The organism is Actinopolymorpha rutila (genome assembly GCF_013407855.1).
Taxonomy (GTDB): Bacteria; Actinomycetota; Actinomycetes; order Propionibacteriales; family Actinopolymorphaceae; genus Actinopolymorpha; species Actinopolymorpha rutila.
Genome location: NZ_JACBZH010000001.1, coordinates 4,302,478 through 4,417,820 on the forward strand (window position 1 = coordinate 4,302,478; position 115,343 = coordinate 4,417,820).

Annotated in this window: 104 protein-coding genes and 3 pseudogenes (2 of these 107 only partly in view); 50 read left to right on the plus strand and 57 right to left on the minus strand. The window is 68.3% G+C overall.

Features of this window, described 5'->3' with window-relative positions; all coding sequences use genetic code 11:
- Positions 1-37 carry the 5' end (the start) of a nicotinate phosphoribosyltransferase gene (locus tag F4554_RS19170; RefSeq protein ID WP_179788838.1) on the minus strand. The gene continues 1,298 nt to the left of window position 1, outside the view, so 37 of the gene's 1,335 nt are visible here — the first part of the coding sequence; the start codon lies at positions 35-37; its stop codon lies off the left edge, out of view.
- 208 nt (positions 38-245) lie between these two features.
- Here F4554_RS19170 and F4554_RS19175 point away from each other — a divergent pair, with 208 nt between their 5' ends.
- Entirely contained in the window at positions 246-617 is a 372-nt protein-coding gene (locus tag F4554_RS19175; protein WP_179788839.1) for a CBS domain-containing protein, read from the plus strand.
- Positions 618-737: 120 nt separating this feature from the next.
- Here F4554_RS19175 and F4554_RS19180 read toward each other — a convergent pair whose 3' ends face one another.
- Complete coding sequence (locus F4554_RS19180) at positions 738-1,514, minus strand: TIM barrel protein (protein ID WP_179788840.1); 777 nt, start codon at positions 1,512-1,514, stop codon at positions 738-740.
- 346 nt (positions 1,515-1,860) lie between these two features.
- Between F4554_RS19180 and F4554_RS19185 the strand changes: the two genes are divergently transcribed.
- Entirely contained in the window at positions 1,861-2,592 is a 732-nt protein-coding gene (locus F4554_RS19185) for a PIG-L deacetylase family protein (protein WP_179788841.1), read from the plus strand.
- A gap of 214 nt (positions 2,593-2,806) precedes the next feature.
- Here F4554_RS19185 and hemC read toward each other — a convergent pair whose 3' ends face one another.
- The 3 genes from hemC to F4554_RS19200 form a co-directional block, all read right to left on the minus strand.
- Entirely contained in the window at positions 2,807-3,748 is a 942-nt protein-coding gene (gene hemC / locus F4554_RS19190; RefSeq protein WP_179788842.1) for a hydroxymethylbilane synthase, read from the minus strand.
- A gap of 70 nt (positions 3,749-3,818) precedes the next feature.
- A complete protein-coding gene (locus tag F4554_RS19195; protein ID WP_179788843.1) occupies positions 3,819-4,691 on the minus strand; it encodes an LLM class F420-dependent oxidoreductase in 873 nt (290 codons plus the stop codon).
- Positions 4,692-4,800: 109 nt separating this feature from the next.
- Positions 4,801-5,517: a helix-turn-helix transcriptional regulator gene (locus F4554_RS19200; protein WP_179788844.1), complete on the minus strand. Its 717-nt coding sequence runs from the start codon at positions 5,515-5,517 to the stop codon at positions 4,801-4,803.
- A gap of 111 nt (positions 5,518-5,628) precedes the next feature.
- On the opposite strand from F4554_RS19200, the gene F4554_RS19205 reads away from it, so the two are divergent.
- Entirely contained in the window at positions 5,629-6,123 is a 495-nt protein-coding gene (locus F4554_RS19205; protein ID WP_272955892.1) for a hemerythrin domain-containing protein, read from the plus strand.
- A 49-nt stretch (positions 6,124-6,172) separates the two neighbouring features.
- Here F4554_RS19205 and F4554_RS33695 read toward each other — a convergent pair whose 3' ends face one another.
- The 8 genes from F4554_RS33695 to F4554_RS19245 all read right to left on the minus strand — a co-directional run bounded on the left by F4554_RS33695 (position 6,173) and on the right by F4554_RS19245 (position 16,468).
- Complete coding sequence (locus tag F4554_RS33695) at positions 6,173-6,787, minus strand: YkgJ family cysteine cluster protein (protein WP_179788846.1); 615 nt, start codon at positions 6,785-6,787, stop codon at positions 6,173-6,175.
- An 89-nt stretch (positions 6,788-6,876) separates the two neighbouring features.
- Positions 6,877-7,473 (minus strand): hypothetical protein, encoded by a 597-nt coding sequence (locus F4554_RS19215; protein WP_179788847.1) that lies wholly within the window; start codon positions 7,471-7,473, stop codon positions 6,877-6,879.
- Positions 7,470-8,891, minus strand: coding sequence for an eCIS core domain-containing protein (locus F4554_RS19220; RefSeq protein WP_179788848.1), 1,422 nt, complete (start codon positions 8,889-8,891; stop codon positions 7,470-7,472). The genes F4554_RS19215 and F4554_RS19220 overlap by 4 nt, the downstream gene beginning before the upstream one ends.
- Positions 8,892-9,065: 174 nt before the next feature.
- Positions 9,066-11,366 (minus strand): arylsulfatase, encoded by a 2,301-nt coding sequence (locus F4554_RS19225; protein ID WP_337796103.1) that lies wholly within the window; start codon positions 11,364-11,366, stop codon positions 9,066-9,068.
- A complete protein-coding gene (locus F4554_RS19230; RefSeq protein ID WP_179788850.1) occupies positions 11,363-12,934 on the minus strand; it encodes an ABC transporter substrate-binding protein in 1,572 nt (523 codons plus the stop codon). Before F4554_RS19230 ends, F4554_RS19225 begins: the two co-directional genes overlap by 4 nt.
- 92 nt (positions 12,935-13,026) lie before the next feature.
- Complete coding sequence (locus F4554_RS19235) at positions 13,027-13,947, minus strand: carbohydrate ABC transporter permease (protein WP_337796104.1); 921 nt, start codon at positions 13,945-13,947, stop codon at positions 13,027-13,029.
- A complete protein-coding gene (locus F4554_RS19240) occupies positions 13,944-14,930 on the minus strand; it encodes an ABC transporter permease subunit (RefSeq protein WP_179788851.1) in 987 nt (328 codons plus the stop codon). The genes F4554_RS19235 and F4554_RS19240 overlap by 4 nt, the downstream gene beginning before the upstream one ends.
- Positions 14,927-16,468, minus strand: a complete 1,542-nt coding sequence (locus tag F4554_RS19245) for an arylsulfatase (protein ID WP_179788852.1) — start codon at positions 16,466-16,468, stop codon at positions 14,927-14,929. The genes F4554_RS19240 and F4554_RS19245 overlap by 4 nt, the downstream gene beginning before the upstream one ends.
- Before the next feature lie 154 nt (positions 16,469-16,622).
- Here F4554_RS19245 and F4554_RS19250 point away from each other — a divergent pair, with 154 nt between their 5' ends.
- Positions 16,623-17,615, plus strand: coding sequence for a substrate-binding domain-containing protein (locus F4554_RS19250; protein ID WP_179788853.1), 993 nt, complete (start codon positions 16,623-16,625; stop codon positions 17,613-17,615).
- A gap of 24 nt (positions 17,616-17,639) precedes the next feature.
- On the opposite strand, the gene F4554_RS19255 is transcribed toward F4554_RS19250, so the two are convergent.
- A complete protein-coding gene (locus tag F4554_RS19255; protein WP_238341352.1) occupies positions 17,640-18,419 on the minus strand; it encodes a phytanoyl-CoA dioxygenase family protein in 780 nt (259 codons plus the stop codon).
- A gap of 242 nt (positions 18,420-18,661) precedes the next feature.
- On the opposite strand from F4554_RS19255, the gene F4554_RS19260 reads away from it, so the two are divergent.
- From F4554_RS19260 to F4554_RS19290, 7 genes are all read left to right on the plus strand, one after another.
- Positions 18,662-19,447 carry an AraC family transcriptional regulator gene (locus tag F4554_RS19260; protein WP_179788854.1) on the plus strand — a complete coding sequence of 262 codons (786 nt, stop codon included), beginning with the start codon at positions 18,662-18,664 and terminating at the stop codon, positions 19,445-19,447.
- Between the two features lie 767 nt (positions 19,448-20,214).
- Positions 20,215-21,918, plus strand: a complete 1,704-nt coding sequence (locus F4554_RS19265) for an ABC transporter substrate-binding protein (RefSeq protein WP_179788855.1) — start codon at positions 20,215-20,217, stop codon at positions 21,916-21,918.
- A gap of 30 nt (positions 21,919-21,948) precedes the next feature.
- Positions 21,949-23,019, plus strand: coding sequence for an ABC transporter permease subunit (locus F4554_RS32345; protein ID WP_179788856.1), 1,071 nt, complete (start codon positions 21,949-21,951; stop codon positions 23,017-23,019).
- The gene (locus F4554_RS19275) at positions 23,016-23,870 is read left to right on the plus strand and encodes an ABC transporter permease (RefSeq protein WP_179788857.1); all 855 of its coding nucleotides are present in this window, start codon (positions 23,016-23,018) and stop codon (positions 23,868-23,870) included. Before F4554_RS32345 ends, F4554_RS19275 begins: the two co-directional genes overlap by 4 nt.
- 11 nt (positions 23,871-23,881) lie before the next feature.
- Positions 23,882-24,895, plus strand: a complete 1,014-nt coding sequence (locus F4554_RS19280) for an ABC transporter ATP-binding protein (protein WP_179788858.1) — start codon at positions 23,882-23,884, stop codon at positions 24,893-24,895.
- On the plus strand, positions 24,892-25,884 hold the full coding sequence (locus tag F4554_RS19285; protein ID WP_179788859.1) for an ABC transporter ATP-binding protein: 993 nt from the start codon (positions 24,892-24,894) through the stop codon (positions 25,882-25,884). Before F4554_RS19280 ends, F4554_RS19285 begins: the two co-directional genes overlap by 4 nt.
- 1 nt (position 25,885) lies before the next feature.
- On the plus strand, positions 25,886-26,113 hold the full coding sequence (locus F4554_RS19290) for a hypothetical protein (RefSeq protein ID WP_179788860.1): 228 nt from the start codon (positions 25,886-25,888) through the stop codon (positions 26,111-26,113).
- Positions 26,114-26,121: 8 nt separating this feature from the next.
- On the opposite strand, the gene F4554_RS19295 is transcribed toward F4554_RS19290, so the two are convergent.
- The 4 genes from F4554_RS19295 to F4554_RS19310 form a co-directional block, all read right to left on the minus strand.
- On the minus strand, positions 26,122-27,297 hold the full coding sequence (locus tag F4554_RS19295; protein ID WP_179788861.1) for an MFS transporter: 1,176 nt from the start codon (positions 27,295-27,297) through the stop codon (positions 26,122-26,124).
- 179 nt (positions 27,298-27,476) lie between these two features.
- The gene (locus F4554_RS19300) at positions 27,477-29,384 is read right to left on the minus strand and encodes a DUF3472 domain-containing protein (protein WP_179788862.1); all 1,908 of its coding nucleotides are present in this window, start codon (positions 29,382-29,384) and stop codon (positions 27,477-27,479) included.
- Between the two features lie 103 nt (positions 29,385-29,487).
- Positions 29,488-31,104: a sulfatase-like hydrolase/transferase gene (locus tag F4554_RS19305; protein ID WP_202889367.1), complete on the minus strand. Its 1,617-nt coding sequence runs from the start codon at positions 31,102-31,104 to the stop codon at positions 29,488-29,490.
- A gap of 10 nt (positions 31,105-31,114) precedes the next feature.
- Positions 31,115-32,476, minus strand: coding sequence for an MFS transporter (locus F4554_RS19310; protein ID WP_179788863.1), 1,362 nt, complete (start codon positions 32,474-32,476; stop codon positions 31,115-31,117).
- A 136-nt stretch (positions 32,477-32,612) separates the two neighbouring features.
- Here F4554_RS19310 and F4554_RS19315 point away from each other — a divergent pair, with 136 nt between their 5' ends.
- The 4 genes from F4554_RS19315 (at position 32,613) to F4554_RS19330 (ending at position 38,376) form a co-directional block, all read left to right on the plus strand.
- A complete protein-coding gene (locus F4554_RS19315) occupies positions 32,613-33,365 on the plus strand; it encodes an IclR family transcriptional regulator domain-containing protein (protein WP_179788864.1) in 753 nt (250 codons plus the stop codon).
- 122 nt (positions 33,366-33,487) lie between these two features.
- The gene (locus tag F4554_RS19320) at positions 33,488-34,321 is read left to right on the plus strand and encodes a TolB family protein (protein ID WP_337796105.1); all 834 of its coding nucleotides are present in this window, start codon (positions 33,488-33,490) and stop codon (positions 34,319-34,321) included.
- A gap of 135 nt (positions 34,322-34,456) precedes the next feature.
- Positions 34,457-35,239, plus strand: coding sequence for a nucleotidyltransferase domain-containing protein (locus F4554_RS19325; protein ID WP_179788866.1), 783 nt, complete (start codon positions 34,457-34,459; stop codon positions 35,237-35,239).
- Positions 35,240-35,592: 353 nt separating this feature from the next.
- A complete protein-coding gene (locus F4554_RS19330) occupies positions 35,593-38,376 on the plus strand; it encodes a bifunctional YncE family protein/alkaline phosphatase family protein (protein WP_179788867.1) in 2,784 nt (927 codons plus the stop codon).
- A gap of 259 nt (positions 38,377-38,635) precedes the next feature.
- On the opposite strand, the gene F4554_RS19335 is transcribed toward F4554_RS19330, so the two are convergent.
- The 3 genes from F4554_RS19335 to F4554_RS19345 are packed head-to-tail and all read right to left on the minus strand — an operon-like array spanning position 38,636 to position 41,763.
- Entirely contained in the window at positions 38,636-39,169 is a 534-nt protein-coding gene (locus F4554_RS19335; protein WP_179788868.1) for a DinB family protein, read from the minus strand.
- 12 nt (positions 39,170-39,181) lie between these two features.
- Entirely contained in the window at positions 39,182-40,531 is a 1,350-nt protein-coding gene (locus F4554_RS19340; RefSeq protein ID WP_202889368.1) for an MFS transporter, read from the minus strand.
- A 32-nt stretch (positions 40,532-40,563) separates the two neighbouring features.
- A complete protein-coding gene (locus F4554_RS19345) occupies positions 40,564-41,763 on the minus strand; it encodes an amidohydrolase (protein WP_179788870.1) in 1,200 nt (399 codons plus the stop codon).
- Positions 41,764-41,924: 161 nt separating this feature from the next.
- Between F4554_RS19345 and F4554_RS19350 the strand changes: the two genes are divergently transcribed.
- Positions 41,925-42,572, plus strand: coding sequence for a GntR family transcriptional regulator (locus F4554_RS19350; protein ID WP_179788871.1), 648 nt, complete (start codon positions 41,925-41,927; stop codon positions 42,570-42,572).
- 69 nt (positions 42,573-42,641) lie between these two features.
- Here the strand turns inward: F4554_RS19350 and F4554_RS31545 are convergent, their stop codons facing one another.
- Positions 42,642-42,845 (minus strand): hypothetical protein, encoded by a 204-nt coding sequence (locus F4554_RS31545; protein WP_202889370.1) that lies wholly within the window; start codon positions 42,843-42,845, stop codon positions 42,642-42,644.
- Between F4554_RS31545 and F4554_RS19355 the strand changes: the two genes are divergently transcribed.
- Complete coding sequence (locus tag F4554_RS19355) at positions 42,792-43,385, plus strand: hemerythrin domain-containing protein (protein WP_337796106.1); 594 nt, start codon at positions 42,792-42,794, stop codon at positions 43,383-43,385. The two genes, F4554_RS31545 and F4554_RS19355, sit on opposite strands and share 54 nt — an antisense overlap.
- 40 nt (positions 43,386-43,425) lie before the next feature.
- Here the strand turns inward: F4554_RS19355 and F4554_RS19360 are convergent, their stop codons facing one another.
- The 7 genes from F4554_RS19360 to F4554_RS19390 are packed head-to-tail and all read right to left on the minus strand — an operon-like array spanning position 43,426 to position 55,572.
- Positions 43,426-44,889, minus strand: a complete 1,464-nt coding sequence (locus tag F4554_RS19360) for a phosphotransferase (protein ID WP_179788872.1) — start codon at positions 44,887-44,889, stop codon at positions 43,426-43,428.
- Complete coding sequence (locus F4554_RS19365; RefSeq protein WP_179788873.1) at positions 44,886-48,182, minus strand: ABC transporter transmembrane domain-containing protein; 3,297 nt, start codon at positions 48,180-48,182, stop codon at positions 44,886-44,888. Before F4554_RS19365 ends, F4554_RS19360 begins: the two co-directional genes overlap by 4 nt.
- Positions 48,179-49,549 carry a phosphotransferase gene (locus F4554_RS19370; RefSeq protein ID WP_179788874.1) on the minus strand — a complete coding sequence of 457 codons (1,371 nt, stop codon included), beginning with the start codon at positions 49,547-49,549 and terminating at the stop codon, positions 48,179-48,181. Before F4554_RS19370 ends, F4554_RS19365 begins: the two co-directional genes overlap by 4 nt.
- Positions 49,546-50,817, minus strand: coding sequence for a glycosyltransferase family 4 protein (locus F4554_RS19375; RefSeq protein ID WP_179788875.1), 1,272 nt, complete (start codon positions 50,815-50,817; stop codon positions 49,546-49,548). The genes F4554_RS19370 and F4554_RS19375 overlap by 4 nt, the downstream gene beginning before the upstream one ends.
- The gene (locus F4554_RS19380) at positions 50,802-53,000 is read right to left on the minus strand and encodes a phosphotransferase (RefSeq protein ID WP_179788876.1); all 2,199 of its coding nucleotides are present in this window, start codon (positions 52,998-53,000) and stop codon (positions 50,802-50,804) included. The genes F4554_RS19375 and F4554_RS19380 overlap by 16 nt, the downstream gene beginning before the upstream one ends.
- A complete protein-coding gene (locus F4554_RS19385) occupies positions 52,997-54,445 on the minus strand; it encodes a phosphotransferase (protein WP_179788877.1) in 1,449 nt (482 codons plus the stop codon). The genes F4554_RS19380 and F4554_RS19385 overlap by 4 nt, the downstream gene beginning before the upstream one ends.
- Positions 54,446-54,447: 2 nt before the next feature.
- Positions 54,448-55,572 carry a glycosyltransferase family protein gene (locus tag F4554_RS19390; RefSeq protein ID WP_179788878.1) on the minus strand — a complete coding sequence of 375 codons (1,125 nt, stop codon included), beginning with the start codon at positions 55,570-55,572 and terminating at the stop codon, positions 54,448-54,450.
- Between the two features lie 582 nt (positions 55,573-56,154).
- Here F4554_RS19390 and F4554_RS19395 point away from each other — a divergent pair.
- Positions 56,155-57,192 (plus strand): NAD-dependent epimerase/dehydratase family protein, encoded by a 1,038-nt coding sequence (locus F4554_RS19395; protein WP_179788879.1) that lies wholly within the window; start codon positions 56,155-56,157, stop codon positions 57,190-57,192.
- A 33-nt stretch (positions 57,193-57,225) separates the two neighbouring features.
- Here F4554_RS19395 and F4554_RS19400 read toward each other — a convergent pair whose 3' ends face one another.
- Entirely contained in the window at positions 57,226-57,765 is a 540-nt protein-coding gene (locus tag F4554_RS19400; RefSeq protein ID WP_179788880.1) for a GAF domain-containing protein, read from the minus strand.
- Positions 57,766-58,212: 447 nt separating this feature from the next.
- Here F4554_RS19400 and F4554_RS19405 point away from each other — a divergent pair, with 447 nt between their 5' ends.
- Positions 58,213-58,833 (plus strand): hypothetical protein, encoded by a 621-nt coding sequence (locus F4554_RS19405; RefSeq protein ID WP_179788881.1) that lies wholly within the window; start codon positions 58,213-58,215, stop codon positions 58,831-58,833.
- Positions 58,834-59,023: 190 nt separating this feature from the next.
- Here F4554_RS19405 and F4554_RS19410 read toward each other — a convergent pair whose 3' ends face one another.
- Positions 59,024-60,202, minus strand: coding sequence for a cytochrome P450 family protein (locus F4554_RS19410; RefSeq protein WP_202889371.1), 1,179 nt, complete (start codon positions 60,200-60,202; stop codon positions 59,024-59,026).
- Positions 60,203-60,521: 319 nt separating this feature from the next.
- On the opposite strand from F4554_RS19410, the pseudogene F4554_RS34090 reads away from it, so the two are divergent.
- Together F4554_RS34090 and F4554_RS32350 are read left to right on the plus strand one after the other, a co-directional pair.
- Positions 60,522-60,863: pseudogene (locus F4554_RS34090) on the plus strand (methyltransferase); the annotation flags it as partial.
- A gap of 90 nt (positions 60,864-60,953) precedes the next feature.
- On the plus strand, positions 60,954-61,259 hold the full coding sequence (locus tag F4554_RS32350; protein WP_238341354.1) for a hypothetical protein: 306 nt from the start codon (positions 60,954-60,956) through the stop codon (positions 61,257-61,259).
- Positions 61,260-61,274: 15 nt separating this feature from the next.
- Here F4554_RS32350 and F4554_RS19420 read toward each other — a convergent pair whose 3' ends face one another.
- Both F4554_RS19420 and F4554_RS19425 read right to left on the minus strand, forming a co-directional pair.
- Positions 61,275-62,045 (minus strand): Stf0 family sulfotransferase, encoded by a 771-nt coding sequence (locus tag F4554_RS19420; RefSeq protein WP_179788884.1) that lies wholly within the window; start codon positions 62,043-62,045, stop codon positions 61,275-61,277.
- A gap of 65 nt (positions 62,046-62,110) precedes the next feature.
- A complete protein-coding gene (locus F4554_RS19425; RefSeq protein ID WP_179788885.1) occupies positions 62,111-62,509 on the minus strand; it encodes a VOC family protein in 399 nt (132 codons plus the stop codon).
- 431 nt (positions 62,510-62,940) lie between these two features.
- Here F4554_RS19425 and F4554_RS19430 point away from each other — a divergent pair, with 431 nt between their 5' ends.
- From F4554_RS19430 to asnB, 4 genes are all read left to right on the plus strand, one after another.
- Positions 62,941-63,468 carry a GNAT family N-acetyltransferase gene (locus F4554_RS19430; protein ID WP_179788886.1) on the plus strand — a complete coding sequence of 176 codons (528 nt, stop codon included), beginning with the start codon at positions 62,941-62,943 and terminating at the stop codon, positions 63,466-63,468.
- 167 nt (positions 63,469-63,635) lie between these two features.
- Positions 63,636-64,241 (plus strand): acyltransferase domain-containing protein, encoded by a 606-nt coding sequence (locus F4554_RS32355; RefSeq protein WP_238341355.1) that lies wholly within the window; start codon positions 63,636-63,638, stop codon positions 64,239-64,241.
- 114 nt (positions 64,242-64,355) lie between these two features.
- A complete protein-coding gene (locus F4554_RS19440; RefSeq protein WP_179788888.1) occupies positions 64,356-64,559 on the plus strand; it encodes a hypothetical protein in 204 nt (67 codons plus the stop codon).
- A gap of 129 nt (positions 64,560-64,688) precedes the next feature.
- Positions 64,689-66,602 carry an asparagine synthase (glutamine-hydrolyzing) gene (asnB, locus tag F4554_RS19445; protein WP_179788889.1) on the plus strand — a complete coding sequence of 638 codons (1,914 nt, stop codon included), beginning with the start codon at positions 64,689-64,691 and terminating at the stop codon, positions 66,600-66,602.
- A 110-nt stretch (positions 66,603-66,712) separates the two neighbouring features.
- Here asnB and F4554_RS19450 read toward each other — a convergent pair whose 3' ends face one another.
- From F4554_RS19450 to F4554_RS19465, 4 genes are all read right to left on the minus strand, one after another.
- Positions 66,713-68,335, minus strand: a complete 1,623-nt coding sequence (locus tag F4554_RS19450; RefSeq protein ID WP_179788890.1) for a carboxylesterase/lipase family protein — start codon at positions 68,333-68,335, stop codon at positions 66,713-66,715.
- Positions 68,336-68,396: 61 nt separating this feature from the next.
- Complete coding sequence (locus tag F4554_RS19455) at positions 68,397-69,584, minus strand: FAD-dependent monooxygenase (RefSeq protein WP_179788891.1); 1,188 nt, start codon at positions 69,582-69,584, stop codon at positions 68,397-68,399.
- A 68-nt stretch (positions 69,585-69,652) separates the two neighbouring features.
- Positions 69,653-70,513, minus strand: coding sequence for an ABC-2 transporter permease (locus tag F4554_RS19460; RefSeq protein ID WP_179788892.1), 861 nt, complete (start codon positions 70,511-70,513; stop codon positions 69,653-69,655).
- The gene (locus tag F4554_RS19465; RefSeq protein ID WP_337796107.1) at positions 70,503-71,369 is read right to left on the minus strand and encodes an ATP-binding cassette domain-containing protein; all 867 of its coding nucleotides are present in this window, start codon (positions 71,367-71,369) and stop codon (positions 70,503-70,505) included. The genes F4554_RS19460 and F4554_RS19465 overlap by 11 nt, the downstream gene beginning before the upstream one ends.
- A 947-nt stretch (positions 71,370-72,316) precedes the next feature.
- Here F4554_RS19465 and F4554_RS19470 point away from each other — a divergent pair.
- Positions 72,317-72,676 carry a hypothetical protein gene (locus F4554_RS19470; protein ID WP_179788894.1) on the plus strand — a complete coding sequence of 120 codons (360 nt, stop codon included), beginning with the start codon at positions 72,317-72,319 and terminating at the stop codon, positions 72,674-72,676.
- A gap of 27 nt (positions 72,677-72,703) precedes the next feature.
- Here the strand turns inward: F4554_RS19470 and F4554_RS19475 are convergent, their stop codons facing one another.
- Genes F4554_RS19475 through F4554_RS19490 form a run of 4 tightly spaced genes read right to left on the minus strand, consistent with a single transcriptional unit; the run spans position 72,704 to position 74,486 of the window.
- On the minus strand, positions 72,704-73,123 hold the full coding sequence (locus F4554_RS19475) for a GNAT family N-acetyltransferase (RefSeq protein ID WP_179788895.1): 420 nt from the start codon (positions 73,121-73,123) through the stop codon (positions 72,704-72,706).
- A 59-nt stretch (positions 73,124-73,182) separates the two neighbouring features.
- Positions 73,183-73,611: a VOC family protein gene (locus tag F4554_RS19480; RefSeq protein WP_179788896.1), complete on the minus strand. Its 429-nt coding sequence runs from the start codon at positions 73,609-73,611 to the stop codon at positions 73,183-73,185.
- Between the two features lie 60 nt (positions 73,612-73,671).
- Complete coding sequence (locus F4554_RS19485; protein WP_179788897.1) at positions 73,672-74,028, minus strand: metalloregulator ArsR/SmtB family transcription factor; 357 nt, start codon at positions 74,026-74,028, stop codon at positions 73,672-73,674.
- Positions 74,025-74,486: an SRPBCC family protein gene (locus F4554_RS19490; protein ID WP_179788898.1), complete on the minus strand. Its 462-nt coding sequence runs from the start codon at positions 74,484-74,486 to the stop codon at positions 74,025-74,027. Before F4554_RS19490 ends, F4554_RS19485 begins: the two co-directional genes overlap by 4 nt.
- Positions 74,487-74,698: 212 nt before the next feature.
- Between F4554_RS19490 and F4554_RS19495 the strand changes: the two genes are divergently transcribed.
- On the plus strand, positions 74,699-75,952 hold the full coding sequence (locus F4554_RS19495; RefSeq protein ID WP_337796108.1) for a Gfo/Idh/MocA family protein: 1,254 nt from the start codon (positions 74,699-74,701) through the stop codon (positions 75,950-75,952).
- 40 nt (positions 75,953-75,992) lie between these two features.
- Here the strand turns inward: F4554_RS19495 and F4554_RS19500 are convergent, their stop codons facing one another.
- Complete coding sequence (locus F4554_RS19500; RefSeq protein WP_179788899.1) at positions 75,993-77,012, minus strand: phosphotransferase; 1,020 nt, start codon at positions 77,010-77,012, stop codon at positions 75,993-75,995.
- A 282-nt stretch (positions 77,013-77,294) separates the two neighbouring features.
- Between F4554_RS19500 and F4554_RS34095 the strand changes: the two are divergent.
- From F4554_RS34095 to F4554_RS19520, 5 genes and pseudogenes are all read left to right on the plus strand, one after another.
- Positions 77,295-77,451, plus strand: a pseudogene (locus F4554_RS34095) (hypothetical protein); the annotation flags it as partial.
- Positions 77,386-77,976 carry a phosphotransferase gene (locus F4554_RS19505; protein WP_337796109.1) on the plus strand — a complete coding sequence of 197 codons (591 nt, stop codon included), beginning with the start codon at positions 77,386-77,388 and terminating at the stop codon, positions 77,974-77,976. The pseudogene F4554_RS34095 and the gene F4554_RS19505, both read left to right, overlap by 66 nt.
- A gap of 51 nt (positions 77,977-78,027) precedes the next feature.
- The gene (locus F4554_RS19510) at positions 78,028-79,137 is read left to right on the plus strand and encodes a phosphotransferase family protein (protein WP_238342164.1); all 1,110 of its coding nucleotides are present in this window, start codon (positions 78,028-78,030) and stop codon (positions 79,135-79,137) included.
- A 98-nt stretch (positions 79,138-79,235) separates the two neighbouring features.
- Positions 79,236-80,234, plus strand: a complete 999-nt coding sequence (locus F4554_RS19515) for a phosphotransferase (RefSeq protein ID WP_337796306.1) — start codon at positions 79,236-79,238, stop codon at positions 80,232-80,234.
- A 156-nt stretch (positions 80,235-80,390) separates the two neighbouring features.
- Complete coding sequence (locus tag F4554_RS19520) at positions 80,391-81,452, plus strand: Gfo/Idh/MocA family oxidoreductase (protein WP_202889372.1); 1,062 nt, start codon at positions 80,391-80,393, stop codon at positions 81,450-81,452.
- A 43-nt stretch (positions 81,453-81,495) separates the two neighbouring features.
- Here F4554_RS19520 and F4554_RS19525 read toward each other — a convergent pair whose 3' ends face one another.
- Both F4554_RS19525 and F4554_RS19530 read right to left on the minus strand, forming a co-directional pair.
- Positions 81,496-81,810 carry a cytidine/deoxycytidylate deaminase family protein gene (locus tag F4554_RS19525; protein WP_179788904.1) on the minus strand — a complete coding sequence of 105 codons (315 nt, stop codon included), beginning with the start codon at positions 81,808-81,810 and terminating at the stop codon, positions 81,496-81,498.
- A gap of 61 nt (positions 81,811-81,871) precedes the next feature.
- Complete coding sequence (locus F4554_RS19530; RefSeq protein ID WP_179788905.1) at positions 81,872-82,759, minus strand: zinc metalloprotease; 888 nt, start codon at positions 82,757-82,759, stop codon at positions 81,872-81,874.
- A 421-nt stretch (positions 82,760-83,180) separates the two neighbouring features.
- On the opposite strand from F4554_RS19530, the gene F4554_RS19535 reads away from it, so the two are divergent.
- On the plus strand, positions 83,181-84,311 hold the full coding sequence (locus F4554_RS19535; RefSeq protein WP_238341356.1) for a TerC family protein: 1,131 nt from the start codon (positions 83,181-83,183) through the stop codon (positions 84,309-84,311).
- Here the strand turns inward: F4554_RS19535 and F4554_RS32360 are convergent.
- From F4554_RS32360 to F4554_RS19565, 6 genes are read right to left on the minus strand one after another with little or no spacing between them, the layout of a single operon-like run.
- Positions 84,293-85,309 carry an alpha/beta hydrolase family protein gene (locus F4554_RS32360; protein ID WP_179788906.1) on the minus strand — a complete coding sequence of 339 codons (1,017 nt, stop codon included), beginning with the start codon at positions 85,307-85,309 and terminating at the stop codon, positions 84,293-84,295. The genes F4554_RS19535 and F4554_RS32360 overlap by 19 nt on opposite strands.
- Positions 85,310-85,318: 9 nt before the next feature.
- Positions 85,319-86,035, minus strand: a complete 717-nt coding sequence (locus F4554_RS19545; protein ID WP_179788907.1) for an anti-sigma factor — start codon at positions 86,033-86,035, stop codon at positions 85,319-85,321.
- Positions 86,032-86,640, minus strand: coding sequence for an ECF RNA polymerase sigma factor SigK (gene sigK, locus F4554_RS19550; RefSeq protein ID WP_202889373.1), 609 nt, complete (start codon positions 86,638-86,640; stop codon positions 86,032-86,034). Before sigK ends, F4554_RS19545 begins: the two co-directional genes overlap by 4 nt.
- Before the next feature lie 10 nt (positions 86,641-86,650).
- Entirely contained in the window at positions 86,651-87,151 is a 501-nt protein-coding gene (locus tag F4554_RS19555; RefSeq protein ID WP_179788908.1) for a hypothetical protein, read from the minus strand.
- Positions 87,152-87,169: 18 nt separating this feature from the next.
- On the minus strand, positions 87,170-87,931 hold the full coding sequence (locus tag F4554_RS19560) for a class F sortase (protein ID WP_179788909.1): 762 nt from the start codon (positions 87,929-87,931) through the stop codon (positions 87,170-87,172).
- Between the two features lie 18 nt (positions 87,932-87,949).
- The gene (locus F4554_RS19565) at positions 87,950-88,768 is read right to left on the minus strand and encodes a hypothetical protein (protein ID WP_179788910.1); all 819 of its coding nucleotides are present in this window, start codon (positions 88,766-88,768) and stop codon (positions 87,950-87,952) included.
- Between the two features lie 212 nt (positions 88,769-88,980).
- Here F4554_RS19565 and F4554_RS19570 point away from each other — a divergent pair, with 212 nt between their 5' ends.
- The 4 genes and pseudogenes from F4554_RS19570 to F4554_RS19585 all read left to right on the plus strand — a co-directional run bounded on the left by F4554_RS19570 (position 88,981) and on the right by F4554_RS19585 (position 96,184).
- Complete coding sequence (locus tag F4554_RS19570) at positions 88,981-90,396, plus strand: protein kinase domain-containing protein (protein WP_179788911.1); 1,416 nt, start codon at positions 88,981-88,983, stop codon at positions 90,394-90,396.
- Between the two features lie 284 nt (positions 90,397-90,680).
- On the plus strand, positions 90,681-91,640 hold the full coding sequence (locus F4554_RS19575; protein ID WP_179788912.1) for a phosphotransferase enzyme family protein: 960 nt from the start codon (positions 90,681-90,683) through the stop codon (positions 91,638-91,640).
- Positions 91,641-91,718: 78 nt separating this feature from the next.
- A pseudogene (locus tag F4554_RS19580) lies at positions 91,719-92,334 on the plus strand (mycothiol transferase).
- Between the two features lie 145 nt (positions 92,335-92,479).
- Positions 92,480-96,184 carry a heparinase II/III domain-containing protein gene (locus F4554_RS19585; RefSeq protein WP_179788913.1) on the plus strand — a complete coding sequence of 1,235 codons (3,705 nt, stop codon included), beginning with the start codon at positions 92,480-92,482 and terminating at the stop codon, positions 96,182-96,184.
- Between the two features lie 10 nt (positions 96,185-96,194).
- Here F4554_RS19585 and F4554_RS19590 read toward each other — a convergent pair whose 3' ends face one another.
- A complete protein-coding gene (locus tag F4554_RS19590) occupies positions 96,195-98,843 on the minus strand; it encodes an AMP-binding protein (RefSeq protein ID WP_179788914.1) in 2,649 nt (882 codons plus the stop codon).
- Positions 98,844-99,040: 197 nt separating this feature from the next.
- On the opposite strand from F4554_RS19590, the gene F4554_RS19595 reads away from it, so the two are divergent.
- Genes F4554_RS19595 through F4554_RS33700 form a run of 3 tightly spaced genes read left to right on the plus strand, consistent with a single transcriptional unit; the run spans position 99,041 to position 102,738 of the window.
- A complete protein-coding gene (locus tag F4554_RS19595; RefSeq protein ID WP_337796111.1) occupies positions 99,041-100,081 on the plus strand; it encodes an iron ABC transporter substrate-binding protein in 1,041 nt (346 codons plus the stop codon).
- Positions 100,082-101,668, plus strand: a complete 1,587-nt coding sequence (locus F4554_RS19600) for an ABC transporter permease subunit (protein WP_179788915.1) — start codon at positions 100,082-100,084, stop codon at positions 101,666-101,668.
- Positions 101,665-102,738 (plus strand): ATP-binding cassette domain-containing protein, encoded by a 1,074-nt coding sequence (locus tag F4554_RS33700; protein WP_179788916.1) that lies wholly within the window; start codon positions 101,665-101,667, stop codon positions 102,736-102,738. Before F4554_RS19600 ends, F4554_RS33700 begins: the two co-directional genes overlap by 4 nt.
- A gap of 20 nt (positions 102,739-102,758) precedes the next feature.
- Here the strand turns inward: F4554_RS33700 and F4554_RS19610 are convergent, their stop codons facing one another.
- A complete protein-coding gene (locus tag F4554_RS19610; RefSeq protein ID WP_179788917.1) occupies positions 102,759-103,799 on the minus strand; it encodes a Gfo/Idh/MocA family protein in 1,041 nt (346 codons plus the stop codon).
- A gap of 140 nt (positions 103,800-103,939) precedes the next feature.
- On the opposite strand from F4554_RS19610, the gene F4554_RS19615 reads away from it, so the two are divergent.
- Complete coding sequence (locus F4554_RS19615; protein WP_179788918.1) at positions 103,940-104,305, plus strand: YybH family protein; 366 nt, start codon at positions 103,940-103,942, stop codon at positions 104,303-104,305.
- 12 nt (positions 104,306-104,317) lie between these two features.
- On the opposite strand, the gene F4554_RS19620 is transcribed toward F4554_RS19615, so the two are convergent.
- Together F4554_RS19620 and F4554_RS33160 are read right to left on the minus strand one after the other, a co-directional pair.
- Positions 104,318-104,701, minus strand: a complete 384-nt coding sequence (locus tag F4554_RS19620; protein WP_179788919.1) for a nuclear transport factor 2 family protein — start codon at positions 104,699-104,701, stop codon at positions 104,318-104,320.
- Positions 104,702-104,740: 39 nt separating this feature from the next.
- The gene (locus tag F4554_RS33160; protein WP_202889374.1) at positions 104,741-105,097 is read right to left on the minus strand and encodes a tautomerase family protein; all 357 of its coding nucleotides are present in this window, start codon (positions 105,095-105,097) and stop codon (positions 104,741-104,743) included.
- Between F4554_RS33160 and F4554_RS19630 the strand changes: the two genes are divergently transcribed.
- From F4554_RS19630 to F4554_RS19640, 3 genes are all read left to right on the plus strand, one after another.
- Entirely contained in the window at positions 105,053-105,376 is a 324-nt protein-coding gene (locus F4554_RS19630) for a VOC family protein (protein ID WP_179788920.1), read from the plus strand. The genes F4554_RS33160 and F4554_RS19630 overlap by 45 nt on opposite strands.
- A 130-nt stretch (positions 105,377-105,506) precedes the next feature.
- Positions 105,507-106,304: a class I SAM-dependent methyltransferase gene (locus F4554_RS19635; protein ID WP_179788921.1), complete on the plus strand. Its 798-nt coding sequence runs from the start codon at positions 105,507-105,509 to the stop codon at positions 106,302-106,304.
- Positions 106,305-106,306: 2 nt separating this feature from the next.
- Positions 106,307-106,714 (plus strand): GNAT family N-acetyltransferase, encoded by a 408-nt coding sequence (locus F4554_RS19640; RefSeq protein WP_179788922.1) that lies wholly within the window; start codon positions 106,307-106,309, stop codon positions 106,712-106,714.
- 47 nt (positions 106,715-106,761) lie between these two features.
- On the opposite strand, the gene F4554_RS19645 is transcribed toward F4554_RS19640, so the two are convergent.
- Positions 106,762-107,565 (minus strand): aminoglycoside phosphotransferase family protein, encoded by an 804-nt coding sequence (locus F4554_RS19645; RefSeq protein WP_337796112.1) that lies wholly within the window; start codon positions 107,563-107,565, stop codon positions 106,762-106,764.
- 192 nt (positions 107,566-107,757) lie between these two features.
- Between F4554_RS19645 and F4554_RS19650 the strand changes: the two genes are divergently transcribed.
- Positions 107,758-108,792: an SDR family oxidoreductase gene (locus F4554_RS19650; protein WP_179788923.1), complete on the plus strand. Its 1,035-nt coding sequence runs from the start codon at positions 107,758-107,760 to the stop codon at positions 108,790-108,792.
- Between the two features lie 144 nt (positions 108,793-108,936).
- Complete coding sequence (locus F4554_RS19655; protein ID WP_179788924.1) at positions 108,937-109,731, plus strand: class I SAM-dependent methyltransferase; 795 nt, start codon at positions 108,937-108,939, stop codon at positions 109,729-109,731.
- Here the strand turns inward: F4554_RS19655 and F4554_RS19660 are convergent.
- A complete protein-coding gene (locus F4554_RS19660) occupies positions 109,728-110,906 on the minus strand; it encodes an aminoglycoside phosphotransferase/kinase family protein (protein WP_179788925.1) in 1,179 nt (392 codons plus the stop codon). The genes F4554_RS19655 and F4554_RS19660 overlap by 4 nt on opposite strands.
- Positions 110,907-111,327: 421 nt before the next feature.
- Between F4554_RS19660 and F4554_RS19665 the strand changes: the two genes are divergently transcribed.
- Positions 111,328-111,960, plus strand: coding sequence for a VOC family protein (locus F4554_RS19665; RefSeq protein ID WP_179788926.1), 633 nt, complete (start codon positions 111,328-111,330; stop codon positions 111,958-111,960).
- Between the two features lie 295 nt (positions 111,961-112,255).
- Here the strand turns inward: F4554_RS19665 and F4554_RS19670 are convergent, their stop codons facing one another.
- Positions 112,256-113,224 carry a nucleotidyltransferase domain-containing protein gene (locus F4554_RS19670; RefSeq protein ID WP_179788927.1) on the minus strand — a complete coding sequence of 323 codons (969 nt, stop codon included), beginning with the start codon at positions 113,222-113,224 and terminating at the stop codon, positions 112,256-112,258.
- Positions 113,225-113,323: 99 nt separating this feature from the next.
- Here F4554_RS19670 and F4554_RS19675 point away from each other — a divergent pair, with 99 nt between their 5' ends.
- The 3 genes from F4554_RS19675 to F4554_RS19685 all read left to right on the plus strand — a co-directional run.
- Positions 113,324-113,893: a GNAT family N-acetyltransferase gene (locus tag F4554_RS19675; RefSeq protein WP_179788928.1), complete on the plus strand. Its 570-nt coding sequence runs from the start codon at positions 113,324-113,326 to the stop codon at positions 113,891-113,893.
- Positions 113,893-114,810 (plus strand): phosphotransferase family protein, encoded by a 918-nt coding sequence (locus tag F4554_RS19680; protein WP_179788929.1) that lies wholly within the window; start codon positions 113,893-113,895, stop codon positions 114,808-114,810. The genes F4554_RS19675 and F4554_RS19680 overlap by 1 nt, the downstream gene beginning before the upstream one ends.
- 167 nt (positions 114,811-114,977) lie before the next feature.
- Positions 114,978-115,343, plus strand: the 5' portion of a protein-coding gene (locus F4554_RS19685; protein ID WP_179788930.1) for a phytanoyl-CoA dioxygenase family protein. It continues 351 nt past the right edge of the window; only the first 366 of its 717 coding nucleotides appear in the window; the start codon lies at positions 114,978-114,980; the stop codon falls past the right edge of the window.

Here is a 115,343-nt window from a genome sequence, read left to right on the forward strand (position 1 = left end):
TCAGCTCGTAGAGATCCGTGGCGAGCCCTGCCCCCATGGTTCGCTCCCTCCGCTCTCAGCGCCTCACGTCCCCGCCGGCGTGCGTCTGGTGCGTCGCCGCGCCGGATCTCCTTCCGCGGTCCCCTTCGACGGTGGTCCGGTGGACCGACCCGTCGCGGCGCCCTGATGACGTTCGGCCCTGCTGGAACAGCGTCAACCGGAGCTAGACAGAAAGAGCAATTGCTCTATGTGGAAGGGATCCGCTGATGCGTGTCGAAGAGGTCTATCGGCCCGAAGTGTTGGTCTGTGAGGCGACGGACTCACTGTCGGAGGCGGCGAGCAAGATGACCAGCCGGCACGTCGGCAGCCTTGCTGTTGTCGACGGTAACAGCCTCGTCGGCATCCTGTCCGAACGCGATGTCGTGCGTGCGGTCGCCGAAGGTGTCGATCTTCTTCGCGCCGGCGCCGGGTCGCATGCGACCCCGGATGTCGAGACCGCCAAGCTCGCCGAGGACACCACTGACATCGCCCGAAGGATGCTCGACGCCGGCATCCGCCACCTACCCGTGGTGCAGGAACACACCGTTGTCGGCATGATCTCCATGCGCGACGTCCTCGCCGTCGAGGCGTGGTTGTGACATTGCTGCGCCACGCGCGCCGTCCGCTCACTTGACGGTCCCGCCGGCGACCCGCCAAGCGCGTCCTCCGAAAAACACCACGCCAACGAGCTCGTGGGGACGATCTTGCTGGGGGCGTCTCTAACCCTCCGTCATCACGCGGCGGAGCATCTCCGTCGACGCGACGGACTCGACCGTCGGCTGGTATTCGAGGCCGAGCGGACCGCTGTAGCCGGATGCCTCGAGGTCGTCGAGCAGCTTTGCCCAGTCCAGCGTTCCCGTTCCGGGTTCGTGACGCCCCGGTACATCTGCGATCTGTACGTGCTTCACGTGGTCCCCCGCGTCGGCGAGTACCGTCCTGACGTCCTCCCCCATGACGAGCGAGTGGTAGGCGTCGTACAGCACAGCGACCTCGGGCCGCCCGACTTCGCGGACGATCGCGACCGTCTCCCGCGTCGAGTCGAGGAAACAGCCGACGTGGTCGACGCGGGAGTTGAGGTTCTCCAGCAGGATGCCGACACCAGAGCCCGCTACGGTGTCCGCCGCTCGCTTCAGAAATTCGACGAGCGCGGTCCGCTGCTCACGGGGTTCGACGCCATCGAGGATGGTTCCACCGGTCACCACGAGATGCTGTACGCCGACCTGTTGCGCGAGTGGCAACGCGTCGGCGAGCGCGGCGAGGTTCGTCTCGAGTTGAGCAGCGTCGCCAGACTCGCCGATCGGCGCGGTCACGACGACGATCGTCACGCCGGTATCACGGAGAGCTGCGATGTAATCCGCTGCCTGGTCGGCGGTGGGCAGCGGCCACGTGTCGACGAATCGGAATCCAGCCGAGGCGGCGGCCCGGACACGGGCCGCGGGCGAGGGCCCAGCCTCGGAGAACAACCACGTCAGGTTGGGCGACAGCTCGAAGGTCACTTCTTCTCCTCGGATGCGGGCGGGTACCGAATGAGGCTCCGGACGAGCTCACCGTGGCGAGTGTCCACGTAGGCGCTGCTGACACACAAGTTCGACATCGACAATGCCGACAGTGTGACCGCACTCTGCCGGCCACGGCGCCCGTTGATGGCCTCGCGGTGGCCGATCCCAGACTTCGCACCGCTCGGACCGCTGCACCTGCCTGGCCGGATGACAGGCTGCGCCTCGTAGGTGCCGGGTACTAGAACGCCCAGATCAAGGGCTGGCGCGACGTTGAGCGGGTGGCGGAGGATCTGGAGAAGACCGCGGCACATGCCCCACAACAGGCTCTTCGAGGAGGAGATCGATGTACTTCAAGGACTTCGAACGGGTCCTGGCCGTCTACGCACACCCTGACGATGCGGAGTACCTGTTCGGCGGCACGGTCGCGCTGCTTACCAATCGTGGCGCAGAGGTCAACTACGTGTGCTGCACCGACGGCCGTAAGAGCGGCCCTGATCCGACCATGACCGAGGATGATGTGGCCGAGATGCGCGCCGAGGAGCAGCGCGCGGCCGCCAAGGTTCTCGGCGTCAAAGAGGTGACGTTCCTCGGCTGTCCCAATGGCACCCTCGAGGTTACACCGGAGCTTCGCCGAGACATTGTCCGACAGATCCGTCGGCACCGGCCGCAACTGATCCTCACCTTGGATCCACGGCGCGCCCTCGACACCCCGATCGAGATCTCGCATCGGGAACACATGAATGTCGGCGAGGCCACCTTGGTGGCCGCCTTCCCGGAGGCCGGCACGCCGCGGATGTATCCGGAGTTGGCCGACGAAGGGTTGAAGCCGCACCGAGTGGACGACATCTGGATCGCGACTGCCCAGGATGCCAACAGATACGTTGACACCACCGATGTCGTCGAGCAGAAGGTCCGCGCGTTCCAGTGCCATGTCAGCCAGTACGGCGACCGCCCGGGCCGGCCGGCATGGACGTTCGACAGTTCGAGCTGGTCCCCGATGAGGAAAGCGATGCGGGCCGCGGGGGAAATGATCGGCGCCGAGTTCGCCGAGAGCTTCCGGGCAGTGACGATCTGACAGGTGTGTGTGGCCGCTGATGTAACAGCACCCTCGGCAACGCACCCCACGGTCAGATCGCGCTCGCAATGGAGTCCCACGTGGCAACGGTGACTACATGATCTCCTTGGCCTTGGACGTCCAGGTTCGACCTCGGTCGTGGGATCGGATGACCGCGACCCAGTCGACCCCTTGGTGTACTCCGGAGGTCACCGGCCCCGGTGCGGTCCAGGTCTCAGCGGGCGACCGCAGATACCCCTCGGATCCCTTCGAGGATGGACAGTGCGCCCCTGTCGATGAGCTTCTCGGCCAGGGCGGCACCGAGCTTCTCCGGCTCGCCGACCGGGCCGGACAGGGAGCCTGAGACCCGCCGAGCGCCGTCGAGCGACGTGACCTGAGCGAAGAGCGACAGGAACCCGCCTGGCTCAGTCTCCGCGTACGCGCCGACCGGCACGCTGCACCCGCCGTGCAACTCGGCGAGCAGGGCCCTCTCCGCGCGCACCTGGGCGTCGACAGTCTTGTCGCCCACGGTGGAAAGGATCTCCCTGAGTTCGGTGCTGTCTGCTCGGACCTGAATGCCGAGCGCGCCCTGTCCGGGCGACGGCGGGAAGAGATCGAGGGGCAGCAGTTCGCCGATCGCGTCGTCGAGCCCCAGGCGGCGAAGCCCCGCGGCGGCGAGGACGACCGCATCGAGGCCCATGCTCTCGATCTTCTTCAGACGAGGTGGCACGTTTCCCCGGATCGGAACGAGTTGGAGGTCCGGGCGAACGGCCAGGAACTGAGCGATTCGCCGAGGGGCGCCAGTTCCCACCCGGGCGCCGTTCCGCAGGCCCGACAGCGTTGACCCGCACAAGGCGTCGCGTACGTCTTCGCGTCCGGGGGGTGCCAGCAGGGTCAGACCGGGTGGGCTCGCAGTTGGCAGGTCCTTCAGGGAGTGGATAACGACGTCCACGTCTCCCCTACTCAGCGCGGCCTCCTGCTCGGAGCTGAACGCGCTACCACCGTTGATCGCAGGGACATCGGAAAGCCGCGATCTTCGGTCCTTGTCGCCACCTTCGAGAATCACCCGATGGGTGAACGTGACGTCCGGAAATCGCTCACGAAGCGAGCCAAGATATTCTCTGGCCTGGGCTTTGGCCAGATTGCTTGCTCGCGAACCGACCAGATACGTTGTCACGGCGATCTATTCCTGTTCACCTGGCCTGTCGTTTCCCTGAAGCCCTCGGGTTTCGTGGAGGCTCCGGGCGCTACCCGTGGTCGACGAGGTGGGCTACGGCAGCCAACCGTTCCACGGCTTCGACGGTCCAGGCTCCGTCGACGATCATGACGAGATGGTCGATTCCCAACCCGGCGAGGGCCGCGCAACGCTCGGCGACTTCGGCCGGGGTGTCGTCGGCTTCCAGGCGGCTGCTCACTGTCTTCTCGATCTCGCCCAGGGGACGGTCCACGGCCTGGCAGTGCGCAGCCAGCACGTCGAGTTTGCGTTTCAGCAGGTCGGGCTTGCCCGGGATGTCGAACAGGTTGCAGGCATCGGCATAGGTCGCCACCAGACGCAGCGTCTTCTTCTCACCGGCGCCTCCCACCAGGATCGGAGGATGCGGACGGGACAACGCGTTCGGGTGATTCGTGGGACGCTCCAACCGGTAGTGCACGCCCTCGAACGGCGTCTCCACACCCGCCCACATCTGCCGGGCCAGCCGTAACGTCTCCTCAAGGCGCTCGAACCGCTCCGCCGCAGGCGGCAGCGGCAGGCCCATCGCCCGCGCCTCTGCCTCGTTGTAGCCGGCGCCGATACCGAACCACGCCCGGCCACCCGACAGCACGTCGAGGCTGGTGACCGCCTTGACCAGCAGGCTCGGCGGACGAAACGTCACCGCCGACACCATGACACCGAGGCGGACCCGCTCGGTCCGCGCCGCCACGAACCCCAGGGTGGTGTAGGCCTCCAGCATGTCGTCGCCCGTGGTGTCGTACGGGTTCGCCTGAATCAGGTGATCGCCCACCCACAGCGTGTCCAGACCGGACTCGTCGACTGCCCGTGCCACGTCCAGCAACGACGAGCCGATCGCTTGCGGGCCGCCAGGAGAGGTGAAGTTGCCGATATTGATACTCAAACGCATGAGCCCAGCCTGACAACACCACGTTCGACCACGCGTCGTCCTTTCGGAGACAGTCGAACTACGCCTCCCGCAGTACGCCCGGCCGAAGTCAGGCTCGCGGGCTTTGCAGTCAGCCTGTCGTGCGGCCCGGGGCTCCAGGCGGTCGCTTGCGGGTCATGAGCTCGAGCCGGCAGGCACCAGGTTCGGCGAACGGCAGCAAGTCGGCGCGCTCGGGATCGGCGCCGTACCCTCCGAGCGCCCCACGGACGACGCCGAGATGCGCTCCGCAGACGACGTCGGGGTAGTTGCGCGCCGCCTCCAGCAGGGGGCACCTGGTCAGACGTACGACGGTTGCCCGTGTGTCGGTCTCAGGTGCGAATCCGAGGTCGTCAAGTAGCGCGATCACCTTCCTCCGTGCGGTCGGCCCGCCGCGGGTCGCTGTCACCCGGCGGTCACCGGCCAGCTCCCGGCCCCAATCCGCTCCGGCGGCGATCGCTTCCTGCCGGGGATTCGGGCTGCAGCGGTGGATCGCGGCCGCGAGCGTCGACACCAGACCGGCGTACTCCGACCTTTCCGGGCCTCCGACGACCGGCTCGTAGAGCCAGGCTGGACGTCCGCGCCCTCTGGACTCGGCAGGATGCCGAGTGGCGAGTCCGTCCTCGATGAGTGCGTCCAGGTGCTCGCGAACGGTGTTCTGGTGCAGGCCGGAGGCCGCGACCAGCGCCGCCAAGGTGGTCGGTTCAGACTGCGACCGCAGCGCGCCCAGCAGCGCGGCACGCGACTGCGACAGAGGTCGCTGCGGCCTGTAGACGGCGGGCATTGGACCGTAGTCGGTCGACGGTTTCATGCATCCTCTCGGCTTCCATTTTTCACGGAGTAGATTGTACTAAAATGGCTGCGTCGCTGTCAGCGAGGCCACACGGCTGATCAACGAGGCGGGGAGCGCGGAGGGCTACGGATGAATCATGCGGAAGGCGCCTCAAGCGGGGCCGAGGCGCGCGCCGCCGAGGCGGTTGTACAGCACCATACGCACATGTCCGGCACACTGGGGCGTCAGGTCGGGTCGCTGATCGCCGCCGCGGCTGAGGGAGACACGAAAGCCTCGAATGACGCCCGCGACGATCTGCTGGAGTGGTGCGAGACAGAACTCCTACCTCACGCACAGGCGGAGGAGGCGACGTTGTACCCCACAGCCCACGCCAGGAGCGACGCCCGCTTGCTCGTCGACGGGATGCTCGCCGAACATCGGCTGATCCTCGGACTGGTACGCGAGGTGGGCGCCGCCGAAGGAGTGGTCCAAGTCGCAGCCGAAGCTCGAGCGCTGCAGGCGGCCTTCGATAGCCACCTCACCAAGGAGAACGAGCAGTTGGTACCACTGCTCGAAAGTGCACCCGACTTTTCGCTGGCTGAAATGCTCGACGGTATGCACGAGATCCTGGGCCAGGATCGATGACCCGGGGCGCAGACAGACGGCGTACCAGGACCATGCCTCCGCCACGTGGTCAGGTGGCGTCCGGCCGCACCACGGGATCGGGTAGCCGCACCATCGCGGCATGGGCTAGCCGCGGACCGACACCGTGCAGGTTTTCCTCGATCCACGCCGTATTGAGCTGCATGTTCTCGAAGTCACTCCAGATCCGTTGGTCGTTCGCACAGCTGTACCCGCGGCACACACCCGGCCGGTCTGCATACACACTGCAGCCGTGGTTCTCCGGATCGATGTGAACGCAGGTACCAGTGGCATCCTGCCGGATCTGGTATGGCCGGCCCAGGTCCCATTTCAGGGTGCCAGACTCGACCTCGGCGGCGCTGAGGGCGAAGTTCAGTCGACAGCAGACGGCGCGGCAGACGTGCATCCGCTCGGCGCAGTTGACCGGCACGAAAGTGTCGGCGGGGACGTCGGTGTCGACCCGCAGAGCGACGCCCGGCGACATGGCCTCCCCCCGCTGGTCGAGTTCAGCGCGAACGGCCGCGGCCGCCTGGCCCAATGCGCCCTGGTCGATCGCCTTGTCAGCGACCAGTACGTTGATCAGGCCGTACAGGAACGTCTCGACCTCGGTGACGCGTTCCGCGGTCTCGCTGAGCGCGGTGTGTGTGAACAGGCTCCCACGCTCCACCTGCCGCTCCAGCGCATCGACGGCGTTCCGCCACAGCTGCCCGGCTGTCTCGGGCGGGGCATCTCCCATCGCCTGCTCCTTGAGTGCAGCTACGACAGCCGCTGCCGTAGCAGGTCGATCTGGGCGTCACGCTCATCCGGGTTGAGGTGTACGGGGTACGGCACGCCGATCAGCTCCGCGATCAACTCCGCCGCCTCATCCTTGACCCGATAGTCGTAGCTGTTGCCGTACGTGGCCTCCTGGCTGCCGCTGTAGCGGAGCTGTGTGCTGTCGTCCAGCAGAGCCGCGAAGGCCGGCACCGCTGCGTCGCCCAGGGCAAGGACATGCGAGGCGACGGGGGCAGCGAGGTCGCCCGGGAGCCCCCACGGGTTCGCCATCCTGGTCATGTTCTGCCGCAGGGCCTCGGCGTACAGAGATGCCAGCACCCCTCGGTCGCCGGGCGCGGGGAAGGTCGGGTCGCGGGTGAAGAGCACCTCGGCGGCGAGGAAGCGCGGGACGGACGCCGTACCCGGGTGAAGTGCCAGTTGCCGTAACGCTTCGGACGCATCCGGCCGACGCCAGACGTGGTCGAGCGCATTCTCGTCGAACCGTTGGAAGAGTTCCAGGTAACCGAGGTCACCGAGTTCCTCAGCCAGGTCACGGCCTGGCTCCCGAGGACGGTCCGGGTGCTCCGCACGGCCCGTCATTTGGTCACCGTGTCCGAGAGCAGCGGTTGCATCACCCAGCCGACCCGGCCGACGAGGGTGCCGTCGACAACGGTGACCTTCCACCATTGGGTCTTCGCGCCTTTGTTGAAGGCCGCAGCGGCGGCCTTGTCGGTGACCTCGAGACGAGTGTTCTTTGCCAGCTTGCCGATCAGGCTCACCGGAGACTTGGCCGCGTCCTGGACGAGCCAGACGCCCGCTGTGTTCGTGAACTTCCCCATGATCATCGGCAGCGGGATCGTAGCGGCTCCGGTCGACGTCGGTTTCGCGGCCCACAGACCGGCAGCAGTCGAGAAGGTGCCGGTTGGGACGTCCTTGCTGACCAAGGTCAGCGGCAGCTTGCTGAACTTGTTGGCCGCGTCACTCCGCCATCCCCACTGTACCGATCCGTACCAGGTGCCCATTTGAACGCCCTTGACTGCCACGGCTGTGGTCTCGAACACTTGGCTCGAGTTGGGCCCGTGCGGTTCGATGCCGGGTTTGTCCTTGAGTAGCGCGTCCTCCTTCTGCACCTTCCCGGCCTTGTCGATGTACCGCCACCCGTGCTGCCCCCAGAACTTGTCAGTAGAAGTATCAGCCAGCCGATCCTTCGCCGTAGGTGCCTTGGTCGCGTACAGCGGGTTGCCGTAGGCCTCGAGACGGTCGATGCTCGCACCCTCGCCGGGCTTTGCGGCGGGGATGGATCGCGCCTTGAGGGTGGGGCTTGCGCCAGGCCAGACGGCCGTACCGGATTCCTTGCTCGTGACCATCTGCGTCATGCCGATCAGCTCGGCGTCGACATGCTTACCGGGCTTGAAGCGCAGGTCAATCTCGACTCCGACTTCGTTCTTCTTGGCCTTGTCCAGCATCGTGTCGTACTTGTCGGTGTCGAACTCGCCGGCCCAGGTCGTTACCGCGCGATGGACCATCGGCCGACTTGTGCGAGTGGAGCGCAGGGTGTCCCGAAGGCCGAGGGCCAGCGAACGGTCGGGTCCTGTCCTCTGCCCGAAGAGGTGTGCCGCGGCGTTCGCCGCCCGTTCGGCGGCGTCGCCCGGGGTGCTCACGGCCTTGGTCTGTACGGCCGCCGGCGCACCGGCCTGCTGGACCACATGAGCTAGTTCGTGGGCCAGCAACTGTCGGCCGGTGGCCGTATAGGGCTGGTATCGACCTGGGCTGAAGAAGATGTCGGACCCGGTCGTGTACGCGAGCGCTCCGTAGGCCCTCGTCGTGGCGGCCGACTTTTCATCGCTGTGCACCCGCACCCGGCTGAAATCATGACCGAATCGCGTCTCCATGCCGGATCGGACATCTCCGTCAAGCGGACGGCCAGCCTCCTGCGGAGCAGGAGACTGCTGCTCCGAGGCGCGGCTTTGCCGATCAGGCCGGCTGTGGGCAGGCTGCGGCGGGGTGAACTCAGGCACGGCTGCACATCACCCCTTCCTGAAGTTCAAATCCGGCATGAGGATAGCCCCGCCGCGTCACCACGCCGTCACAGGATTTGGTTCATTCGTCGACGGTGGCTTCCGGACTCACGACGTCAGCCGGGGTTGATGCGCTGCAACCTCCTGGAGGCGTACGGCACGTAGAGGTTCCCGTCAGTCGATGGTCTGGTGACCCCGCCCGGGCGGGCCGTCGAGCAGTTCGACGACGATGCGGTCGAAGTCCCCGCTGAACGCGAAAGTGCCCCGGCCATCGGGCAGCCTGGTCGGTGAGTAACGGTCGGCGCCGACGTCGAGTCCCTGGAACGCGACGAAGTGCTCGAACGTCTCCTTCAGTCGGCCCTTTGCCACAACGTCACCGTCGACGAGAAGGACTACCGACGCTGCCGTGCCCTCGCCGGAAGGTTCGACTCGGACCGCGACCTCGGACCTGTCCGGCGGGAGCGGTTGCGGAGAGCGGAACCGGTGGTGGGTGCCGTAGTGGTTGTAGTCGAACTCCAGCCGGTCGTCCCGGACCAGCAGGCAGTACCCGCTGTTCACGCTCCCGTGAGTGAGCAGCACCCCGTTACCGATACCTTCGCGCCGGTCGATCGACGTGCGGATCTCGAACGGATGACCGGCGACCAGCGGTGCAGCGCCGGTCCCGACGTGTGCCATTCCCCGGTGGTAGACGAACCGGCTGCGGTTACGCGGCGAACCGGGAGCGATGTTGACGGTGGCGCGTTCGGCGAAGCCTCGGTCGTCCAGCGGCAGCACCTGGTTGCGTTCGGCCTCGGCCCACCACGCGTCGACCAGTTCTGCCAGCTTGTCCGGCAACTGCTCGGCGAGGTCGTCGGCTTCGGAGAAATCCTCAGCGAGGTGATAGAGCTCCCAGCGGTCCTCGTCGCAGTCGCTGCCGCGACGGTGCCAGGCGACCGCCTTCCATCCGTCGCGCCAGATCGCTCGGTGCCCGTCCGTTTCGAAGTACTGAGTCCGGCTCGTGGCCGGGGCATCCGGCTGGTGGATGGTGCGGCACATGCTGATTCCGTCGATGGGCAGCTGGGGCAGGCCGTGGTGGACGGTGGGCGCCTCGACGCCTACGACCTCCAGGATGGTCGGCACCACGTCGGTCACGTGGTGGAACCGGTCTCTGCGTACACCGCGAGGAGCGTCCGCGCCGGTCAGCCGCATGATCATCGATGTTCGGATCCCACCGGCGTGGGTGTTCTGCTTGTACCGCTTGAGCGGAGTGTTGGCTGCCTGCGCCCAGCCCAACGGGTAGTTCAGGTGGGCGGTACGCCCGTCGACCTCCTCGATCCGGGCCAGATTCTCTGCCAGGGAAGGGAACCGGCCGTTCTCGTACGACGTGGTGTCGAGCATGCCGTGAGGGCCACCCTCCTGGCTGGCGCCGTTGTCGGAGAGCAGCACCACCACGGTGTCATCCATCCGGCCGATGCTGTTCAGGTAACCGAGGAGCCGGCCGAGCTCGTGGTCGGTGTGGTCGAGGAAGCCGGCGTAGACCTCCTGGAACTTCGCGTAGAGCTGCTGCGCCTCCGGCTCCAGCTCCGACCAGGCGGGCACCCCGTCGTTGGCCGGCGGCAGCTTCGTGCCGGGCGGGATGATGCCTTCCTCCAGTTGGCGTCGGTAGCGCTGTTGGCGGATGACGTCCCAGCCGACGTCGTAGCGGCCGCGGTACTTCGCCACGAACTCCTCCGGTGCCTGGAACGGGCAGTGCGTGGCGCCGAACGCGAGGTAGAGGAAGAACGGCTTGTCCGGAGTGACCGATGTCTGGTCACGGACGTAGGCGATCGACTGGTCGATCAGGTCGGTGGTCAGGTGATAGTCGTCAGGCCGGGCGTCCGGCGGCGGAACCAGGCTGTTGTCCCGGTACAACTCGGGGAAGTAGTGGTCGGTCAGCGCCTCCAGGAAGCCGCAGTAGCGCTCGAACCCCCGCCCCAACGGCCACTGGTCGTACGGGCCGGCAGCGGTGGTCTGATCCATCGGAGCCAGGTGCCACTTGCCGACAGCCAGGGTGTTGTACCCCACCTCGCGCAGCATCTCGGCGAGAGTTGCCGCGCGGTGGGTGATCCGGCCCCGGTATCCCGGGTAGCCGTCGTCGACATGCGACAGGTACGCCATGCCGACCGCGTGCTGGTTGCGGCCCGTGAGCAGGCAGGCCCGGGTCGGCGAACACAGCGCGGTGGCATGGAAGTTGGTGAACTGCACACCGTCTGCGGCAAGCGCGTCCATCGTCGGTGTGTCGATTTCCGACCCGTAACAACCCAGACTGCCAAAACCCATGTCGTCGAGCACCACCACCACGACGTTCGGCCGCCCGGACGCATCGACGCCATCGGGCCAGGACGGCACCGAGTCCCGGTAGGTCCGGCCGATACGTCCGGCGATCCGTTCCCCTGAGTTTCTGCCCCGCCGCCGACCAACTGTCACCCCGACTGGATCTGACGGCGGCGCCGTCACTTGAGCGCCTTGTAGTCGTCGCTGGTGTAGTCCTTCGCCGGATCCCAGTTGCTGAACGCGTAGTCGTCCCGGGTGGCCGTGGATCCCTTCTTCTTCGCGGCCGCGATGGCGGTGTCCAATGCCGCGTCCAGCCTGGACTGCAGAGCCGCGAACTGCTTGGCGGGATTGCTCAGCTGGCCGGTGACCAGACCCTGCATGATGTCCTTCAGGTTCGGGGTGACGACCTTGAGGGCGATGTTCACCTTCGCGACGTCGGCGTTGCGAAGCTCCGGACGAGGTGCCACGTGCATGCTTCGGTTGGCAAGCGACACGGCCGCCTTGGCGTTCGGGTCGAGCAGGCCCGCCTGGTCCGCTGCCTTGTTCGCCTCGGGCTGCAGCGACTGCAGGTTTCCCCCGCTGAGGATGACCATCATCTTCTGCCCTTCGGGCGAACCCATGTACGACAGGATCTGGCCGACCACGGTCGGGAGCTTGGTGTGCGCGTACACCCAGCTGGAGTTGCTGCCCTCCAGGAACGGCACCAGGAACGGCTTGCCCTTCGGTGACGGAAGCGAGGCGATGTCGTACTTCCAGTTGGGGGCCGTCTTCTTCCAGGCCGGGATGTCCCACGGCCCGTTGAAGATCATTCCGGACTTCCCCGCGGTCATCTGTGCCCGGGCATCCTTCTCCAGCAGCGTGACGAACCCCGACACGACGAGCTTGTCGGTGACCAGTTTGTCGAACAGCTCGTAGGCAGCCATGAACTCGTCGGCGGTGTAGGCGTACTGCCCGGTGCGCATGTCCATGCCGTTGGCCGGAAGACCATGCCAGCCGGCCGTCACTGCCAGGTAGCTGACAATGCCGCCGAGCCCGTCGCCACCGGCCATCAGGCCGGCCTTGCCGGTCTTGCGGACCTTGGTCAGCGCGGTGGTGAGTTCGTCCCAGGTGGTGATCTGCGTGCCGGGGTCGTCGTAGCCGGCAGCCTTCATCACCTCGGTGTCGAAGATCGACATCCGTTCCAGGCGTCGGTTCGACGAGATCGGCCAGCTGTACACCCGGTCGTTGAAGATGCTGACGCCCGGGACCAGCACGTCGTGCCCGAACCGCGAACGCCAGGTGTCGAAGTCGGGGATCAGATCGTCGATCGGACGAACCCAGCCCTCGGTGATGGCGACCTGCGGCGGCACGTCCTGGGGCAGCGCGAAGACGTCGGGCGCGCTCTTGTTCCTGATCCCGAGCGGCACGACCTGGTTGACGTTGTCCCAGCCGTTGCCGTCGTACTGTGTCTTGATGTTGGTGTGCTTGGCGGTGAACGCATCCAGCACGCTCCGCTCCCACACCGACTTCAGGTCACCACTGTCGACCCAGCGGAAGGTGGCGTCGCCGCTCGGCAGCTTGCCCTGGAGATCGGGGAACTTGATCGCCTTCGGATCGCTTCCCTTCGCAGCCTTCCCGGCGCCGCTGCCGGTACCGCTGCCGCTGCCGGTGTCCAGCTGACAGCCGGTGGCGAGCGCGGCGCCGGCCGCACCGATGAGCCCCAGCACACCACGCCTGCTGACCTGCGCGCCGTTGCCCTGTTGAGAACGCATGAGAACCTCCTTCGGTGCTTCGATCGGGGCTTCGGTCGGCGCCTCGATCTGTGCTTCGATCCTTGGTGATCACTACGACCGAGTTGCTGCGTTCACCCCTTCACAGCCCCGGCGATGCTCTCCACGAAGTGGCGCTGCAGCAGCAGGAAGACGACGACGATCGGCGCCAGCGCGATGGTCGCTCCGGCGGTCATCACGCCCCAGTCGCTGAGGTACTGGCCGCGGAGGGCGTAGATGCCGACCGAGAGGGTCCGTAGCTCGGGCCGGGTCAGAGTCAGCACCAGCGGGAGCAGGAAGTCGTTCCAGCTGTGCAGGAACTGCATGATCACGGCTGTCGCCGTCACCGGACGGGCAAGGGGCAGGTAGACCGAGGTGAAGGTACGCAGGAAGCCGGCGCCGTCGATCCGGGCGGCTTCCTCGAGTTCGGCCGGAAGCTGGGCGAAGTAGCCGGCGAAGAGCAGCACGGCGACGATGTTGACCCCGCCCGCCTCGGCCAGGGTGACGCCCCACAGCGAGTCGGTCAGATGCAGCCGGTCGATCAGGTCGTACACCGGGATGATGGTGTAACCCTCCGGCAGGAACACCGCCAGCGCCAGCACCGCGATGATCACCTTCTTGCCCGCGAAGCGATAGCGGCCGAGCACGTACCCCATCAGCGCTGCGGTGAGCACCGCGATCAGGATCGAGAAGCCGGTGACGAAGACGGTGTTGAAGAAGTACCGCCCCATCTGCGCGTCGCGCCAGGCCTGCGCGTAGTTGCCGATCCGGAGCACAGGGCTGAACGGGCTCAGGGACCCGAAGATCTCACTGCTGCTCTTCAGCGAGGAGGAGACCGTCCAGATGAACGGATACACCCAGACGATCACGATCGGCACCAGGATCACCGACATGATGACTGCCCAGAGCCGATCCCGGCGCGAGAACCGCCGTTGCCGGACGCGCCGCCCGCCGCCGGGCCGCACCCCTTCTGTCGGCCGCGGTGGGGCCGCCGTCGACGATGGTTCGACGGTCACGCAGCATCACCTCGGGCCCTGCCGAGTTCACGACGGGTCTCGGCCAGCCGCCGGGCGACCCACAGCTGGACCAGGGCGAGCAACAGGGTCACGGTCCCGAAGAAGCAACCGGCCGCGGACGCGTAGCCGAGCCGCGGCACGCCACCAGCCTCGTCGGCGGCGAAGGCGGTGCGGTAGATGAAGATCTCCATCACCTGGGTGCTGAAGTACGGCCCACCCTGCGTCATGGCCTGAATGATCGCGAACGCCTGCAGGTTCTCCTTCGCCGTCAGCACGATGATGATCAACGCGAACGGGAGCAGGATGGGCATGGTGACATAACGCACCAGGCCTGCCCAGCCGGCGCCGTCGATGCGCGCGGCCTCGTAGTATTCCGTCGGCACCGTCTGCAGCGCGGCGAGCCAGTAGATCATGGTGATGCCGAAGTTCTTCCACGTGTGCACGAGCAACGCGGTCCAGATCGCGAGCTTCGGATCGGACAGGAACTCCACCGGCGAACCCGCCAGCCCGGTTCCGACGAGCAGCGTGTTGGCCGGGCCGTTGTTCGGACTCAGCACGAACGTCATCACCACGCCGATGATCGACGCGGACGCCATCACCGGAAGAAAGAACAACGTACGGAAGGCAACCGACAGGCGCATCACCTGACGGTTCAGGATCACCGCCACCACGAGCGCCAGCCCGACCCGCAGCGGAGTGCCGACCAGCACGAAGATCATCGACCGGCCGAGCGCGGACCAGAACATGTGGTCGCCGAGCAGCTCGCGGTAGTTGCCGACGCCGACGAAGGTCATGTCGTTGCTGAAACCGGCCCAGTCCATCGTGGAGTACACCCACGACATCACCATCGGGTAGAAGGTGAACATCGCGGTGAGCACGAGGGCAGGCAACAGGAACACGTAACACCAGCGGGTCGTGGTCCGCTGGTACCACCCGCCGACCCTGCGCTGTACGGCGGCCGAGCCGGCCTCGAGGGCGGTCACCCGGCTCCCTTGCCCAGCAGCGCCGTGATGTCCGAGCGTTCGGTCTGCGCCGGCCTGCCGGTGACGAGCCGGCCCTCGGCCACGTACCCTTCCTCGCGCTCGGACAGGTAGCCGATCAGCCGTTGCCGCCAGCCCTCGATCTCCGCCTGCCTGCCGGGATCCCCGATCAGGTTGTGCAGTTCCTGCGGATCTTCCTCGAGGTCGAAGAACTGTTCCCTGCCCTCGGCCGACGCCCAGAGGTACTTGCGGCGGCCGTCCGTGACCCACTGCAGGGACTGGGCGAAGTGCGTGTGTTCGCCGTGGATCTCGCTGCGCCAGTTGTGCGGCCGGCCCCCCTGGACGTACGGCACCAGACTGGCGCCGTCGACGGTCTCCGGAATCGGCACCCCGGCCATCTCGAGCACGGTCGGCATGATGTCCCGCAGCTCGGTGACGTCGTTGACCACAGCCGCCCGGGGCGCGTCCGGTGCGAACCTCGGCGCGGGCCGGACGATCATCGGAACGTGCGCGCTGCCCTCGAAGCCGACCGACTTCCGGTACATGTCGTGGTCACCCATCATGTCGCCGTGGTCGGACACGAAGACGATCGCGGTGTCCTCCAACAGTTCGTGGTCGGCGAGCCCTTCGAGCAACCGGTTGATCTGGACGTCGATGTGACTGATCAGCCCGTAGTAGCCGCTGGTCGTCCGGTGGTGTGACTCCGGATCCAACCGGCCCATCACGGTCTGGTGGTAGTTGTCCCGGCGGAACTCGGAGAAGTCGTCGATCCAGTCGCCGCGCGGCGGCTCGCTCCGCTGCCGACCGAAGTACTGGTCCCAGGCCCACTGCGGCGGGTTGAACGGCGCGTGCGGTCGATGGAACGACACGTAGCTCAGGAACGGCACCGTCGGGTCGCGCCGCCGCAGCCAGTCCAGGGTCTCGTGCACCACCCAGTTGGTCGGATGCAGGTACTCGTCGCGGTTCCACGGCAGCGCCACCATGGAGTTGCAGCCGACGCCGTCGTCGAAGTAGTCGGCGTGCGCATCCATCCCGGGCTGCCGGCGCAGCCAGGCCAGGTAGTCGTCGTTCGCGTCCAGATTCCGACCGCCGTAGCGGCGCCCGAAGTGCAGGAAGCCGTCATGCAGCCGTACGTCGTCGAAGCCACACCGGGACCGCTCGGGGAAGACGTGCATCTTGCCGATCGCCTGGGTCTGGTAGCCATGCTCGCGCAGCACGCCCTGCATGGTCACCGGATGCGCCTCGGTGAACGGGATGCCGTCCCGGTAGCCGGTCCGGCCGTGCCGCTCCTGGGACTGCCCGGTGAACAGCGCGACCCGGGCCGGCACACACGTCGGAGTAGCCGAGTAGGCCCGCGCGAACCGGGTGCCCTGACCGGCGATCTCGTCCAGGTGCGGCGTCTTCACCACCGGATGACCCGCGCAGGACAAGGCGTCTCCGCGCATCTGGTCGACACAGATCACCATGATGTTGGGTCTGTCCTGACGGCGGGTACGACTGCCGGACTGGCGACTGTTCGCGGCGTACGGCGGCAAACCCATTCCCTACCTTTCCGACCGGAAATGAAGTATCGGTTATGCGCCTAACCAACCACTACTCTGGCATGCTGTCAATGCCCTGTCACCCATGTCTTCGTACCTGTGTGGTAAATCCTGAGAGGTGCAGTTGAACCGGCGTCGAGCTACGCAGGCCGATGTGGCGCGCGCCGCGGGCGTGTCGGCCGCAACGGTCTCCTATGTCGCCAGCGGGCGCGCGAACCGGAAGAACCCGGCAACCCCCGAGATCACCGCCCGGGTTCTGCGAGCGATGCGAGATCTCGACTACACCCCGGCCCGGTCCGGCCGGGTGCTGGCCCGCAGCCGCACCGGGCTCGTCGCGGTGGCGGCGTACACGCCCTTCAACCCCTGGGCGCTGGGACTGATCACGCAGATCGAGGAGGTCGCGGCCGATCACGGACTCGGCGTCGTCATCCAGCGGTACGGCCATACCGAGAACGCCGCCGACCTGATCGAGACCCATCTACTCGAGGGCCTGGCCGACGCCGCGGTGGTCGTCGGTTCCCCCTCGTTCGGTGCGGGGCGGCTGTACCGGATCGGACGGCGGGTGCCGCTGCTCGCGGTCCACCATTCGTACCGTCCGCGGGGTTTCGACGTCATGGTCCAGCGAGAGGCGACCGCGGCCCGGGCGGCCGCCGAACACCTGATCAGGCTCGGCGTCAAACGCCCGGCCTTCATCGACGCACCGGACACCGGGGACCACCCTCGTCGCGACGCGTTCGTCGACACCTTTCTCGAGCACGGCTACCAGCCCGGCTCGATCACCGTCGTCCAGGATCGCGAGACCGCATTCACCGGATTCCTCGACTCCCGGCACCTGGCGACCGAGCTGCTCGATCGGTCGACCAGAAGAAGGCCCGACGCCATCATGGCCAACTCCGACCGCGCCGCGATCGCCACCATGTGGGCCGCCATGCAGCTGGGCATCTCCATCCCACACGAGCTCAAGGTGATCGGCGCCGGCAACATCCCCGAGGGCGCCGACCTCCGGCCGGCACTCACCACAGTGGGCAGCGCGGTCGAGGAGTTCCGGCCACCCCTGGAACGACTGATTGCGCGCATCGACGATCCCGGCATGCGAACCGGCACCCACGTGGTTCCGTGGAGGCTGATTCTCAGGGACTCCGCCTGACCTCCGATGACCGTCGATGTGGTGCTAAACACCGAGCAGATACCTGGCGGCGGGGCTCAGTCGGTCGCGCGTGCGTACGCGGAGGTACTCCGCCTGGTCGAGCTGCTGCGGCATGTCGCGCCTGGTGAAGTAGGAGTGCAGCGCGCGGCGGGGCCGGTCACTGTTGTTGCGCGTACCGCCATGCCACAGGTGGCTGTTGAACACCACCACCGTCCCGGCGGGCGCGATCAACTGCACCTCGTCCGGATGCGTGGCACGCGGATCACCGTCAAGTTCGTCGGCAGGCGCCTTACCGCGCTTGCGATGCGAACCCGGCACCACCCGCGTCGCGCCGTTCTCGGCGGTGAAGTCGTCCAGCAACCAGATCGAGTTGCAGACCTGGAAGCCCTGCCCCTCCTGCAGAACACCCCAGTCCGCGTGCAGCCCCTGGTGACCCCGGCCGGGCAACGCCGCCCTGCTGTTGAGCGAGGACAGACGAAACTCCCCCAGCACATGACGGATCGCCGCGAGCACCACCGGATGGGTGAAGCACACCTCGAACATCGGGTCCTTGTTGACCAGATCGGACAGCCGGTCGGTACCCGCCTCCTGGTGCACCTCCTCCCCCGCGCGGCTCCCCTCGATGCGGGACAGCTCGGCCAGCCGCTCACCGAACGCGTCGGCCTGCTCCGGCGACAGGATCCCCGGAAGCGGCGCGAACCCGTCGGTGTCGAGCTGCGCCTTCGTCTTCGCGTCGAGCAGGTCGTCCGTCACGCCGAGCTCGCTCAGCGCCGTCTCCATGTCCATGTCGTCCATGTCGTCCATGTCCAGCCGTCCTCCGCACTCGGCACCCCGTCCCCCGAACCGGTCCTCGCGGGCGGGTGCTCGTGGCCCTCACCCACGACACTGCCTCAGCAACGTGCGGGGGCGCCATACACAAAGCACGGAGCGCCTTGCACGAATCGCGCGCCTTCGCAGAGCCGGGCCCTTCCGATGACGGACGTGTGGAACGCCGCTTCGTTGTCTGTCGCCGAAGGCGGAACTACGTTTGCCGCCGGGAGGAACAGATGCACGGAAAGCTCCGGCCCCCGAGCGCCGCCACCACAGAATGGCTCCTTATTGCCGCCGGCCACCACGAGGCCCCCAAGGGCCGTGACTTCCCCGCGCACCAGCACCAGTCGTGGGAGTTCACCTACTACCGAGAGGGCCGCGTTCGGTGCCCGGCCGATGGCCGGACCTACTGGAGTCAGCCGGGCATGATCGTCCTCACCCGTCCCGGGGAAGTGCACTGGGAGACAGCTGTCACGGCCTACGCCAACTACTTCCTCTGTGTCGACGCCCCCGACCTCCTACCCTGCTCGCGAGTGGTCTTCGACGACGAACACGGCAGCCTCCGGCACTTGTTCGCCCTGGCTGCCAGAGAGTGGCTGAAGCGCAGCGATCCGGCCGGTCAGCTCACGGCCGCCCTGATGAGCGTGGTCCGAGTGCTCATCCAACGCAGCACAGCCGAGGAGCAGCTGAGCCAGTCCGAACGTATGGTGCGGGATGCCGAGTCACTGCTCGAGGCACGATCCAGTCAGAAGGTTCTGATCAAGGACATCGCCCAGGAGCTGCACGTGTCCCCCGCCCTTCTTCGCGAACAGTTCGCACGGCTGCGCGGGCGGAGCCCGATGGAGCACCTCCAGGAGCTCCGGTTACAGCGCGCGCTGTCCGCGATCCGCAACTCCGATGCACCGCTGGCCACCGTGGCCGAGTCGTGCGGTTACAACTCCTCGAGCCATCTCAGCCGGCACGTGAGACGGCTCACCGGACGTACGCCGGGCTCCTTCCGAGGACCCACGCCTCGCTCCTGAGGTCGATTCGAGCCGGCTCACTCAACAGGGTCAGCTCCGACTGGATCGCATGACCAGCCGATATCGGACGGCGCCGATCGGCGAACCGGCCCCGCACCGGTTGCACGAATCCTTCCTGCGCCCACCCCAGCTACGTGTAGGTCAAAGGCCGCAGGTCAGCGATGGAACCCTGCCGACTACTCCGCTCCCCGCATGCTCTTGCCGGTCATGAGCAGCGCGGAATCGCTTGCACAAAACGCGTTCTCGCTTGCACAAAGCGCGGGACAAGGCTCCGTTGACAGGGCTGGTAGCCGCCATTAGCGTCACGCTCGCAGAACTCGGGCCAGACCTCCTTCTCGCTGACCACCTGATCGCGCGGCATCCCATGGTGGGCAGCGGAATGTCTGCACAACCCTCGCGCAGAAGGCGCTACCGGCGGCGCCGCATCTGGTCATGGCCCGCGCGGTTCGGCTTCTGACGACGCGCAGTCGACCAGCGGAGGTCAGCTGCGTGCGCCAAACGTCACTCGACTGTCCGCCAACGCTTCGGCAAGGAGGGGCGCCATGGGCACAACGTGGTTGCCACGATCGTCGCTCTCTTGGCTCGGTCATCCCGCGCCACGACCACGGTGCCCACGCGGTGGTCGGCGGAGGACGAGCCGGCTCAGCCGCGGGCTGCGGGTAGGGGTCCTGGCGGCCGTCGTCGCCGTAGTCGCCGCGGCCTGCACCGACTCCCCAACTCCTTCGAACGCCGCCAAAGGCACCACGACACACGACTCGGTTCTGGTGATGGCCAGCTCCGGTCCCTGGACCACGTGGGGGTACAACCCGTGGTCCACCAACCTCAACTTCCCGAGCGGGGCGAATGGTTTCGTCTTCCTCCCGCTGGCCATCCAGAACTGGCCGAGTCTGGACTCCTTCACCCCGCAACTCGCGCAGAACTGGTCCGTACACGGCAACCAACTGCAGATCAACCTCCAGCCCAAGGCCACCTGGCAGGACGGCACGCCGGTGACCAGCAAGGATGTTGTCGACACCCTCTACCTGGATGCCCTCACCCAGGCCGGGATCTGGAACGACATCACCGACGTCGCCGCCAAGGGAACCAAGTCGGTCGTGCTCACCGCACGCCCCGGCGTCCCGATGGTCCTGGTCGAGAACGACCTGTTCAACGGCGTCACGCCCTACCCGTCCAGCGTCTGGGGCAAGTACGTCACTCCCGAACTGAAGCAGGCCGTCGACAGCTACTTCACCCAGGCCCGCACCGATCCGGCCGCGGCGGCCGAGGGCCCGGCGTACAAGACGATGACCACCGCCCTGCAGAACCTTGCCAAGGTGCATCCGAAGACGCTGGTCGGCGACGGCCCCTACAAGCTTGTCGGGATGACGACCCAGGAGCAGAAGCTCACCAAGTGGGACGGCTTCTACGCCGCGGACAAAATCTCGGTCAAGGAGATCCGCTACCTCGGAAATCAACAGCCGCAGGTGAACTCCAACCTGCTGAGCGGCACCGCCGACTTCTCCAGTGGCTGGCTCTACATGCCGTCGGCGATCGTCAACCAGTGGCAGCAGAACCCCGACGCGCATCTGCTCTCGGTGCCGGGGACCTTCCAGGGCCAGATCGTCTTCAACAACGCCAAGCCGCCGTTCAACTCGGTGAAGGTCCGGCAGGCGATGGCCTACGCCCTGCCCCGGCAGAAGATGGACGAGCTGGCCTGGGGAAAGACCAAGCCGCACGCGGTGACTCCGAGCATTCCCGAGGGTCTGGTCGACCAGGTGGCGCAGGAGTTCCTCACCAAGGAGCAACTCGCCTCGCTGAACCCCTACCCCTACGACACGAAGAAGGCCGCTGCCCTGCTGCAGGAGGCGGGGTTCCGCCGCACCGGTGGCAAGTGGTTCATGCCGGACGGCAAACCGTTCAAGGTGACGCTGGAGATGAACAGCGGCTGGACCGACCAGATCGCCGCGTTCAAGGTGGCCGACAGCGCACTCGACAGCTTCGGCATCGACTCGACTCTCAACACCGTCGAAGGCGTGAGCTACAGCGAGGACCTGCACACGGGCAACTTCCAGATCGGTGCGTTCTGCTGCACGGGCGGAAGCCCCAACCCGCTGCTGGACTTCGAACAGTCGCCGATGGGCAGCGCCAACAACTTCACCGCCACCGGTTCCAGTGCCGGCCGGCGCGGGCTCGGTTACGGCCCGAAGGTGAACGTCCCCGGCCTCGGAGTGGTGAACGTTCCGCAGGAACTCGACAAGCAGATCCACCAGGTAGCGTCCGGTCCCCGGATGAAGGAGCTGACCTGGAGCTGGGCGCAGCTGGTCAACCAACAGGTGCCGTACCTGGAGTACGCCGACTTCGCCAACCAGATCGCGTTCTCGACGAAGAAGTTCAACTGGCCCGCCGAGTCGAGCCCGCTGTGGCGACAGCACAGCAACGGCAACTACCTGATCGTGGTCGGCCAGGAGAAGGGTGAGATCTCCCCCAAGTAGCGTCCGATCGGCACAACGCAGGGAGGCTTGGTGATCTCCTACCTCGCGAGGAGAGTGGCGACGGCTCTGCTCACCGTGTTCGTGGTGGTCTCGCTGTCGTTCTTCATGATCCGGCTCATGCCGGGCAATGTGATGGACTACCTCGTCAACCAGCTGTCGCGGCAGGGCAACCTCACGACGCAGGAGATCCAGCAACAGGTCAACGCGATCTACGGAGTGATGCCGACCTCGCCGGCGTGGAAGCAGTACTTCCAGTACATCTGGCACGTCTGCCAGGGAAACTTCGGTACGTCGATCAGCCACCCCGGTGAGTCGGTGTCGCACATCATCGCCAGCGCGCTGCCGTGGACGGTCTTCTCCGTCGGGGTGGCGTTGATCGTGAGCTTCGTGATCGGAATAGCGGTGGGAACGGTGATGGCCGCGGCCCAGGCGAGCCGGTTCACCAAGGTGGTCACGCTGGTGGTGTCGTTCCTCAGCGCGGTTCCCAACTACCTGGTGGCAATCCTGCTGCTGTACTTCCTCACCGAGATCCATCACCTGTTCCCCCAGGGCGGCGCATACGGAGCGGGGATTCCGGTGGGCTGGAACCTTCCGTTCGTCGCCAGCGTGGTGCGCCACTCGGCACTGCCGATCGCGTCGTACGCCCTGATCGGCTTCGGTGGCTGGGCACTGCAGATGAAGGGAAGCGCCATCTCCACACTGGGTGCGGAGTACGTCCGGGTAGCCGAGGCACGCGGCCTTGGACGCCGTCGCATCATGCAGTCCTACGTCGGCCGCAACTCGCTCCTCCCGCAGGTCACTCTCCTGGCCCTCTCGCTGGGCTTCATGTTCGGCGGATCGGTCTTCATCGAGCAGTTCTTCAACTATCCCGGAGTCGGCTACTACCTCGTGACGGCGGTCAACTCCCGTGACTACTCCCTCATGATGGGCTGCTTCGTACTCATCACGACGTCGGTCGTCTTCTCCAACCTGCTCGTCGACCTGATGTATCCCGTCATCGACCCGCGGATCGCCAAACCGGGTGCCGGGCGGAAGGCGGGCACGGAGGATCCGCGGGACGTGGAAGAGCGTGCGGTACCGGTAGGAGGGACGATGGCATGAGCGACTTCTTCCGTGACCTGTGGCGCATCCTGTGGGCCGACAAGTCCGCCCTCGTCGGCGCGATCCTGATCGTCTGCTACGGCCTGGTCGCGATCTTCGGCCCGATGTTCGTCCACCTGCGTACCTTCGGACAGCAGGACGGCACCTACCTTCCACCGTCCTCGAAGCACCTGCTCGGCACCGACACGCTCGGCCAGGACATCCTCGCCGAGATCATCGTCGGGACCCGGCCGATCATGGAGGTCGGCCTCCTCGCGGCCACCATCACCACGTTCGTCGGCGTCGTCATCGGCCTGGTGACCGGCTACCAGGGCGGCTGGGTCGACGTCGTGGTGATGCGGATCGTCGACATCGCACTCACCATCCCTGGCCTCCCGCTGATCATCGTGATCGCCGCGGTCATCCACTCCTCCAACCCGTTCGTCCTGGCGGCGATCCTCTCGGTCACCGGCTGGGCCGGACTGGCCCGGGCGGTGCGCTCGCAGGCGATCAGCCTGCGCACCATGGACTTCATGGCGGCGGCGCGGATCCAGGGCCTGCCGCTCCACAACATCGTCGGCCGCCAGCTGCTCCCCAACGTAGGGCCGTACGTCGCCATTCACTTCCTGCTCGGCATCACCGGCGCGATCTACGCCGAGGTCGGGCTCTTCCTGCTCGGCGTCGCCCCGCTGAGCGGCACCAACTGGGGCATCATGATCAACCTCGCCATGAGCCAGGGCGCCCTCTACACCAGCAAGAGCATGCTCTACCTGCTGGCGCCGATGGCGTCGATCGTCGTTCTGCAGGTCGCCTTCGTCTTCTTCTCCAGAGCTCTGGACAGCCTGTTCAACCCCCGGCTCCGGGTCCAGTAGGAGGGCGTCCGATGAACCAACCAGACCAGCACCCGCCCCTCCTCTCGGTGAACGACCTCACCGTCTCCTTCGGGAACGGGCCGGGTGCCATCAGGGCGGTCGAGGACGTAAGCCTGCAGGTGCGGCCCGGCGACATCCAGGCGATCGTCGGAGAGTCCGGCTGTGGCAAGTCCACGCTCGCCTACTCCATGCTGGACGTCATCCCTCCACCTGGCCGGATCACCGCCGGCAGGGTGGAGGTACTCGGCCGCAACCTGGCGTCGATGAACCGGTCGCAGCTGAACCACGTACGGGCCGCCGAGGTCAGCATCGTCTTCCAGGCGGCGATGAACTCCTTCAACCCGGTCACCACCGTCGGCCGGCAGGTCGAGGACCTCCTCGAGGCACACGAGGGCGTGTTCGAGTCCGTGGCGGCAGGCCGCGCCTACTTCGAGGAGCTTCTCGGCATGGTCCGGCTGCCCACGCAGCGGATCTGGCGGGCGTACGAGCACCAACTGTCCGGCGGCATGAAGCAGCGGGTGGCGATCGCCATCGCCCTGCTCCTGCATCCGTCCCTCCTGATCCTGGACGAGCCGACGACCGCGCTCGACGTGCTCAACCAGCGGCTGGTCCTCGACGTACTCCGCAACCTGCACAGTGCCCTCGACCTGAGCATCGTGTTCGTGACCCACGACCTCGCCGTGGTTGCCGAGCTCGCCGACCGGGTGGCGGTGATGTACGCCGGTCGGCTGGTCGAGACCGGCACCGTCGACGAGATCTTCACCGACCCCCGCCGGCACCCCTACGTCAGCGCACTGATCTCGGCGATCCCGAGCGTGCTCGCGGGAGGCCTGGACGTACGCCCCATCCCCGGGCAGGTCCCCAACCTTGCCGAACTCCCCCGCGGCTGCAGATTCGCGCCGCGGTGCCCGCTCGCGATGCCACTCTGCCGCGAGACCGAACCGCCACTGGTGGCCGACCGCTCCGGTCACACCGTCGCCTGCCATGTGGCCAACGAGAACCTCCTCGAGGGGACGCCGCGATGAGTCTGCTCGACGTCGACATGGTGAGCCACTGGTATCCAACCACCGCGGGCGACCGACCCGTCCTCGACAAGGTGAGCTTGTCACTGGACCACGATGACGTCCTGGCGGTGGTCGGGGAGTCGGGGTGCGGAAAGACCACCCTCGGCCGACTGGTGATCGGCGAGGAGACACCGACGCACGGACAGGTCCGCTTCGAGGACCGCGACGTCAGATCCTTCAAGGGCAAGGACTTCCGGGCCTACCGGCGTGCGGTCCAGGTCGTCCACCAGGATCCCTACGCGTCGCTGAACCCGGGACTCACCATCGAGGACGCCCTCGGCCCGGCCCTGCTCCATCATCGGCTCGCCAGGCGAGCCACCGTACGCGACGAACTGGTCCGCATCCTGCGCGAGGTCGGCCTGGACGCTACCCAGGCATTCCTCCGCCGCTACCCGCACCAACTGTCCGGCGGACAGCGGCAACGCGTGGCCATCGCCCGCGCGATGAGTCTGCGCCCGCAGCTGGTCGTGGCCGACGAGCCGACCAGCATGCTCGACGTGTCCATGCGGCTCGCGATCCTCGACCTGCTGCTGTCGTTCCAGCGGGAGCGCCAACTCGCCTATCTGTTCATCAGCCACGACTTCGGCGTGGTGCGGTACTTCTCCCAGGCAGGCCGGATCCTCGTGATGTTCTACGGCGTCCTGGTCGAGGAAGGCCCGGCCGAGCAGGTCATCCAGGACCCCCGGCACCCCTACACCTACCGGCTGTTGCAGGCAATCCCGGTACCTGACCCCGCCCTCGCCCGGCGTAGGCAACGTGAGCCGGCCGAGGAGTCCGTCGACAGTGCTCTGCCACCGGTCGGATGTGTGTTCCAGAATCGCTGCCCGTTCGTCGAGGCGCGCTGCCGAGCCAGTCAGCCCCCGTTGGCCGAAGTGAGCGGCGGGCACCGAACGGCGTGCTTCTTCCCCGAGCGGGTTCCCGACATCGACCACCTGTTGGGGGTGCACTGACATGGCCGCTGAAGCAGCCCGCCTGCTCGTCCGGCTCGGCGTGATCCTGCTCGGACTGGCGCTCCTGGCCCGCCTGGGCGAGCTGTCACCGGCCAGCCTCGTCGTCGACGACCTGGCCTGCCTCACCAGCACAGGCACAATCGCCCTCGGCGCAGGCTACCTGTGGTGGGCGCGAAGCCGCCGGCGCGACGTCATGCGGGCGTCCGAAGAGAATCCAGTACGCCGGTAACCGCCAGCTCACCGTGCACCTCGGTGACTGGACGGATCGAGCCGAAGGCCGGCTCCGCTCACTGCCAGGACCGTGATTCCGATCAGTCCGACGCCTGAGGCCAGCAGTAAGGTGACCGCCGGCCCTGCCTGGTCACAGACCACGCCCGCAGCCGCGGTGCCAAGAGCCATCGAAGTCAGACCGGCAGCGGTCAAGGTCGTGAAGGCAGCAACCATCGAGCCCTCCGGTGCGACGCGTTCGACGACCGCGTACGCCGTGACGCCCACCGGGCCGGTCGCCAGGCCGACAGCGACCAGGCTGACAGTCAGGAGCGCAACGGCGAAACCGCCCCGATCCACCACGACCATGCTGCCCGATCCCGCCACCAGAGCGAGGCTGGCCAGACCGAGTTGGATCACCATCCGACGGTCGACAGCCCCCCGCCACGTGCGGGCCCCGTACCACAAGGTCCCCACCAGGCTTCCGGTCGCCAACGCCGCGTACAGCACCAGCGCAATGTCCTCGTCTCCGCTCGTGGCGCCCGCGGCTGCGGCCGCGACCTGAACCAGCCCACCGATGCCGCCTTGGACAGCACCGATCGCGGTGACGACACGAACTCCGGCGCTTTCCAGTGCCCCAACCCGGCGACGCCCCGTGGCGACCGGGGGATGCCAGCGCCGGGCCGGCCGGCTGGACACGAGCAGGAAGGTTCCGATCGCGAACATACCGACCGCCGCGAGCACCGATCCACCACGACCGGCGAACGGGAGGAGCCCGGCCAGCAGCAGGGGCCCCACTACCGCGGACAGTTGGAGCAGCAACGACGAGATCGCGGCTGCGGCGTCACGTTCCTCCGCGGGCAGCAGTACGGTCCACAAGGCTCGCATGGGTGCGCCTACCTGCGGCTCGCCGCACCCGGTGGGGACCGCGCACAACAGCATCAGTCCCACCGGCGCCGACGCCCACACCGACACGACCAGGCACCCGGCAGCACCCACCTGTACGGCGACCGCGGACAGCAGGACCGTCGTCAGACCGAACCTGTCGATCAACCGACCCTGTACCGCGATCCCGACACCTGTACCGCAGGTGAGCCCCGCCACCACCACACCAGCGACGCCGAAGCCGCGTGAGTGACCAACCAGGAGCAGCACCGAGAGACTGAGAAACCCGATCGGCAGGGACGCCAGCGCTGTGCCTGCCAAGGGGATGCGAACATTCGGACGAGACAGCACGTCGACGTAGCGACGAAGCACGAGCAAGAGAAGCACCCTCCGGAGACGAACGTCCCCGGCTCCTGGCGGATCCGCGCCCGAACACTCGAGTCGAGTCCGTCGGGGTGCTCCGGCGAGCGTAGATGCTCAGCGTCGCAGCCACAAGTCGGTCACCTGACGGTGATGGTGGTGCTCCCGGTCAGGTTGCTGCTCCGGCCGCTCACCTCGACGGCGTGCTCCCCCGGCGCCAGCGGGCCGGGCAGCGTGATCTGGGCATCGAGAGTGCCGGCCGAGGACGCGGCCAGATCGGCAGCCGAGACCGCCGTACCGTCGAGGCTCACCCGCACCGGCTCGTCGTTGGCCAGCAGCTCGGTCGCCACCGACAGTCGATCGCTCGCAGAGGCCACCTCGACGTCGAGGAAGGTCGTAGCCTGCTGGATCGGCGCCCTGATGCCCAACGGGGCAAGGGAAGTTGCCGGCAACCTTCGGGGTTGGTCGCACTTGGCAGTGTCCCAGATCGTGCCGTATCCGCTGCGTGCCTCGGCGAACGGAATGTCGCCGCCGGTGATCTTCTCGGTGATCACGCAGGTCTCGCCCGGCAGCGGGTAGGCGTCGTTCTGGATCGTGTACTTGCCCGAGAGTTGGCCGGTGAAGCCGATCCGGTCCAGCGGCCGCCATCCGCCGCGAGCCTGGTAGATCGCGGCATTGCCGTACGCGGCCTGACGAACCCGGCCGTCGGTGAACGACCCGTCGCGGACGAAGTCCTCGAGGAAGGAGTACAACCCGGTCATCTGAAGCGGCGTCGCGGACGGGCGCTCGGTCCTGACCGTCATCAGCTTGAGCCAGTTCGGACGTTGGCCGACGGGTTCGGTGTTCAGCCAGGCGGTCACGATCTGCGCATGACTGCCCTGCGTCGCATCCGGCTGGTTGGTGATCATGGTCGCGTACGTCTTGCCGACCTTCCAGTCGAACGGGATCCGGATGCTCGGGCCGCCCGCGTACTCACCGTGGATCACGAAGTCGCCGTAGCCGATCCGGTACAGCACCTTCGAGGTCAGCTTGTCGTCCGGCACCGTGCCCCGGTTGGGGCCGAAGATCGAGAAGATCGCGATCTTGCTGCCGTCGTCGAGTTCCTGGATGCCGTAGTAACCGCCGCTGTAGCCGTTGGTCATGAAGTACGTCGACGGAACCGACGACTGCACGGTGATCTCGTTGTAGAAGGCGGTCGCTCCTTCGGGCACGACCCCGGAGGCGGGGAAGTAGCGCAGGTGTGTCGAGGGATCGGCGTTCTCCCAGTAGTTGAAGGGCCCGCATGCCTCCTTGCCCTCGACCCGAGGATCGCACGGCACACCGTCGTCCTCCGGCTGCGGAGTCCGGCCCAGCACCGAGTCGACCGCGAACGGCTCCTCGACGGTGGTGACCTCCAGGTCGTACAGATGGACCGAACCGATGCTGGCCATGGTGAGGCTGCGCACCGTCTTGGACGGGTCGATGTTCACCCCGACAGTGAAGACCGCGTAGTCGGTTCCGAGATCAACGTCGGGTGCCGCTGCAGTGTTGCGGCCGGCGACGGTGGTCGCGACCGTCGACAGGTCGAGTGGGTCGGCCGCCGTGCCGGTGTAGGCGGGCATCCCGACCCACAACCGTTCGCTGGAGCGGTCGGTGTAGTGCACTGTGAGGTCGAGGCCGGAGAAGCCACCCGCCGTACCGAGGAAGGCGATCGCGTTGCCGCTGCCGGACACGTCGACCGTGGTTTCGGCCGGGCCCGGGGTGAAGTTGTCGGGCTCGCCCGGCGTGACGTCAGGCATCGTGAAACCGATGCCGTCCACGCTGACGTCCGCGCCGGGACCGTACCCTGCCGCGGCCATCGCCGAGGCACGGAACGAGCTGCCGGCACTGTCGAGTCGACCACGCTGATGGGTGGAGGCGTCGGTGATCGAGACGTTGTTGCGGATGTCGGCGAGTGAGTCGCCGGGCGACGCCGAGGCCGGACCGCTTCCGGCAAGGCCGGCCGTCACGACACCGACAGCCAGGCCGGCAGCAACACCAAGACGGGCCAGACGACCTGCTCCAGTCATCCGAACTCCTCGTGAGGGATGGTTGACCGACCCAACCAAAGTCCGGCCACGTGCGTCAATCAGCGGTCCAGGATCGGTCGGAGTGGCTTCCTGCGTTGGGCTTCTACTCCTCGGGGAGCCCGTGGCCGCGCCGGGCGTAGAGGCTCAGGACGACCTCTCGGGGAACGACGCCGGCGCGCTGTGCCCACTGCTCGTACGCGGCGCTCAGTTCGGCTACCAGGTCGGGGCGCTGCTCGGCGTGGTTGTGCGCCTCGGCGCGGTCGACCTCGATGTCATACAGCTCCCAGGGCTGGGCGTGCTTGCGCACGAGCTTCCAACGGCCGCGGCGGGCAGCGCTGTTGCCTTCGTGCTCCCAGAACAGGGTGCGGTCGACGTCGGGTTCTCCGCGCAGCAGCGGAAGCATGCTGCGCCCCTCGGCGGGCGGAATGGGTTGCCCGTTGCGTTGCTCGGGGTAGGCCGCACCAGCCGCTTCGAGCAGGGTCGGCAGGACGTCGACGAGCTGGCACGGGGTGGTGCACAAGGGATTCGGCTCGGGCAGGCCGGTTGGCCAGCCGATGATGAACGGTGCCGAGATGCCGCCCTCGTGCACCCAGTGCTTGTACTCGCGAAAGGGTGTGTTCGACAGGTTCGCCCACGCGCGCCCGTAGCTTTGGTACGTCGACTCGGGCCCGGGGGTGAGTCCTGGAACGTTTCCGGGCACCACCGGGTCGCCCTCGCGGGTCACCATCTTCATGGGGACGAACGCCGTGACGAACTCCTCGACCTTGTCCGGCGGCATCTCCTCGGCACAGCCGCCGTTGTCGGACAGGAAGATCACGACGGTGTTGTCCAGCCGCCCCTGCCGCTCGAGCTCGTCGAGGACCTGTCCGATGCCCCGGTCCATGCGGTGGATCTGTGCGGCATAGACCTCCATCCGGTCGGCTTCCCAGCCCTTGTGGTCAACCTGCTCCCACTCCGGCACCCGCGGGTCCCGGACGGAGAGCTCGGAGTCGGGGGTGATGATTCCTTCGTCGACCAGCCGGTCCATGCGCTGTCGGCGCAACTGGTCCCAGCCCGCGTCGAAACGGCCTTCGTAGGTGGCGATGTCGTCGGGACGGGCCTGCAGTGGCCAGTGGGGCGCGGTGTAGGCCAGGTACAGGAACAGCGGATCGTCGGCGTGGTCGCGTTCGTGCTCGCGCATGAACCCGACGGCGTTGTCGGTGATCGCGTCGGTGTAGAAGAAGTCGCTCTCGGCAGCCTCCTGCTCGATGTCGACCTCATCACGCATCAGGGTGCGGGGCTGGTAGTAGCTGCCGGCGCCCTCCAGGGTGCCGAACACCCGGTCGAAGCCACGACGAGTCGGCCATGCCCCGTTCGGGGTGTCCATGTTGCTGGCCAGGTGCCACTTGCCGGACAGATAGGTGCGGTACCCGGCACCACCGAGCGCTTCGGCGACGGTGACGCACTGCTCGGAGAGGTTGCCCGGATAGCCGTCCGGGCTGTCGTCGAAGTTGAGGATGCCGACGCCGACCTGGTGCGGGTGCAGGCCGGTAAGCAGCGACGCGCGCGACGGGCTGCAGCGTGCGGTGTTGTAGAACTGCGTCATCCGCGTGCCGTGAGCGGCGAGCCGGTCCAGGTTCGGGGTGCTGATCTCGCCGCCGTAGCAGCCGATGTCGGAGAACCCCATGTCGTCGGCGAGCACCAGCACGATGTCGGGACGGGGGCGGGTCTGGGTGGTCACGTCGTTCCTCTCAGATCGTCTCGGCAGTCGGCGCCGGGTTCCTGCTCACCGTGGTCTCGTCGCCAACCTCCTCGCCGGCGGGGTGCACCTGCCGCTTGTTGGTCTCGGGGGCGAGCAGCACGCTGATGACGCTGATCACGGCGATGACGAGTACGTAGAGCGCAACGGGCCACGATGCACCGTCGAACTTCTTGACCAGGCTGGTGGCGACCAACGGGGCGATCGCCCCGGAGGGCAGTACGCCGATCTGGTAGATCAGCGACATGCCGCTGTAGCGGACCCGGGTCGGGTACAGCTCGGCGAAGAACGCGGCCTCCGGCCCGTACATCGTGCAGGCCGCCAGGGCCCATCCCACGATGACCGCCACCCAGATCAGGACGGTGCTCTTGGAGTCCAGCGCCCAGAAGATCGGGAACGCGCTGACGGCGGCGAGAGCGGCGCCGGCCCCGAAGACGATCCGGCGGCCGTAGCGGTCCGAGAGCCCACCCGCGAAGGGGATGACGACCATGCCGATGACCGCAGCGATGAGCAGTCCGTTGAGGGCAACGGACTTCGACAGACCCAGCACGACGGTGGTGTAGGTGAGCAGGAAAGCGTTGTACACGTTGAAGGTGACGCTCTCGCTCAGCCGAGCACCCATGCCGAGCAGCGTCACCTTGGGGTGCTTGCGGACCACCTCGACCAGCGGCACGCTCACCTGGGCGTTGGCCTCACGGAGGGCCTCGAAACCCGGCGTCTCGGCGACCCGCAGCCGGATGAACAAGCCGACCGCGATGAGGACGAAGCTGAGCAGGAACGGCACCCGCCACGCCCAGGCGACCAGGGCGTCGTCGCCGAACACCCCGAGCCCTGTCACCGCGCCGGTCGACAGCAGCAGGCCGATGGGCACACCGAGTTGCGGCCACGACGAGTACCAGCCGCGGCGGTTCGCGGGCGCGTGCTCGACCGCCATCAGCGCCGCACCACCCCACTCCCCGCCCAGGCCGATGCCCTGCAGCATGCGCAGCACCAGGAGCAGGATCGGCGCCCACATGCCGATCTGGTGGTAGGTCGGCAACGCGCCCATGAGGAACGTCGCGCCGCCCATGATCATCATCGTGATGACGAGCATCTTCTTGCGGCCGAGCTTGTCGCCGAAGTGGCCGAACAGGATGCCGCCCAGTGGGCGAGTGACGAAGCCGGCGGCGAACGTGGCGAAGGCGATCATCGTGCCCAGCAGCGGGCTGACCTCGGGGAAGAACTCCTTGTTGAAGACCAGCGCGGCCATGGTCCCGTAGAGGAAGAAGTCGTACCACTCGACGACAGTGCCGATGACGCTGGCGGCCGCGACCTGCTTGATCTGTGCGGGATGCCCCGTGTCCCCGGTCCTCACGTTGGCGCCTCCTTGCTAGGGTGTCCCGTGAAATGGGACATGGGCCCATGAAATAGGACAGGACCTTATGGCCGCCGACCCCAGGTGTGTCAAGGCTCACAGCTGGTTTCCGAACGAGTTGCCACGGAGGTTTGACGTGATCGAGGTGCTGCATCGCGCGGTGCGCGTACTGGACGTCCTCCGCGTAGCGGAAACCGAGCTCAGCATCCGGCAGGTGGCGCAACACGCCGAGTTGTCGAAGAGCACCGTCCAACGACTTCTACGCGAACTGGTCGACCTCAACCTCGCCTCCCAGGACCCGAGCACGGCGCGATACCGGCTGGGGCCTCGGACGCTGGCGCTCGGCTCCGCCTACCAGCGCCGGCTGAACGTGCGCAGCGCCGCGCTGCCGCACATGACCAAGCTGCGCGACTCCACCGGAGAAACCGTCGGACTCTCGGTGGGCCTCGGCGACCAGGTCATCCACATCGACCAGGTCGAGAGCGCCTCGGAACTGAGGGCGATGTTCGAGATCGGCAGACCTCTTCCCCTGTGGTCCGGAGCACCGAGCCGGCTCCTGCTGGCCGAACTCGACGAGGCCGACGTGCAGCGCATCGCACACGCGGAACGTCGCGCCGACCTCTCCCCCATCAACCCGCCGGAGCCGAACACCCTCATCGAGCTTGTACGACAGGCCCGTAGCGAGGGCTTTGCGGTCGCCATCGAGGAGACCCTGCCCGGGGTAAGCACGCTCGCCGCGCCGATCCGCAGTTCGACCGGCGACCTGGTGGGCACCGTGTCGGTCACCTCACCCACCATCCGCATGACTCCCGAGGTCATCACTCTGCTACGTCCGCAGGTGATCGACGCCGGGCACGCGATCAGCGCCGAACTCGGCTGGCTAGGTTGATGTCGCTCTCGGACCCCGACTGGAGGACCGCCATGACACCGCCCACCGATCGACAGGACACCGCCCGACGAGCGAGGTCTCAGCACCGCACACTCCGCGCCGGCCAGCGATCGCAGGTGTGGGTGGCCGGGCCGGACCTCTCCGCGCCACAACTGTTGTTCCAGACCGACGAGATCCTGATCGAGGCACCGAACTGGATCCACGACGGCCGACACCTGGTGGTCAACGGAGACGGCGCCGCGTGGACGCTCGACGTCCACCACCCCGAGCAAGGACTCCATCGGATCGTGCTCGACCCGCCGATCAGCCTCAACAACGATCACGTCCTGAGCCCCGACGGAGAACACATCTACCTCTCCGCGACGGACACCCACATCTACCGCGGCCCGCTGGCCGGCGGATCGGTCACCCAGCTCACCCCGAACGACGGCAAGCGGCACTTCCTGCACGGTGTATCCCCCGACGGCCAACGGCTCGCCTACGTGCAGATCGACGACTTCGCCCAACCCGGAGCACTCGCGATCCTCAACCCCGACCACACCGTCACCGTCCTCGACACCGGTCCCGGCCACCTCGACGGACCTGAGTGGTCACCGGACGGACGCTGGATCTACTTCAACACCGAGACCTTCACCAGGACGACCCCAGGACACGCCCAGATCGCCCGTATCCCTGACGGAGGCGGCCCGCTACAACGACTCACGACCAGTGCCACCGTCGACTGGTTCCCGCATCTGTCACCCGACGGACGCTGGGCGTCCTACATCGCCTTCCCTCTCGGAACCACCGGCCACCCTGCCGACCTGCCGGTCGAGATCCGGCTGGTCGCCGTGGACGACTGGAACCGGCCCGTCCAGAGCTACGCCCTGTTCGGCGGCCAAGGATCGTTGAACGTCAACAGCTGGTCACCCGACAGCACCCGCATCGCCTACATGGCCTACCCGATCGAGACCTGAGCCTCAGCCCTGGTCGCCGACCTCATCGGTGGGCCAGATCGTCGCGAGCGGCCGTATCCGGACTGGCCGCGCACCATCCCCGGTTTGTGATCCCATTCACGAATAGGCGTACGTCTTCGAGGAGGACACGTACGGATGGGAGCCAGGTGCCCGGCTGAGGAACTGGCCGAACGCGCACGAGAGTGGTGCGGGACCGAGAAGCGTGTCTCGGCTGCGTTCGTGTATGGATCGGTTGCGCAGGGGCAGGCCGACGAGTGGTCGGATCTGGACCTGCTGGTCGTCGCCGGCACCGGTAGCCGTGAGTCGTTGTGGGCAGAGCGCGAGGAGTGGGCCGGGCGAATCCTCGCCGGCCCGGTGGTGTTGTCCGGGGAGTTGTCGTGGCAGCGGCCCTACCGCTACGCCGCGTACCGCGCCGACGCGGTGCAACTCGACCTGACGATCGACGAGGGTCACGCGGAGCCGTGGCGCGGCGTGGCAGACGGCTTCGTGACCATCTCCGACCGGGACAACCTGGCCGACAGGCTTCGAGCCGACCTCGTGGACTGGAAGCCGCGTCCCGCCGAGGCCGACATCAAGGACGGCCCCACCTGGGTGTGGCTGAAGTACCTCGCCGGCCGACTCCGCCGCGGACAGTTCTGGATGGTCCGCTGCGGCCTCGCCAGCCTCTCCTACGAGCGCATCGTCCCGCTGCTGGGCGCGAGCCCGAACGCCATGGAAACAACCCTTTCCGAAGCTGTGCAACGGCAGCTTCACGAGGCTCTTCCCGCCTCCGACGACCCGGCCGAACTGGCGCGCGGACTACGCGCCACCACCGCGCTCTACGTCCAGGCTCTCGACGTCTGGGCGAACCGAACCGGTCGTTCCCGCCCCCATCACCCGATGGCCCCTGCGGTCCTCAGCCGCATCGAACAGCTGTGATGGCGCAGGCGCGCTGATCCCCTCAGCGGCGATGGTGCGGTGGGCCGGCAGAGGGCCTGCGCGGCGCATGCGGATCGCACCCGTTCGCGGCCACCGGTTGCAGGAACTACGTGAGGCCGGACACGGACACCACAATTCGAAGTCAGGGCCTGAGTAACTATTTTTCAAGCGGGGCGGACATCTCGTCTTCGTTTGTCGTTCCTGTTCAGGCCATCGGTGCCCACTACCGTGCCGCTGCGGTTCGGTGATCTTGCAATGCACAGCAAGCAGCGCGACCACCAGGACGCGCCGAACCTCTGACCAGCTCTGCGGGATACGCAAGCCTGCTGCCCAGCTCTCCGAGAGGACGACTCATGCACGTCAGGCGCAAACGCCGACGCAACAGAGCAGATCATTTCACTCGCTCCGCCGGCCGCCGGATCCGCGTCATCGCGGCCGGCGCCGCCACCCTCGCCCTCGCAGGCGGTGGGATGGCGTACGCCTCCACCGAATCCTTCGGCACCAGCCAGGTCGGGCAGACCACCGGACAGGGCACCGTCCTGCCCAGCGACCAGACCGTCAAGCCGATCGGCGACCGACTGCTCGTCGACAGTGGAAAGCTGCTCGCCTCCACGATCAGCCCTGACGGTCGCCACCTCGCCGCACTGACCACCGACCAGGCGATCGCGCTGACCATCGTCGACCTGCAGACCTACAAGGTCATCCAGCAAGCCGGCACCTCCCCGACCGCCGACCTGCGCATCAGCAACAACAACGTGGGCCAGGAGGGACCGACGTACTCCCCCGACGGCAAGACGCTGTGGATGCCGCAGATCAACGGCTACGACCGCTTCCCGGTCAACGCCGACGGCACCGTCGGCGCACCGACGTTCATCGCCATCCCGGCCAACGGAGCCAAGCACGCGACACCCGCGCAGGCGGTGTACTCGCCTGACGGATCCACCCTGTACGCCGCCGTCAACGGCCAGAACCGGGTCGTGGCCATGAACCCCACCACCGGTGCGATCCAGCACAGCTGGGCCGTGGGTAACGCCCCACGCGACATGGTCCTGATCGGTCGCAGACTCTATGTCAGCAACGAAGGTGGCCGCCCGGCGAAGGCAGGCGACAGCACACTCAACTCCTACGGCACGCAGGTGCCCGCCGACCCCGACACCGGCGCCACGACCACCGGCACAGTGAGCGTCATCGACGTGGCCGACCCGTCCGCCGACATCGACAGCATCGACGTCGGCCTGCACCCCACGGCGTTGCACGCCGCCAACGGGGCGCTCTTCGTCACCGACACCGGCAGCGACCAGGTGTCGGTCATCGACACCTCCACCGACAAGGTCGTTCAGACGATCACCACCCAACCCTGGCCGAAGGCCAAGGTCGGCTACCACCCCAACGGCGTGACCCTCACCAAGGACGGTCACCTGCTGGTGACCCTCGGCCGGGCGAACGCGCTCGCCGTCTACCGCTACACCAGCCCCAGTGAGCCGGTCAGCTACGTCGGCCTGCTTCCCACGGACTACTACCCGCAGAACGTGACGACCACCACCGGCGACAAGGTCCTCGTCACCAACCTGCGCGGCATCGGCGCACGCGGGCCCCTGCGCACCATCGCCAAGGGACCGGGCACCGAGCCGGCCACCGGCCACAACACCCACGCCTCGACCGGCACCCTGCAACGGTTCGCCCTACCCGACGACTCGGTGATCGCCGACACCACGGACAACGTCATCCACCAGAACGGCTGGGACAACACGTCCGTCGAGGAACGCGACGGAGGCAACGTGCCGCCGGTCCCGGTACCAAAGCGACTCGGCGATCAGTCGACCATCAAGCACGTCTTCCTGCTCGTCAAGGAGAACCGCTCCTACGACCAGGTGTTCGGGGACGACCCGCGCGGCAACGGCGACCCGTCGCTGGCGCAGTTCGGCGCGAACGTGACGCCCAACCAGCACGCCCTGGCGCAGCAGTTCGGGTTGTACGACAACACCTACGACGTGGGCACGAACTCCGCCGAGGGCCACAACTGGCTCATGCAGGCCGACAACCCCGAGTACACCGAGTCCCAGGCAGGCGAGTACGAACGAAGCTACGGCTCCAACAACGACGCCCTGGGTCATCAGCGGTCCGGGTTCCTGTGGACCGGCGCCAAGGCCGCCGGCAAGACCGCGCGCGTCTTCGGTGAGTACAACCCGACTATGACGCAGCCGGCCGGAACGACCTGGCAGGACTACTACTGCGACTACAAGAACATGGCCGAGACCGGTGCGGACACCGCCATCTCGACCTACACCTCTTCGCCGATCCCGTCACTGAACGACATCACGGTCCACAAGTACCCGCACTTCGACACCGGCATCCCCGACCAGTACCGCTACGAGATCTGGAAGCGCGACTTCGACACGAACGGGCCGGCCGACCTCAACATGATGTGGCTGTCCAGCGACCACACCGGCGGCCCGCCCAACCCGATCGCCCAGGTCGCCGACAACGACCTCGCCGTCGGCAAGATCGTGGACCACATCTCCCACAGCAAGTACTGGAAGGACTCCGCGATCTTCGCGATCGAGGACGACACCCAGAACGGCGTCGACCACGTCGACGGCGCCCGCGGCCCGGTACAGATCATCAGCCCCTGGGCACAGCGGCACACCGTCGACAGCCACTACTACACGCAGATCACCGTGATCCGCACCATCGAGCAGATCCTCGGCATCACGCCGATGAACCAGAAGGACAGCGCCGCCACCCCCATGCACAGGGCGTTCACCAATGCGGCCGACAACACCCCCTTCACCGCCGTACCCAACCGCATCCCGCTCACCTACGGACTGTCGACCCAGCCCACCTGCGGCAGTGACGAGGTGGCTCCCAAGTACGCCCCGCTCGCCCCGGCACAGGCACCGACAGCCGCAGTGCCCGCGGACAAGCAGCACGTCGCCAACCTCTGGCGAGCCTGGAGGAAGCAGCAGCACCTGACCGGCCCGAAGGCGGCGCCGGACTACGCCAACCCCGAGCAGATGGACCACTTCACCTGGTACGAAGCGCACGGGTGGCGGACCCCCTACCCGAGCGAGCACAAGATCCTCAGCCCGGCCGAGGTGCCCGGCCGCTACCTGCCGTCACCGGACTACGACGGCTGACCTCCGCAAGTCCTCAGCCATCGGCCCGCCGGAGTTCTCCGGCGGGCCGATGGTGTTCCACCAAAGCTCGCTCATCGCTGGGCACCTGAGATCTGCGCACCGTACCGACTACGGTCCGTACCGACCCGGAAAGTACGGGCTGGGTTCACCTCCTGGACTCGGTCCACGTGAGACGGTGCAGCACGTGACTCTTCTGTTAGTGGCACTTCTCGCCATTGCCCTGCTGGCCGGCGCCGCGGCCGGCGCCTGACATCCGCAGTCAGATGCCGAGGTTGCAGACCAGGTAGCCGTCGAGTTCCAGCAGCAGGTCCGAGGTGGGCAGGTCAGGTAGGTCGTGGCCGAGGTCGCGGGCGCGAACCTCGCTGATCCACTTGCTGTGCTGGTACTCGTGGTTGATCACCGCGGCCATCACGACCTTCGCGACCATCGCCAACTGGGCCGGCGCTCCGACGTTGCCGTCGCGGATGTCGCCGATGCGCTTGTGGACACTGCGGGCGGCGTTCTCACGGAAGGTGGCGAGTCGCCTCAGGTCGGGCAGCGTTCCTCTGCCTGGTTCGGGATTGGCAGAGTCCATGATCGGGTCCAGGGCAGGGTCGGGGCTGGGCTCGGCGGCGGTCAGGTTGCGCACCATGAAGTGGGCGACGTGGGCCTGGTGGCCGAGGTGCCACCCGATCGCGGAAGAGTTCTCGTGCGGCCGCCAGGTGACCTCGTCCAGGGCGAGGTCACGCCAGAGCTCGTCGGTGTAGGCGCGAGCACGGTCGTACTCACACAGCAGCAGGTCGATCTCGGGCATAGTTCGCTCAGCCTACTCGCGGTCGCAGACCGGGACGTGTGCCGAACCGGTCCTGAGGTGGTGGGTCGGAGGCGGTGAGTTCGAGCGATCCGTGCCGCTGTAACGGAGCAGGTCCGGTACGCGCGCACCCAACACGAGCAGGAACGCCACCAAGGACAGCGCCCCGACGAACGCCGTCGCTCGTACGCCGAAGAACGAGGCGGTGGCTCCCTGCACCATCGTGGCGAGCGGCAGGACGCCGATGGTCAACTCCTGCAGACCGAGTACGCGACCTCGCACCGCCGGCTCGGTCATCATCAACAGCAGCGTCGTCTGCAGGACACCGAACGCCGAACTCGCCAACCCGCCGAGGCCCAGCAGCACGAAGGACAGCGGTACCGACCGGGACAGCGCGAAGGCCGTCCACAGCACTCCCCAGATCGCCGTGCCGACGACGAAGAGGCCACCCTTGAACCGGAAGTCACCCAGGCCCGCGATGACGAGCGACCCCGCGAGTCCGCCGATCCCGCCGCAGGTGAGCAGCCAGCCGAGCCCGGTCGCGTCGAGGCCCAGGTCCCTCGCGAACACCGGCATGAACGACTGGTAGAGCGGCCACAGGGTGATGTTGGCGGCGAGCGTGACGAGCAACGCCGCCGCGGCGAGGCGGTTCGTCATCACCGCGCGCAACCCGCTGACGAGCGACCCCCAGATCGACTCGCCCGGCCGACGGTGCGCCACCGAGGCCGGAACCGCCGCGGACGCGCTGCCCACATGGCGCAGGGGCCACAGCAGGAGCCAGGACAGCAGGAACCACAGCGCCGAGATCCACAGGGCCGTGGAGGGCCCCAAGGCGCTGATCATTACGCCGCCGACGGCCGGGCCGATGATCTGCGTCATGTTCATGACGATGGAGTTGAGCGCGTTGGCATTGCTCAGGTTCTCGCGCCCGACGAGATCCATCACCAGCGTCGACCGGGCCGGTTGCGACGGCGACTGCGCGAGGCCGATACACAGACCGCCGACGACGATTCCCCAGTACGGCAGGTGGCCCGTCGACGCCAACGCGGCCACGACACCGACGGCGACGAATGCCCACCCCGCGGCGACGAGCAACAGGGTCGGCCGGTGGTGGCGATCGGCGACGACACCACTGATCGGCCCGAACATCATCGGCGCGAGCCGGGCCGCGGTGAAGACCGCGAGGAGGAACTCCGACCCGGTCCGGTCGTAGACCAACCAGCCGAGGATCAGGGTCTGCGTCCACGCGCCACCGAAGAAGAACAGGTTCGAGAACCACAGCAACCGGAACGCCGGATAACGCCGCAGTGAAGAGAACAACCCCCTGCCGGGCGCGGAGGACCGGCGCGAGCCAGGCCATCTCATCGGCCTCGTCGGCCTCGTCGGGCTCGTCCGGCTCATCGGGCGCCTAGACCCACGACCACCCGTCCGCCGACGAGCACCGTGTCGCGCGATGGCACGCGGATCACGGCGTCCGAGAGGTTCTCCGCGTCGAGGAGGACGATGTCGGCCGGGGCACCGGGTACGAGGTCGTGAACGGCCCGGCCGCCGAACCCGGCACCCGCGCACGTCGCGATCTCCACCGCGGAGCGGAGGTCCTCGTCGTACAGCCACCCGGCGAGCCGGGCTAACGTCCCCGCGAGCCGCAGCATGTCGCCGTCCCCGAACGGCTTCCACAGATCGCGGATCCCGTCGGAGCCGAGACCGACCGGCACGCCGGCGTTCCGAAGCTCGTCGAAGGGCAGCGGTGGCGCCGTGATCGGTACGACGGTGGTGAGCGAGACGCCCGCGCCGGCCAGTCGTTCCACGAGGTCCCGTTGCCGGGCCGGTGGAACATCGCCCAGGGCGAACCCGTGCGCGATGGTGACCCGACCGGACATGCCGGTGGCCTTCGTACGCTCGATGATCAGCTCGAACTCGAACGCACCGAGTTCCCCCGAGTCGTGCAGGTGAATGTCCAGCCCGACGCCTCGCCGCTCCGCGAGGTCGAACAGCGCGTCGAGTTGACCCACCGGGTCGCGGTCGATCGAAGCGGGATCCAGCCCACCGATCAGGTCCGCGCCCTCCGCGGCTGCCCTGTCGAGCAGGTCGAGCACACCCGGGCGACGCAGGACGCCGTCCTGCGGAAACGCCACCACCGTGAGCGCGAGGCCCGGGTCGACGGCCGCGACAGCCTCGCGTACGACCTGAATGCCGTCCAGGCCGATGCCCAGGTCGACATCCACATGGCTGCGGAACACGGTCGTACCGGTCCGGACGAGCTCACGCACCAGCGCGGTCGTGCTCTCGAGGCCGGGAACGCCAACTTCGCCGCGGACGGCGCGCTCATGAGCGATCCGGCCCTGTGTGCCGGGCTCGCCGCCGTAGGGCACCCAGGGCTTGCCCCACCAGGTCTTGTCCAGGTGCGCGTGCGCGTTCACGAACGACGGAATCGCGAGCAGCCCCCGGCCGTCGATCACCTCACCATCGGCGCCCGGGGCCTGGTGCACAGCCGTACCGGAGGCCGGCTCGACCGCCACCACAGAGCCGCCGTCGATGTGGATGTCGCAGGCGTCTCCGCCCCACGGACGGACGTTACGCAGGACGATCTGGGACACCCGCTGCCTCCTCTTCTCCACGGCCGCCACAGGACACACCACCGCGCCGACGACACCCCGGGAATGGTATACCAAACTGCATGGTCGACCGAACCGCGGACGAGATCGGGGAAGACCGTTGCGGACCGCTGCGGGGCCGGCGACCTCGATACGATGCGGCAATGGGCGACCGGACGGAGGACGAGAGCGAGTCGGCGCGGGTCGCGCGGGTCCTGCGCGAACAGATCGTCGACGGTGTTCGCGTCCCGGGGTCCCGTCTCGTCGAACGCGACCTCGCCGCCGAGCTCGGCATCAGCCGCGTTCCGGTACGGGAGGCACTGCACACCCTGGCCGTCGAGGGCCTGGCCGTCCCCCGGCGTAACAGCTGGATGACCGTCCGGGTCTTCACCGACCGCGACGTCGACGAGCTCAACGAGGTCCGTCTCGCGCTCGAGCCACTCACCGTCCGCCGCGCCGCCGAGCTCCGCGACCCCGACGCGCTGCGCCGCATGAAGCGTTGTCTGGACACCCAGGGCCGCGCGACCGCTCGCAAGGACGCGACCACCGCCCGACGCGCCGCCGCCGATTTCCACGAGGCGATGACAGAAGCCGGCGGCAACTCGCTGCTGGCCGAGATCTCCTCCTCGCTCGCCGGCCGGATGCGCTGGCTGCTCGGCCAGTACGACGACCTGCAACCGGTGTACGACGAGCACCTGGAGCTCTACCTCGCCATCGAGTCCGGCGACGCGAAAGCCGCCGCCGCCCTCGCCCGCCGCCATCTCCGCGCGGCGGCGGCTCGAGCGCGTAAGCCGACCCGCCGACAACCGTGACAGCTGTCCCCCTTCCCGCCTTCGACGACTTGGGGACCGGCATGGGGGCCGCGGAAGTGACGGCCTGACTTACGCCCGGATCGGCCGGGCCGACACACAGGACACCACAAAGGAGTACGTCATGTTCACTCGAGCAATCAGCCCGGCCGTTCGGACACCAAGGAAATAGTCCTGGTTCACCGCGCCTTCCGGCGCGAGTTCGGTCTGCTGCCGCAGCTGGTGCGGGCCGTACGCGAAGCCGACCACGGATCCGCCCGCCGGGTGTTCGCGCACGGAGCCGAGATCACCTCGGTGCTCGACAACCACCTTCACACAGAGGACGAACTGCTGTGGCCACCGCTGCGTGCCCGAGCACCCCTCGCCCACGACCTGATCAACCGGATGGAGAACCAGCACCGGCAACTGGCCGACCTACTCGACCGCGCAGCGGTGTTGTTCTCGACCTGGGCAGCCACCCCCCAGCCCACCACGACCGAGGAACTGGCCGCCGTGCTCACCGAGCTTCATGCCGTTCTGACGTCCCACCTCGACGACGAAGAAGCACACGTGCTGCCACTGGTCCCCGACCACCTCACTGCCGCAGAATGGGCCGAACTCGGCAAGCGCGGCACCACCGCACTACCCAAACGCCGGAGACTCGTCTTCCTCGGCCATGTGTTGGAGGACGCCACACCAGCCGAACAGGAAGCCTTCCTGGCAGCCTTCCCCCGCTCAGCCAGCCTCGCCTACCGCCTCTACGGACGACCCGCGTACCGGAAGGAGACGACGGCACTCCGCACGAGCCTGGCCTCCGGGACTCGTCCTGATGCATAAATGCCAGAGAGAAGCCGAACGAGCTCGGGCTGATGCCGAATCAGGGGAGAACAGGAGACGACCGCAGTTGGTGGGTGAGGACGGTCAGCCGCGGGCCGACCCGGGCGAGCCGCACCTTGGTCCACGCGTGCAGCATGGCGGTGAGCAGGTCGCACGTCTCCCACAGCAGCACTCGGTCGCGGGAGACCGGCGAACGTTCCTGGTAGGCCGCGAGGAATCCCTCGCACAGGTCGTCGAGCAACGCCAGGTTGTCAGCGAGGTGCGGGCCGCTCATCGGCTGTCCACTCGCCGCAAGAACGCTGATCCCGATGTCACGCAGCTTCGCCCGGAACCTGCCGAGGTCGAGAGCGGGCTCCGCCATGCAGGAGCCGTCGAAGTCGATGAACCCGACGGCGCCGTTGTCAAGCAGTACTTGCGCCGGGCGGAAGTCGTGGTGGGCGCAGACCGCCGGGTCCTCGGGCAGGACGGCGGCATGCCGGCGCATCCGGGTGATCAGCGGCCGCGCCGCCGGGCGCAGCGCCGGCACCGACTGAGCCAGCCTCGCGATCACCTCGTCGACCTCGGCGACCTCCTCGTCGAACGTCGCCACCCGACCGTACTTCGCCCCGCACCCGTGGAGTGCCGCGAGCGCCACCGCGGTCCGGGCGAGTTCGTCCCGCAGCCGCCCGAGCGCCCGGTCACCACCGTCGGTGATGGCCACCCGCGCGAGTTCCTTCAGGGTCTGCTCGCCCGGCACGGGGCCCTGCACGAGGATCCGTTCCTGCGGAAGGTACGCCAGCGGTTCGGCCAGCGTCACCGTCTTGCTGCCGCTCAGCTCGGTGTTCCACAGGGCCCGCATCGCCTCCCAGGCGGTGTTCCCCTTGTCGCCCTGGTGGGTCTTCAGCACCACAGGGTCGGGCAACCCGCGGTCCGCGTGCTCATCGGCGTACCTCATCCGGACCACCACCGTGCACCGGCTTCCCGGCTTGTAGCGAACGACGTCCGGCGAGCAACTCGCGACCTTCACCTCGCCGTAGCCGGCCTCACCCAGGACTCTTTCGATGAGCCGGCCGGCCAGGTCCGGCTCGACCAGGGACGGTACGGCGGGCAGCGCCTCGTCGGCCAACTCGACGTGGAGTGCGAGCCGGAGTTCGGGAAGCCGGCAGCTCCAGCCCGCCGCACCGAACGGCACATCCGCCGCGACCGGCTGGTCCGTCATCCCGCCCGCGTCCGGCAGTTCGGCGGACGGCGGCCAGAGATTGCCGACGAGGACGACGTCGGCTTCGCCACCCTCCGGGCCGGGGTCGACCCGGAGTCGGTAGCGCGCCAGCCACTGCGCCCCTTTTGCCCGCAACCGTTGCGGCGTGCAGGACAGCAGGCGGACCCGCCCGTCGGCGAGCTCGGGTACGTGGCGCCGCAGGGCTGCCTCCACGCGGTCGGGCATCATGCAGGCGGCGAGCCACTCCGGCAACGACGCGAACGCCGTCAGGGAGTCGACCACCATTTCGTCGTTCAGCGGCATCATCGGGTAATCCTCCGTGTCCAGTCGTCGTTGTCGTCGAGCAGTTCAAGCGCGGTTCTCAGCCGGTCGTCCTTGAGCTGCCGGCAGGCCCGCAGGGCCGTTCGGGCGAGGCTCGCGTCGCGGTGTACGACGACCCGGGCGAGCAGGTCCGGATCAAGCGCCGCACCCGGCAGGCAGGCCTCGGCGTAGGCCCGCAGGAACACCCGGCCCAGCTCGTCCAGCAGGGGCCAGGCGGCGGCGCCGGCCGCCTTGGTTCCCGTGAGTTGCAGGTGGGCCAGGAACCGGCCGAGGTCCACGGCCCGCTCACCGCGGCGAACCGTGTCAAGGTCGACCAACGCCATGTCGCCCGACCCGACCAGAAGCTGTGCCGGGGTGAAGTCGCCGTGGCACAACACCTGGTCGGAGTCGGGTATCTCGGCCGTCTCGTCGAGGATCCCGGCAAGGTGCTGCTGGACGTGGTCCGCGACCTCCGGCCACACCTGCCGTACGGTGTCGAGGTCGCCCCCGACGGCGGCCACCTCCTCGGCCCGGGAGTACGCAAGGACGTCGAGGATCTCGCGTCGGTGCAGGGCGGCAAGCACCCGGCCGGCGGCCGCCATCGACTCGACGGCGGCCCGCGAGGTCGGCGCGGAGCCGGAAGCGGACCAGGCCCACGAACCGGCGCGCATCAGCGGCTCGCCCGGCACGGCCTCGGTGAGGAGCAGACGTAGCCTGGGCAGGTAGCCGAACGGGCGGGGCAACCGGAGGCCGTCCGCCGCGGCGGCGAACGATCCGGCCGGGCTGAGCGCGTCCAGGGTCGCGGCGGTCGCCACACCGCGACCTCCGTCGTCATACACCTTGCCGTACAGGGAAGTCGGGCCGGCACCGTCGCCCGGTGGCCGCTCGTAGCGCAGGACGCAGGCACCCTCGCGCGGGTAGTGCACGACTTGGCTCGACCAGCCGGCGGGGCCGGCGCCGGCGAGTTCGGCCAGTGCGCTCGAGTCGACGGCACGAGCCAGGGTTGGCAAAGCGGGGTCCAGGGGGAACGGGTGGAGGGCGATCCCGGTCCCCCCGACCACCCCCGCCCACCGTCGCCACGGTCCGGCCGCAACAGTGTTCTTGACGCGCTCGACCAGTGGCTCCAGGCACTGCTCGACGTACGCCTTTGCCGCCTGGCGGTCCGGGTGGACGCGGGCGAGCACAGTGCGTTCGGGCGTCCAGTCCGAACTCCCACCGAGCAGGTTCTCCGCGATCCGCACGACGTACCGCAGAGCGCAGCTTCCGTCAGGGAAGTACCACAGCTTCTCCACACGCGCGTCGAGCACCGGGTGCGCCGCCCCGGGCGTCAGCAGTGTCTGCTCGACTGCCTGTACGGCGAAAGTCGGATCCGTCGCCTGCCGGAGGTCCGGCAGTCGGGTGTGCAACGGCTCCGCGAGCATTGACGGCCGGTGGACTTGGCGGGTGGGCGGGAAATCGTTCTCGGCCGGGTCGTCTACGGACCCTTCCGGCGGCGTGGCGTACGACGGCCTGGGCCCCTCGACGATCACGCCGTCGGCGACCTCCAGAACCCGGTCGGCGAACCGGATCAGGTCCTGGTCATGGGAGATGATGATGGTCGTCCTCCCCCGCATCAGGGTGCGCAGCGCATCGACCACCAGGCGGGTCGACTCCCGGTCCAGGCCGGTCGTGGGCTCGTCGAGGATGAGGATCGGGCTCTCCCGGATGAACGCCCGGGCGATCGAGAGTCGCTGGCGCTGTCCGCCGGACAGCGTCGTGGCCCGTTCGGCCAGATGGGTGTCGTACCCGTCCGGCAGCTCCTCGATGAACCCGTGTGCGTTGGCCGCACGGGCCGCCGCCTGGATGCGCTCGATGGTGGCGTTCTCGATGCCGTAGCCGATGTTCTCCGCGACGGTGCCGCTCAGCAGCACCGTGTCCTGGAGGACGAGGCTCACCTGGGCGCGGACGGACGCGAGCGTGAGGCCGCGTAGGTCGTGCCCGTCGAGTAGCACCGCGCCGCTGGTCGCGTCGTACAGCCGGGGCACCAGCTGCGCGATCGTGCTCTTGCCCGCACCGCTGTGCCCGACGAGGGCGACGATCTCCCCGGGCGAGACCTCGAAGTCCACGTCGTGCAGGACCGTCGGCCTGCCGGTCGCGCGTGACCCGTCCGCGTGCTCGGCCGGGTAGTGGAAACCCACGTGCCGGAAGGTCACGCGACCCTTGAGCGGTGGGGCCGCCACCGCGTCCGGCTCGTCGCGAACGTCGACGTTACGGTCGAGCAGGTCGTCGATCCGCTCCACACTCGCGAAGACCTTGCCGACCTTGTACCACTCGCTGACGATCTTGCGGGCAGGCTTGAACATGTTCCGCAGCAGCAGGACGAACAGCACCAACGTGCCGACGGTGATCGCCCGCCGATCCAGCAGGAAGATGCCGATCCAGACGACGGCGGAGATAGCCAGCGCCTCGGCGAGGGCGATCACGAAACTGAACTGCGCCTGGACGTTCGCGGTCCGCAACGACGCGCGCATGCTCTGCTCGGTCTGGCCGGAGAACCGCTGAAGATCGACGGAGCCACGCCCGTAGCTCTGCACCAGCCGGATGGAGGTGAGCATCTCCTGTGCGGTCGAGGCCAGCTCACCCTCCCGGGTGCGCTGCGTCTTCGACGCGGCCTTGATCCGCCGGGAGAAGTACTGCGAGATGCCGGCCAGCAGCGGTACGACGCAAAGCGCCACCAGGGCGACGTTCCACGACTGCCACAGCAGAACGGCGAACGTGCCGACCAGGACCATCGCGCTGCCGACGATGTTGCTGATCGACGCGACGACGAACTCCTCGAGTACGAGGACGTCGCCGGTGACCCGGGTCAGCACGTCACCGGTGCGCTTCTTGTCGTGGTAGGCCAGCGACAACCGTTGCAGGTGCGAGTACATCGCGACCCTGAGGTTGTAGCCGAGCACCCGGCCGGCCCGCGCCATGCAGACCTCGGCGAGTGAGTCCGCCGCGCTGTTGATCGCCGCGATGAGCACGATCGCGATGGTGAGCACCGCGATCGTCTCGATCCGCACGGACGAGATGAACGCCGGGATCCCCCACTCGCGCGGCGTCGGTCGTCCGGACTGCAGGAAGTCGACAAGATAGGCGATCGGGTACGGCTCGGCGATCGCGGTCAGCGCCTCGAATGCCAACAGCACAAGGGCGCCCACGTAGGCACGTCTGCCACCCTTGAACCGCCGGAAGATCCGCACGCTGCGGCGCAGATCGCTGACCTTGCGTTCGCTTGGCGGGGTGTAGGTCTCCCGCGTCATCGTGGAAGTCACGGCCGTGCTCTTTCCAGCTTGTCGAGACATCGATGTGCGTGCGCGGCGAGCGCACCGGGCAACGGTGAACGCGGTGCCCGGGCGAACGCGCGGAGGGCCTTCCGTTCGAGTGCGACCGCCTCGTACCAGCGGGCTTGCAGGCACGCCGTCGGATCGTCCCAGCCACCGCGTGCGCGGAAGTACGCCGTGAGGAACTCCTCACCAAGGACCGCGAGAAGATCGGCGTCCGCCGGTTCGCCGCCGGCCAGCCCGCATCGAACCGCCTGCTGGGTGAGGGATGCGAGGAACGTGCCGAGGTCACCGGCGGGGTGCGCGACGCCGCAGTGGTCGAGATCGAGCATGGCCACCCGGTGACCGTCGAGCAGGAACTGGCTCGGCTTGCAGTCGCCGTGCACGAGGCTGTTGTCGTCCGCGTCCGTACGGCAAACGGCGGCTCGCATCTGGTCGAGTCGCTCGGCCAGCCCCGCCAGCGTCGTACCCAGCGACTCGTCGACGGTGGCGATCCGGCCCGCGCGGAGCCCGAAGCGACGTAGCTCGCGTTCGACCGGCCGCTCCCGGGTGCTGATCACGGGGTACGCGTGGAGTTCGGCGAGTGCCTGGGCTGCCTGGCGTACCGCGGCGACCGCAGCCGCCGCCGACCGAACCCTCCGCCCGGCCCACTGCCGCTCGAGCGGCACACCGGACACCGCCGCCTGCACGACGGTCGCCAGGTCGGGGAGGTGGGCGACGACCGGCGCCAGTTCGAGTACGCCCGCCGGGGACGGGGCCGCCGCCAGGGCGCGGCTCTCGCGCACTACCGCCGACGCCTTGTCGGGGTCGTGGTAGACCTTCACGACGTACGACGGGTCACCGGGAGCGAACTCCAACCACAACGTCGCCCGCTTGCCGGGCCGGTAGCGCAGAAGCCGAACCCGGCAACGAGAAACGCGGGTGCCGGCCCGGTCGCCGAGCGTGTCGCGCATCCGCCGGGCGAGGATCGCCGGGTCCAGTACCTGCCGCAGCCAGGGCAGGTCCGGGTCGTGCGGAAAGACCGACAGCCGTACGCCGGGAGCGACCAGCGGCCCGCCTCCGTTGGCGGCCCCGTCGCCGCCGAGCAGGTCCTCGCCGAGCAGGTCGCCGCGGACGAGGTGTTCGCCGTACTGGTAGAGCACCAGCGCCCGATGGCCTGGCTCGTACTTCGCGTCCAGCACGTGGCACGCTCGCGCGGACCGGCCGCCGGAGCCACCGAGCGCGGCGGCCAGGCGCGGGCCCATCACGCGAGGCTGCAGCGCTTCGGCGAACCGGGCCGACTCGCTGGACAGCCGATCGGCCGGGCCGGCGCCGGAGTGGATCGGGCGGACCCTCGTACGGTCCGGAACCTGCGTCACGGGGCCACCTCCGCCGCGATCGGAGTCCTCGGGTCGAAGACCGCCTCCAGGGCGAGCGCCGCGGCCTCGACGTCGTACTCCGACTCGACCGTTTTCCGGCCGCTCTCCCCCAGCCGGCGCCGCAACGCCGGGTCGGCAACCAGTGCGGCGAGGTGTCCGGCGATCCCGTCCACGTCACCGGGCTGGGCGATCAGGCCGTTCTCGCCGGACCGGACCAGCTCGGGCACCCCGCCGGTCGCGGTGGTGACGACGGGGATCGCGCAGGCCATCGCCTCCACGAGGACGTTCGGGATCCCGTCCCGGTCACCGTCGTCGGTGACGCACGGAGTGAGCACGAACACGTCGGTCCGGGCGAGGGCGTGGGCGATCTCGTCCCGATCCCGCTCACCGCGGAAGGAGACCAGCTCACCCAGCCCGAGTTCTGCACTGAGCTCGGTGAGTTGGCGGCGCAGCGGGCCGTCGCCGTAGATCTCGCAGCGGAAGCGGGATCCGGACTCGGCCAGGGCGGCGCAGGCGCGGAGCAGGTCGGCGAAGCCCTTCTTCTCCACCAGCCGGCCGACCGATACGAGCGTGAGGCCCGGACCGGGAGCCCGGAGGGTGGGAGTGAAGCGGTCGAGTTCGACGCCGTGGTGTATGACCCGCACCGGCGGCCGAACCGCGTCCGGGACGGTCTTCGCGATGTAGTCGGCGTTGACCTGGCAGCAGGTCACCACGGCTTCGGCGGCAGACGCCCGCGCGACCAGGCCGGCCGGCGGTATCTGGTAAAGGTCCCGTGCGTGGGCGGTGAAGCTGAACGGCACTCCGGTGAGTCGGCGGGTGAGCATCCCGACCAGGGCGGGGTCGTGGGCGAAGTGGGCGTGGACGTGCGGCGCCCGCGCACCCGAACGCCGCAGCCGGAACGCCAACGCCGCCACCACGACGGCGTGGTCGAAGCAACGGATCGCCGAGCAGGTGGCGTACCCCCGGCTCAGTCCCGGGTTGGCCAGGACGTGGACCAGCGTCGCGACATAACGCATCGGGGCGGTGGTCAGGACGTGCGCGTGGTCGGAAATCCGGGACCAGCGTGCCCGGAACCCACCGACGTCGAGGAAACGCACCGGCGCCCGCACCTTGTCAACCTGGGGTTGGCGGCGCTGTTCGCCGGAGTGGGCGAGGCTGACGATGGTGAGCTCGCGTCCGCGCCGTTCCATCGCCAGCACCTCGTCGAGGATGAACGTCTGGGACAGGCGCGGCCAGCTGCGCACGATCATGATCACGTGTCCAGGCATTCCAGCCCCCTCTGGAGTGCTCGGGCCACCTCGCGGGTGCGTGCCGGCCCCTCCGGGCACCGGTGTGGCCCGGTGCCCAGGACGAGTTGCTTCGCGATCTTGAGCCAGGTGTACGCGCTGAACAGCGCGGTGCGCCCGAGGTCCGGCCGGCCCGCTGTAGCGACGTACTCCTCGAGGAACGCCCGCCGCAGCGCGCCCGCGTGTGCCGGGTCGGCCCGCAGGTCGAGGTAGGCGCAGAAATGCGCCACGTCCAGGGCGGGGTCGCCCATCCGCACCTCGTCCAGGTCGATGACGGTCACGGCGACGTCGACGAGGACGTGGCCCGCGTGGAAGTCCTTGTGGATCGGTACGTCGGCACCGAGCGGAGTCAGCTGCGCGGCCCGCGCCCAGCCGTCGGCCAACCGCCAGACCAGGCCGAGCAGGTCCGGTTCCCGGTCCGCGACGAGGCTCGCCCACCCGCGGCTGCCAGCGCACTCCACACTCAGGTCGAGGCGCCGGGGCAGGATGACGTCGCAGCCGTGCAGCCGAGCCAGCCAGCGCGCCGCGGCCCGTACGCCCGCGATCGCCGCCATGCCGTCCAACCGGTCGAGGTGGACGCCGGCACAGTGCCGATAGAGCATCAGCCCGCGTTCCAGTGGCGAGGGCAGCGGCTCGGGTACGCGCAGGGCGCCATCGCCCTTGAACGGTCCGTCGGCGAGCGCGCGCAGGTTGGCGTCGGCGAGCGCCGCGCGGTGCGGATGAACGAACAGCTTGCCGACGAGCTGGGTGGGAACGCCGGGCCGCAGGCCGCGGACGGTGTATCGCAGGACCGTACGCCGGCCGGGCGCGTGCTTGATCAGCCGCGCGGCCGTGACGTCCAGATCGGCGGGCTCGGCGGCGACCGGGGCGAGCTCGGGCCGCAGCGCCCGCGTCATCGCGTGCCGGTCCAGGAGGTGCCCGGCCAGCGGCGCCGAGGTACGTGTCGGGATGGCGGCGACCAGCCGTTCGAGACCGTCGAGCAGGGCTGGAACTCTGCGCCAACCGGACAGCTCGAGGCGGCGGTAGCGCCGAGCCGCGAGCGAGACCAGCGCGAGACTCCGCCACCACGCCAGCGCGTCGGGATCGACCCGTCCGGCCCGCCGCTCGTAGCCGGCGACGAAGGCGCGCGCCGCCGCCTCGACGGTGGAGCGCTCGCCCGCGTGCCGGACTCCCTGCCACAGCAGGTGGGCGAGCGCGGCGCCGAGGTCGCGCTCGGCGTCGCACCGGCAGACGCCGTCCAGGTCCAGGATCGTCAGCCGGTTCTCGGCGGCGACGACCTGACCGGGCCGGAACCCTCCGTGTCCGAGGACCTGTTCCCCACCTGTGGGCTGCCACGACGAGAGCCGGTCGAGCGCTGCCGTGAGCCGCCGGCCGACCGGCGGATCGGCCTGCCGCGCGGCCGCGAGCGATTCGGAGACGACCTGGAGTACGTCCGCCGCGGTCCGGTCGGGCGCCGCGACCTGCTGGCTGTGGAGGCGGGCCAGCAGAGTGCCGAGCCGGTATGCCAGCCGCACCCGCACGCGCGTCGGCACAGCCGGATCGCGGAGCAGGTCGGACAGGCGGCGCCCCTCGACCCCTTCGTGTACGAGGACTGCGTGCTCCGGCCAGGTGACGACCAGCTGAGCCAGCAGCCAGGGCGGGGCCGCCGTCGCCAGCTCCGTGAGTACGGCCGGCACGCCGGGTGCCGCCTTCCCTGCCGTCTCCGCGGCTGCCTTCGCCGTCGGCCGGAACACCTTGGCGTACATCACGTGCACACCGGCGTCGGTTCGGAGCTGGTACCGCAGGACGCAGCGGGATCCCGGCCGGTACCGCACCGGTTCGATGACGCAACCGCGAACCACCCCGGTGTCCAGCCGCGCCGCGAGCAGGTCGCCCACCGCCGCCTCGTCGGCGGCTCTGGCCAGGCCCGGCAGAGCCGGGTCGGCCCGGTAGTCGTGCCGCGTCGACCCGTCCGGTGTCACCTCCCAGGCCGCGAACGTGTCGGTCCCCGCCGGAGACGTCACCCGGTAGGCGAGGACGCACCGTTCGCCCGGCGTCCAGCGTGCGTCGTGCGGAATGAATCCCGGCGTACGGGAGGCTTCCGCCATCACCTCGCCCAGGTGCGGCAGGGCGGGATCCAGCCCGGCGAGCAGAGCGCCGGTCGTCGCGAAGGCCTCCACGCTCACCGTGCACCTCCGGCCACGGAGTTCTCGGCCCGCTGGACGGCACGGACGACGTGGTCCGCCCACTCGGGGTGGTGCACCGGGATCCGCCGGGCGGCGAGCTTGAGCTGGAAGAGCACCGCAAGGTCGTGCGCCCTGGCCTGCCGGACGCGGTCGCAGGGACCGTACCCGTCGAGGAACGCCGAGATCGCCGGCCGATCGTCCACGTCGAGCGACGCACACCACCACGACAGGTCCGCGACGAACTTCCCCAGATCGAGGGCGGGCTCCGCGATCGCCGCCCGGTCCAGGTCGAGCAGCCGGAGTTCGCCGTTATTCGCAAGGAGGTTGTCGCACTTCAGGTCGCCGTGGGTCAGGGTCGCCGGTTCGGCCCGGCGGGCGGCCAGACCGTCACCGATGCGGCCGATGACCTCCCGGATCCGGGCGCCGACCTCTGGGAGCAGGCCCTGAATGTGTTCTGCGGCGCGGGCGGTGACGGCCAGCTCCGCAGACGCGTCGTACGTCGGCAACGGCGGCATAGGCGGGTACGCCGGCGCCGCTCCCGGCCGCGCGGCGTCGGCAGGCACAGGCCCCGCGTCGTGCACGACCCGCAGTGCCCGGCCGATCCGGCGAAGGAGGCCGGGCGCCCGCGGGTCGGTCAACTGCCGCCAGAGCGGCTCGCCGTCCTCCGCCGCCCACCACGCTGCCTGGTCGGCCTCGACGTACCCGATCGGCCGTGCCGGCCGGACTCCCGGCGCCGACGCCGACAGCACGGTGTCCAGCACCGCCGCGACCGCGACCGCCCGAGCACCGGTCCCGTCGCGGTACGCCTTGACGAAGCTCGCACCCGAGGCCGGCGACGACTCCCCCGCCTCTCCGGCGGTATCGGCCGTCACGACGCGGAGGACGTGTCGCTGGCCTGGGCGGTAACGGATGGTCTGAACCTCTGTGTGCACCTGCGGGTGAACCTCACGCCCACCCGCCGCGGGCCGGCCGGCGAGGCTCGCGGCCGTCGAGGTGACGTAGCCGGGCTCGTAGAGACGGACGAGCCGTGGGAAGGCAGGATCGATCGGGGCGATCACGAGCGTGAGGCACCCGTCCGGTGAGGCCGCCACCAGCCGCGTGAAGGGCCCCATCAGGCCGCGGGACTCCGCCTCGCGTTCCAGCGGCAAGGTCCCGCCGAGGTCGGCCGGGACCATCGACCACGTGACGGCGAGATGGCGCGGAGCGGGGCAGTCCTGCCCGGCATCGAGGGTGTAGTACGCGGAGAGCTTGCGGCCTGGCTTGTACTTCGACCGCAGCAGGTGCGGGACAACCAGTCTCGACCGACCCGGCAGACACTGGTCCAGCAACGGTCCGAGGCCGTAGGCGAACGGGTCGCTGACGGCCCGGCGGACGCCTTCCGGCCCGAGGTGGCCGGCGACGAGCCGAGTGATCTGCCCGGACGCGGGCGAGGAGATGCTGACCACGGTCAGCCGTCGACCAGCAGTTGGGCGTCCCCGACCGCAGCCGGGGCGGGCGCCAGCACCTGCGCCTCTGATGTCGGCCTCACCTGGTCCAGGCCTGCCAGCAGCCGCTGGGCCGCCACCTCGCGACCACGCAGGTCCGGCGGATAGTCCGGCGTACCGGACACTCCGGTCAGGAGCTTCGCGGCGGCGTCCCCGAGCGCCTCCCCCGCGAGCTGGTCCGGAGGCAGCCAGTGCACCCAACCTCGCTCGGCGAACAACCGCGCCCGCAGCTGCTGCTCCGCGCTCGGACCCCTGCGCGGCACCAGGAGAGCGGGCTTGTTCTGGCTGAGGATCTCGACCGTCGTGTTGTAGCCGGCCATGGCGATGACCAGATCGGCGGCGCCGATGTAGCTCAGCGAATCGGCGACCGAGGTGAGGATGTGGACCGGCAGCCCACGGGCACGTGCCACGAGCCGGCTCCGCTCCTCCTCCGGTAGGAAGGGCCCGGTGACGAGGACGACGACGCACGGTCTGTCGGTGAGCAGCTTCGGAAGCGACCGCAGCAGGGAGTCGAACAACGGGTAGGCGTCCGCACCACCCCCGGCCATCGCCACGACGAGGGCGGAGTCGGCGGGCTCCCGAGCGAGGTAGCGCTCGCGCACCTCCGCGGAATACTGGCTCGACTGCGTCGCGCACACGTATCCGCAGTAGCGCACGCGCTGGGCCGGGGCCGCCGGCCAGTCGTACTCCGCGGCCACGTCGTACACCTCGCGCGAGCCGTACACGAGCACGTCGTCGTAGTGGCGTTCGATCGTCTCGAACGCGCCCTCGAGCCGCCACCGCCGCTGCACCGTCTCGGGCGCGTCGAGAATGTCCCGAAGGCCGAGCACCACCCGCACCGGCCTCGCCCGGGCGGCCTCCAGGGCGGGTACGAGCTCGCCCATCGCACCGGTCGGCATGTGGTCGACCAGCAGGACGTCCGGCCGGAACTTCAGCACCGCGCTGCGGATCAGTTCGCGGCGCAGGGCGAGTACGTCGTCGAACGGTGACGACAGGGCGACCGGTTCCCAGCGGCCGGGACCAGTTTTCCGGATGCACGGAAGCTTCAGGTAGTCATGACCGCCGGAGGGCGTGAAGAACTGGCCCAACGGCGAATCGGAAATAGTCAATGTGCTTGCGGGCACGCGAGCGCGAAGGAATTCGGTTGCGAGCAGCGTCGTACGCCGCATGTGCCCCAACCCCAGACCATCCTGGGAGTAAATGAGCAACCTGGCCTCATCCATGCTTTCCGCCATGGCTTCAGCTCCCCGCCCCGTATGTGCGGTCCCGCGACGAGACCGCCACAGATAAATGTGTCGAACGCTGCTTTCACGGCGTCAAGGAGTAGTCATATCGCGCAGGCCTGTTGCTTGTCTTCTCTTTACCTCCGGTTCACCAGTTGAGGGCCTTCCCAGGACTGGTGCCGGCGCCTGGTTGGTCGCTCACTAATAGTTGCGACGGACCGCTGAATCTCACTGCCCGGCCCTTCCCTGCGGCCTGCGGTTTCGTCGTTGCTTTTCCGAGGCTTTGCATTTCCCACTCGGTTCGGCAGCGGGTCGGTTAACGTCAGCTGAACGACTCACCAGCACCCACATTCCGGATCACACAACAGGTGTTTTCGCCGGGTCTGCAAGCGGAATGAATGCTGTACCAATTCGGGCACCAGCAGTGCAGTAAAAGCTGGAGTTAAGATGCGATATCTCGTGACCGGTGTCGCCGGGTTCATCGGAAGTCAGGTGGCCGAACGCCTGTTGCCACGCGCGACGGAGCTGATCGGCGTCGACTGCTTCACCGCTAATTACCCGCGCGCGGTGAAGGAGGAAAACCTCCGGCACCTTCGACCGAAACCCAATTTCTCCCTGCTGGAGGCCGACCTCGGTGTCGCGGACCTGCCGGCGATTCTTTCCGGCGTCGACGTCGTGGTCCACCAGGCCGGCCTTCCCGGTGTGCGGCCTTCCTGGGGGCGGGGGTTCTCCGAATATGTCGCCCACAACGTCGTGGCGACCCAACGACTGCTCGAGGCAGCCCGGAACGTGGGCGTCCGCAGGTTCGTCTACGCGTCGAGTTCCTCCGTCTACGGAAACGCCGCGAGCTATCCCACGTCCGAGGAGGCGGTGCCGCGACCGTTCAGTCCGTACGGTGTGACCAAGCTCGCGGGTGAACACCTCTGCGGCACCTACGGCGCCAACTACGGCCTGTCCACGGTCGCGCTGCGGTACTTCACCGTGTACGGGCCGCGCCAGCGCCCGGACATGGCGTTCCACCGGTTCGTCGAAGCCGGGTGCCGGGGCACGGAGATCAACGTGTACGGCAGCGGCGAGCAGGTACGCGACTTCACCCACGTGGACGACGTCGTACGCGCCAACGTCCTCGCGACCGAGGCCGACCTGCCACCTGGGAAGGTGCTCAACATCGCCGGCGGGAGCCGGGTGGACGTCAACACCGTCCTTACGCTGTTGGCCGGACTCGTGCAGACGCCTCTACGGGTAACGAGAGTCGATCACCAGGCGGGCGACGTCGAGGAGACCTGGGCGACCTGCGACGAGGCCCGCCGCCTCCTCGGCTGGACACCGACGGTCGAACTCGTGGACGGACTGGCCAGCCAGGTCGACTGGCATCGGACCCGGCTCGAACCGGTTCTGGCGCCGACCACGAACGGCAATCACGATCCGGACCTCAGCGTCGTCCCGGCTCCCGCAGTACGCAGGCCCGCGAACGCCCGTGGCTGAGCGAGGTCTCTCCCCTGTCGATTGGCGCCGTCGTCAGCGCGCAGAGGTGGGCCGCACCCGCCAGCTTTGTACGTCACGCAACGGGAAGCCGGGGTCTGGAAGACCATCAGGGAACTGGGCGAGTGCGGTGGCTGCAAGCTTGCTGATCTCCTCCAGCGCAGCGACCTGGAAACTCCACGGGTGACGTGTCCGTGCCCAGTATGCGCCCAAGGCTCCGAGTGGAGCGGGACTGAGAATCGGGGCCATGACAAGGCTGCGGACGAACGTCGGGCGGTAGGCCTCGGCCGGGATGCGCGGGTCCCGCCGGATGTCGCTGATGACAACGGTGCGGTGGTTCATCATTGCCCAGCCGCTCACACAGTCCTGGACGGGGAACCGCTGCCCCTTCCACAAAGGACTCATCGCATCCTCGTCCGCGTAATAACACATTTCGTGGTCAAGAAGGACGAAGGTCGAGCCATCCGCGGCCAACACCCGTCGAACGCCCCGTTTGACGATCCGCTGGACTTCTTCGACAGTGCGGGCCCTTTCCAGTTCGCCCGCGACGCTCCGAATACTGAGGCCGACTCGCATATGCGGACACCTCCCGCCAGTTGGAGGGGCCCCGACCCTCGCGGAACTCGGTCGGCCAGGCCGACCCCGTCCCGGGGCTCCGGTTCGGTGGACTGGACGCGCCAGACGCGTTCATCCACTTCCAATGAGCCTCATGCTAGGGCGGGTTGGAGCGAATCAGCAGTGCGGGTCCCGCGTATCTCCTCGTCGTGATCGCCCCAACGCCACCCTCCTGGTAGCCGGTAGCCCCGACAGCGGCACACGGAGCAGCGATCTTGCACACGCAACCGCCGCGGTCTCCGCGTCTTTCAAGCCGCGCTTTCAACAGGGCTCCGGAACCGTGCGCAGTGAGCCGGCGTCATCGTGCAATCATGGGAGCAATCGAACTGTTCGTGCATGTCTCGAGCCATCGCATGCCCAGGCCGATGTCTACGACCTGCGGTCGGCCCCGCGGAAGGCAGGTGGCAGATGGCCGACTTGTTCAGGTGGGATCAGGACCTTCTGGGTGACAAGGCCTACGACGAGCTCCTCGTACGTTTGGAGGAGGTCGGCGCGGGCTCGCCTGCAGGCCGCTATTACCACGCGTGCTACGGACGTCCGGATCACCTGAAGATCGTCGACGTCTGGGATTCTCCGCGGCGCTTCCAGGAATTCGCCGAAACACTCATGCCGATCCTCGAGGACCTCGGGGGCAAGCCGATGGAGGCCGACGTCTGGCCGGTCTACAACATCCGCAAGCCGCCATCGACGGGCATCGCCACGCCCGGATGCCTCTTGGCCAGGTTTGAGCCGCCAGGGATGAGCATCAGCCAGTACGAAGAGATCATGAAACGCCTCGGCCAAGTCGGCTACGGCGAACCCCCTGAGCGGCTGTACCACGTCTGCTACCGCGAGGAGCGCGGACTCCGCGTCATTTCGGTTTGGCAGAACGGACAAGCATCCCGAGCATACTTCGAACAGGTTGTCCGCATATGCCTCGATCTGAGGATCCCCGGAGTTCCACTCGCCGAGCCCGCGATCGAGGACGTTCACCACATCATCGACGGCTCACCACTCCTCCCTCCCTCCTCCTGCAGCCGGCCAGACTGAAATCGCAGCACCGCCGGCAAACCCGGAATGCAAGCGGTCCAACGGGTTCGCTGCCGTCTTCCCATAGGTGTCGTGCAACATCGGACGCTTCATCGGCCAGCCGGTCGAATGCCGGGCGGGATGGCGATGTCGGCGCGCCTGCATGAACGCCCGTCGCTGAGCGCCACGGGGACTCCGCCGTGCCGCGTTCTCACGCCGGATGAGGAACGACCTCCAACCCCACCGGACCGTTGACGATGAACGACGGCAGGCGGGCAGGCTGCTCCCCGGGACAGGTGAGCGCAAGGTCAGGTAGGCGCTCGAACAGCGTGGTCAGGGCGACGTACGCCTCCAGCCGCGCTAGGTGCGCGCCCGGACAGAAGTGGGGGCCGTGGCCGAAAGCGAGGTGCTCCTTGCTGGTTCGGGTGGGGTCGAAGCGTTCCGGGCGGTCCCGGTGGAGTTCCGGATCGCGCCCGGCGGCGGCGAAGGCGACGATGATCGGGTCGCCCTTAGGGATCACGACGCCCTCGCCGAGATCGATGTCCTCGACAGCGAAACGCATCGGAACGTGCATGACCGGACCCTCGAATCGCAGTGTCTCCTCGACGAGGTCCTCCCAGCAGATGGCTCCCTCGCGAATCCGGTCAAGGTTTCCGGGGTGGGTGAGCAGGGCCTGGACGGCGCTGGTGATGAGATTGACGGTCGTCTCGTAGCCCGCACCGATCATGAGGAAGAGGGTGTCGAGCAGAACCGGGTCCGGCATCGGCGCCCCGTCGGTATCGGACGGCAGGAGCAGGTCGCTGGTCAGATCGGCGGCCGGATGCTGCCTCTTGTAGCGCAGCACCTCGGAGAGCGTGTCGTGGAGTTCGGCCTGGATGGCCAGCGCACGCCCCGGGTCGGCGGATGGATCCAGCGAGGCGTCGATCGCGGGGCCGACCTTCTCCCGCAGGTGATGGGGTACGCCGAGCAGGTCACAGATGACGGTCATGGCCAGCGGTAGCGCCAGGGCCTGCCGTACGTCGGTCGTCGCCCCATATGGCACGGCGGCGAGTGCCTCGACCAAGTGGTCCGCGGTCGCTCGGACCTGCGGACGCATCCGTTCGACTCGCCGCGGTGAGAACGACCCGGCGATGCGGCGCCGGGACCTGCGATGTTCCTCACCGTAGGCGTTGAAGAAGTTCTGCTGCAGAGCTATCGGGGCGAGCGACCAGCCCTCCGGCGCGTCGGCCAGGCCGGGCCAGTGCCGGCGGGGATCGCGGGAGACGCGCGGATCGCCGGTCAACGCCTGGATGACGCTGTGCCTGGTGACCGACCACGCGTGAACGTGGCCCGGAAGCTCGACAAGGACCGCGGGTCCGTCGGCGCGCAATGCCGCGGCCTCGGCATGCATCGCACGCGCAGTGGAATCGAGAACGGGACACCTGGGAACCGACGACGACATGGTGTTCCCCTCATGGGTAGGTATGACGAGCGGCTTTGTCGATTCCGCCCCATGAGTGGCCCGGCAACCACGGAATCGCTCAGGCAACCCTTCTGTTCTACGCGTGTCGTCCTTGCGATAGCAAGGATTTCGATTCGACCGATGACACGGGACGCCGCACAGGTGGCGGACTGCCGCGGCTTGGCGCAGACCTGGTGCCGGCGAGACGGCCGACTCCGGTAAGAGTGTCCGGAGTGATGAGCAAATGCACCCTTTGCCAAGCCCCGGTATGGGCCGAGCTCCGCTACCTCCAAGGCGCACCGACGCCGCGGAGGACTATCCGTCGTACCCGCGAGCAAGCCGCTCGCCGGGCCGGAGGTGGGCGGTCGTCGTGGTCGACGCGGTGGTCAACTCGCCTCGACAAGCACCCGCATCGGGAAGCCGAGGCCCTTCCGGCGCCTCGCGGACACGCCGACAAGTTCGCCTCCATGCGTGCGACATCGACCAGTTCGCCGCTCCCGCACCGGTCGACGTCGTGATGGCGCTCCACGCGGGCGACGTCGCCACCGACAAGGCGATGCATCTTGGAGTTCAGACGTGTGCGCGGCACATCCTGACCGTTGCCTGCTGCCAGCAATCCCTGGTGAGGAGTATCCGAGCAAACGCGGCGTCGACGACTGCGATCACACGGCACCAGCTGTTCAAGCAACGTCTGGCGTACATGGCCGGAGACGCCATGCGGGCGCTGCTGCTCGAGATGGAAGGGTACGAGGTCGACATCGTCGAGTTGGTCTCCTCGCGAGCAACCGACAAGAACATCATGGTTCGTGCTCGCAGACGAAACCTCCCCGCCGACAACACGCACGCAGAGGCACTCGCCTCGTTGATGGCGTCCTTCACGACTGTCCCGGCCCTCGCCCACTATCTCGGGTACGCAGCCCCGAGTGGACCAGACGGCGAGTCGTCCCCCACGAGGCGAGCCACCGACGGCTCCCACCATCGGCCCCGTGACCCTGTCCGGCGCTAGACCATCGACCAGCTGTCATCCGGCCGAGTGTCGAAAGCGCTGGTACCAAGCCTCGGACGCTTCGTCGGCCAGCCGGTCGAACGCCGGGCGCGGGATGGCGACGTCGGCGCGCCCGGGAATCTCGAGGAAGTCCAGCAACCGGCGTACGGTCGCCTCGTAGTCGGCGACCAGATCCTCATAGACCACGGTGTACGGCACCACGCCCCAGCGGTCGAACTGGTCCTGCATGTCGGCCTCGCGCTGGTTGGCGCCGACGAGGAGGTACTCGAGCCCGTCGCGATCGTAGCCGTCGATCAGCTCAGTGGCGCTGGTACGCGGCGGCGCCTCGCCCACCACGGTGTCGGCGCGGTTGGGCCGATGCCACTCCTGCGATCGGATCGCGCGCAGCCACGAGACCGCCAGACGGAGCTTGTTCCGCCGGGTCATGAAAACGTGCTTGCACTCGGGAAAGACCGCCGCCCAGGCCTTGCGTCCATCAGGATCGACCACGCCCGGGATCACGCCGGCGAACAGCTCCGTCAAGTCCCGGTGCAGGTCCGCGCTCATGCCGTACTTGGCCCCCATGACACCGATTGATGTCGCCGCCTCACGCCACAAGAAGTCGCGCAGCTGCACCGCATCGGCGACGCCGTACTTGGCCGTCAGCCCGCGACCGACCGGGTCCTCCAGCCACTCGCGCGGCCGCCCGGCGATGCCGGTGTCCTCCAGCGCCTGGGTCAACATGGTGCTGCCCACTCGCTGGCTGAACCAGATCAGATACGACTGCCGGGGCGCCGCGACCACCATGCGCAGAGCCTAGCCCGCCCTGCCATGAAGCCTGCCTGGGTCTTGCGTGCGCGACCTCAGGTCGGTCAGCACAGGCAGAACGGGTTGCCGGCGGGATCGAGCATCACCCGAACATGCTCCTGAGGCTGGTCCTCCGCCAGACTCGCGCCCGCCTGGAGCGCCCACACGACGGCCTCGTCGAGGTCATCCACGCCTATGTCGAGGTGCACCGTCGCGTTCTGACCGCCGGGCCTGCTCGGCCAGGTAGGCCGCTCGTACCCCTCATCGGACTCGATGTTGATGCCCAGCAGCGTCGGCGTGGATTCGTCCTCGGGTGGCTGGAGCTGAACCCAACCACCCTTCGGCCCTTCATCCACGATCCGCCAGCCCAGCAGTCGCTCATAGAACCTGGCCAGCTCCCGAGCGTGCGGAGCCGGCGGTGCCGTGATCGTGACGGCCCCGATCCGCATCGGCGGTCGTGTCATGGTGAGACCGTACTACCGGTCAACTGGCCCCTCGGAGCTCGACGTCCGACCCCGTGGTGAATGCTTCCAGAACTGGGACTCCTGAGCTTGCGCAACACTGCCTTGACAGGCGATCTTCAGAGGCCGCCCGCCGCGAGTGGCCGCATGCGGACACAGGCTGGGGCTCCGACGAGGTCCTGCGCTCGGATGAGCAGAACGATTGCACGACATCCCCACCTCTGGAGGCAGACGTGACCACGGATCCGCGGCTCACGACACGGGAGCTGTCGCCGCAGACGTGGAGCAACTTCGAGAAGCTCTTCTCCCAGGGCGGAGGATGGGACTTCTGCTGTTGCATGGTCCCCCACCGCGGCTGCCACCTCACCGGGAAGCAAGCGCCTACCAGAGCCGCGGGTCACGCACAGAATCTGCAGGCAAAGAAGGATCTGGTCATGCAGGGCCGCGCCCACGGCATCCTGGTCTACCGCGACGGCGAGCCCGTCGGATGGTGCAAGTACGGGCCAGTCGACGAACTCCCCATCGCGGGTCTCGCTAAGCCGGGGAGGAAGATCGCCAACCAGGCCCACGACCCCACTTCGCAGTGGCGCATCCCGTGCTTCGTCACGCACAAGCAGCACCGGGGACAGGGAATCGCACGCACCGCTCTGGCAGCCGCGCTGGAATCGATCCAGGGCAACGGCGGTGGCTGGGTCGAGGCCACTCCGCTGGCCGGTACCTACTCGCTTCCGCAGCGCTACCACCAGCTCGCCAAGACGTACGGCAAGGACAGCCCGGAGGCGCAGAAGTACTTGGAGGAGTGGCCGACGATTGTTGTGCGCGGCATCGGTCGGGTCCCCGCGGAAAGGGGCGGCTTTGGCAGTCGCGCCTGGGTCGGCACGGTCTCCATGTTCGAACGCCATGGGTTCGAGGCGGTGGAGATCGTCAGAGGCTCTCGCGTTCTGATGCGCCGGCACCTCTGACCGCTCGAGGACGACAGCGTTGATGACGAAGGCGGGAGCGATCGCTGCGCTGTCGATGTCTGTCCCGGAGCCGCCCTCCTGTAGGAGGTCGCCGCGTCCATCCTCGCCCCGGTGGTTGGTGGACACAAGACTTGTTCTTTGCGTTCGGCAGCGCGGAGACTCGGCCCATGTGCTCAGGTCGACAGCCGCCAAGTTCGCTCGACGTCGACGAAGTGCAGCAACGACTGCGCCTGCCAGAACCGACAGCCACATGGGTACGCACCCTACGCGGCAAGTCCAACTCGCAGGGAACGGCGCTTCCGGACATCGACGTGGCTGATGGGCTGCTCGAGAGGCTGGGTGTCGAGTCGACCGACCGTGTCGCAACGCTGCGGGCCCGACCCGATCCGGTGGCGGACCCGGCACTGTGGTGGGTCCTGGAACGAGTCTGCGAGGACCTACGAGCCACCATGGGCACTCCACCGGCGGGCGGTGGCTGGCCGGCGCTACCCCCGCACACCGGCTCGATCGGTCGGCATCTCCTCGTCTGGCGTGCCTCGCGGTCCTGCCCGACGTTCCTCCGATTCCAACGGCGCTTCCAGACCTTCACCGACCGCGAGCAAGCCGACTGGGCACCCCTGGAGCACCTCTTCCACCGGCGCTACGAGGGCAACGACGTCCCCGCGGAACTGCTCGACGAACTCCCCCGAGCCACCACCCTCCAACGAGCCGTCGTCGCCCACCTACGCGGCGGTGATCACTGGTACAACCAGACCGGCTGGATCGAGGTCTAGACCGCCGGCCTCCTGCAGTACACGCGGCCCAGGTCGGGCTCCGAGCCTGGATGGCCGGCCGCGGCGTGGCTCGACTTCCTGGTCCCTCACCGAGCGTGCTGCTACGTTGACTCGATGGGGTTGTGGATCTTCTGGATCGTCATCGCACTACTGGCCACCGTGGTCGTCCTGGGCGCGGTCCAGAGCCGGCGGAGGTCCTGGTCGCGGTCGATTTCCGGCCGGCACCGGGGAAATGTGCCGGACGAGAGCACGATCAAGAGCCGTGGCGACGACCCGGGTGTCGGTGGCCCTGGGTCCACCGGTGGTTTCGGCATGTAGGACCGACAGCCGGCCACCCTTCTCGAGCTTCACGCCTACGACCGAGCCCACTTTCACAGCGGGCGTACAGGCTGCGTACAGGTGAGACCCATACCGTCGCTGTCGTCAGGTGCGACGGGAGGAGTTCGCGTGTGCGGCATCGGTGGTTACGTCGGCCTGGACGAGGCGACAGGGGCGGATGTCCTGATCGCGATGACCCGCGCCCAGCGGCATCGGGGCCCGGACGGGGACGGGGTCTTCACTGGGCCGGGGTTCGGTCTCGCCCACCAGCGGCTGGCGATCATCGACCGCGCCGGGGGTGCCCAGCCCATGGTCTCCCCCGACGGCCGGTACGCCCTCACCTACAACGGCGAGGTCTACAACTACCGGGAGCTGCGCACCGAGCTCACCGCAGCCGGACGGAGCTTTCGCACCGACTCCGACACCGAGGTGGTGCTGGCCGCCTACGAACGCTGGGGTACGGCCGCGTTCGACCGGTTCAACGGCATGTTCGCCCTCGCGGTGGCCGACACCGTCACCGGTCGGGTGGTCCTGGCCCGTGACCAGTTCGGGATCAAGCCGCTGCACCTGGCCACCGGGCCGGGTGGAGAGACGTTGTTCGCCAGCGAGATCGGTGCGCTGCTCGCCACCGGCCGGTTGCCCCGCCGCCCGGACGAGACGACCGTCTACCGCTACCTCCGCCACCGTGTACACGACGACACCGAACGAACGTTCTTCGACGGCATTCGTCGGCTGCTTCCCGGGCACCTGGCGATCGTCGAACCCGACGGAACCGCGACAGTCGAGCCCTACACACGGTTCTACGCCGAGATGCGGGACCTGGCGTCGCGGCCGCAGCCGTACGACACCGCCGCGCGCGAGCGGTTCGCGCAGGCCCTGACCACGGCGATCCGGCTCCGGCTGGTCAGCGACGTACCGGTGGGAACGGCACTGTCCGGCGGCCTGGACTCCTCCACCATCGTGGCCAACCTCGACCGCCTGCTCGGGGAGCAGTCCGCCGACGCGGGTGCGCTCGGCCCACGCCAGCAGACGTTCTCCGCGGTGTTCCCGGGCCAGATCAACGACGAGGAACGCTACGTCGATGCGGTCGCCGCCCGTTGTTCGGACCGGCTGCGGGTGCACAAGGTGTATCCCGAACCCGAAGGGCTGGTGGCCGAGCTCACCGACTTCGTTCGTACGCAGCAGGAACCGGTGATCTCCACCGGCCCGTACGCGCAGTACTGCGTGATGCGCACGGCAAGCCGGCACGTCACGGTGATGCTGGACGGGCAGGGCGCGGACGAACTGCTCGCCGGCTACGCGCCGTACGTGCTCGTCCATCTTCGCGAACTCCGGCGCACGGCCGGGAACCGCCGTGCTGCCCGCGAGCTCGTCCGCTTCACTGATGTGTTGTGGCGGCTGGGGCGGTTCCGGGTCAAGGACTCGCTGCGGCGGCGGACCAGGACTCCCGTCACCGACCTGCTCGATCCCGACTTCACGGCCGCGCACACCGGACAGACGCTGCGGGTGGTCCGCGACGACGTGAAAAGACGTCTGGAGGACGACCTGTTCCGGCAGAGCCTGCCCGCCCTGCTGCGTTACGAGGACCGCAACACCATGCGCTTCTCCATGGAGGGAAGGGTGCCGTTCCTCGACATGGATCTGCTACGGGAGCTGTGGCCGATGGACAATGCGGCGATCATCGGCGCGGGCTGGAACAAGCGGGCGCTGCGCGACTCGACCGCCGACCTGCTGCCACGCAAGGTGCACCGCCGGCGGAACAAGATCGGGTTCACCACACCGGAACACGCCTGGTTCCAGCGGATCCACAAGAGCGTGAGGGAGATCCTCAGCTCGCCGTCGTTCGGGAGCCGGCCGTACTGGCGGCAGGAAGCCGTCCTACGTGCCTTCGACGACCTCGTGGCCGGCAAGGGGGCCGCGGAGACGATGGTCTTCTGGCGGCTGGTCAACGTCGAACTCTGGCTTCGTGCGTTCATCGACACCGACCCCACGCCGCTGCTGACCGGGTCGGGTGCGGCCGAGCCAAGCGTCCTCGTTCCGTAGTGCGCCAAGCGCGCCTTGACAGCGGTCCCGGAACCGGAGAAGTCGCCTCCACATCTCCCTACGCTTCCCGCAGTACGCCCGGCCGGAGTCAGGCCCGTGGGGACGGAAGGTCACCGCCGCGACCGTGACACCGACGCGCCCGCGGACCAGAAGGTGCAGTGGTGCGCCCGAGCGGCGTCGACGACGCTGCTGCCGTCCGGGCCGGAGGCCAGCGCCAGCACCCGCCCGTCACCGCGGTATGCCGGCCAGCGTGGCCGGGTGTCGCCGTCGTTTCGGCCGGTGCGGTCGCGGTCGGGATCGCCGGTGGCAGCGAAGGCGGACCAGTACCCGACCATCCACCTGGACAGCCGCTGCTGCGCGGGGGTCAGCTTCGGATCACCCGGACCGTCGAAAGGACCGTCGAACAGGTACGGCAGTTCGGCTCCGTGCGGAGCTCCCAACGGGAGACCGGCGATCTGCGCGCCACCGTCTTCGGCGAACTCGTAGACGTGCACCGGGCTGTGCCTACCGCCAACAGCACCGTCCGCAACGGCCAGTGACGGGCACGAGCCGAGCTTGCCGCCCCAGTCGGTCAGTGCCGTCGCCAGAGCCAGACCCGGGCTCGGGTACGCGCTCGCTGGGTACCGAGCCCGGACGGCGTCCGGGTCGTCGAACGCGGCGGCCAGTTCGGCCGGGTAGCTTTCGGCGGTGACCGGCAGCCCGCGGGCGTCGTGGTCCAACGCCACGAACGGCCGCATCTCGTCGCGGGTGGTGCCGATCAGCAGGGGTACCCGGGCCGCGCCCCCGGACCGTAGTGCATCCAGCGGCTGGCGGGGCAGCACGGACGTCCCGGTGACAGGCACCCACGGCAGGTCCGCGATCCGGCCGGTCGAGGTGAAGACCCGGTCAGCGCCCAGCCCGACCAAGCGGTCGACCGGAAGCGCCCGCAGGCAGGCGAGCGAGGTGGCCGGGTCCGTGCAGCCGAGCTCGGCAGCCGTACGCGTGCCTCGCGACAACGCGGTGGCCCGGGTCAGGAGCGGGTTGCCACAGGGTCCGCTCTGCACGATCGCCTTCCGGAACAGGCCCGCCGCGATGGGCGACGCGAGCTGTGCGCAGACGCTGTACCCGCCGGCGGACTGGCCGGCGAGCGTGACGTTCGCGGGATCGCCGCCGAACCTGGCGATGTTGCGTCGAACCCACCCCAGCGCGGCGCGCTGATCGGCCAGGCCGTAGTTGCCCGCGTCCGGGCTGGTGCGCTCGAGTGCAGGGTGATCGAGAAATCCGAGCGCGCCCAGCCGGTAGTTGACCGTGACGACGACCAGGCCGCCGGTCACCGCAAGCCGGGTCGGGTCGTAGTCGCTGCCGGCCCCTGTCACGAACCCGCCACCGGGCAGCCAGACGAGCACCGGCAGCCGCGCTGCACCGACAGTCGGTGTGGTGACGTTCAGGTACAGGCAGTCCTCCGCGCCGACCACGGTTCCGCCGCCGCCGAGTTGGGGACAGCTGCTGCCCGGCCGGGTGGCGTCTCGCACCCCACGCCAGCGCGTCGCTGGTCGTGGAGCGCTCCACCGCCGTACGCCGACCGGCGGCGCTGCGTACGGGATGCCGGCGAAGCTGCGGTGGTCGGCCGCCACCATGCCGCGCAGCAGACCGGAGTCCACCCTGACCACCGGCCGGCGAGTCGTCGCGGCGGCACTGGACGCCGGAGATGCGGCACCCACGACTCCGGCCACGAGCGCCGCAAGCGCAACCATGGAAATGGTGAAGCGGAAGCCGTGAACGCTGTCTCGCTGCCCGGTCCCGGCTTCGTCAAGGTCACGTTGACGGGCCATCATCAACATCTTCCTTTCCAACGTTCCCCGGCGGTCGCCAGTCCACGATGGAGTCCAGGCCCCGGGCGACGGCGGCGTCCGGCAGCAGGCCCATCAGACGGGCGGCGAGAGTCTGAACGGGATAGGGCGCCAGGTAGAGCCGTCCGGCGCGCCGTGACCGCGTCGCTGTAGTCGTGGTGCGCGCCAGCCGCTGCGCGGTGAACAGAGCGAGCGCCTCCGCCACCGGTGCCTGCTGGAGGGTGGCGGCGAGAACGACGGCATCCTCGATCGCCATGCAGCCGCCCTGCCCGAGGTCCGGTGTCATCGCGTGCGCGGCGTCGCCGAGCAGCGCGACCCGGCCGGCATGCATCGCGGGTACCGGCGTGCCGAGTTCCTCCACGTCCTGCCGCAGCACCGTTCCCGGCCGCAGCCGCGCGAGGATCGCGGGGATCGGGTCGTGCCAGGATCCGAAACGGTCCCGCAGGTCGGCGATGTGATCGTCACCGGTGTGGCCGGCAGGCACGGTCGCCGTCGCATAGCAGTACCACTGCGCATCGCCCAGCGGCACAGCGGCGAAGCGCTGCCCGTCCCGCCCCCACGTCTCGAAACCGGCTGCCGCTCCGGCGACCGCGGGAACGATCATGCGCCACGCGCAGTACCCGGCGTAGCGCGGCCCCGGGTGGTCCGGCACCACCTGCCGGCGCAGCACGGACCGGATTCCGTCCGCCGCCACCAGCAGGTCGGCCACCCTGTCCCCGTTGTCGGTGTGCACGGTGAGCTCGGCACCGGACAGGTCCTCGACACCGGTGACAGTCGTCGCGGTGTGGACGGTGTCCGGGGGCAATGCGTCGACCAGCATGGCCACCAGTTCGGCCCGGTGCGCCACGATCAGCGGATCGCCGAACCTGGCTCGTACGGCAGTTCCGACGTCGGAACGGGCCAGCCACCGGCCGTCGGGGCGGCGTACGCCGCCGGCACCGCCGACCGCGGAGGCGCCCCGCAGCCGGTCGCCGAGGCCCACCACGTCCAGCGCGCGCAGCGCGTTCGGCCACAGGCTGATACCGGAGCCCACCGGTTCCAGTACCGGTGCGCGCTCCAGCACCTGTACCTGCCACCCGTTCCGATGGAGCGCCAGGGCGGCAGTGAGGCCGCCCAGCCCACCACCGGCGATCACCGCTCGTCGCATCGTCATCTCATCACTTCCTTCCGTCAAATTCCCGTTGACGCCCATCGATGCGCGTCAGTGCAGATCGAGTTCGATCACTGCAGGTCCCGCGCCCGCACCAGCAGGATCGAGCCCACGACGCACACCGCCACGTAACACAGCAGCGTTGTCGCGGCGTGCGTACCACCGACGAGACTGTTCACCCCTGGCGCGGGCTCACCGAGATCGATCTTCGCCGAGATCGCGTGGATCAGCGCGCCGGAGTTGGCGGCGGGCATCAGGTCGCGGACAGGACGCAGCCAGGACACGAGGTCGGCAAGGACGTTGGTGATGAGGTTCTCCACCGCCATCACCCACACGACGCCGAGCCCGATCGGCAGCGCGACACCGCGGACGACATGGGCCAGGAAGGCCCCGAACATGCTCCACATCCCCATGACCAGCCAGCCGCCGAGCACGCCCAGGACGAGCTGACCGGCCGACGGCCAGTGCACCACCCTGTCGGTGGACAAGGCGACGACGACGCTGCTGGCCGCGCCTGCACCCATCGTGGCGAGGACGCCGAACAACGCGACCAGGGCGATCGCCGCGAGCCTGCCGGTCGTGACGGACGTACGACCGTTGCCCCGCAGCAGCGCGGCCTTGAGCGTTCCGCCCAGATAGTCACTCCCCACGAGGAGAGCCCCGAAGACGACCGCGATCGCACCGCCGAACACCGCCATACCGCCAAGGGCGTTGGGAACGAGCTGATCCGGCAGTGCGGAGCGCAGGGCGATCTCCGCGGTCGCCAGCCCAGCGGACGGACGTCCCTTCCCCGAGACGTAGCCGACGACCGGCAGCAGATAGGCGAACACCAGGTCGAGGACGAGCCATGCGGCGAGCAGGATCCAGAAGGTCGGACGCTTGCGGACGACGATGAGGTCAGCCGTGAGGTCGGCGGTGAGGTCAGCGCGCATCGTGAGCCACCTTCGCAGCGGAGTTCGTCCCCGGAACGGAGCTCGTCAGCTCGAGAAAGACCTCTTCCAGGGTGCGCTCGAGACGACGAATCTCCGTGACGCCGATCCCGTGTGACACCAGGGCGTGGTTGATGGCGCCGATGTCCCCGGCTCGTCCGTCGATCTGGACCGCGCCACCGACGAGACGGACCTGGGATGCCCCCAACGCCTTCGCGAGGACCGCTTCGGCGCGGGCCGCGTTGTCGACTCCGACCACGATGTGCCCCTGCCCGCGCAGGTCGTCGATGGTGCTCTCCGCAACCATCGCGCCGTTGGCGATGATGCCGACCCGGTCGCAGACCTGCTCCACCTCGCCCATCAGGTGACTGGAAAGCACGATCGTGTGCCCGGCCTGTCCGAGCGACCGGACCAGCTCACGCATGTCGCCCATGCCCTGCGGGTCGAGACCATTGGTGGGCTCGTCGAGGATGAGCAGGTCCGGCCCCGTCAGCAGGGCGCCCGCGACACCGAGGCGCTGTTTCATGCCGAGGGAGTAGCGGCTGTAGCGGTCCCTGCCCCTGGCCGCCAGCCCGACCTGGGAGAGCGCCGCGTCGACCGCGGCCGCACTCGCGCCGGCGCGACGTGCCAGGACGCGCAGGTTGTCCCGACCGGAAAGGTACGGATAGAAGGCCGGCCCTTCGATGAGCGCGCCGACGCGTCGCAGACCGGCCGGATCTCCGGCCGGCAGGCCGAGCACGGTGGCCGTTCCGGCACTGGGCCGGACCAGCCCCACGAGCATGCGAAGGGTGGTCGTCTTGCCGGCGCCGTTGGGCCCGAGGAATCCGAACACCTCACCGGTCCTGACGACCAGGTCCACGGCGTCGACGGCAGTACGGTCTCCGTACCGTTTCGTCAGGCCGGCGGTTCGCACCGCCTCGGTATTCGATCTTTCCGGCCCCTGGGGCGGTGCCGTGGAGCTGACCGTCACGTGGATCATCCTTCCAAGGAGAGTCCGCAGGCTCCGGGTGTCGGCGACCTGCGGACACCTCGGCTTGTGCGGCCGTCGGCTGGTTCCCGCCAAGGCTGCCCGCACCGGGGCTCCCGATTCATCCGCCGTCCGGCGGCATCGGTGCTGCGCCAACCGGAGTACCGCCTGCCGGCCTGGCCGCGATGTGCCGCGCAGAACCACCAATGCCGTCTCGCAGCTTTGCGCCCAGCCTGTCGTGCGGCCCAGGGCTCCCGTACAGCCCGGGACGTAGTTACTCGCCTCCGCCCTACTCCCCATGTCGTAGCGGCAGAAATCGTCACCGGGCCGACGACCTCGACCACGCCACGGTGGGGTGGTCGCCGTTGAACCGGCCGGTGGATTCCGGGCCAACTTCGCGCGCAGGATCAACAACTGTGCACCCCAGGTAAAAGCCGCCGCTGGTTGGCTGCTGTTGAATGAGCGCACAGGTGTTCACCGGAAGGACAAGGCTTCCCGGGCACTGCTCGACGTCGAACGCGAGTGTCCGGATTTCCTGGGCGTGAGGACAGGAATCTCTTACTTGGCCATGGGGGCTTTCATGAAACGATCGGTTGCCGTCTCCCGTCCACCTGAATCGCACGAGACGGCAGTCCTGCCCGCCCGGCGGCGGCATGGAGTGCGCCACCTGGCGATGGTGGTCGTCGCCTTGGTCGCCGCGCTCGGCGTGGTCTACGCCGGTCGGCCGAGCACTGCCTCCGCCGCGGCTCCGCCCGCGTCGCCCGCTCCCGCGGCAGCGACGCCTTCTGCCGTTGGCGACAACCCCAAGTGTCAGTATCAGGCGCGGTTCTCGCCCGTCGGTGCGCCGGACGAGTACCTGGCTGTCCCCGCACATCGGCGACGCCCTGGTGTGGCTCGACCAGACGCTCTACGACCGCCACGAGTTCCGCCGCGAGCACGTCGAACTGGTGGTCTGGGTGTCACCCACCGACCCGCATCTGATCGAGACGATCGGAGGCGGTGAGTACATCCAGCCCGGACAGCCGGCGCACGGCACGGTGCGGTTGCGGGGGCGCGACCACGTGGACTTCGGCAAGGGTGCTGTGATCGGCAGCAAAGCCGTCGGCGGATACGACTACACCAAGGGTCTGCAGAACGGGACCGACCACTGGGTGGTGTACGGCAACCACTTCATCAAGCCGATCAACGCGTCCTGGTGACCGCGCCACAAAGAGTCCACGGCACCTTCACCCGGAACGGTCCGGGACGACACGGAACATGCCAGTCATGTCCTCGTGCGTGGCAAACCCGTGGCGCGCGTACAGGTCCGACGCCTGGCCGGCCGCGAACAGGCCGATGAACGCCTTGGGCGGTGCGATCTCGTCGATCCGAGCTACCAGGCGGCGGGTGATCTCATGTCCGACACCACGCCCCTGATGGTCGGGCCGCACGGCAATGTCCTGAACGTAGAAGAAGAAAACGCCGTCGCCGATCACCCGGCCCATGCCGACCAGGTCTGCGCGGTCATAGACGACCACACCGGTCGTCGACGCTGCCAACGACGCCGGGATCGCATCCCATGCGAACGCATGTCCCCAGCCCACGGCCTCGGACAAGGATCGGTGCTCGTGCGGGGTCGGCACACGGTCAAGATAGGTGTACGTCATCCAGGGTCCTTCCTGTCGCGCCCACGCTCTCCACGGGTCTGCGTGTCCGGCGAACGCTTCTACGGTCGGCCCTCATACCTGGAGAGGTCCTCGGTGGTGCCGACCAGCCGAAACACCTGTCCGCCAGGAGCTTGGAAGTACAGGTGCGGGTCAGGAACCTCGAGCACTCTGACCCCGAAGTCGACGATCTTCTGCCGCATCTCCTCGACGTCGTCGGTCTTCAACTCCAGGAAGATCGCCTTCAGGAAGTCGTCGTCACTCAGGACGTCCTCCGCGGCGTAGGAGACACCTTCGTCCACCTCCCGCCCGTCACCGCGTTCGTAGAGAAACGAGATAAAGAAGCCGTCTCCCATCCGCAAGTCGTCCTTGTCATCGAACTCCCTGGTGACTTCGCAGCCCAGGACGTCGAGGTAGAAGCGCCGGATTCTGTCTCGCTCCGCCCGGGGCACCCGAAGGGCTGAATGGTTCCCGAAGACTGTTCTTGTCATGATCACGCACTCTCCTGTGTGTGTGAGTGGACCAGGTGGCGGAGCGGGAGCCCCAGTCACCTACTCGGTTTTCGCCCGGGTTGTGGACCCCGCCGCCTGGATCGACTCGGCGATCGTCTTGATGCGACGCAGCCGTGCGTCCCATGCCTCGCCGACCGCCGCCAGTTGCTCGACGGCGCGGGAGAACTGCGCCTCGTTCACGACGTAGCGCACCTCGCGGCCGTCCCTTCGGGGCAGGACGAGTGCGGCGCGCTCCAGGACGCCCAGGTGCTTCGCGACCGCCTGACGCGTCACCGGGAGATGGCCGCTCAGGCTTGTCGCCGTGCCGGAGCCGTCGACGAGCAGCAGGTCAAGCAGGCGGCGCCGGGTGGGGTCGCCGATGGCCGCCCACAGCTCGTCGTCGATCGCCGAGGTCACGACCGCACCAGGCCCGCCGCGTACGCCGCGAGGTTCGGCAGGTGCTGGTCCCAGCCGGCACAGTGGCTGCGGTAGTGCGCCTCGAGCTGGGCGGCCTCCCAGCCGATCTCCCGGAACCCCGCCTCGGTCAGACGCAACAACGTCCCGTCCTCGGCAGGCACCAGGTCGAACGTCACGAGGAAGGAGTTCCCGGGCGTCGCAGGCTGCCCCTCGGGGTGAGCCCAGCGGAACACGAACCGCCGCGGCACGTCGGCCTCGACCACGTGGATCGGCACGGCGAGCGTCCCGGACCCGTCCCGCCGCGGCCTGGTCATCCGCCCTTCGCCGCCCGGCGCGGCCGGGAACACCGCGTCGAAGCCCCACCACTGCGCGATGTGCTCGGGCTCGGTGATGACCGCGTACACCACCTCGGGGGCGGCGTCGATGTGGATCTCGCGCGCGATGGTGCCGTACTCCATGACAACGCCTCTCGTCCCGCAACCATTGGTTGCACTTTAACCCGGGCGGTCCAGGACGCGCAACCATCGGTTGCGAGACCGACCGGAAGGTCTCGCGCAAGCGGATGGCTCGAAGCCGTCCGCAGCCGGCACGGGTCCGAGAAGTACGATGAATGCCCTTTAACGTTGGAGAACTGAGCCCGCAGAACCATCGACGACAGGACTGAGGTCTCGTGACCACACCCTCATCGACCACCGCGACGGACCAGACCGAACTCGGACAGACCGAACTCGGCCAGTTCGACCGAACCGATACCCCCGTCCGCGCGCTGATCATCGGCTGCGGCGTGATCGCCGTCCTGCACGCCGAGGTGCTCTCCCGGCACCCCGACTTCACCGTCACCGCGCTCGTGGATGTCGACAGGGCTGCGTCGGAGCGGCTCGCGCAGCAGGTGGTCGCACTCGGGGCCGACGAACCCGTCGTCTACGACTCGATCGCCGAGGCGATCGGGTCGGGCACTGTGGACCTGGCCGTCGTCTGCTCACCCAGCGGCTACCACATCGACAACGCCCTCGAGGTGCTCGACGCCGGCCTGCACCTGGTGATCGAGAAGCCGCTCGACGTTTCGGTCGCCAAGAGCCGCGCGTTCGCCGAACGCGTCGCGCAGGCCGAGAAGTCCGGTCAGGTCGTCTCGGTGATCAGCCAGCACCGCTTCGACCCGGGCAGTGCGCTGATCCACCGGGCGATCGCGGACGGCAGGTTCGGCCGGATCACCTCCGCCGTGGCCAGCATGGCGTGGTATCGCAGCCAGGGCTACTACGACTCCGGCGACTGGCGTGGCACCTGGGCGCTGGACGGCGGCGGTGCGGTGATGAACCAGGGAATCCACACCGTCGACCTGCTGCGCTGGTTCTGTGGCCGGCCGGTCGAGGTCTACGCCCACATCGGGCAACTCGACCACGAGCGGATCGAGATCGAGGACACCGCCACCGCCACCGTACGGTTCGAGTCCGGTGCCCTCGCCGTCATCCACATGACAACGGCCGCCTACCCGGGGCTGACCGCGCGGCTGCAGGTGCACGGATCACTGGGCTCGGCAATCCAGGACAACGACGAGTTGCGTTACTTCCACGCCGGCGACGGCGAGGTCTCGGACAACCTTCGCGAGGCCAGGACCATCGGTAACCAGGCCGAGGCGGTGCTCGGGCGGCGACCGAGCGGCGACGAGTTCGCGGGCAGCCGCAACCAGGCGGACTCCTTCGCCGCCGGCCACACCCGCCAGTACGACAACATCGCAGCCGCGATCCGTGAGCAGCGGCAGCCGCTGGTCACGACCGAGGAGGCGCTGCTGTCGCTGGCGTTGGTGCGTTCGATCTACGTGTCGGCCACTCTCGGCCGGCCGGTGAACTTCGACGACGTACTGAACGGCAAGTACGACGACGTGACCGTGACCATCCCCCAGGACGTCCAGGCCCAGAGCACCTGACCGATCCGCATCCCGTGAGCGGAGACGTGGCCTCGGTAGGTCAGCGGCACCAGCACCCCTCGAACACCTGCCCCAGCCGCTTCTCCGCCCGCACGGCGAACTCCTCCCCGAACGCCTCGTCCGCACCGTCGCCCCACGCCGCCCGCATCGCCAGCACGTCCCCCAGGTCCCATACCACGTTGAGCTTCCGGAACACCGGCAGCAAAGCCCGCTCCTCGTCGCTGAGTGGCCGCACACTTTCGTACGCCTCGATCCGCGGCGCCCATCCCTCATCCGCGTCTCGCCACGTCGCCACTGCCAGGTCGTATCCCCGCCACCCGAACCCGCCGTGATCAACGTCGAACAGCGTCACCCTCCCGTCCTCGGTCACCGCCGCGTTCCCCCGATGCGGGTCGCCGTGAATCAGTCCGTACCGCCCCTCGTCCCGCGGCAGCGCGAGCACCTGTTCCCGCAGCGCCGTCACCGCCGCTCCGAACCGGCGTGTCCCCGGCCGCCCATGCTCGGCCAGGAACCGCTCCAGCAGCTCCATCGGCTGCTCCAGCAGGTACCGCAGATCCAGGTCGTACCTGCCGTACGACGGACTGCTCGGCCGGAATTCGTCCGCCGCAGCATGGAACTCGGCCAGCGTCCTACCCAGCAGCTGCCCTTGCGCCGCCGTCAGATCGCCTTGTGTCTCACCTTCGGCGAACTCGAACAGCGCCCAGTAGCGGACCCCCGCTTCCGTGTCTACCGTCCCCAGCAGCTTGCCGTCTCGCCGCTCCACCGGCGCCGCCACCGACACTCCCCGCGAGCGTACGAATCGCAGCAGTTCCAGCTCGTACTGAAAGTCCCCCGGCCCCGAAATCCAGTACTTGTGGTTGAAGTACAGCCGCAGCACCCACTTCCCCACCGGCGTCTCCACCAGGTAGTGGTCGTTGAAGCCTCGCCTGATCCACGTACACGCGACTGGCCCCGCCAGCCCGTAAGTCTCCTCGACCATTGGCGCCAGCGCCTCGGCCTCCACCCGCGTGTTCGGCATCCGCGCCCCATCGGGCGCTTCCTCCCCGTCCGACCTGCTCACCTCTGACCTCCTCCTCACTCCGACGTACCGCCGCGCTGACAGCCAACAGTGCCGCACATCGTCACCAGGACCTAGCGCGTTCTCCCCTGCGCCTGGCAGCGCCGGCACTCACCAGCGCTGCCGGTCCGGCAATGCCTTTGATCAACGGGCGCCGAGGCTGTTGGAATGGACGGCATGTCACCGCTGGGCTCCTACGAGGAATGGCAGCTCGCACAGGCGAGTACGCCACGCTCGGTGCTGGCCGAGCTCGTACGCCGTGCCGTGGGAGCGGGGATCGACCGGATGGATCGAATCCTGGAGGGCTACTCGAACGAGGTCTACCGGGTTCGGTGTGCCGACGAGCAGGATATGGTGATCCGGATTCTCCGGTTCGATGACGGAGACCTTGCGGCCAGCTCGGTTCGCGAGGCGTGGGCTGTCGAGCAAGCGCGTTCGGCCGGGGTGCCTGTTCCGGAGATTCTCCTGGTCGACCGCGATGGCCACCGAACTGGCTGCCCGGCGTGCGGAACGGGACAAGATCCTCGCCGGCGGGTTCTCGATGGCGCAGGTCGACCAGATGCTCGACCTGCTGGAGGGTTACGTCCGCGACTTTCCCAGTAAGCAATGGGTGCTGTGCCATGGGGACCTCAGCCTGAAGCACATCTTCGTGACCGCTGACGGCCAGGACGGTGCAGCCGTAAGGGTGAGCGGGATCATCGACTTCGGCGACTGGCAGTCCGGCACCCCGGTCCACGACCTGGCAGTACTCCGGGTCCGCGAGCCACGGCTGGATCTCCAACCTCTACTCGCCGGCTACGGGGCCCCTGCCGACAGGACGTACCGGCGGCAGTTGGACCTGCACACACTCACCATCGCGCTGGGTTCACTGGCGTTCTGCGTGGACGAGCTCGACCAGCCCGGCATCCAACGCTCACGCGACCAGATCCGCGCCTTGGTCGCCGACCTCGACGCCCAGTGTCGCTAGCCTGAGGTGATGCCCGTCTACCCACTCACCTCGGCTCGTCGTGAGCACGTGATGGCTGTGCTGACCAGACTCGCGGGACGGCCTTGCCGACTGGTCTCCGAACAGCCCATCGGTCACGAGTGGGCTCCGGTCAGCCGCCTGGTTCTCGATCGTGAGCTCCCCGGCGTCGGTTCGACGGTCGTGGTCAAGACCCGCCGCGTGGACGGCGAGGGCCACGGAGGTCCGGCGTACCTTCGACGAGAAGCAGCCGGTCTGTGCACGGCCGAGGAAAGTGGTGTGGCCCCGCGTGTGGTCCATGTCGATGATGACGCCGGCACGGTGATCCAGACCGACCTTGGTGCATGGCCAAGCCTGCAGGACCACCTGCTGGCGGACGACCCGGACTCCGCAGCCGCAGGCATGGTCGCGCTCGCCACGGCGGTCGGCCGACTGCACGCGTCGACTCTCGACCGGGGAGACGATCACCAGCGAACGCTCGACGCCTTCGCTGCCGACGTCGACACCGGCCTGGCCTACAGCTTCGGCGGCCGTCGTTGGGACGTCGTCGAGCAGGCCTGCACCGAGCTGGATCTGCCCCCGGCGCGGTCCGCACGAGCCGACGTGTTGCAGATCATCGAGCGGGTCAACGACTCGGCCGCGCTTGCCGCCCTCACGCACATGGACCTCAACCCGACAAACGTTCTGGTGACCGATTCCGGTGCGCGCCTGGTCGACTTCGAAGGTTGCCGGTTCGGCCACCCTGGAATCGACGCCGCCTTCCTGCACTACCCGTTCCCGCACCACAGCAAGCCCTGGGGCCTGCTCCCAGAGGCCGTCATCGAGTCCGCCGACAGCGCGTACCGATGTGCACTCGCACACAGCGGCGCCGAACCGTTGCTGCACGAATACGACCAGCTGTTGGCAGACGGCGCAGCCATCACCCTGATCGGACGGATCACCCGACTGTCCATGGTGGCGAGTCCGGGCCAGTCCCGACACGACAGCTGGCGAAGGCGAGGCCAGATCGTGCAGCAGATAAGGACGTACTCTCAGCTGGCCGAGAGGTCGGGACAAGGCTCAGGCTTCACGGGCTGGCTCCGAAAGCTCGAAACCGCGATGATCGATCGGTGGCCGGACGCTGCTGACCCACCACCGCCGATGTTCCCGGCGTTCGCCAACTGAGCACAGAACCGCGGACGTGTTCGAGCTCGGTCTTCGGCTTGGCTCGGTGGTGCGCACCCGCCGGGCATGTTGAGCATCGAGGAGGATCTCCCTTGATCGTGGGACAGGCCCAGGTGGTCGCCGATGCGTTCGCGCTGGGTCAGGTACGAGCGTTCGGGCACGCCGCCGACGGACCGATGTCACGGATCTGGCGACTGGACGCCACATCCGGCTGCTACGCGGTCAAGGAGTTCCGCATCGCACCCGACGACGAGACACCCACGCGGCTGGAAGCGTCCGCTCTGCTGGCAGACGCGGTCCGTCGAGCCGGGGTCCGCACGCCACGCAGCGTCCGAAGCTCCACTGGTTCTCTGCTACACGGCCTTCACGACCACGCCGCCGCAGACGTCACCTACGTGAGTGTCGCCACGTGGATCGACGGCCGGACATGCGAGGTGAGGCGTGACGCAGAGACTGCCGCCGCCTGGCTCGGCGAGACGCTCGCGGCGATCGAACTCGTACCCGACCCACCGAACCCTCCTCCTCTCGATCCCTGGCTGGCCGGATGGCTCACCGAGAGCCCCACCGAAGCGCAATGGTGCGCGGTGCTCGACCAGGCCTATCGAGCAGGACGGCCGTGGGCTGAGGTTCTCGAGTCGCGGATACCGCGGCTTGCCAACCTGACCGCAGTCGTGGGATCGCCGTCGAACGATCGCCAGAGCATGCTCCACACTGACCTACAGCCCAAGAACGTGCTGGTCACCTCCACCGGCTTCGCCTTGCTCGACTGGGACGACGCGGCGCTGTGCTCCCGCGACCTCATCCTGGGCCGGACCCTCGTCGAATGGCTGACTCCGGACGGCGTCCACACGGACGCGATCACGCGCTTCCTGCGCTCGTACCGAGCTCGGGGAGGGAGCGGCGCCATCGCTGACCTCAGCCACTTCGGTTACGCCGCCGCCGCGCACCTCAACCACGTCCACGAGGCGGTCACCTCCGACCTGGCCGACGACCACGACGACGGCAACTCCGCCTGGCTGGTCACTGCTGCACTCACCAACCCGCTCGACCTCTCCACCCTCGAACATGTGCTCGACATCCTTCGCACCGCCGAGTAGAGGCTGCGACCGTCACGTGCACGGCCTGCTCGGCGCGGCAGATCACCGGGAGCCTCGACAGCCTCATGCTGTTGCCGATCAGCGGAGCCGGCGGCAAAGTGAGCCATGCACCCATCGGCGAACCGCAAGGACGTGCGTACCGGATCGAGGTGGACCGTGAGACATCGGGTTCTGGTGGTCGGGCTGGGAAACATGGGCATGTCGCACGCGCTGGCCTATGCCCGCATTCCGGAGTACGACGTGGTGGGCGTGTGCACCCGGCACGCGACCGGCCTGGACCTGCCCGAGCCGCTCAGGGACGCGAGGCGGTTCACCAGCTACGAAGAGGCGCTGTCCGAACTGCGTCCGGACGTCGTCTCGATCAACACGCTCCCCGACACCCACGCCGTCTACGCCATCCAGGCCATGGAGGCCGGGGCGCACGTCTTCGTCGAGAAGCCGCTCGCCGAGACCGTGGAGTCGGCGCAGGCCGTGGTCGACACCGCGCGGCGTACCGGACGGAAGCTGGTCGTCGGATACATCCTGCGCCGGCACCCGTCCTGGACCAGGTTCGTCGAGATCGCGCGTCAGCTCGGCACCCCGCTGGTGTTCCGGATGAACCTCAACCAGCAGTCCGACGGCGACACCTGGGACTGGCACAAGCGGCTGATGAGCAGCTTCCCCCCGATCGTGGACTGCGGAGTGCACTACGTCGACGTGATGTGCCAGATGACCGATGCCAAGCCGGTACGCGTACACGCGATCGGTGCCCGGCTCACCGACGAGGTTCCACTGAACAACTACGGCATGCTGCAGGTGACCTTCGCCGACGGCTCGGTCGGGTGGTACGAGGCCGGCTGGGGCCCGATGATGAGCGAGACCGCCTTCTTCGTCAAGGATGTCGTCGGACCGAAGGGTTCGGTGTCGATCGTGATGGCCGAGTCGAGCGACGTGGCCGTTCGCTCCGACGACATCAACGCGCACACTCGAACGAACCAGATCCTCTGGCACCACGCCGAGAAGTCCCCCGACGGCACGTACGACCTGCGTGACGAACGCATCGCCATGGCCGACGAACCCGATCACGACGAGCTGTGCGAGAAGGAGCAACGGCACCTGCTCGAGGCGATCAACCACGATCTCGACCTCGGCGGCGAGCTGGACGACGCCGTGACAAGTCTGCGCATCGTGATGGCCGCGGACGAGTCGATCGCCACGGGCCAGGTGGTCGACCTCTGACCCCGACGCCCTGGTCGCCACGGCCGCCGGACGCCGCGTCGAGTCAGCTCCGGCGTATCCGGAGGACGTCCGGTGCGGCCTCCACGATCTCGAACCCCTCGGCACCGGTTGAGGCCTCGCCGAACCTCCCCGGGCGGACCTGGCCAAGTGTCGTACGCGGACGGGTCCGGTCGTCAGGGCCGGGAACCGACACGATCACCTGGTCGCCGTCGAAGGTGAGCCGTTCACGACCTCTTCGCGCCGGAGGAAAGGGGAAGGTGTCGGTCGGCCGGTAGACCTCGATCCCGGAGGCGTCCTCCTCGAACGAGTGCGTCCAACTGCCCTGGACCGAGCACGGATCATCGGACGCGCTCATCATCCGAAGCCTTCCTCATCGCCTGGAAGCGGCCTGCTCCCCCAGCAGTATCCTCGGCGGACGGTCATCCCGACGAAACAGGAACCTCCTGACCGATCGAACTGCGTGGCCCGTCCAGGCATGCCTGCATGCGAGCCACCTGCCCGGTCGAGAACATGACCATGACCGCGTCGTCGACATAGTCCATGTAGTTCATGAACATGTCGCCGTCCGGACCGTTGTCGCAGCTGAGGTGCGGGAAGGCGGGCCTGCCGTAGTTCGGGCCACCCTGGTTCGGAGTGTCGGACACGTTGTCGGTGCCGAAGCATCCGGTGCCGTCGTCGCCCCAGATGTGGTTGAGGTTGAGCCAGTGTCCGACCTCGTGGGTGGTCGTACGCCCGAGGTCGAACGGCGCGGCCGCCGTGCCGTTCGTACCGAACCCCGAGTGCAGGATCACGACGCCGTCCGTGTCCGACGGGCCGCCGGGGAACTGCGCGTACCCGAGTAGGCCGCCTCCCAGCGGGCAGACCCAGATGTTGAGGTAGTCGGCAGCCGGCCAGGCATCGAGACCACCTGAGCCGAACGACTTCACGGCATCGTCGTCGCCGAACGATGGCGTCTCCGTCTGCCGCCGCTCTATGCCGGTGGTCGCCGACCCGTCGGGCGCCGTCTCGGCCAGGAAGAACTCGACCCGGCCGTCACTGGCCAACGCGGAAAACGCGGACGGCGTGTCGGTCACGTCGGCGTTCGTACGCCGGAAGTCCTGGTTCAGCACCTCGATCTGGGACGTGATCTGATCGTCGGCGATGTTCTGGTCCGCGGTGTTCCAGACGACATGGACGACCACCGGAATGCGGGTCACCCCGTCCCGACCCGTGGCGCCACGGACCAGGCGCATGGTCTCGTTCTCGATCAGGTCCCGGGCGTGCACGTAGTCCGGACTGGTCGAGAGGAGGCGCCGGTGCACGTCCATGGTCGCGCACCGGCGAACGGTAGGCGTGCCCCCGTTCGGCGCTGCGCCGGTGTCCGAGCCGTTCGTTTCGTCGTGGGGGCTCATCTGTCACCCATTCCCTGTCTCTTCCGGGGAGGTGGTGCTACCAACGGGGTACTGAACGGATCGATCGGTGTCAATCCGGAGCCGTCCGCGGCACTGCACGACCACGTGATGTCCTTCCGCTACGTGGCCGACAGCGGTCGTGCCGTCGGGTGGCGGTCCTCACTCAGTACTGAGGTTGCGGTGGCCGACCGGTCGATGACTTGTTAGGCTGCCGCCCGAAGGGGAGTACCTCCATCGCCACGTGTCGTCAATACGGCTCATCGCCCGGCCCGTGGAGCGCGCCAGCTGAGGAAGACCTTCGTCGGAGCTGACCGATGGAGGTTTTTCTGTGCCCGCAATGTCAACCGAATCGCCCATGCTCGGGCACCTGACCTACGCACAGTCCCTGCACGCCGGCGCGGCGACCGAGTCGGCCGCGGCGACCGAGGCGATCGACACCATCTGCACGCCAACGCTGTGGCTGGTCACACTCGCAACGATCCTGGGCCTGATCGCGCTCGACCTGGTTCTCACGCGGCGTCCGCACGAGGTGACGATGCGCGAGGCGATCCGCTGGTCCGCCTTCTACATCGCCCTCCCGCTGGCCTTCGGTGCCTACGTGTGGTGGCAGCACGGCTCCGAGCGCGGCGTGGAGTACCTGACCGGCTACCTCGTGGAGAAGTCGCTCAGCGTCGACAACCTCTTCGTGTTCATGCTCCTGCTGGCGGCCTTCGCCGTTCCCCACGCGCTCCAGCAGCGCGTCCTCATGTACGGGATCGTCGGCGCGCTCGCTCTTCGGGGGGTCTTCATCGCGCTGGGTGCGGTCGCGCTCGAGCGCTTCGACTGGACGTTCCTGGTCTTCAGCCTCATCCTCGTGGTCACGGCGGTGAAGATCCTCAAGGACGCGATGGCCGGCCCGAACCACAACGTGGACGTGGACACCCTCCGAAGCGTGCGCCTGGTTCGACGCTTCGTGCCGGTCACCACGGAGTACGACGGACCGCGGATGCTCGGACGGGTGAACGGCCGTCGTGCCCTCACGCCGTTGGCACTGGCCGTCGTGGCGGTGCTGGCGGTCGACATCGTGTTCGCCGTGGACTCCGTGCCCGCGGTGTACGGGATCACCGGTGACCCCTACCTGGTGTTCGTCACCAACGCGTTCGCCCTCCTGGGGCTGCGAGCGTTGTATTTCGTACTCCAGGGGGCACTGACCAAGTTGGTGCACCTCAACTACGGGCTTGCGGTGATCCTGGCCTTCATCGGTGTCAAGCTGGGCTTGCACTGGGCGCATCTGCAATGGCCGTCGGTCCCGGAGGTCCCGACCCTGCTCTCTCTCGGCGTGATCGTCGCCGTCCTCGCGGTGACCACGCTCACCAGCCAGATCTCGGCTCGAGGTCGCGACGCCAGGGCCAACGCTCAGGAGGTAGCCGGCGAAGCCGGGCCGTCGCGAGCCGAACGGGAGGAGCACGCTCAGTCCGGAGATCGGTGACGCGCGGATGCGCCGAGCCCGGGCAGGTGGTCGACCGTCGAACGCCACGCGGGTGAGCTGGGGTCGATGAGCGCGAAGTGGTCCCCCGCGGTCTCGACCAGGGTCGCGTGGTCGCCTGCGGCGGTCGCCGCGCGGACATAGCGCCGGCTCTGCTCGATCGGGACGACGAGATCGGCACGGCCGTGCACGCAGCAGACCGGCACCCCGATCGGCACCCGCTCCGTCGGTGACGCCACCGCGTAGCGACGCGGCTGGGACGTCGGCGTCCCGCCGAGCAGCCGCTGGACACTCGATCCACCTACCCCCTCGCGGGCGGCCGCTTCGAGGTCGAGCACACCCGCCAGGGAGATCGCCGCGTCCACCCGCACCCGCGGCCTCGCCCCGGGAGCGCCGGCGGGTAACCGGTGCCGGCCCGCGGCCCAGACCGCGAGGTGGCCACCCGCGGAGTGTCCGACCAGCACGATGGGCCGGCGCGGCGATCCTCCCGTACGTGCTGGAAGGTCCAGGAGGTGGTCGATCCCGGCCGCGACGTCGGTGAAGGTGGCCGGCCAGCCGCCGCCGTCGCCGATCCGCCGGTACTCCAGGTTCCACACCGTCCAGCCGCGACCCACCAGGTCGGTGGCAAGACCTGCCATCAGGTCGAGGCCGTACTCAGCACTCCAGAATCCACCGTGCAACAGGACCACAGTGCCGAGGGTCCGACGCTGTCCAGGCAGGTGCAACTCGCCGAACTGCGCCGGCGCCGGACCGTAGGAGTAGCGCCGCGTCCGCGGATGCCGAGTCGCAGTCGCAGTCGCAGTCGCGGTCGCACTCGCAGTCGCCGACGGAGCACGACCACGACCACGACCGGCGTCAAGCTCGGGTTTGCAGCCTGCGAGAACGGACCCGGCCGCTGCACCCGCGGCCGCGAGGAGCACATCTCTTCGTCCCACCCGCCGCCCGACGTCCTTCGGCCGGGGCTTGGCGAGCCGCGGTGACCAGTCGCGGAGGAGCCTCATGTCTTCCACTCAGCTCAGGGAAAGCCGAGCGATGACGGGCGTGGTGGGCTGTCGAGAGCCGCCACGGGGTTCGACGGTCAGGCCGAACCCGTCCGTGCCTGTCAACGGCAACTTGACGACTCGGGAGAGTTGGGTGAGACTTGGGACGTCGAGGATGCCGGCCGACCGCGCCGTCCCGTTGTCCAACAGCCACATCTGGTACGTACGTCCCTTCGGCAGCGGCGGAAGCTGGTCGACGATGACCAGGGTCTCGGCCTGGCGGCGGGAGAACACCAGCGTGACACGCCCGCCGCCTGAGACGGTGCCGTGGATGCTACGCGCGTCCGGCGCCGCGACGATGGACGTCAGCTGTTCTCGCTGGGCCGCGCCGCGCTGCAGTTGGTAAATCTGAACGCCGGTGACCCCGGCGGCGACGACCAGCACCAGAGCCGCGGCGGCGGCGACCAGCCGGCGCCCCATCCGGCCGCGGTGAGACGGCATTCGGGAAACGACCGGTGCGAGCTGGCGGGTCCGGCCCACCTGCTCGATCACCCGTTCCCTGATTCGCGCCGGAGGAGGAGTCGCAACCGCGTGGGCGAGCCGGACGGCAGTCTCCCGGAACTCGTCGAGCTCGGACCGGCAGGCACGGCACTTCCGCAGGTGTGCCTCGAAGGTCTCCCATTCGTCGGCGGGTACGGCGTCCAGTGCGTAGGCACCAACCAGGGTGTGCACATCGATGGCGTTCATCGCGCTGCTCCGCTCGTGACACCGAGGCAGTCCCGCAGTCTGATCAGTCCGTCGCGCATCCGCGTCTTGACGGTGGCCACGTTCGCACCCAGAATCTCGGCGACCTCCCGATAGGTGTAACCGGCGTAGTAGGCCAGATCCACCGCCTCGCGCTGAAGCTGCGTCAGCGATCCCAGGCACCGGCGGACCTGCTCGCGTTCCAGCCGCACCTCCACCTGGTCCGACACCACGTCGAAGGGCGGCGTCTGCTCCGAGATCGCCGAGGCACGCTCCCGCTCCGTGGCCCGCTGCGCCGAGCGCACCCGGTCCACCGCACGCCGATGCGCCATCGTCACCGCGTAGGCCGTGGCGGAGCCCCGAGTCGGATCGAACCGGGTGGCGGTTCGCCACACTTCCACGAACACCTCCTGTGTGACCTCCTCAGCCTGCGCCGGATCCCGCACGATCCTGAGGACCAGGCCGAACACCTGGGGTACGAGGTTTCCGTACAGTTGTTCGAAGGCCCGTTCGTCACCGTGGCCCGCACGCACCAGAAGGTCCTCCAGGGAGTCCGGTGGACCCTCCGCCGCACCAAGCCGCCCCGCCCGCTCCGACATCCTGTCCATCCCCCGACCGTCAAACCGCACTTGACGACTCGTCGACCGGCACTCGAGCTGACGTGACGCGAGGTCCGTCGCCGACGGTGCGGGGTCGAGTGAGGGTTCGAAGGACGGCGGTGGCGGCCAGTAGCACAGTGAGGGATTCGGCAGCCAGCGCGGTGATTCCCAACGGGTCCGCCCAGTCACCGATGTCGTCCCCGATCTGAGGAAGACCCACGGTTCGCGACAGTAGGTACGCGGCAACAGCCAGGAGGCAGGTGAATCCAGCCATCGCCCAGATCAGCAGGTTGTCGCGCAGCACCAGGCCGCCGGCCAGGACCAGACATGCGGCGGCGAGTGCGATGAACAGGCAACCGACGTAGGGGGCTTCTTCCAGGTGAGGACCGACGAGGGGCACGTGCACCACGGCCGTTGTGACGAGCCCCAGCGCCGCGGGCCACCGCAACGCCGTGCGGAAGGGTACGAGGGCGGTGCCTTGGGCACGGGCCGCACGGTGCGCAGACGATGTGTTGATCATGCTGACACTTCCACGACGTCAGTGGTGGATGGATGGACCGGGCAGGAGTTTGGCGTACGCGACGACGTTGTCGAGGTAGCGGTTGTTCTCCCCGTCGAAGACTCCCCCGCAGGTGATCAGCCGTAGGGCGGCATGGTCGGTGGTTCCGTAGACGGCCTGGGTGGGGAAGTCCTTCTTGGCGTACTGCGCGACCCTGGTGATCTCGAAGACCGCGGTGCTGCCGTCGCGGCGGGACACCTTCACCTTGTCACCGGGTTTCGCCGCGCCCAGCTTGAAGAAGACGTCCGGTCTGCGGTTCCAGGTGACGTGCGCCGCGATGACGGCGGGCCCGAGCTCACCTGGTGTGGGGCCGTGTACGTACCACCCGGCCTTGCCGGGCCCGGGCGGTACCTGCATGGTTCCGTCGCTGTTCAGCCCGAGCCGGATGATCGCGCTGCTGACGTGCAGGGCGGGGATGTTGATCCGGACCGGCGCCGAGGCGTCCAAGATCGGCCCGGTGGGACGCTCGTAGCTGTCACCCGAGCGCGCTCGCGTACTCGGCGGCTGCCCCGCCTTGCGGCTCGGTCCCGACCTGTGGCTCGGCCCCGCCTCGTGGGTCGGTTGCGCTGTGCGGGTTGGTGCCGGCTCGTGGATGCCAGCCGCACGCGCGGGCGCCGGCGGTGCCGGTTCCTGCCTCCACCAGGCGTACCCCAGCAGGGCCACACCCACCAGCGCGAGAACGACGGCGACGGCCAGCGCCCCCCGGCGCTGGCCGCCGCCTGCCTGTCGCCGTTCAACCATCGGTGTCCGACCCACGCCTCAGCGGGTGGTGGCTGCCACGCGGCGACGATAGGCCAGCGCCCCACCAGCGCCGGCCAGCGCGGCCACACCCAGACCGATCGCGCCCAGAGCCTCCGGCCCCTGGGTGGACCCGTTCCCGGTCTCCACCCCGCCGGTGGGCATCGCCCCCGCGGCCGCACCGGACACGGTGCCGCAGGTGGCCGGGTTGGTGGCCTCCTCCGGGATCCCGCTCACGCCCAGGGACTTGGCGAACGTGGACTCCCCGAGCGCCTGCATGTCGTACTTTCCGTTGCCGTTGGCGTCGAGCCCGTGCTGGACGATGTGCAGGTTCCTCAGCTTCTCACCGGCACCGGCCGGCAGCTGGATGGTCCGCTTGTAGTGCAGGTTGCCCTGAGCGTCGGCCATCGGCATCCGGTCCACCGCCAGCCCACTCTTGGGGCTGGTGTCGCCCTTCGTGGTCAGCGACAGGATCACGTCGCCGTACATCGGCAGGCCCTCTTCGACGTCGACCTGCCCGTCGCCGTTCTTGTCCGCGCTGTGCGTCGGGCAGGTGAAGTTCTTGTTGTCGGTGAACGAACCGTGGAAGTGCTGGGCGTGCGGTGAGTTCGGGGTGAACCCGGTGCCGTCGATGTCCACTGTCAGGGCATCACCCTTCAGCCAGATCGTCGCCTCGGCCTTCGAACCACTCTTGTTGCCCATCGTGTCGGTCAGCTTCATGTGGAACGTCCGGTCCGACGAGTGCTCGTGCAGCGAGGCAGCCGAAGCCGCGGAAGCGCCGAACAACGCCAACGTCAACGCCGCCGGCACCGTCGCAAGCACCTTGGTGGTGGATCGCATCTGGGGTCCTAACTGTCTGTCGTACTTCGGCCCGGCCGTCCTTTTCACCGGGTAGCGGGTACGACCCGCTCGCCACGTACTTCGGAACCGTCCGCGATGTGGTTTGGTCCAGCCGCCCAGCAATCCGGACGGCCCTCGCCGACGAATACGACATGTCCGCCGGCGGCAGCGACGCCGCAGCAGGGCGCCGGCGGTCGGCGAGAAGGTGACTGATGGCAGATGTCGGGGGAGATCCAGACGGTGGCCGGTACGTCGCTTCGGCGGCGGACCCGGATCCCGGTCGGCTGTTCGCGGGTCGTTACCGGGTGGGGTCGCGGATCGGTAGCGGTGGGATGGCGCTCGTCTACCGGGCGTACGACACCTGGCTGCATCGCACGGTGGCGCTGAAGGTGCCCGCCTGCGGTCCGCCCGGTGACCCCGCGTTCGTTCGCCGTTTCCGGCGGGAAGCACGGGCCGTCGCGAGCTTGTCCCATCCGAACGTGGTGACCGTCCACGACTGCGCGCAGTGGGCCGGCCGTCCCTACCTGACGATGGAGTTCGTCGACGGTCCTACTCTGCGGGACCTGCTCGCCGACGGCGCCCCGATGGAGCCGGACCACGCGCTGGCGCTGACCGAACAGGTGCTGCGGGGGCTGGCGGCCGCGCACGAGGTCGGGCTGGTGCACCGGGACGTGAAGCCCGCCAACGTGTTGATCTGCACGGACGGTACGGTCAAGGTCGCCGACTTCGGCCTGGCCCGGTCGGCGTCCGCGTCGAGCGCGGACTCCAGGGGCATCCACGTGGGGACCGCCTACTACCTCGCGCCCGAGCAGATCATCGTCGGCACCGTGGACGCGCGTGCAGACGTCTACGCGGTCGGGATCATGCTGTACGAGATGCTCACCGGAGCAAGGCCGTTCCAGGACGGCTCGACGGTTCAGATCGCCTACAGCCATGCGCACCAGGACGTTCCCCTGCCGTCCTGGACGGTGCCGTCCCTCCCCGCCGAGCTGGACACGCTCGTCGGATGGGCGACGAACCGCGACCGAGAGTTCCGCCCCGCCGACGCCCAGGTGCTGCTCGACCAGGTGACGTACGTGCGGAGTTCGATGGCCTGGTCGGAGGATGTCCGCGACGCGGCCCGGGTCGACGCGGCCCGGGTCGACGCGATGGACCCGGCACCACGACGAGCCGGGACAGGCGGGCCCGCACGCCACCGCCGTCTCGGCGTGGCACTCGCCCTCCTGGCAGTGGCGGTCGCGGTGGCGGCGGTGACCGCGGCCGTCGTCTGGAGGCTCTCCGGGGCCGGGCCAGTCGCGAACGTGCCGGAGGCGGTCGGCACCCCGCAGAACGAATCGAACCGGCTCGAGACGACCGAGCCGACCGAGCCGGCGAGGACGGCCGGGCCACCGGCGGCGATCGCCCCGCCAGAACCCACCCGCGCCGCTACCGAACCCGGGACGGCAGCCGTACCGGACGTGCGAAGGCTCGGGACCGACGAGGCCAGGATGACCCTCTCCGACGCCGGTTTCGAGGTCGAGGTCCGCAAGAACCGGCCCTACGTCGGCGGGAACATCGTCGTCCGCCAGTCCCCTGCCGCCGGTCGTTCGGCCAAGCCCGGCTCGAAGGTGGTCATCATCATCGCCTGACGTCGACGGCGCGGTGCGTCCGAGAGCGACTGATGAGGGACGTACGGTTGACGAACTCTGCCCGCGGTGTTTTACACACACGGGTAGCTCACGCAGGCTGCCTCGTGTGCACCGAGCGAAGCCGCGATCAACTGCGCCGTCCACACCATCGGTCCCGGTGCGGAGGTGCTCACTGTGCAAGGGATGCACAGCGGTTCCGGGCCATGGCAGCACATGTACCTGACCGGATCCGGCCGACGGAACAGTCGTGCGAGTACGGACTGGAGGCCCCTAGCGTGCCCGGCATGGACGAATTCGCGGCCCTGCAGGCCTGGAAGAGCGTCGTCGGTTCCGCTCGGGTCGAGCCGATGGACAGGGTCAGCAACCAGATCTGGAAGGTCACCGGCGAGGACGGCCGGGAGTGGGTGCTCAAACATCTGCCGGAATGGCCACCCGGAGTCGGCCCGGTCGAGGAGTACCGCGTGCTGTGTCACCTGCAGGCGGGCGGGCTGCCCGTGGCAGCACCTGTCGTCACCGACGACGGGCTGATCGCCCACAACGCCGACAACCTCCGCACCGATCCGCACGAGAAGCAGCCCACCGGCCCCCACGCGTACGCGCTCATGCCCCTGCTCCCCAACGACCTTGCACGGAACGAGTCTCCGGGGCTTGCGTACACGATCGGGCGTGGCATCGGCCGGCTGGACCGGATGCTCGCCGAGTGCCCATGGCAGGTGACGTCGTTCACCGACGACCCCGCGCCGGACACCTTCGGCGACGACTACGCCAAGCTGCCGGCGGAGCTGCGTGACCTGATCGATCCCCTGCGAGACCAGCTCTGGGCCGCGCTCACCGACCTGCCCACCCAGCTCACCCACGGCGACTGCAACGTCGGCAACATCCTCGTCCACGACGGCGAGGTCACCGGATACATCGACCTCGACCACCTGCCGTACGGCCCGCGGGTCCGTGACCTCAGCCTGTACCTCGCCAGTCGCCTCCGGGACCAGGTCACCGACGGCGACCCCGATGCCATGGCAGCCGTCCTTCGGCACTACGTCGCCGGCTACCACTCGATCCACCCGTTGACCGAACACGAACAAGCCGCCGTCGTACCGCTGTTGCTCACGACCCTGGTCGGCGGCGCCGGCTGGTGCCTCAACGGCTGGGTACCTGACCCCTCCGGTTACCAACGAAACCTGCGAGCCATTCGATGGATCACCACGCGATACGACCACCTGGCCGACGCGCCTACCTCACGATGAGTCTTCCGTTCAGTTGACCGGCAGGACCGCTCCTGCTGGGATGAGCCGGCCAGGAGTCCAGAGGGAGGGAACGCCGAGATGGTTCGTCCAGCGTCGGGCACCACAGACGAGAAGGAGACCCTGCACGCACATCTGGAGACCGCGCGGCAGGCACTGCTGTGGAAGCTCGACGGCCTCGGCGAAGTCGATCGACGGCGACCGTTGACACGTTCGGGCACGAACCTGCTCGGACTCGTCAAGCATCTCATCGGCGTGGAGTACAACTACCTGGGCGAGACCTTCGGCAGAACGCCCGACGTACGGCTCCCGTGGGTGGAGGACGGCAGCTATCTCGAGAACGGGGACATGTGGGTCAGATCCCACGAGTCCACCGACTACATCGTCGGCCTGTACCGCCAGGTCTGCCAACTCCGACCGCACCATCAACGAACTCGACCTCGACGCCATGGGCGCTGAACCGTACCCCGGTGGTCAGACGAAGTCCCTGCGAGACCGGATCACCGGGCTGATCCTCGACACCGCACGTCATGCCGGTCACGCGGACATCGTGCGCGAGCTCATCGACGGAGCGACCGGTCACGCTCCGGGCGACACCGGGATCCACGCATCCGACGACAACTGGTGGCAGGGCTACGTCGCCAGCGTCGACGCCGCTGCCCGAGCAGCCCAGGACCAAGCACAGCCGGCGCAGTAAGGCGTGGATGCCGGTACGTTCTGACCACCCGCGGGTGCGTTCGCCGATGGCCCGGTGCGGCCAAGGCGGGACTTTAGGTCTTGCCCGAAACCTCGTCCATGTCTATCTTCGGGCTCCAAGACGCGACAGAACCCGAGGTGCTTCCATGAGCGGTTTCGGCGAACCTGTGCCCCCTTCGCGAGCTGGTCTCCGGCCCAGCCGCCGCGACGTCCTGCGCTACGGCATGCTGCTCGGCTCGGCTGCGACGCTGCCTCCCCTCGTCCCGAACCTGGCCGCCGCGGCCACGCCCGCGACCGCCCCGATGGTGGCGCCGACGGCCGCTCTGGCCGACGTACCGACCAAGACCAAGCCGACGGTCTACACCGACGGGATGGTGGCGGCGGCCCGCCGCAACGTCGAGCAGTACGACTGGGCGAGACAGGCTCGTGCCGCCGCCGTCGCGAAAGCCGATCCCCTTCTCGCCAAGGGCGACGACTGGCTCTGGAAGCTGGTCACCGGCCAGGGTGTGCCCCGCAGCTACGCCGTGAACCAGGACCTTGGCTCCCCCATCACCGGCAAGGACATCTACCGGTTCGGCAACTACCCGTGGATCGCCGACCCGATCAAGCAGCCGTGGAAGCTGATCGACCCGTCGGTGCCGGAGAATTCCGGGCAGCCGCGGATCTACCCGACCAACGACTTCGGCGCGTTCTACGCGAGCGGTCTGGACGAGCACGGCAACTTCGACCGTGCTCGGGCCGACCGCAGCCTGCTCGTCAACGAGTTGTACCCGGAGAAAGGCCCGACCTGGGGTGTCGACGACGGCTTCGGCTGGGTCGACGAGCACGGTGCCAAGTGGACGTTCGTCCCGTACTACAACCACTGGCTGGTCTGGTACAGCGCGACCGCGCTCTATGCCGACGCGGCCTCCATCTACAACGGACTGCCCGCGCTGCGCGACGCGTTCCTCACCACCGGCGACGTCAAGTACGCCCACGCCGGGCTGATCCTGCTCGACCGGGTCGCCGACGTGTACCCCTCGATGGACACCACCCCGTACAAGCGGTCCGACGGCTACCTTCACTCCGACGGCCTGAGCGGCCGGGGAAAGGTGGTCGGCTGCATCTGGGAGACCGGGCTCTCCCAGATGATCTGCGACGCCTACGACGCGTTCTTCCCGGCGATCGCGAACACCGACGAGGCCGACGTGGTGCCCTTCCTGTCGGACAAGGCCAGGCAGTACGGCCTTGCACCGAAGGACTCCGCGGCCGCGATCCGCGTGAACATCGAGAACGGCATCCTGCGGCAGGTCTACCCGAACGTCCAGGCCGGCAAGATCCGCGGCAACTTCGGCATGCACCAGCGGTCGGTGACGCTCGCAGGCGTCGTACTCGACTCGCCGTCGGAGACGAAGGAGTGGATCGACTTCGTCTTCAGGACGGGCAGCCTGGGTCCCCCGCCCGAGTACCGCGTGTCGGGCGGCGACGTCTACCGCACCCTCGTGGACGTCGTGGACCGCGACGGCATGGGCAACGAGGCATCGCCGGGATACAACCGGCTGTGGATCGGCCACATGCGTGGCATCGCCGACGTCCTCGACGGGTACGCCGGCTATCCCGCGGCGGATCTGTACGAGCACCCGAAGTTCCGGAAGATGTTCCAGGGCATGCATCCGCTGGTGATGCTGGGCGCCTACGTCCCGCAGATCGGCGACACCGGCTCGACCGGCATGCCCGGCCTGTTCGGCTCCCCCAACGAGTTCTTCTACTTCTTCGAGAAGTTCGGCCTGCCGGAGTACGCCCAGATGGCGTACCTGATGAACGGCAACAGCACCGACAACCTCTACGGCAGCCTCTTCAGCCCGGACGTCCCCGGTGTCCAGCAACGGATCCGCGACGTCATCGCCAACCAGGGCACGTGGCAGCCGCCGAGTGAGAACCTCACCGGTTACGGCATCGCCATGCTGCGCGACGGGACCGCACAGAAGGCACGCGACCTATGGGTCTACTACGGCCGCACCTTCGGGCACGGACACCTCGACGCGCTCAACCTCGGCATGCACGGCTTCGGCGTGGACCTGTTGCCCGACCTCGGCTACCCGGAGTTCGCCGACGCCAGCATCCGTACGCAGGAATGGAACCAGAACACCGTCGCCCACAACACGGTGGTGGTCGACAAACGGCCGCAGGCCGAGCAGTGGGTGGGCACGCCACGCGGCTTCTCGGCCGGTGACCGCGTCCAGGTGTGCGACACCTCGGCGCCGGCGGCGTACACCCAGACCAGCACCTACCGCCGGCTCTCGGCGATGGTGAAGGTCGACGACACCGACTTCTACGCGGTGGACGTCTTCCGCGTCGTCGGCGGCACCGACCACCACTTCTCCTTCCATGCAGCGGAAGGCCCCGTGACGACCGACGGGCTCAGCCTCGTCGACCAGCCCACCGGCACCTACGCCGGCCCGAACGTACCGATGCCGTCCGACGACGCGCCCTACCGCAGCAACGCCAGCGGCTTCGACTGGCTGGACAACGTGTCCCGCGACACCAACCCCACCGGGGCGTTCAGCGTGGACTGGAAGGTCAAGGACACCTGGGGCGTGCACGACCCCGACCCGGACCTCCACCTGCGGCTCACCATGCTGTCCGACGTGGACGACGTGGCGATCTGCGACGGGACGCCGCCCCGCAACAAGCCGGGCAACCCGCCGAAGCTGCGCTACCTCCTCGCCCATCGGCAAGCACCTGCGGGACAGCAACTCGCCAGCCAGTTCGTCTCGCTCGTCGAGCCGTACGTCGACCGCCGGGTGGTGCGATCGGTCTCGGCACTGCCGGTGCGGGCCCTCGACGGCACGATCGCCCCGCACGAGGTGGCCGCGGTACGCGTCGAACTGGCCAACGGCCGCGTCGACCACATCGTCAACTCGCTGCGGACCGACGTGATGGTGAAGGTCGATCTCGGCAACCGTCAGCAGCTCGGGTTCCGCGGTTCGTTCGGGGTCTACTCCACCCGCGGCGGTGCGCCGGAGTACGCGTGGACGCACGGTGCGAGCTTCCTGGGACCGCTACCACAGATGCAGGGCCCGGCCGCCGCAACCGGCACGCTGCGGGACTTCACCCGCGACCTGTCGGTCAGCAACCAGCTCACCGTCAAGCTCGACGCGGGAGTCCCGGCCAACGTGAAGCTCGACGGCAGCTACGCCTACGTCACTGTGCCCCAGTCCACGTACGCAAGGATCGCGTACCCGTCCAGGACCCGGTCCACGGCGGGAGACTTCGGGGCACTGAGCCAGCAGATCACCGTGGACCAGGCGGCCTCACATCAGCTGTCGGTCAGGGTGAACGACGACTTCGCGGGAGGCACCGTCGGCTACCTCTTCCTGCAGGTGCTGATCGACGGCGCCGTCGTGGCCGAGCAGGACGTCGCCGGTGCTGGCCAGTGGCGAGAACTCACCGCCGACGTCACCGGGCAGCTGGCCGGCAAGAGCACTGCCGTACTCACGTTGCGCCTGCTCAGCAAGAAGGCGGTCAGCAACTTCGGTGTCGCCGCGATGTTCGACGACGTGGCGATCACGGGAACCACCATCGAGAACGCCGACTTCGAGGACACGTCCTCCCCCGCCTGGCGACCGGAGTCGAACTCGTCCAGTTTCGCCGTCAACCCGCGGGCCACCGCCGACACCAACGCGCGCAACGCCGTCTACCGCATCCACGGTGCGCGGTTCACCGACGACACCACGATGGTGCTCGACATCGGCGACATCACCACGATCCGGGGGTACGCCGACCCGGACGACTTCGGCAAGGGCTTCCGCTACGACGTGGCTGCCGGCGCCAAGATCGGCATTCCGTTCACCCGCGAGTGGCAGTCGTGACTGTCAACCTTCAGTTGGCGGGTCGGTGCGCCCGCGACCACCTTCGAGGAACCCGCGGCGACATCAGCGACGAGCTCCGCTGCTCGATGCCGCCCCAGGCCGCCGCGACGAGGCGCGTCCAGACCCACCAGTAGGCGAGCCCCAACGCGAGGGAGCCGGCGAACGCCGCGGCCGGGTGTCCCCACAGCAGTTCGAGTGCCTGCCAGTGAATGACGTAGATGTACAGCGAGGCTGCCGCGAGCACCTGGACGATCGGGACCAGAACGGCCGGCACCCGGGTCACCGGCCGCCAGAGCATGAGCAGAACGAACGCGATCGTGAGGCCGTCCCGCGCCGGGTTGAAGGAGAAGGTGCCGATCATCGCGATCACGAGCACGGTCATGAGGCGCTTCTGGGCCGGCGTCGCCACCCGCGCCAGGGCCCAGCCGAGGAGGAAGAGGTACAGCACGACCGGTGCCGAGCCCTGCATGCGGGGAATCGGCAGCGGCAGAATCGGCAGCCGGAAGAGCACGAACGCGGCGACGGTCAGCGCGAGCGGCAGGCCGAAGGGGTGGCGCCGGTCCAGGTCGGCGACCCGGCTTGAGGCGTTGACGGCGGCGACCACGACAAGCGCGACGATCATCGCCTCGACGAACCAGAACCGCCACGGCGGACCGAGGTGCTGTTCCCCGAAGATCCAGTTGGCCAGGAAGAGGTTGCGCGTCTCGTAGTAGCCACCGAGCAGGTGCGCGCCGACGATGACGACGAGGCTGGGCACGGCGATGCGTACCGCCGCGCCGACGACTCGGCGAGCCCGGGCCCGACGTCCCGGGTCGGCCAGTTGGAAGCGCGCGACCTGGTACCCGGCGATGACGAGCAGGGCGTTGGCCGTGCCCTGGAGCGAGAAGACGTCGGCGTGGGTGCCGACGATGAGGACGATCGCCAGGGCGCGCAGCCAGACACTGGTCTCCATCGTGCGCCACGTCGTACGCCTCGTCGTACGCCACCTTGTACGCCACGTCGTGCGCGCGGCGAGGCCGGCCGGTCCGCGCCGCCGGCCCCTGTCCGCCGGCCGCAGCAGCTCCAGGTCGCGCACGGGAGTCACGTGCCAGTTCGGCGGGAGGTGTCCGAGCAGTTCTTCGAGCCGGATCGACACCTCCACGTAGGAGAGCGAGTCGCCTCCCAGGGAGACGAAGGTCGCCTCGTCCCCGACGTCCCGCTGGAGCAGCCGGCCGTAGAGATTGGCCACCGCGCGCCCGTCCGTCCCCTCGGAGAGCGCGGAGGCCTCACCTGCCGGGGCCGGGCAGGCCAGCGCGAGGAGGGCCGGGTAGTCGGGCTTGCCCGACGCGAGCAGCGGCTGGTCCCCGACGAGGACGACCCGCAGGGACTCACGGGGTACGCCGCTCGCACGGATCGCCGTGCGCCGCAGCGACTCTCGGGCAGGTGCCGCGGCGACGTCGCACGCGACGACGACCAGGCCGTCACGTCCGGTGGTACGTACGTCGTGGCCCTCCGAGCGGAGGCGGCTTTCGAGGGCGTCGAGGTCGATGCGGTGCCCGAGCACCTTGACGAAGCGCGCGCGCCGGCCGAGGACGCGGACGAGCCCCTCGCCGGTCAGCTCCCCGAGGTCGCCGGTACGCAGTTCGTCGACGGTACGGCCGCGTGCGAGGTCGGCGGGCTCCTCCGCGTAGCCGAGCATGACGTTGGGCCCGCGGAAGACGATCTCGCCGTCCACCACGCCGACCGTCGCGCCCGGTACGGGGAGGCCGACGGTGTCGGGGTGCTCGGCGGCGAGGTCGGGCGGAAGGCAGGTCATCCGCGCGGTCGCCTCGGACTGGCCGTACATGACGAAGAGATCCCAGCCGCGCTCTCGCCCGAGCTGGGCGAACCGCCGGACGCGCTCGGGCTCCATCCGGCCACCGGCCTGGGTGACGTACCGCAGCCCCGGCAGGTCCCGATCGGCGAAGCCGCTGCGCTCGAGGAGTTCGAACGTGTGCGGAACGCCGGGGAAGGTCGTGGCCCCGGCCGCACGGAAGAGCTGCCAGAAGCAGTCGTCGACGACGGACAGGTCGGTGAGCAGCAGGCTCGCGCCCACGGCGAGGTGGGTGTGCAGGACCGACAGGCCGTAACAGTACGTGATCGGCAGGGTGAGCGCCGCGCAGTCGTCGGGGCGTACGGCGAGAGCAGAGGTGATCTGCGCGGCGTTGGCGGCCAGGTTGTCGGCGGACAGGCGTACGAGCTTGGCCGACCCCGTGGACCCGCTCGTGCTGAGCAGGAGCGCGAGGTCGGGGTGCAACTCGTGAGCGGACCGCTGCCGGACGATCTCGACCCCGCCGGCCGGGTCCAGCACGACGTCGGGGCGGTAGGCCTCACGCAGCCGGGCGGCGGGGTCGCCGGGCGCGACCAGCAGGACGACGTGACCGGCGGCCTGAGCCGCGAGGTAGCCGGCAACGGTGTCCACCGTGGAACGTCCCTCGACCTGCACGAGACGTCGCGGGCCGTCGAGGCGCTCGGCGAGATCGTCGACCCGGCGGGCGAGGTCCGCGTATGTGACGGTGCCCTCGGCAGTGCCCTCGGTGGCGCCCGAGGTGTGCAGCGCCGGGCGAGTCCCGTGGCCCGCGAGCCGGGAAACCCAGGGCAGCGTCGGTGACGGGGCCAGAGGTACGGCGCTCGCGGTCACGCGAGGTAGTAAATAGGTAAGCCAACCCTAAATCAAATCCCGGGGCCGAGTGCGGCCACCTCGGGTGGGCTCGGCTAACCTCGCTTCAGCCAGGTTAGCCTTTCCTGGGCTTGCCACTGGAGTCGAGACCACCTACCCGTGACCGGTTGTTCGCCCGGGCCGCGCCGCCCAACGTTCGAGCCACCAGGAGTTTCCTCGTGACGCGCCGCCGCACCATGATCCTCGCCGTCGCCGCCGCCGTGGTGGCCGCGACCACCCTCGGCCTGTCGGCATGCAGCAGGAGCCTCGAGGCCACCGGGGATCTCGACAAGTCGAAGTTGACGATCTACAGCGCCCAGCACGAGAACCTCACCGAGGAGTGGGGACGCGAGTTCCAGGACAAGACCGGGATCCAGGTCCAGATCCGCTACGGCGACGACTCCTCGATGGGCGCGCAGATCGTCCAGGAGGGTGCCGGCTCGCCGGCCGACGTCTTCCTCACCGAGAACTCCCCCGCCATGACGACGGTCCAGAACGCCGGCCTGCTCGCGCCCGTCGACGCCGCCACCCTTGCCCAGGTCGGCGACCGGTACCACCCGTCGTCGAAGAACTGGGTCGGCATCGCGGCCCGCTCGACCGTCCTCGTCTACAACCCGAGCAAGATCTCGCAGGCGCAGCTGCCGAAGTCCCTGATGGACCTCGCCAAGCCGGAGTACGCAGGCAAGTGGGGTGCGGCCGCGGGCGGCGCCGACTTCCAGGCGATCATCTCCGCCATGCTCGCCACCGAGGGTGAGGCGAAGACCTCCGCGTGGCTCGCCGGCCTGAAGTCGGGCGCGAAGATCTACCAGAACAACATCGCGACGATGAAGGCCGTCAACGCCGGCCAGTCCGCGATGGGCGTCATCTACCACTACTACTGGTACCGCGACCAGGCCCTCGACAAGGAGAGCAGCGGCAACACCAAGCTGCACTACTTCAAGCACGAGGACCCGGGTGCGTTCGTCAGCCTCTCCGGTGGCGCCGTCCTCAAGAGCAGCAAGCACGCGGCCGACGCGCAGAAGTTCCTCAGGTTCATCACCAGCAAGGAGGGCCAGAAGGCGCTCGGCACGACCGACTCCAAGGAGTACGCCGTCGGCAAGGGCGCCCCGTCAGACCCGAAGCTCCCGCCGCTCGACTCGCTCCAGGCCCCGAAGGTCGACCCGTTCAAGCTCAACGGGCCCAAGGTCATCGACCTCATGACGAAGGCCGGGATCCTCTAGGTGACGACCACGCAGACGCGTACGGCGCCGACCGCGGCCGGCCCGCCTCCGGGCCGGCCCAGACGTCGGGCCGCCGGGGACTCCCTGCCGCTACGAGCGGCCGCGCTCGCCGTCGCGCTCGTGTGCGCGCTGCCCCTCGTCGTCGTCGTACTCAAGGCGTTCGAGTCCGGGGCAGGCGAGGCGTTCGCGCTCATCTGGCGCCCCAGGATCGGCGAACTCCTCGTCAACACCGTGTCGTTGCTCGTGCTGACCTGCGTCATCGCGACCGTGCTCGGCGTCGGCGCGGCGTGGCTGGTCGAGCGCACGTCGCTGCCGGGCACCGGCTTCTGGCGCATCGCGCTCGTGGCGCCGCTCGCCGTACCCTCCTTCGTCAACAGCTTCGCCTGGTCCGCGCTCGTACCAGGGTTCGAGGGCCTCGCCGGGGCGGTCATCGTGACCTCCCTGTCGTACTTCCCGTTCGTGTTCCTGCCGGTCGCGGCGCTCCTGCGCACCCTCGACCAGGGCCTCGAGGACGCCGCGCGGGCCCTCGGGCACGGACCGTGGCGCACCTTCGCCCGCGTCGGGCTCGCGCAGGTCCGCCCGGCCCTGCTCGGCGGCGTGCTACTCGTGGCGCTGCACCTGCTCGCCGAGTACGGCGCCCTGGAGATGCTCCGGTTCCCGACGTTCACCACGGCGATCCTCGACCAGTTCGAGGTGGCCTTCGACAGCCGCTCGGGCAGCGTCCTCGCCGTCGTCCTCATGGGCATCGCGGGTACGGTCCTCACGCTGGAGTTGCTCGCCCGTGGCCGGGTGCGGCACGCGCGCGTCGGATCGGGGACGGTCCGGCGGGCGACGCTGGGACGGCTAGGCCGCGCCACGCCGTTCGCTCTCCTCGGGCTGATCGTCCTCACCGCACTCGCCCTGGGAGTTCCGGCCTGGAGCCTCGGCAAGTGGCTCTCCCGGGCCGACCAGGCGACCGAGCCGGCCAACCTCGGCCCGACGTTGTGGTCGACCCTGAGCCTCGGCCTCGTCGCCGCGGCCGTCACGACCGTGGCGACGGTCCCGGCCGCGTGGCTCATCGCGCGGAGCCGGTCGTGGTTCGCGGTGGCTGTCGAGCGCGTCACCTACGTCGCGGCGTCGCTGCCGGGCGTCGTCGTGGCGCTCGCGCTCATCACGCTGACGATCGGTTTCGTACGCCCGCTGTACCAGACCACCACGGTCCTCGTGGTCGCGTACGCCATCCTCTTCCTCCCGCGCGCCATGGTCGCCACGCGCGCCGCCATCGCGGCGGTGCCACCCGAGCTCGCCGACGCCGCCCGCACGCTCGGCGACAGCCCCGTCCGCGCGTTCCTGCGCGTGCAGTTGCCGCTCATGCTGCGCGGCACGATGGCGGGGTTCGCGCTCGTCTTCATCGCCGTCACCACCGAGCTGACGGCAACGCTCCTGCTCGCCCCCACCGGCACCCACACCCTCGCGACGGCGTTCTGGCACGCGAGCGCCTCGCTCGACTACGCCGCCGCCGCGCCGTACGCCGCGGCGCTCGTCGTACTCTCGGCACCGCTGACCTACTTGCTGCTCCACGGTAGGAACGAGGAATCCCGCACGTGAGGACGCTCCAGCTCTCGGGAATCACCGCGTCGCACTCCGGCACGCCCGTACTCCACGGCATCGACCTCGAGGTTCGAGCCGGCAGTACGACGGCCGTGCTCGGCCCGTCCGGCTGCGGCAAGACGACGCTGCTGCGCGTCGTCGCCGGCTTCATGCGCCCCGACAGCGGCGAGGTTCGGGTCGGGGACGACGTCGTCGCCGGTCCCGGGGTGTGGGTGGCGCCGGAGAAGCGCGGCTTCGGCTACGTCGCGCAGGAGGGCAACCTCTTCCCGCACCTCGACGTCGCCGCCAACATCTCCTACGGGCTGCCGCGCCGGGAACGCCGCGCCAGGGCCCGGGTCGATGAGCTGCTCCAGCTCGTCGGCCTGTCCGGCGACCTCGCGCACCGCCGGCCCGACCAGCTCTCCGGCGGCCAGCAGCAGCGCGTCGCACTGGCTCGGGCCCTCGCGCGCCGGCCGCGGATCGTGCTGCTGGACGAGCCGTTCTCGGCCCTCGACCCCGAACTCCGGGTGGCGACCCGCGAGGCTGTCGCCGCCGCCCTCGCGCACGAGCGGGCCACCGTCGTGCTCGTGACCCACGACCGGGCCGAGGCACTGTCGTTCGCCGACCAGGTGGCGATCATGCACGAAGGCCGGCTGACGCAGGTCGGTGCGCCCGTCGACGTCTATCGAGCGCCGTCCGACCGCCGTTCGGCGGTGTCGCTCGGCGAAGCCTGCTTCCTGCCCGGCCAACTCCACAGCGGAGTCGTCACGTGTGCCCTCGGCGAACTGCCGGTACCTGACGCGTCGGGCTCGGGTCCCTGCGAGGTGCTCGTCCGGCCGGAGCAGCTACGCCTCGGCGATCCCGGCACCTCTCCACACGTCGTCGAGGTGACGCGTACGGTGTTCTACGGCCACGACGCCCTCGTCGAGCTCCGCCTCGACGACCCTCGCGGGGACTCCGTCGCGGTCAGCGCTCGCGTCCTGGGTGACGAGGCGCCGCCGGTCGGGTCGCGGGTCTCGGTGCGGGTCGTCGGTGCGCCGCACGTCGTCGCCCTCGACGCAGCGCCATCCTCGATGATCTCCCCGTAGGTGCGTCCGGCTCGCGACTGTCAGAGCTCGGCGACGTCGACGGTCCGTCCCGTCGCGGCACTTCGGCTGACCGCGTCGGTGAACTCCATGTAGCGGACACCGTCCTCGAAGGTCGTACGCGTGACCTCCTCGCGTCCCCGGATCGCGCCGATGAACTCCTCCTCCACCCGCCATCCGGTGCGTCGTTCGGCCGGTATTGCGACCTCGCTCAGCTCGTCGTCGCCTCGCCGTCCGGCGGTCAGCCGTCCGGAGTCCGGCTCGAAACGCACGGTGCCTTCGGAGCCGAAGATCCACAGCTCCGTCTGTGGGGCGAGTCCGGTGACGCTGCTGAACCGCAGGTGAGCGACGCCGCCACCGCCCAGCGTCGCGAGGATGTCCACATGGTCGGGCACCCTGACCTCGTGCCGGTTCCCGTGGTCGTCCCTGCGCAGCGGAACGGCTGTCGTCGTCATCGCCGTCACGCGCTTCGCAGTGCCGAGCCACCGCATCATCGCCTCGTACCAGATGCCCATGCTCAGAATGTTGTTGCCGCTGATGCCTGCGTCCTGCCGCCAGTGCAGGGGTGCGTTCCTGTCGACGAAGGACTGGCCCACGTGGACCTCGACGGCCAGGACGTCGCCGAGCTGCCCGCAGCCGACCATCGACGCCAGCGTGGAGTCGAACTCCAGGGTGAACGGCGACGGCACCAGCTGGGCGACGAGGTGCGGCGCCTCGCGTGAGGCGGCCAGCATCTCGCGACCCTCGTCGGCGTTCCTGGCCATCCGCGCCTCGCACAGGACGTGCTTGCCTGCCCGGAGCGCCGCCACCGTAACGTCGCGGTGCAGGTTGGGCCAGGTGCCGACACAGACGGCATCGACGTCGGGCGCCTCGACGACCCGATGCCAGTCGTCCTCCACCCGCTGTAGGCCGTACTCGTCGGCGATCCGAGCGCCGGACTCGCGCGTTCGGTTCGCCACCGCGACCAGTTCGACTCCCGGCAGGGCCTGGAAGTTCGGAATGTGACGGAGGCGGGTGTTGGCACCGGCACCGACGAAACCAACCCTGATCGGCGAATCAGCCATGCCCGGACGTTAGCAGCGTGGGACGCCAGCAGTGCGGGACGTCAGCAGTGCGGCAAAGATCCCTCGACGTGGCCGATCGCGTTTCGCATACTCCAGACAGCCGAGAGTGTTGGGCCCGTACCGCACCCGAGAGGTGGCCGATGAGCCTTCAGGAGATCAGCGCGGTCAATCGACAGTTCGAGCAGGCCGTCTGCGACGGGGACATGGACCTGCTCGCGTCGCTCTACACCTCCGACGCGATCGTGCTCCCGCCGGACGGGCCGGTGGTCAGGGGCCGGGGCGCGATCAAGCAGATGTGGACGGCGGTGGTACAGCAGCTGGGGCTCACGGACGTTCGGCTCCGGACGCTCGACTACGAACAGTCCAGCCGCACCGGCTCCGAGGTCGGCGAGGCCACACTGACCCTCGGCGGCGGCACGGCAGTGGTGAAGTACGTCGTCGTGTGGAAGCGCACCAAGGGTCAGTGGCGGCTGCACCGGGACATCTGGAACGCGAAGGCTGGTTAGCGATCGACGTCCTCACTGCGAGCCGAGGTCCTGGCGTTCGAGCAGCGCTCTCATCTGTTCGGCCAGCGCGTGGACGCCGGACATCGGCCGGATCATGACGACCAGCTCGTCGATCGCCCCGGACTCGTCGATGTGCAGGAAGTCGCAGCCTTCGAGCTCCCGGTCACCCGCACGTGCCCGGAAGACGAGGGCGATGTCTCGTGAGCCCGCGCCGATCTCCCGCGTGTAGCGGAAGTCCCGCAGAACCTCGGCCACGGCGTACAGGAGAGGTGCGACAGCGTCCCGGCCGCGGTACGGCGCGAAGACGACGGGACTGCGGAACTCGACGTCCTCGGCGAGCAGGGCCACTGCACTCCCGACGTCGTGTGCCTGCATGGCCATACCGAACGGATGCATGACAGACCTCCCGATCCGTCTTGGGGACACCGGCCATCCTCACTGGCTGCCTCCAAGTTCGCCACCGACGGCCCAGTTCTCCGGCGGCATCTCCTCGATCAGGACCCATACCCCGTCAGGCCCCTGGCCCGGGCGTCCACAGGTGTCGAGAAACGCCTCGGTCATGCGCTTGGCGAGAGCGGCCTTCTGTTCGCGCGATCGGCCGGCGAACATCTCTACTCGGATGATCGGCATCGTCCTGCCCTTCTCTGTACGTCCTCCGTGTGGACGTATGAGGAAGGCCTGGTGTGACACCGCCGGTGCGGCCTCGGCTGAATCCCGGATGTCGGTGGCGTGCGGGACGATGTGGCGATGGTGAACATTGGAGCGATCGTTCTGAATGTGTCCGACCGCCACCGGGCCTCGGGGTTCTGGTCGCAGGCGCTTGGGTACAAGCCCAAGCCGGAAAACCCGGACTTCCTCGTCGACCCCTCCGGCAAGGGCGTACGACTGCACCTGGACGAGACGGACCGCACCCACCTCGACCTGTGGGCGGAACCGGGTCAGCAGCAGGCGGAGGTCGACCGCCTGCTGGCGCTGGGCGCGACGAAACCCGACTGGGTCTATCCCGAGCATGCCGACTTCGTCGTACTCGCGGACCCCGAGGGCAACCTCTTCTGCGTCATCGGCGACTGATCGGGTCCGATACGGGGCGCGCCAGGCGTCCGGAGGCTTCCCATGGCTCAGCCCAGAAACCTGCTGGCTCATCCGAGGCTCCGTTGGGAGAATCGCGCACCATGGCGATCTCTCGTGAGAACCGGCGACGATGAAGGACTCGAGCGCCGAGCAGCGTGAGACATGGGACCAGATCGCTGCCGGCTGGAGCCCGGACGACGCTGTGGAGACGGCGTCCACGACTCCTATGATCGACTTCCTCGCTCAGCTGGCGGGGGACGGCGCAGCCCTGGAGTTCGCTATCGGTACCGGGCGGATCGGGGTACCCCTTGCGCGCCGAGGGGTCTCGGTTGCCGGTATCGATGTGTCGCCGGCGATGGTCGACGTGCTTCATGCCGCGATGCCTGCCGTCGAGCTGCCGGTGACCGTGGGAAGCATGGCCACGGCCGACGCACCCGGTCGCGACTACCAGCTCGTCTTCCTCATCGCCAACGCAATCACCTGCCTGCTGCACCAGGACGAGCAGATCGCCTGCTTCCGGAACGCTGCCCGGCATCTGCGGCCAGGTGGCTACTTCGTCATCCAGGCATGGGTTCCACAGCTGCGTCAGCTGCCGCCGGGCCAGTCGGTGGTGCCCGCCACAGCCACGGACACCTTGCTCATCTTCGACAGCTACGACCTCGTTTCCCAACGGCTTTCCTGTCACCACTACAACCTCAAGAACGGTCTCGTGGTCAGCACCAGCACGAGTCACCACCGCTACGTCTGGCCGTCCGAGATGGACGTCATGGCCAAGATGGCAGGACTCGAGCTGATGGCCCGCTACGCCAGCTGGGATCGAGCCGAGTTCACCGGCGACAGCTACTCCAGCGTGTCCGTCTGGCAGAAGCCACGCTGCGCGGGGCACGAGAAGACCCCGACGACGGTTGATCCAGGGATGGCGAACTGACGATGGGCGACGTGTCGGTTGAGTACGAGCACCGCGCTCGGCTGGAGGAAGCCGAACTACAGGGCCTGTTCGAGGTCGCGTGGGGTGCACGCAAGTGCGATTTCGGCCGGGTACTAGCTCGCAGCTTCACCTGGGTCACCGCACGGATCCGCAGCCAACTGGTCGGTTTTGTCAATGTGGCCTGGGACGGGGGCGCCCACTTCTTCCTCCTCGACACCACCGTCCACCCCGACTGGCAGCACCAGGGCATCGGCGTCCGACTTGTCCAGGAAGCGATCGCCGACTGCCGGGGGCACGGCGAGTGGCTCCACGTCGACAGCGACGAGACCCTCATGGCCTCGTTCTACCGCCGCTGCGGGTTCGAGCCCGTCCCGGCTGGTGCAATCAACGTTGGCCGAGTGAATGGCTGACGATCGATGACCCATCGACTTCGGGTGAGAGGCCTTCTGCGCACCGTTCAGCTCGACTGCTGGTACTCGGTGAAGATCTGGTCGAGCGTACGGAGGGCGTCAGCGGGCTCCGGCTCGCCATCTCGTACGGCCCCGGCACAACCGGCGAGGGCTTTCCACAGTGCCCAGCCGCGCCCACGTGCCCAGGTCGCCGAATTCACTGACAGCGTGTCGCGAAACGCGCTCCGGCTCTCTCCGGAAAACATCGTCCAGGCAACAGCCATGTCGCACGCCGGGTCACCGACACCGCACGTTCCGAAGTCGATGACGGCAGCGAGGGCACCGTCCTGCACGAGGAGGTTTCCGTGGGCGACATCGCCGTGAAACCACACGACTCGTTCGTCCCAAGGCGCCCGCAGCGCAGACCGCCAGATCTGGAGCGCGAGTTCAGTGTCAACGCGACCTTGCAGTGTGGCCAGCGAGCTCCTCGTCACCTTGTCGTACGCTGCCAACGGTCCGCCCCGGAACCAGTTGTGTTGCCCGGGAGGAGGAGCGTCGGTGGGATCAACGCCCTGCAGAGCTACCAGAAAAGCGGCGAGGTCGGTTGCGAAGTCTGTGAGGCTGGCGATGTTTGCAGGACTCGCAGGCTCACCGCGCAGCCACCCGTACACCGACCACTCATGGGGATATCCCTCGCCGGGCGAACCCTGTGCCAAGGGGACGGGGATGGACAGCGGCAGCTGTGGGGCAAGGATCGGCAGCCATCGTTGCTCCTTGTCCACGGCCAACGCATACGGCGCCGCGCTCGGCAGCCGCACCAACATCTCGTCGCCGAGACGAAAGGTCCGGTTGTCCCAGCCCTCGTTCGCCACTGGCCGGATCGGAAGGCCCGGCCCAGTGCGGGAACTGCGTGGCAACCAGTCGACGCACCAGCCCGACATCCGCGGGAAACCGGGTCGGCACCGGGCCGATGTCCTGCACGTCACTCATCCACGACCTTCTACCGAACCAGGCCTGCCTGATGGCTGCCTCAGCGCCCGCTCTGTCCGCTTCCGGCCGCACAGGTGAGCGGCGCGGAGTGCGACCCAAGGCGTCGTCGCCGACGCCGTTCCGGCGTAGCTAGCTACCCGCTTCGTCCTCGACGTCCGCGTCTGGCTTCGCCTACGTTTGGCGCCATGCACAAGCCACTGCAGGAACGGGTAGCACTTGTGACCGGTGCAAGCCGCGGGGCGGGCCGGGGCATCGCCATCGAGCTTGGTGCAGCCGGTGCCACCGTGTACTGCACCGGGCGTACGAGTGGCCGGCATCGTTCCGAGTACAACCGGCCGGAGACGATCGAGGAAACCGCGGAGTTGGTTACTGCGGCAGGTGGCCACGGAGTGCCGGTCCGCGTGGACCATTCGGACGTCGACGCGGTCGGCTCCCTCTTCGAGCAGATCAAGGCAGAGTCCGGACGCCTCGACATCCTGGTCAACGACATCTGGGGTGGCGATCCGTTCCTGGGCTCGTTCAGTACGCCCTTCTGGGAGCAGGACCTCTCCACCGGCATCCAGGTGCTCCACAACGCCGTCGACACCCACATCATCACAAGCTGGTTCGCGGCGCCTGTCATGGTGAGGCAGGGCTCCGGCCTCATCGTCGAGATGACGGACGGAGAACCAGAGAACTACCACGACCATCTCTTCTACGACCTGCCGAAGAAGTCCGCGATGCGGCTTGCCGTGTCGTACGCCACGGAGCTCGGACCACACGGGATCGTTGGCGTGGCGTTGTCTCCCGGATGGCTGCGCTCGGAGGCGATGCTCGAGGGTCACGGCGTTACAGAGGACAACTGGCAGGACTGGTACTGGAACCACCAGGACGAGCACCCGGCGGAGTGGCTCGCGTCGGAAACACCGCGTTACACAGGTCGGGCCGTTGTTGCGCTGGCAACGGAGCGCGAGGCGGATCGCTGGAACGGGAAGTCGGTCAAGACCGCACAGCTCGCCGGCGAGTACGGATTCACGGACGTGAACGGAACCACTCCGGGCCACGGAATTTACAACTGGAACTACCTGACGACAACCACACCACAGCGTGCGGACTATCGCGGCAGCTGAACCAGACGCAACTGGCGGCCGACTTTGCCAGCTCGGTCAGACGCGTCCACCGCCCCTTGACAACGCAGACCCGCACGCGCTTATCCACTGGCATGAGCCGTGGGTGCACAGTACCGTCGGACCGCACCCGGCCGGGAGGTCACGATGACAGACGACGTGGTGGCAACTCATGGGCGCTTCGACTCGATCGAGGAGCCGTTCCACGCGGCACTGGACCTGACACTGGACCCGCGCGGCCCTGACTCACTGTTCGATCTCGTCTCGGCGATGGGCCTGCCCGCTGGCTCCACCGTCGTCGACGTCGGCTGCGGTCGGGGACGCCAAGCGGTCGAGCTCGCCCGACGCTTCGGGTTCACCGTCCTCGGCATCGACCCCTTCTACCGCACTGCCGATGCGAGCAAGGAGGCCGAATCACTGGGAACGGGAGCCGTGCGTTTCGCCGACGCAACAGCGGAATCGATCCCGCTCGGCGACGGCCAGGTCGACCTGATCTTCTGCCGCGAGTCCCTGATGTACACCGACCTGCCCGTCGCCATGTCGGAATTCAGCCGAGTCCTCCGCCCCGGTGGGCGAGGGCTGGTGTACCTGGTTCTCAATGACTCCCGGATCACCGACGCAGAGATCAGCCAGCTGTGGGAGCCACTGGCGCCAAGCCCACTGCGCCCAGCCGATGTCGATCACGCGCTCCGCCGCGGCGGGCTCACCATCGACCAGCAGGTCGACTACGGCAGCGAGTGGGGCGAACGCTCCCAGGAACAGGACGAAACCGCGGGTCGACGCCTGCTCTACGCCGCCCGGCTGCTGCGACAACCCGACCGCTACATCGAACAGTTCGGGCAGGCCAACTACGACATCATGCTCGGCGACTGCCTCTGGCACATCTACCGCATGCTCGGCAAGCTCACCGGCTACGCCGTCACGTTCACCAAGCCAGGCTAGATCTGCAGGTCCTCGAGTAGCCGCTCGATCTTCGTTACTGTGAACGGATCTGAGATCAGGTGCCGCAGCTCACCCTCGGCGTAGGATCGCTGGTCGTCCCCGATGGCGTCTCGCGCCGAACAGAACTGGTTGTAGGTCCAGTTGAGGTGTGCCGTGATCGTGAGCCAGAACGACGAGGGGTCGAGCGACGGTGCGGTCCCCGCCCGTTCGCGGTAACCGGCAATGACGGCGCGCGCCGCCCCCGGGTTGGCGGGGCCGTGGATCGCCCAATGTGTGAGGACGTAGGCGAGCTCCCACTCGGGACAGTGTGGGCCCGCGAAGTCCCAGTGGACCAGGACGAGTTCGTCGTGTGGAGCTGTCCGCACCGTGCCGATGCTGAGGTCGGCAATGCTGACCACCATGGGCTCTGCAGCCTGCCGGAACGGCACAGCCTCAAGCACACGGAGCGTGCCCTCCCGAAGGCGAACCAGGTCGTCAGTCCACGGCTTGCCCGCCGCCGACGTGCCTGCGATGAGCTGATCCCACTCCGCCTCGTTGTGGCGGTACGTGAGGTGCCCGGGTGCGAACGGCTTCACTACGTACTCACTGGGCATCGCCACCTCGTGCACTGTCGCGAGGACCCGGCCGACGTGCCTCGCGATCGACGACCGAACCGGCTGCAGCACTTCGGGACCGAACTCCATCCACTCATCAACCCGCCAGTTCTTCCCGTGTACGCGCTTGACGAACGCGCCATCCACGGCGTGGACAGGTTTGGGCGCGAGCACACCGGCGGCCCGTGCTCGTTCTTGCAACTCGGTGGCGCGAGCGACCTGGTCGTTTCCCATCCACTCGAAGACAGGACCCACCAGCCACGCGCCACGGTCTGTCTCCAGCCGCCAACGCCGCCCCATGAACGTGTAGGAAATCGGCGTCAATGGCGCTTTGACAGTACCCAGATCGAACGCCGCGGCAAGATCGCGAGCAAGCGCAGGTTCCGCGGTCGGCGGCGTGGAACGGCGGCGTTCGACCTCGGCCTTGAGCTCCGGCCAGGTTCGAAAGCCGTACTGATCAGCAACCGCACGCTGCGCATCGGACAGTACGGCCTTCGGATCAGCTTCACGAAGTGCGCCGAGGACGTCCTTTGCTTCCTGGCGGAGGAAGTCAAGATTGGGATTGTCCGGCAGGTATCTCACAGCTACTCGCTCTCGTACCCGGACTCGCACGGGTGGCTCAGAGCGGCAGTGAATTACCCACACTGATCCAAGATCACAGGGGTGGCTTCCAGCCTTCCGGCGAGTCTCGACGCGTCCCCTTGACACGTTGCGGGTATGCAACCATGTCGGTCCCCCGACGTCAACACCTACCAGCGCCGGTCCTTGTCCACACGAATGGCTGCCTGGTGTCGGTCCACTGGAAAAGCCAGGTTCGGCTGTCCGAGTTCAAGGACCCGAGCGGACGCGTCGTCACCGGGGTCGATCAGGTGATCGAAATCCCCCGGACGTGGCGTACCTACCGTCGTGACCGTTGCTGTGGCAGCATCGGTGCACCTTATCTGGGAGGAACGACATGGCCGGTTCTTCTGCAGCGAGCGAACCATGGAAAGAACCCGGGTGGATGTCCCCGGAGGAGTTCAAGGCGTCCGAGGGCGTCGACGACTGGCGGCTTCTGATGGATGGCGCCCAGGCGTTCTTCCGTACGGACTCCTTCGCGACCAGTGCCCGGCTGATCCAGGCGATCGCCGACCTGCCGGCCGTCGACAATGAGCATCAGCCCGACGTCGACCTCCGCCCTGACGGCGTGACCGTACGTTTGACCACGATCACCGCCGGGCTCTTCTTCTGCGGCCACAGCGTGCGGGATGCCGAACTGGCCCGGCAGATCTCCGTCGCCGCGCGGGCGTTGGGTATTCCTGCCGACCCGACGCGTACGCAGCACATCCAGGTTTCGGTCGACGCGTCCTCGATTCCCGACGTGATGCCCTTCTGGCGGGAGGCGCTCGGCTATGAGTTCCGCCGTGACACCGACGAGGACGTCGTGGATTCCAGAGGCCGCGGACCCTCGTTCTGGTTCCAGCAGATGGAAGCCCCGCGACGGCAGCGCAACCGCATCCACGTCGACATCGCGGTGCCTCCCGAACAAGCCGAAGCCCGGATCGCTGCCGTCCTCGCCGCCGGCGGCCGCCGGGCAGACCCAGACCACCCGTGGATCCTCTCCGACCCCGAAGGCAACGAGGTCTGCCTGGGGTGACCCGCGATCCGCGCCGTGTCGGACGCCTGCGCGGCCGTTCTGTCGTCAGCGGAGATAGACGCTACCCAGCCGCAGCGCCATGTCGATTCGTCGCCTCCGTCTTCGGCTCCGCAGCGGTGGAGGTCGAGCGCTGGGGACGGCCCCTTCATGGTGCTTCCCGACCGTGCCGCCGTAGCGACTTACGCCCGCCATCACCAGCTGCCTTGGGGTGTCGAAAACCGGGTAACCGCTCCGGTCACGCTCACGAAGCGAGGGTGCCCCGTATGGGCGCGAAAGTAGGGTCACGACAAGCGTCCTAGCCGATCATGGATCGTACGGCACGGATCGCGGCACACGGGTCAGCCTCGGGAAGTGGCGCCATCCAGGCGTACGCAGCTGTCGGGAATCGCGCGCGGTACATGCCCGGATATGCGAGCAGGTTGTCACGCGCGTTCTGCTCCGTCGTGACAACCTCACCGATGAGCAAGCGCGCCTGGTACGACAGTGCGATCCGCTCGGCGAGCCACTCCGGAACATCAACAGCCACATGCGGTTTCGCGTACGCCGCGGTGAGAAGCTGATCGGCGAACGCACCGCCACCGTGCCGGTCGGCACGGGCCTCGAAATGTGTCCAGTACCTGCCGAAGGAGCCCGCCCGCTCACCCCAGCGTTCGGTGGCGACCTCGGCCAGCGCGGTCGCGGCGCGGCGGATCGCGATCCAGGCGCCGACGTGGTCGGTGACGGTCAGGCGATCGGCATCCGCGAGTTGTTGGCGCGCGATGGCAAGCCACGCCTCGATCCGCCGACCGACGAGGGCCTGGTCGAAACGCCACCGTGCCGACAGGTCCAGCAACGTGGCCGCGACTCCACGATCGTCGCGGCGAGCCTGGCCACCGTAGATCTTGTCCAGGCCGTGCAACCAGCGGTTGTCACTCATCCGCGCGAGGACGTCGACAGGAGAGCGCACCTCGCTCTCGTCGAACGTGAGCCGGCCGGCGTCCACCGCCGTGTACACACCGCCCGTGCCCCACATCGCACTCAGCTCGTACGCACACCGGTCGACGTCGGCGGACACCTCTGCCACCGGTCGCCCGGCGCTCAGGACGATCACGTCCAGGTCGCTGAGCGGCCAGTGCTGACCCCGGCCGAAGCTACCGCCGAGCACCAGCCCGACCACTCCTGGAACGGCACTGAGAGCGTCGAGAGCCTCCTCCGACCGTGCAGCCAGCCGTTCCCGCCACTGCCGCAGCCGCGGATCCGTCGCCGTCGCCGTCGCTTCGTTCATCCGTCGCAGCGTAGGCCAGATGCCGCAGGTCCGTACCCGACGTTCGCTCCCCCGAATTCCGGTCGCCTCGGCACCCGAACCCCTGCTACGGTCCGGCGAATGGACTCGATCTGGGTGGGCGAACGGGTGCGGGTGCGAGGCGTCGAGCCCGAGGAGTCCCTGCTGTTGATGGAGTTCGACCAGGACAGCACGTTCATGCGCAACAACGACCGGCTGCATCCACCGCGTTCGAAGGCCGGCTACCGGCGGTATGTCGAGTCCGGCGACGGTACGCCTGACGACGACAGCTTCGGTGCCGGCATCGAGTCCCTTGCCGAGGGACGGCTTGTCGGCTGGTTCGGTACCAACGGGATCGACAAGAACTCCGGGGTCTTCTCCTACGGCATCGCGATCGGCACCGACTTCCAGCGGCGCGGGTACGCCGACGAGGCGATCGTTCTGCTGCTGCGGTACATGTTCGGCGAACGACGGTTCCAGAAGTGCGACGTCGAGATCTACGCCTACAACACGGCCTCCCTGAAGCTGCACGAGAAGCTCGGCTTCGTCGAGGAGGGCCGACGCCGAAGGTCGCAGTACTTCGCCGGGGATTACCACGACGTCGTGCTGATGGGCATCACGATCGAGGAGTACGCCGCGGCTCACTCCCTCGGCACCGTCCAGTCGTCCTGATGGGCAACCGCGAGTACACCCAGCCGCCGGAGCAGACCCTCAGGTGGGTCGAGACTGCTGTGGGTGCGGATGCCCGAGTCGTGCGGGTTTCGAGGCTGCACGGCGGGTTGACGGCCACCATGGACCGGCTGACCGTGGTTGCCGGTGGCCGCGAACTCGACGTCGTACTGCGTCGATGGGCAGGCGACCAGTGGCAGGAGTGGGGGCCGGGACTGGTCGACCGCGAGGCAGCCGCCCTCCGGGCGCTTGCGGACCATGACCTCCCGGTCCCGCGGCTTCTGGCGGCTGACAGTTCGGGCAGGCAGACGGGCGTGCCGGCGCTGCTGATGACGGCTCTGCCCGGTCACCCGGCGCGCAGCCCGACGGACATCGTCGATGGCGTACGCCAGACGGCGACCGTCCTGAGCCGTGTTCACCGCGTCCCGGCCGCCGGCCTCGCGGCGACGGATCCGCACGGATTCGACGAGCGCACCATTCGTGGGTGGACGCGCGATCCCGGGTTGGCGAGCGCCGTGAACGAGGCCGTCGCCACCGCTCCCGAATCGGCTCACCCGCAGGTCCTCGTGCACGGTGACTTCCAGCCGCTGAACATGCTGTGGCGGGACCGCGCACTGTCGGGCGTGGTGGACTGGACGTTCGCGGGCAGCGGCCGGCGCGAGACAGACGCCGGGCTGTGCCGGCTCGGGCTGGCCGCGTTGCTGAGCGCTGAAGCGGCAGAGGATTTCCTGCACTGGTACGAGAAAGAGGCGGGCGTACGCGTGGACCCCCGCGCCGACCTTCGCGGCCTGCTGGCCTTCGAGTCGAGCTGGTTGCCCTTCGCTTCTGAGCAGATGCCGCGGTCGGCACCAGCAGATCACCGAGCCATGGCCGGCCAGGTCGAAACCGTCATCCGTGCCGCACTCGCACGGCTCGGATGATCTTCACGCGGAAATCTGGGTGACACCGATCTCACACCTCGTTACGGTCTATTCGTCGGCCGCCTGGCATCACTCCTTGGCGAGGCGAAGGAGGAGCTGTGCTCTCACACGCCCAGCGTCAGCAGTTCGATCGACTCGGCATCGTCCGTCTTCGTAAGGTGATCCCGTTGCCCGAGGTCACGGCGATGCGCGAGCAGGTGTGGGACTTCCTCGCCGACAAGTACGAAATCAGCCGTGACGATCCGGGGACCTGGACGGTCGAGAAGGCGTGGTACTTCCAGGCTCTCAGCCGAGCCGGGGTGTTCGACTCCATGGGTTCGGACGCCGTGTGCACCGCACTGGACGAGCTGCTCGGCCCGGACAACTGGCGCCGGCCGAGGAACTGGGGGCGCCCCCTGGTGACGTTCCCGCTGCCGGACACCTCATGGGACGTGCCGTACATGAGCTGGCACACCGACGGCCTTGGCAGCGCCGACGACCTGCAGGCGGTGACGATCTTCACCTTCCTGGCGCCTACGGCACCCGGTGGAGGC

Coding starts and splice junctions, on each gene's coding strand:
- F4554_RS19245 (WP_179788852.1), bottom strand. CDS start 16,468: ATGGGTTTGCCGCCGTACGCCGCGAACAGTCGCCAGTCCGGCAGTCGT.
- F4554_RS19635 (WP_179788921.1), top strand. CDS start 105,507: ATGAAGGACTCGAGCGCCGAGCAGCGTGAGACATGGGACCAGATCGCT.
- F4554_RS19205 (WP_272955892.1), top strand. CDS start 5,629: ATGAATCATGCGGAAGGCGCCTCAAGCGGGGCCGAGGCGCGCGCCGCC.
- F4554_RS19510 (WP_238342164.1), top strand. CDS start 78,028: ATGGCTGTGCTGACCAGACTCGCGGGACGGCCTTGCCGACTGGTCTCC.
- F4554_RS19430 (WP_179788886.1), top strand. CDS start 62,941: ATGCAGGGCCGCGCCCACGGCATCCTGGTCTACCGCGACGGCGAGCCC.
- F4554_RS19480 (WP_179788896.1), bottom strand. CDS start 73,611: ATGACAAGAACAGTCTTCGGGAACCATTCAGCCCTTCGGGTGCCCCGG.
- F4554_RS19185 (WP_179788841.1), top strand. CDS start 1,861: ATGTACTTCAAGGACTTCGAACGGGTCCTGGCCGTCTACGCACACCCT.
- F4554_RS19640 (WP_179788922.1), top strand. CDS start 106,307: ATGGGCGACGTGTCGGTTGAGTACGAGCACCGCGCTCGGCTGGAGGAA.
- F4554_RS19585 (WP_179788913.1), top strand. CDS start 92,480: ATGAGCGGTTTCGGCGAACCTGTGCCCCCTTCGCGAGCTGGTCTCCGG.
- F4554_RS19560 (WP_179788909.1), bottom strand. CDS start 87,931: ATGGTTGAACGGCGACAGGCAGGCGGCGGCCAGCGCCGGGGGGCGCTG.
- F4554_RS19375 (WP_179788875.1), bottom strand. CDS start 50,817: ATGCCTGGACACGTGATCATGATCGTGCGCAGCTGGCCGCGCCTGTCC.
- F4554_RS19570 (WP_179788911.1), top strand. CDS start 88,981: ATGGCAGATGTCGGGGGAGATCCAGACGGTGGCCGGTACGTCGCTTCG.
- F4554_RS19360 (WP_179788872.1), bottom strand. CDS start 44,889: ATGATGCCGCTGAACGACGAAATGGTGGTCGACTCCCTGACGGCGTTC.
- F4554_RS19265 (WP_179788855.1), top strand. CDS start 20,215: ATGGCCAGCTCCGGTCCCTGGACCACGTGGGGGTACAACCCGTGGTCC.
- F4554_RS19675 (WP_179788928.1), top strand. CDS start 113,324: ATGGACTCGATCTGGGTGGGCGAACGGGTGCGGGTGCGAGGCGTCGAG.
- F4554_RS19490 (WP_179788898.1), bottom strand. CDS start 74,486: ATGGAGTACGGCACCATCGCGCGCGAGATCCACATCGACGCCGCCCCC.
- F4554_RS19175 (WP_179788839.1), top strand. CDS start 246: ATGCGTGTCGAAGAGGTCTATCGGCCCGAAGTGTTGGTCTGTGAGGCG.
- F4554_RS19400 (WP_179788880.1), bottom strand. CDS start 57,765: ATGCGAGTCGGCCTCAGTATTCGGAGCGTCGCGGGCGAACTGGAAAGG.
- F4554_RS19670 (WP_179788927.1), bottom strand. CDS start 113,224: ATGAACGAAGCGACGGCGACGGCGACGGATCCGCGGCTGCGGCAGTGG.
- F4554_RS19610 (WP_179788917.1), bottom strand. CDS start 103,799: ATGGCTGATTCGCCGATCAGGGTTGGTTTCGTCGGTGCCGGTGCCAAC.
- F4554_RS19425 (WP_179788885.1), bottom strand. CDS start 62,509: ATGACACGACCGCCGATGCGGATCGGGGCCGTCACGATCACGGCACCG.
- F4554_RS32350 (WP_238341354.1), top strand. CDS start 60,954: ATGGCCGGAGACGCCATGCGGGCGCTGCTGCTCGAGATGGAAGGGTAC.
- F4554_RS19330 (WP_179788867.1), top strand. CDS start 35,593: ATGCACGTCAGGCGCAAACGCCGACGCAACAGAGCAGATCATTTCACT.
- F4554_RS19275 (WP_179788857.1), top strand. CDS start 23,016: ATGAGCGACTTCTTCCGTGACCTGTGGCGCATCCTGTGGGCCGACAAG.
- F4554_RS19655 (WP_179788924.1), top strand. CDS start 108,937: ATGACAGACGACGTGGTGGCAACTCATGGGCGCTTCGACTCGATCGAG.
- F4554_RS19260 (WP_179788854.1), top strand. CDS start 18,662: ATGCACGGAAAGCTCCGGCCCCCGAGCGCCGCCACCACAGAATGGCTC.
- F4554_RS19420 (WP_179788884.1), bottom strand. CDS start 62,045: ATGGTGGTCGCGGCGCCCCGGCAGTCGTATCTGATCTGGTTCAGCCAG.
- F4554_RS19615 (WP_179788918.1), top strand. CDS start 103,940: ATGAGCCTTCAGGAGATCAGCGCGGTCAATCGACAGTTCGAGCAGGCC.
- F4554_RS19350 (WP_179788871.1), top strand. CDS start 41,925: ATGGGCGACCGGACGGAGGACGAGAGCGAGTCGGCGCGGGTCGCGCGG.
- F4554_RS19340 (WP_202889368.1), bottom strand. CDS start 40,531: ATGAGATGGCCTGGCTCGCGCCGGTCCTCCGCGCCCGGCAGGGGGTTG.
- F4554_RS19555 (WP_179788908.1), bottom strand. CDS start 87,151: ATGATCAACACATCGTCTGCGCACCGTGCGGCCCGTGCCCAAGGCACC.
- F4554_RS19410 (WP_202889371.1), bottom strand. CDS start 60,202: ATGCATGCCGAGGCCGCGGCATTGCGCGCCGACGGACCCGCGGTCCTT.
- F4554_RS19475 (WP_179788895.1), bottom strand. CDS start 73,123: ATGACGTACACCTATCTTGACCGTGTGCCGACCCCGCACGAGCACCGA.
- F4554_RS19460 (WP_179788892.1), bottom strand. CDS start 70,513: ATGCGCGCTGACCTCACCGCCGACCTCACGGCTGACCTCATCGTCGTC.
- F4554_RS19565 (WP_179788910.1), bottom strand. CDS start 88,768: ATGCGATCCACCACCAAGGTGCTTGCGACGGTGCCGGCGGCGTTGACG.
- F4554_RS19200 (WP_179788844.1), bottom strand. CDS start 5,517: ATGAAACCGTCGACCGACTACGGTCCAATGCCCGCCGTCTACAGGCCG.
- F4554_RS19575 (WP_179788912.1), top strand. CDS start 90,681: ATGGACGAATTCGCGGCCCTGCAGGCCTGGAAGAGCGTCGTCGGTTCC.
- F4554_RS19255 (WP_238341352.1), bottom strand. CDS start 18,419: ATGGACGACATGGACGACATGGACATGGAGACGGCGCTGAGCGAGCTC.
- F4554_RS19450 (WP_179788890.1), bottom strand. CDS start 68,335: ATGGTTGCGCTTGCGGCGCTCGTGGCCGGAGTCGTGGGTGCCGCATCT.
- F4554_RS19300 (WP_179788862.1), bottom strand. CDS start 29,384: ATGACTGGAGCAGGTCGTCTGGCCCGTCTTGGTGTTGCTGCCGGCCTG.
- sigK (WP_202889373.1), bottom strand. CDS start 86,640: ATGGACAGGATGTCGGAGCGGGCGGGGCGGCTTGGTGCGGCGGAGGGT.
- F4554_RS32355 (WP_238341355.1), top strand. CDS start 63,636: ATGTGCTCAGGTCGACAGCCGCCAAGTTCGCTCGACGTCGACGAAGTG.
- F4554_RS19230 (WP_179788850.1), bottom strand. CDS start 12,934: ATGCGTTCTCAACAGGGCAACGGCGCGCAGGTCAGCAGGCGTGGTGTG.
- F4554_RS19530 (WP_179788905.1), bottom strand. CDS start 82,759: ATGGACGTGCACCGGCGCCTCCTCTCGACCAGTCCGGACTACGTGCAC.
- F4554_RS19680 (WP_179788929.1), top strand. CDS start 113,893: ATGGGCAACCGCGAGTACACCCAGCCGCCGGAGCAGACCCTCAGGTGG.
- F4554_RS19215 (WP_179788847.1), bottom strand. CDS start 7,473: ATGACGGGCCGTGCGGAGCACCCGGACCGTCCTCGGGAGCCAGGCCGT.
- F4554_RS19325 (WP_179788866.1), top strand. CDS start 34,457: ATGGGAGCCAGGTGCCCGGCTGAGGAACTGGCCGAACGCGCACGAGAG.
- F4554_RS19195 (WP_179788843.1), bottom strand. CDS start 4,691: ATGCGTTTGAGTATCAATATCGGCAACTTCACCTCTCCTGGCGGCCCG.
- F4554_RS19630 (WP_179788920.1), top strand. CDS start 105,053: ATGGTGAACATTGGAGCGATCGTTCTGAATGTGTCCGACCGCCACCGG.
- F4554_RS19405 (WP_179788881.1), top strand. CDS start 58,213: ATGGCCGACTTGTTCAGGTGGGATCAGGACCTTCTGGGTGACAAGGCC.
- F4554_RS19665 (WP_179788926.1), top strand. CDS start 111,328: ATGTCCCCGGAGGAGTTCAAGGCGTCCGAGGGCGTCGACGACTGGCGG.
- F4554_RS19545 (WP_179788907.1), bottom strand. CDS start 86,035: ATGAACGCCATCGATGTGCACACCCTGGTTGGTGCCTACGCACTGGAC.
- F4554_RS19285 (WP_179788859.1), top strand. CDS start 24,892: ATGAGTCTGCTCGACGTCGACATGGTGAGCCACTGGTATCCAACCACC.
- F4554_RS19505 (WP_337796109.1), top strand. CDS start 77,386: ATGACGGAGACCTTGCGGCCAGCTCGGTTCGCGAGGCGTGGGCTGTCG.
- F4554_RS19280 (WP_179788858.1), top strand. CDS start 23,882: ATGAACCAACCAGACCAGCACCCGCCCCTCCTCTCGGTGAACGACCTC.
- F4554_RS19620 (WP_179788919.1), bottom strand. CDS start 104,701: ATGCATCCGTTCGGTATGGCCATGCAGGCACACGACGTCGGGAGTGCA.
- F4554_RS19535 (WP_238341356.1), top strand. CDS start 83,181: ATGTCAACCGAATCGCCCATGCTCGGGCACCTGACCTACGCACAGTCC.
- F4554_RS19440 (WP_179788888.1), top strand. CDS start 64,356: ATGGGGTTGTGGATCTTCTGGATCGTCATCGCACTACTGGCCACCGTG.
- F4554_RS19395 (WP_179788879.1), top strand. CDS start 56,155: ATGCGATATCTCGTGACCGGTGTCGCCGGGTTCATCGGAAGTCAGGTG.
- F4554_RS32360 (WP_179788906.1), bottom strand. CDS start 85,309: ATGAGGCTCCTCCGCGACTGGTCACCGCGGCTCGCCAAGCCCCGGCCG.
- F4554_RS19335 (WP_179788868.1), bottom strand. CDS start 39,169: ATGCCCGAGATCGACCTGCTGCTGTGTGAGTACGACCGTGCTCGCGCC.
- F4554_RS19455 (WP_179788891.1), bottom strand. CDS start 69,584: ATGACGATGCGACGAGCGGTGATCGCCGGTGGTGGGCTGGGCGGCCTC.
- F4554_RS19290 (WP_179788860.1), top strand. CDS start 25,886: ATGGCCGCTGAAGCAGCCCGCCTGCTCGTCCGGCTCGGCGTGATCCTG.
- F4554_RS19525 (WP_179788904.1), bottom strand. CDS start 81,810: ATGATGAGCGCGTCCGATGATCCGTGCTCGGTCCAGGGCAGTTGGACG.